The following is a 96,150-nucleotide window of genomic DNA, read 5'->3' as shown; positions in this document are numbered from 1 at the left end:
CAATACCAATAACTGGACGATTAGTTATCATAACGGGCCTCCAAGAAATATATTGAAGGATTATCCATTCCAATATCAAAGATTACAACCTTGCACGTGAAGCGGGAATAAGCTCCCAACCAGCTAAAACGTAAATTCTTTGGAAATGGATGAATCGTCTAATGTCATGGGTATAGAAAAATTCTTCCCTGGGACAGGGACATTCATATCCTTCTTCCTAATTATACATAAAACTGATTGTTCGGAGTTTTTCTGCCCCAGAATGGATAACCCTTCTGTACTACATCTTACAGGGGACGGGGTTATTGACATTCTTTTACCTTGACCAAATGCAGTTGTCAGCATAAGCCTACTTTATTACTGGCTAAGCCTTCTACCCTTCCACAAAATAATCTGTATCGATTCTTTAATTTCATATGTCGGCATAGTCATAATAAAAACTCCAGCAATTCGTCAGGATTACTACAAAAAATTAGTCTTTAAGGGAGGCTTTAACAGAAATTCCCCGAGCTAAGCCCCTGCATTGCATAGGATACAGCGGGACGGTTCTACTGTTTCCTATGCTTTAGCAACAACGTTAAGAAGACAATCAGGGACAGTCCCTTCTTGTCAACTTTTGCTGCTGCATGTTAGCGGATGTTCGCTCTATCGTACAACATCCGGGTGATGTCAAGGGGACGATGTCAAGCGATGTCGAGGGGACGGAGTTGTTGACAAGTTTTTATTTTAGAATTAACTGTCAATAACCCCGTCCCTCTGACACCCCTCCACGTTCACGCCGCCTTTATACCGGCCACCATCTGGTCAGTAAACAGGTTTCTTCCAAATTTATCCCGAGCCAACAGGTTCTCCCGGTTTTGATGACATTTGCACGTTTCGATACTTCTTCAGCGGTTCAGTGTTATTCGTCTCCATTGGCACTTACCTGATAAGATCTTCGTCTTACCTTTTCCATAACGCTCACTACCATGGATTTTGTCCACCTGTATGGCGGCTTCGGAGGGCCCTCCTCCATCTCTAACTAAGCTCAACGGATGGTGTGTTTCACACCATCCGTTTTCGTGGCGCACACCTGTCCCCGCGTTTTATTGAAGTAGAAGTCAACCCCCAGTTTGACAGTGTTAAGCTGCCAGGGAGCTGTCACGGGGACGGGGTTGGTCTGGCGCTGGAGCCGATGGTGCTGCAATTGTTATACATCAAAATCCTCAGATCTATAATTACTATAAAAACGCCCTTTATGTGCTGCAAATTTTAAAACGCAATAGTCGGGATCCGTTACACCTAAAGGATAATACATTGTATCGCCCTCACGCCAAATCATTTCTTTTGAATCGCTATCTTCAAGTACTTCCATAGTTCCCTTAAGCATTACACCTTTAAAAAAACGTTTATCACAGAAATATACACATGCTTTTGGGTTTTCTTTATACTGACTCACCCTCATAGACGAAGTATTAGTAGTGAAATAAATAAACTTAATTCCTTCCCTTTTTCGCGGTGGAAGCATTGCTTTCTGATTTGGGAATCCTTCACTGTCGATCGAGCCTACAAAAGATACATCAACTTTGTCAATTAAATTACCTATTGTTTTCTCTACATCTCTCATGTCAATATCCTCCTTGTACAATTACTTGCCGTCATTCTACTAGGATAAGATTAACATTTTACTATTTGGCAGTAAATTACACACTTTTTTGTAAGTATCTTACCCCATTATTCTATAAAACCTTTTTCTCTTAACGCCTCTTCCATTCCATTCTCTTGCATAAGCTCAATCCCTATATGTTGGAGAATAGTAATAGCTTCAATCATCCTTTTTCCACGGTCTGTTAAAAAATATTCAACTTTTAGCGGGTAACCCTCAAAAACTCTTTTGTCTATCATCCCAAATTCCATAAGTTCTTTTAATTGTTCTATAAGCATTTTTTGATTAATACTTTGTATATTCCTTTCAAGGTTTGTAAGTGATGTATTACCTAGCCGCAACTGCCATAATATAATTGGTTTCCATTTACCCCTCGTAATGTCATGTGCAAGTTCTAATGGGCAGGTGTACTCTTCTCTTATCTTCACGTCTCTCACCCCTAAAATATCAATTTTTAATTTATCTAATTTATAATCTTGGAGCTATTGCAATCTTCAATATGGCAGCCCTCCATCTTTATACATTATATAAAAAAAGAACTTATAGCATAGACTCTTTTTATTAAGTGTCCATTCTATAGGTTCCATTTTTTAGTGCGACAGCCCCTTTTATATGGGGTAGTAGTAGCATCCGTGTCATGTACTGAAAAATAAATGTAAAATTTAGCCATAAAAAAAGCCTGACAGTTAAATGAATTAAGCAGCTACGCACCAGGATTAAAGAGAACTCACTCTAATAAAACGGTTACTTCTACTTACACACATTGTTTAACGTATTAACAGTTACTAATACAGTTAGGCCAAACCTGTGCCACGCTGTGTGTGCGCCAATTTTGTCCAGTCCAATACGAAATTTTTAAACGCATTTACACTTCGTACAGTATTAACGTCTTTCGGTATGGCTAATGCTATAGTAACATTGACGTTTTCTTTTAGTCGAATAAATTCTGTATTATGGCGTTCTGAAATAGCATTTGCGACCTGTGATGTTACTAACGAAATGCCTAAGTCAGCTCCAACTAATCCGGAAATCATATCCCAGTTATTGCTTTCATGAACTATTTTAGGTTCAAACCCAGCACTCTTGCAGGCACTAATGCAAATATCATGGGCGAAAGTATTACGTGTCATAAAGATAAATTTTTCTTGCGACGCTTCAGAGAGGCTTATTACATGGCTATTTCCCAACGGATGAAATTTACAGGTCATTAGCATCAACTTGTCTTCTATTAACGGATAAAAATCAAAAAAAGAATCATCATCAGTGTGGTTTCCGATAGGGATGAATGCTGCATCTACTTCTCTGTCTTTGCCTAACTGTAATAATGTTTTGCTCTCCGCTTCTCTTAACTTTAGTTCAATATTAGGATAAGCTTTGTGAAAGTCTGCAATGAGTGAAGTTAATCCAAGGTGACTAATTATGGGAAATGAGCCAAGAACAATAATTCCTTGCTCCATTTCTGTGTATTCTCGCATCTGTTTTTTTGCTTTATCTACCTCATCAACGATATTCTTTGCATATTTGCAAAATTCTTTTCCTGCTGGCGTTAACCTGACGATGCGAGTTGTTCTATCAAAAAACTTTACATTACACTCTTGTTCGAGCTTATCAATTTGTTTGGAAAGAGAAGATTGTGATAAGCAAATTTCTTCTGCTGCTTTAGAAAAATGGAGAAGTTTTGCTAGAATTAAGAAGTTTTTTAATTGCTCAATATCCATAATAGACCTCTGTTATTTATTCATTATATAGATTAATTTTATGACAAATATGATTTGAAGGAAATAATAAAATAGATAATAATAAGAATGCGGCAAAAATTTATCATAAATAATTGTTTTTGCTGCAACAAATATATAGATTATGGCTATGGAGGATTATCATGGAAACTTGTATCTTTTTCGATCATTGTGAAAAGGACACGCAAATTGTGAAGCAAGTAAAAAATCTTTATAAGGCTTTAAAAGCGAGTGATAAAGAGGCTATTGCTAAAATACTTGCGGATGATCCGGTCTGGAATGTATCCCCTGGATTTCCCTATGGTGGAGTTTATAACGGAATGGCTGAAATATTTGGATCTTTTTATTCAAAACTTCGCAACCAATTTAACAGTTTTGGCGCTATGCCAGAAACTTTCATTGACGGAGGGGATGTAGTTACTGTTTTGGGATTCTACACATTTAAAAGCAATAAAGATAATTCCACTAAGTTTGTGCGTTTTTCTCACACATGGAAGATTAATGGTGATGGGCGAATAAAGGGTGTATGGCAGGTAGCTGATACCGCACAATTTATTGGTTAATATTAAAAGAGCATAAAACACTGCTTGTCGTGAAATTGTAACTTTCAAAGACCGGAACTGATAGCTTTATCCGGCTATTAATTAGGTGACTGTGAACATCAAGAAGACTTACATATAAATCGTGCTTTTAGGGACAGGGTTCCTGACCCCCTGCCCCGTCCGAGGCGGCAAGGCCTTCTTCGTCACGCAGAACTTGGTTCGTTCTCCTGCTGCGCAGTATATCCAATTCATTCCAAAAAACAAAAAAAATCCTGCAATATTTCAATAAATTGCTGGATTTTGATTTTGCTATTAGTAATGGCATCCAAAAAAAATATAAGGGATGCATTTTGTTTTGCCATTTACAGAGCCACTATTAGAGTTGTAACAACTGCTGTTCAGACGTTATCGTATAGTTATAAGTAGTACGGAAAGCCTTTGAGTTTCATAAATGGCATTCGCCTCGCCCTACACCTAAACTACTTGATGCCGTCGAATCCATTGAATTATCTCAGTCTCACTTAGAGACCCAGCGGCAATACCCAGCCCTAGCCATATCAATTCATCTTGACTATAGTTCAAACAATAGCCATTAATGCGTAACAACAGCAGCATAGCGGCAATACCAATCCGCTTGTTGCCATCAATAAAGCTATGATTATTAACAAGCCCATAAGTAATAGCTGCAATTTTGGACTCAACTGTAGTATAAAAATCTTCACCGTCAAAGCTGGCATGTGCACGGTTCAAAGCACTCTCAAGTAAGCCCATATCCCTTACGCCATGAGCACCACCAGTTTGGTCTATAAGCTTACGGTGCAATAGAATTATATCTGATAATGATAGTGTACGCATTACTTAGCCAACTCTAGAAAAGCCTCTTTGTTTTCGGCAATTACAGAGTCCATCATTTGTTCTAATTCTTGCTGCTGCTTGGCACGTAAAAACTCTACAAAATCAATGACTTGACGTTTTTTTTCGTCAGGCAATTCCTTAAAGTCCTGTAACAGTTTATCTGCTAATGTCACTGCTTACACCTCCAAGGTATTCTACTCCTTATATTATACCCAAAATCACGGACAATTGGTATCTTTTTCAAAAACCCTTGTGCTCCCTACTTTCTTCTTAAAAAACTCAGAAATATAGTTTTTTCAGGGTTTTTCCTATAGGTCAACATTTTACCTTATGCTTGTTTTAATACTTCTCCCGCCAGCTTGTCCGCTAGCTCATAGCCACTAGGATACAACGGGACGGTTCTACTGTTTCCCATGCTTTTGCAACAACGTTAAGAAGACAATCAGGAAGACAATCACGGACGGTCCGAAACCACTGATTAAATCCTATTTCTAAAGACTTATCCACACTGCTGTAGGATTGGAACAGCGTTTTAAAATAACATTGGTTAAAATATCATAAAACACGCTTGATTAAGAGGATAGCAGGCCTGCTATCCTCTTTAAATTGACCGCCAGGGAATTCAGGGGTCAGGAATTCAGGGGTCAGGCTTGGCTTATTTGATTTTATTGACTTATCCAGTTTCTCGCTCAAATTAATGAATATTCGTCAATAAGTCAATTTCTGACCCCATAGGCTCTATACTACCAACTCTAAAATTCAAGCCAAATCCTGATAGACTTGATTGTTGTCTATACCTTCTACCCTTCCACAAAATAATCCGAATCGATCCGTTTAATCTCGTATGTAGTCTCAGTTGCCACGCCCACCCCATAGTCAATCATCAGTTGCGCCAACTGAATTCCGTCCATTAATACAATCCGGTTACCTATTCTGCTAGCTACATCGCGAGCTGCCGCAGTAAAATTTGAAGTGGTAATAAAGATTCCTTTATGGGCACCCTTCAGTTGCAACGCACCGATAAATCCTTGAATATCGGGGCTCCCGACAGAATTCTTCCACCGTTTAGCCTGCACATAAATGACGTCTAGGCCTAAGCGATCTTCTTTTATAATTCCATCGATCCCTTCATCACCAGACTTGCCGACTACCTGGGCAGCATCTTCCCGTGAACCGCCGTAGCCCATTTTGAGTAGCAAATCTAGGACTAAGTGCTCGAAAAATTTCGGTGACTGATCGGCAATTTGTTGTAATAGTTCATCGGCTAAAGCGGTTCTCAGTTCCTGATAATAGTTATGAAGCATTTCCCGTGGTGTTTTGTCATTTTCATTACTCTCATCCACGGGTACCGCAAGATCATCCTTAGGCCTAGCTTGTTGCTTAAATTCCCGAAACTCAGTAAACTGGCTCAATAAATATTTATCAATCCGAGGAGGTTTTTGCAACAGCAAGGTCCGCCCCCGTTCTGTGATCCGAAACTGTCCGGATGCTATCGCTTCAATGAGCAACGCTTTCTTTAAATACGTTCTCGCCCAACCAAGACGATTATAAAAGATAGATTGCGAACCAGACGGCAATTGCCGGGTTCGTTCCTCCTCATCCAGTTGCATTTCGTCTGCTAATACCTGGTGAAGCTCTTTTAGCGAATGTACCTTACCATCGGCCAAGCGCTGTAAAAAAGGCAGCATAATGTCTTTATATGTTGGCATAGCCATAGCAAAAACCTCCAGCATTTTCATCAAGAAAGTTCTACGAAAAATCAATATTTCAGGGAAGCTTTTTAATGATTTCACAAGCCCCCACTGCGCACTATATCCAATACATTCCCAAAAAAACACAAAAATCCTGCAATATTTCAATAAATTGCAGGATTTTCGACTGTAAGTTATTCACACTTTATTTTAAGATCAATATACGCCTCAAAAGCCCATGGATGGTAAACCTTCAATTGAAATTGATCATACCAATCCAATACGTCGCCTGACTGGTTACGCATAATATCAATCTGTTCTTGTTAGCACCCCCGTCCCCTTAACACGTCGCTAAGCCAAGAAAAAAGCACCTCAACAGGTGCAAAAACCTAATCATTATTACTTAGCAGTGCCACCGCCTGTTTTAATAATCGTACATCACCGCATACCGGCGCATCGCCACATGCCTCGCTCATCGGGCACTTTTCACAGAGTGAATCGGCTAAGTGAGTGAGACCGACAGCCACCTCCTGATTTTGAAGCATACTGCCACCTCCCGCAGTCAGTATACTACCAGGTAGGATGTAGCGCAAACTGTAAAAATCAGGATTATTAGCCTCCAATTGGAATTAAAAGCCAAATAGCAAAAGGAGAGGCTCCTAATTCCTTTTTTTGTTTTCTAGCAGAAATGACTCTAAAAGTACGGTTCTTTTCAGTCGACTAGTTTTAAAAATGTTTCTATGTTTTTCAATACCTTTTCGCTCAGGCGGTCAAAGGCCTGTCTGGTGAGACCGGATGAGCTGTTCATGCAGTTTAGTTGCCTGGGACGGTTCTTGCTTGCTATATACGACCCTTACTCTTTCACCCCTTAACATAATTGCTCATATATTACAGTAGAACTTTATGTAGGCAGGTGATTGGATGGAGACAGCAACAAGACATTTCTATGAAAAGTCAACAGATCCCGATGTTTCGTATAAGTTGAATGACGTTTATTCCGCCCTTCTGAAAGAAAATCAGACAACGCAAATTGTATTATCAACAATGCTTGTAAATCTAGACAGAAAAGTTGATACGTTAACAGAAGAGGTGGCTGCATTAAGCAGTACTACAAAGTCTATAGAAACAAGACTGGATTCAGAACTTACACGATCTACAGATGACAAGAGAAGTTCTCTTGATATAATCGAAAAAATAAACACTCGATTTTACTGGTCAATTATTATTGCAATAGGCCTAGCTGGCTTAGTATTAAGTGTATTAAAACATTAATCGTATTAATGTTTAACAATTTTTAAAAGAAATCAGGTCTGCACATTGAAATGCGGTCCTGGTTTCTTTTTATGGACTCACGGGGACGGCTCTTGAGTCATTTGTTGACCACCCTACCGCGTCAATTGCCACTTGATCTTTCCGTTTTTATCAATATAACCGAAACTGATTCCCTGGTATTTGTCATCTCCAAATCCTAATGTCTGATCATAGACACGCGCTAAATCGCCTCTAAAACTCTCCGCATAATTAAAGATTGGCTTAATAACAAATTCTCCCGCTTTGTCAATATAGCCATATTTCCCTATTTCGACTACTTTAATATGGGAAGAATTAATTTCTATTTTTTCCCCGCTTTTCACACAGGCAATTCCTTCCGAGAAACCACTCGCCCAACTATATTGGGGAGGAATAACGAACTTTCCTTCATGACTAATGAAACCAGTCTTTCCCGGCCCCACTGAGACTGGAGCAAGCCCCTCCGAAAATTCTTTAGCCGCGAAGTAATTGGGTTCAATCACATATTGACCGGTTTTATCTATGTAGCCCCAGCCAAAGCCGGTTGTAGAAGAAACAGGCGCGACCCCTTCCTTGAAGTTTCCTGCGGCCCGGTATTGAAAATCAATTACTACATTTCCGTTTTTATCAATATAGCCGTATTTTGCATTCAATCTCTCCGCCAAAGTATTTCCTTCCCGTATTGCAACAACCGCCATGCCTTCAGAAAACCCGTAAGCATTATCGAATTTAACCGGAATTACCAGTTGCTTTTTATTTATATATCCATATTTTGCTCCCTTTCTCACCACAGCTAAACCTTCCGAGAATGCATTAATTTCGTCTACATATTTCCAGGTGCCAATTATTTCCCCTTTTGTATTGAGAATGCTCCAGGTACCCTCCTGGATCTTCACAGGCGCCACACCTTCTGCAAAATCCTTGGCGTTTAGATAAATTGGCTTAATGACAACATTTCCATCCCTGTCAATATATCCGTATTTGTCATCTTGTTTGATAATGTAGAGCTTATCGGCGTCAGCTGAACTTGCTTCGGCATTATTACCGACTACAGTCGTAAAAGAAACAATTGCCAATAATAACAATAAAGTAACATATGCTCTCTTGCTAGTTTTTCCGGCAATAGTTGTAAAAATCGCAAACATATCCGCACTCTCCCTTTTCATATTAACCGTACTGCACTTTTTTGAAGTTTCTTGTAAATTATACCATATTGCCAAAACTCCAGCGAAGCTACTCAAAAATTCTCTTATAAAAAGTCGATTCAGTTAAATTCTCAAAAGGACGAAGGAAGTCCCGGTGAATGCAGGCACAAAAACTGACGCACGTATTGCCAGGGACGGTTCTTGCTTGCTATATATGCCGAGATTAAAATAAGTCAACTCTTCAATCTAAGTCCTTGCTTATCACGAATTGCAGCTTATTTCCACCGCCCTTACCCAAGTATTGGATAGAGTATTTATTCGTATGTAACAAAATGCGGAACAGTCATATTATATAGCATTCAGTAGAATTTTTAGAGTAGTTGGTGATGGAAATGAAATTAAGCTTAGATGGTTTAACCGGTAAGGTTGTTACTCCTTATAGTAAAGAATATGAGCAAGCAAGGCAGGAATGGAACAGAGCTATTCAAAAATTCCCCATTATAATTGTTTATTGTTACGCTGTTAAAGATATTCAGAATGCAATTTGTTGGGCAAGACGCCATGGCATCGGAATTCGAATCCGATCCAGGGGACACCACTATCAGGGATATTCGGTTGGCACTGGCGTTCTGGTCATAGATGTCAGTTATATGAAACGAATCGAACTTGATGAGTCCAACGGCTCTGTTTTTGTGCAGAGTGGTATCAAAAATCGTGAAATTTACGATTATTTAGGCGCAAGAGGATATCCTTTCCCCGGAGGAACCTGCCCTACTGTTGGAGTTGCCGGATACACTCTGGGCGGCGGATGGGGATATTCCAGCCGGTATATGGGACTGGGATGCGATAGCCTGACAGCATTAGAAATGGTTGATTATCAGGGAAACCTTTGCAAGGCTGATGATAACTATAATCCCGACCTATTTTGGGCTTGCAGAGGGGCAGGCGGGGGCAATTTTGGCGTAGTGACCTCCATGACGTTTCAACTGCCGCCTAAAGTTACACGGGTGACGCTCGTTGAACTGGAGTATTTGAATGCTGCCCCAGCTACAATGGCGTGTTTTTTGGATATCTGGCAGGAATGGCTGGTCAGTTTGGATCAAAGGATGACGATTAATGTGAGCATGTATAATTCTGCCGAAGATGGCATGGGCATTTACGGGAAAGGCCTGTTCTACGGTTCTGCCGCAGAAGCTGCTCAAATCCTGAAGCCCTTTGAACTGGGCGGTGCAACCTTGAGCCTTCAGGAAGTGACATTTCTTGAAGCCGTGCAGAAGATTCAGGATGCATATCCCGATTCGGAGAAGTTTCAATCTACCGGCAGATTTGTAAACAGGAAATACAGTATGGAAGAAATAGAAGCGATAGTTGAATTGATCCGTCAGAGAGCAGATGGCTCAGTTTATACCGCAGTGAGTGTTTACGCACTCGGAGGGAAAATCAATGAAATTGACAAAAAGTGTACGGCTTTTTATTACAGAGATGCTGCTTATATCATGGGAGTTCAGTCCGTGTGGGAGGAGGACAGATATGCATCTGTCAACAGATGCTGGCTAAATGAAAGATTTCAGTGTTTAAAACAACTCACGGTGGGTTCTTATATCAATTTTCCTTACAACTGCTTAGCAAACTATGAAGAAGAATACTATGGCGGAAATGCGTGCAGGCTTCAGCAAATTGGCAGACAGTACGATCCAATGAATGTTTTTTCCTTTCCGCAGGCAATTCAGTAGGCATTACGGCAGCTTGTCTTATCCTGCGAAAAATGCTCTCCATGATGTTAAATCAGGAGAGCATTTTTCAATCTTACCTCCCAATTTTAAAAGCCAAAAATACAATAAATACTGTTACATTGAATATTGCCCGTATTGCCCGTGACGGTTCTTGCTTGCTACTTTTCTGCCGATTTTATTATCCGGCTAACTCTGGATTCACCCAACTCTACTAACTTCCCGATTTCTTTCAAAGATAAATTGGAGTTACACCGGAGTTCTTTTACTAATCGATTTCTCTCAGAGTTTTCCTTTCCCCTTCCTCCGGTCTGCTCGTGATGTATTTGGTGAATGTGCTTTGCAACAAAGGCTCTGCATTCTTCCAGCGACATCTTTTTGCGTTCAACCCCAACTATTGAGCTAATCGTACCACGATAATCTGTAATGACATGGTGGTTGCTGCAATTCAGACAGCCCTATGTATTCCCGGTATCGCTTCTGAGCACTGCTAAGATCATTGGCCAAAAAGCCCAGCAAAAATGATCTATCTACCATTCTGTCTGTTACCTGTGGGTCTTCTATGTATTCAGTATAACTACTCACTTTTCTAATGCACCTGTTACCAAATTAAGCCAAAATTAACAGTATGTTAACAATTAATTTAACTCTACCCTTCATAATAATATTGTACATACTCAATTTATTAAGGAGGCGTTATTATTGATCAGTAAGAAAAATTGGTTTTTAATGGCCGCGGTTGTTGGCGCTTTCATTGTCGCAATGCTAACTGCTGCCGTTCCGCAGCAGCCAGTAGCTATTGCGGGAGAAGAAAATGGTTATTACGGGAAGAAAGCAAAGTACGTCTTTTATTTCATCGGTGATGGTATGGCCATGCCACAAATTAATTCTACTGAAATTTTTAAAGGCACTCTTAACAGCAGCGAACCAATGTACAAGGATAAACTGAATTTTACTGTTTTCCCTTATCAAGGAATGCAGACAACGCACGCGACCAATAGCTTCATCACTGATTCTGCAGCTGCCGGCACCGCTCTGGCATCCGGGCACAAAACGGCTAACGATGTTTTAGCTGTAGACCCGACAAATAAAATCAAGTACAAATCCATGGCTGAAATGGCCAAAGAAAAAGGCATGAAAGTCGGCATTGTTTCCAGTGTGTCTATCGACCATGCAACTCCCGCCGTATTCTATGCCCATGAGCCTAGCCGCAATAACTTCTACGAAATTGCTCTGGCTATCAGCGATAGCGGTTTCGACTATTTTGCTGGTGGCGGCCTGTTAGCGCCTACCGGTAAGAAGAAAGATCGTCCGGACGCTTTAGAGATTGCCAAGCAAAAAGGCTATAAAGTAGTTAACAGTCAGGACGAAATTATGAGCCTCAGCAAAAAAGACGGTAAAGTAATTGCTATTCAGCCCGGTCTCGCAAAAGATGAGGCTATGCAATATGAAATTGACCGCACCAACCAATTGTCGCTTGCCGACTTTACCAGCAAAGGTATCGAATTGCTTGACAATCCCAATGGCTTCTTTATGATGGTCGAAGGCGGTAAAGTCGACTGGGCTTGCCATGCAAATGACGCGGCAACAACCGTCCGTGATGTAATGGCATTTGATAATGCCATTGCCGAGGCACTCAAATTTTACGCCAAGCATCCTAATGAGACCCTTATTGTTGTTACCGGTGACCATGAGACCGGCGGTATGTCTATAGGTTTTTCCGGTACCAAGTATGAAACTTTCGTTAGTAAAATCAGCAAACAAACCCTATCTTTCGAAGAATTTGATAAGCAAGTTAAAGCTTATCGCACAACTGTTGGTGAAACCGGCGGAAACTTGCAAGATTGGCTGCCAAGTCTTGCTAATAACTTCGGCCTAACCGAATTAACCGCGTATGATAAACAACGTTTGTCTGAGGCTCTTGCCCAAAGTATGCTGGACCCGAAAAAGCGCGCCAAAGATGAACAAACCTATCTCCTGTATGGTGGCTATGAGCCATTTTCCATGACAGTAACCCATATTCTGAACCAAAAAGCCGGCATCGGCTGGACAACTTACGCTCATACCGGGGTAGCAGTTCCTGTATTCGCTCAAGGTATTGGTGGTGAAATCTTCCAGGGGTACTATGACAATACCGATGTCGCGAAAAAAATGATGAGCATTATGGATGTAAAATTCCAGCAATAGAGTCATTAGCATATCTCACAACTTGCTAATATAGAGTGGGAGAATTCTCCTACTCTATATCTTTATATAGGCCAGAAAGGAAAACTTAGCATGTTACATCAAACTCGGCGAGATAAAACCTTTGTTTTATTGGTCTTACTCCTTTCTATCTTCCTGTACTTTCTTCCCACAGGCTTTCCAGATCAAGATGATGGCTACGTCCGCAGCAAAGCAAAAGTACTGTTGATTGATAATGCAAATGTCCACCAGCGAGGTGTAGTCAAAACCGGAGTACAGGTAGTAAAGCTAGAAGTGGTTAACGGGCCGTTTCAAGGTCAACAAATCGAAACCACCAATCCTTTGCTGGGGAAACTTGAACTTGATAAGATTTTTCAAGCCGGCGATACTGCTTTAGTGGTAATAAAAGGTCAACAAGGGCGCATCGAAGTTGCCAATCTTATTGACCATTACCGTCTTGATGTCGAGGCGGTTTTGTTTGGTCTGTTTGCGCTTTTCCTGTTTTGGTATGCCAGGTGGACGGGTGTGAAAGCCCTCTTATCATTTGTTTTTACGATTTTAGTACTATGGAAAGTGCTTTGGCCACTGTTTTTGAAAGGCTGGGACCCAATCATCATTTCTCTCTTAGCTGTGTGCGCAATCGTTGCCTGCGTTACCTTTCTTGTTACCGGGATTACGAGGAAAGGGCTTGCCGCTTTTCTTGGTACGATGAGCGGCGCAATTGGGGCGTGCATTATGGCAGTTGTCTTCGGGAAACTGTTCAAAGTACACGGTGCGGTGGTTCCCTATGCGGAGACTCTGCTCCATGTCGGTTTTAGTCAAATCGACCTGACAAAAGTATTTTTAGCTGGAATATTCTTGGCCTCCTCAGGCGCAATGATGGATGTGGCGGTGGATATTGCGGTATCGGTTGCAGAGTTAGTAGAAAAAAAACCAGACATTACCCGCAAAGAAGCCATTGCATCAGGCATGAACGTAGGCCGGGCGGTGGTGGGAACGATGACAACAACATTACTGTTAGCTTACTCAGGATCATTTACAGCATTAATGATGGTATTTTTAGCGCAAGGAACTCCAGTCATAAACATTTTGAATTTGACTTACATTGCTGCGGAAGTTCTACACACACTTGTAGGCAGCCTTGGAGTAGTGCTTGTCGCTCCATTTACAGCTTTACTGGCTGGTTGGCTGCTTGTAGGAAATTCATCTAAAGGACCGCTAAAATGAGCTTTAAGGATGCAATATATTTCATTTTAAAAGGATTAAGAAAAACACTGCAAATTGAGATAGATGATTGGTTTGAATTTCTAGGTGGAGAAAACAGCATGACAAAACAAGCCTTTTCACAGCTTAGGCAAAAGATTAAACCAGATGCTTTTATACAGCTTAACGATAGATACGTAACCTAGTTTTACAGTGATGATTTCATTGCCAGCATTGCCAGAGCATTGCCAGGGACGGTTCTTGCTTGCTACTGCAATAATATGGCTCATTTCATCCGCCGAATTGGCCTAATTTATTTTACTATTTACACATGCCTGTTTGACATTTATGATTTACTCCCGGTGACCGGTTTAACAGTATTTCGGAAAAATAATAAGCAGCGGTGACCGATAGGGTATCGATCAAGAACATTAGAATCGTATTGATCAATTGGCCTTTAAGCATCAGTGGGAAAAACATAATGAATATCCCCCACGTTAGGCCAAATAATAAAAAACCAAACTTGACCGCGCTGACTAGGGCTGATGATGATGTCATTGTTTTTCCCAATAACATATATATGATACCTAACCAGAAGCCCATAACAATTGTCCATACCAGAGTATAGTCAGTATTTACCTGAAAGCCAGTATCAATAATATTCATATAGTAAGAAACAATGCGTGCTATGGAAAAAACCAGAACGAAAATTACAATTCCTATAAAGGGTTGGTTTTTGTTAAATGTATTCAAGGTATCCGTTAAATCTTTTTTTGTTGTAAACAGGCCTAACACCCACCCCATTACAACCACTGGGATCGCATCACAAAGCCCACCAACAAATTCGTTGATAAATGGGTTTCCAAATTTCGGTGCGCACATCACATAACCAAGTAACCATAAAACACCTATGGAGATGCCATATCGAAAGCCCCGGGCGCCTTTTTCTCCAGGAATCCTATCTTCGATGAGATAAAAAACAAATGCCACACAACTGTAAGCTATGCCCATCCACAACAACGCCGTTAAGGGAAACCCTAACAATAGCGCTAGTGCGCTTAAGGTGTTTTGAGGCGTCTCACTTGTCAATGCTGGCGGAGTAATTACATGAAGTAAACTGCAAAGTACCACACTAAAAATTACTATACCTATGTATTTTATTTTTCTGTTCATAAAAGTCACACCTTTCATGTGTTTAAATTCGGTATTTCTTCCATGCGAAAGAACCGACATGAATAATTAGGCCGACAAAAACAATCAGCCCAAGAACAGCGCTAATGTGCTCTTTTATAAAGCTAAAGTGAGGGAAATTTAAGATTAAGGCCAGACCCCAAATTGTTACAAAAAAGTAATAGCAGGAAATGCGCACCGCTTCGTTCGAAATCTCCCACATGCGTTCGTCTTTGAATGATCTGTCATAACCGGGGCCATCCACACGGTAGCTAAGATACTCGTACATCAGTACTATAAGCATCAACCCCGCGGTCGCCGGTATCATAAAATAAATATGACTCGATATAAGCAGATGAATAACTGAAATGACAATTGCTATGAGGGTGAAGACTCCCCACACCCTAAGAATTTTAAGCGGTCTTAATCGGAACATTGATCATCCTCCTCACCATCCTCTAGGAAAAACATTTCTTCAACAGGCACTCCAAAAAACGAGGCAATTTTTAGAGCCAGGGCAATCGAAGGCTCATACTTTCTTTTTTCTATGGCCAAAATGGTATGGCGGGTCACATCCAGCGCCGCTCCCAGCTCATCCTGGGTTAAATCTTTAATCCGCCGATAATACCGTAGCTTATTATTTACACTCCCCATTTTTAAAAAACCTTTCTTTGATTTTGTTTAAATTGTAATGCTTGCTATACATTTTGTAAAGTGTTTTTACCATTTATTTTAAAGACGCCCTTGAGAATGCCCTCTTGCCTGTGACGTCTACCTCCCTCCACCCAGCAATAGTTTTACCTCATGATTATTGAACTCTTGAAACATAACTTAAGAGGATTCATTGTTGTTAAAACAAAACACTCATTTTGCTATTGCCTTCCTAACGCAAAAACGCCTTCCGGCCAAAACGGCTGGAAGGCTTGAATTTACTGGAGCGGGTGATTCAAAGAAAGCATTTCTACACCTTCTACAGGGTTTTTCCTATAGGTCAACATTTTGCCTTATGCTTGTTTTAATACTTCTCCTGCCAGCTTGTCCGCAAGCTCATTGCCAGGAATGCCAGTATGACCAGCCACCTTGTTGAAACTAACCCAAGTGAGATATGGACGAATGAAACACGCATAACCCTGGGTAGTGGTATTATTGGTCTTCCACTTACCAGTAGCCCATTCAGATATACCGATATAGTCATGGTGAATTGTAATGGAATCAATGTCTTGCATCTCAGCCCACAGGACAGCTTTCATGGTGGCTTCTAATTCGCCAGCAACATTACGAGTGGCAGTAGCTTCAGCGTTCTCCCCTATCCCGCTGGCTGTATGAATAACCTCAGAACCTTGATACACCGCGAATCCCCAGCTATATTTCTTCTTGCTATTATCATAACTACCATCCACATAAATATCATAATGGTTGCCTGTATGCTTATCATTAGCATTGATGGTGACAGTAGTAGACATAGCAGCAGTAACACCATTAATATATTCCCGCGCCTCTAATTCACTGAGGAAACTTTTAAATAGTGCGCCAGGATAGCCAATAACCTGTTTTTGGCACTCTGACCATGTTTTATAAACGCCTACTTTTCTGCCAACTTTAACACCATAATATTTCTGTTTAGTCATTAAAATTATTTTCCCCTCTTAAACCATTTCGTTAAAGGTACCCATTTCGGATTATTTATTTTATAAATTTTATATTGGTTGATATGCTGTCTCCTGATCCACCATTTGTTCCACGCGAAGTAACGGTGACAGTGTTAGAAGCATATAAATAAGTTGGCGGTATTTTGTAAATGATCTCGTAACCGCCAACGATACCCCCGCGATCAGTAATAAAGAATTGCTGATCAAAGAGTTGTGAATGCTTGTATTGGGTTCCATTTACCTTGATGAAAGTAAGGTTCCAGTTTGGAATGCCGGTATATACAACATTCATATATAGCTCTGGACCTGAAAATGAATAGGCATTCATACTTTTGGGATAGCTGGCCGGTGTAAGTTTCCACTGATAATTATAGCTTTGAGCCGTAAAAGCGTAAATATCAACCTTGGTTAATGCCGGTGCCGGACCTGCCATTGCCACTGTAGAACCCCAAAATACTGCCATGCAAACCATCAATACAATCTTGCCCCAAAACTTAGACGCAAAATCAAAGGTGTAATACCTACGATATGCCTCAATAAGAACATTGGTGTCTATAACAAATCTCATCAATTCATACCTCGTAACCGATAGAATTCGCAAACTCATCGAAGATTTTTCCGCAAGGTACTATCTAAGGCGCGGGTATTCTACTCCTTATATTATACCCAACATCACTACCATTTGGTATCATTTTGAACATTGGCCGGGAACATTTGCCGGCATTTGCCGGGACGGTTCTTGCTTGCTACTTTTCTGCCAATTTTATTATCCGGCTAACTCTGGATTCACTCAACTCTACTAACTTCCCGATTTCTTTCAAAGATAATTGGAGTTACTCCATTGATATTTTCTGGGCTAGGAACTCATCTATAGACCCCGAAAGCCTTGTGAAATCAAATTATTGCATATATGTGGAGCCATACACTCCACATATATGCAATAATTTTAAAAAAACAAGAGAGCGGGAATAATTAATTGGAAAAGTACTACACAATGATTGACAGGCATGTCGTAATTGATTTGAGAAACACTATAATTACGCTTATTTGTATCAACAAAAGGAGGGGATTCAATGGCGAAATGTCCCGCAAAAAATTGTGTAACTATTCACCCTGAGGTCCCTTCAAACCAAAGTATCGCCAAGATCACCTACAATGGTTTGCTCCCTAAAAGTGGTGCTACTGAGGTATACGCTCATGTAGGATATGGGCGTATGTGGGAAAACACCCAGGACTACAAAATGACGAAAACAGCTCATGGCTTTGATGTTTTGATTCCTATTCCTGAGCATGCTGATAGCCTGAATATTTGTTTCAAAGACGCCGCCAACAACTGGGATAACAACGCAGGCACAAACTACTCCTTTGTTATTAGCACTCCAAGCACCGATCACTCCCTTGAATTTGCAGCTGAGATCAGTATGTGGGATAACATGATTAATCATTGCGAATCGAACCTCTCCACATGTAAGCGTACGATCCGCCGTTGGATGAGGTTATCGGACTAGCGGATAAATTCCGGTTAATACCTGCCATACCTTCCTATCTAGCATTTGTTAGTTATACTATGAAAAAAGTGGCTGTCACGCAAAGACAGCCACTTCTTTCTTTATACACTACAGCAGTGTAGCTACTTCCTGAATCGAAAAAACAACTTCATCGTTTTGAGCCACTGCTTTGCCGGAAAAACGATACCCAACCTTTCCGGAAACCACAACTACTTGCAGGCATCCTGTTTCTACCAAATTCTCTTTCGTTTTTTCCATCTTATATACTCCAAAAACCAAATGACTATCATCAGATATCTGCTTTACTTTTCCCACTACAATCAAATGAGGCTCACCCTTCTTGGACACAGATGCCAAGGCAATAAAGGGGGATGACAAAATTACCTCCTTCATTTCGGCTGTAAGTACTGTAAGATTATTACCCATGTTTACCACTCCTCTTTTATTAGTGACTTAGTAGCTAATAAAAGAATACTTCTTAAAAAGAGGATAGGCTATTAACTATTTAACACTTTCAGTATTAAAAGCATCTATTTCTTAGAATATAGTATCTTTTTTCCCGACAAAGATAGTTCTTCGCAGTCAGTTCCCTTATTGACTGCGAAACCATTACTCTTGATGCCCCCACTAAGGCAGCTATTTCTTGTTGGGTTAATGCAATAGTGATACGGGTCCCATCAGCACAAACCTCACCATGTTCACGTGCCAGACGTATCATCAATCCCAGTATCTTTTCCTTGGTAGGCTGCCTGTTTTCGTCAGACACTTTCTCCCATACATGATACAGACGATCATTAAGATTCCTAATGATTTCTAAGGCTAACTCTGGTTCTCTTTTAACTAATTTTTCAAATGTACACCGGTCAATACTACAGACTTTAGCTTCTTCCAAAGAAATTGCGGTTGCCAATTGAATGGCATCCTGACGAAACAATGCTGTTTCTCCCAGCATCTCGCCAGGTCCCACGATCTGCAGAATTGTTTCATTGCCGTCTTCAGTCATCCGCAGTAATTTAAAGCACCCTTCTTTTATAACATAAACACTATCTGCCGCTTCTCCTTGTTGGAATAAAACTTGCCCTTTTTTATATTGTTGTTTATTAGCAACCCAGCAGACCTGCTTAAAAAATTCCATACTTAACCCGGAAAACAGTGTACTATCGCGTAAACATAAATATCTCTTATTATTCATAAAGCACATTCTGTCCTCTGCTAATTAAAAACTGATTCTACTCATAAATCTGATTATCATCATTTTATCTTATAAGGAAGCAAAACTCTGTTAACTACTTTACATGTCCGGCTTATAATTTATCTTTCCCGTCTGGGGTGTCAGGGCACGGGGGTATCTCCATTGATATTTTTCCGGGCTAGCAGCTAATCCTGCCTTTACAGGAATCTTTACTTCATACTAATCACAATCACACTATTGCTAATTTCAATTACTTTTACCGGCAGCTCATTTATGCCTTCCAGTTGTTCTGCCAGAAGAGCTGGCGACCCGGAATAGTTAACATCAAACATAGCAGTTCCTTGTTGATAGTCCCGCAGAAAAGCATTGGTAATACCTGTTTGCTGCCTGAGTAACCGTCCTAATAGGTTAACTATCGAATAATCATTGACTGCAACCACCTTTATCTGGAGCCCTTTCTCCGGATTAGCGGCATAAGCCATTAGCTTATCTGCGAAATACTTGCCTGCGGCTTTACCTGCGTTGTGTAAGGATTTCTTGGCGGCAGTAAATTCAGTTATGTCAATCCCGCCGCGATGAAACCCTTGCGCCGCAATTATTTCGCCGGTATCAACCTTAATCAGTCTGGCCTCAACCCGCGCGCGGCATGATATAACGTTGTAACCGGAATCGGTCCCTGCGTATTCAGCAAAGGCTTCCCCCACAATTAAATAATCGAGCTGCTCATTTGTCACCAGCCGTACAGCAGTCTTGATATCACCTTGGTTAAGGATGGTTTTAATAGCATCTGATTTGCGAATACGGGCCAGTTGGCCGGGATCTACCATTCGCCGGAAGCCAGCCTCAGTCAGTTGGTCTATGATGGCCGTTTCGGCAGCAGGGTCAGGAATTGGTCGTATGTAATGTTCAGCAATGACAACGCCAATACGGGGATCACGCAGACCTACATCAATCATCTTCAGGCGCTGTAATTTTGTCATTAAATTTGAGTTGGGCTGCGCATCAACAGTTACTCTGGCTTGTATGATAACCTCACCATTTAGCCATTTTTCCGTAATAATTGAATAATCACTGACAAAGCCTTGGGACTTTGTATAGACTTCATCTTTGAGTACCATATAGTTTTGTACTAGCGTTTGCGAGTCAACAATGGTTCCGACAGCTTGTTCCACTGCCTGGCGCAGCGCATCGTGGATTGCCGCCTCACGGGAAATACCGTGGCCCTCAACGCTAACTTCCTGTGCTGATACAGCCGGGCATTGGACTGCCCATAATAATGCTGCCACTATTAAGAATCTAAAAAACTTCACTAAATCAGCCCCCTGTAATGGTTATAAGAATAAGTATTGCTAATCCACTGTCAGTGTATCTCTAGCAAACAACAAAAGCAACAAATATTTACATTTTATTTTGACAGGCAAAAATGAAATTGCCTGCCACAAGAAGGATTTATTGGAAAAAAAATGAATAATACTACAATAACAAACTGCATATTACATTTTTTTCAGCATTGGATGAGGGAGGTTTTTATGGTACGGAGAGGTATTTGGGGAATAGCGTTGGTTTGTGTCTTTATTACTCTATTTTCGAGCGTAGCGTTAGCTAGCGAAGCTACTACTAAAAAAATCGGCGTTCTTCCTTTCAAAAATGACAGTCCCTATAATCAATTCGGAGTAATGGCCGCCGAAATGATCACTGCCGATTTAGTAAACTTAAAATCTTGTACGGTGGTTGAACGAACCGAATTATCACGCGTATTTGCAGAACAAAAACGCAGCGCCCAAGGCTTCATTGACGAAGCAACGGCTAGCGAATTAGGTGGCATTCTTGGCCTGGATTACTTATTGCTTGGCTCGGCTGACGGCAGTATTAGTAAAGAACCAGGGCATTATTATTATAATAAAAAGCACCAGCGCAACGAATGGGTGGAAGGTACCACGAAAAGCAATGTTACTCTTACTTTAAAACTAGTTAATGTAAAGAATGGTCAAATTGCCTGGTCTGATCAAACCTCCATTACTAATTATAATGAAGATATTAACACTGCGCTCTCTGAAGCAGCCTATGATTCAGTTAGAAAAATCTACAAATTTATCCCCTTACAGGGCTATGTGATCAAAGCTGAGGGCAGCCAATATTTTATTGACTTGGGCACAAATCACAATATTGCTACCGGCGATATGCTGGAGGTTAATGGCGCAAGTACAGCCATGAGGCATCCGGTTACCGGCGAACTGATTGTGTTAAAAAGAAATATTGGTGAGTTGGAAGTCATTGAAGTTTTAGATACCATGTGCGTAGCCAAACTAAAGACTAAAGAAGATGGTACGGCATTACGAAACTCAATCCAGCCAGGAGATGCCGTAACCAAAAAATTAAGAAAAAAACCCCGGGGCTTTTTAGGCCTTGGCTGGTCGGGAAAACACGTATTTTAACCACCCCGCAGCTTGCACTCTATGCTCTGGGAGTAATAAAAAAACAACTTGTGCCAAAATGGTACAGGTTGTTTTTTATCACTTCTTCAATCATGTATAACCCTGCGTTTATAGTTTATTCTCGTTTAAAAACGTTTCTATATTTTTCAATACCTTCTCGCTCAGGCGGTCAAAGGCCTGTCTGGTGCGACCGGATGATCTGTTCACGCAGTTTACATGAGGGTTGGCAAGAAGCTTGCCGGTATCATCGCCGAGAGCGGCAGCAGTGTCGCAGAAAAATTCATTATTACCGTGTTCAAGCCATTTGGCAAGGGCGGCAATGTCGTGCGACGGACCGATGGAGGTATTGAACATTATTTTGTGATTGCCAAGCCATTCAAATTGTTCATCGTTGAATAAGATGACGTTTTTATTCAGGCAGGTGCATACGACGTCCACTGTGTTCAGCAGTTCTTTCAGTGGCAGATATTTGATATTTTTTTCTTCCTGCTCCGGCTTGCGGGTTCGACCAAAATAATATAAATCGGCTCCCAGTGCTTGAAGGCCGGCGGCAATCAGCTGGCCTGAAGTACCGAGGCCGACTATGCCGACTTTTAGATCGGTAAGCTCTACCGGTAGTTCCTGCCACTGCTTATCACCAAAACCGTGGAGATAGCGGATAAGTTCGCTGGTGATATATTCGATAACGCCCTGGTCGCCATAATCGCGAACGCCGTATACTGTGATATTTCTGGCACGAGCGGTGCGAATATCTACATTGGCACTTTCTTCGGAATATAAGCTGCAGCACATGCCAATGTAGCGGATGCCGGGGCAGGCCTCAAGTACGTTCTTTTCGATACGGCTGGTATAACTGAGCAGTACGGCATCAGCATCGCCGATTCGACGGATTATTTCTGCATCGTCCTGAGGAACGTCATCAAACAGCACTACTTCTTTTGCATACTCATGAAGTTTCTGCTGAGCTGACGGAATCAGGCTTACCGGTTCTATGGCAACTAATTTTTTAAACATTGCGTGGGACCTCCTAAACTACAATCGGTGCTACGGTATTCTGCAAAACTTCTACTACGCTCCAGGCGGCAATTGCGCTGGTACGGGAATAGATGTTGAGTTCGGCGTGTACTTCTTCGCCTTGTATTTCAATCTTGTATTCATCACCTTTGAAGCCTGGCACGGCTTTGATATTCATGGTTGTATTCTCCGGACCAGCGCAGGCAAGGGCAGCTATAAATCCTCACGAATTCTATGATACACTTACCAAAAAATTCTGTCCATGCTGGCAATAAAATATTCTGTAGTTGATTATAAGCGTTATTTGTGTGTCAGCAGCAGGAAAAGTAGTTTCAGAACCAGAAGTACTAGTCCAATGTTTTATAAATTCTTTTGTTTTTATTTTCATGGTACTGTCTCCGCTTTGAGATAGTACCATGAATATTAACTAGGGGCAAACCCTGCTCAGACTGACTCCTAACAGATAGTAAGACTAGTTAAGCCTGGAAGCAAATCAACGAGAATATAAATAAGCATCTTTATGCAGGAGGACAAAATGAGTAGCACCAATGACAAACAACATCGTTCCCGCTTACAGCAAATTGCGCATCGGGCGATGCTCGAAAAAGGTCTTTTTCCAGACTTTTCTCCTCAAGTTATTAACGAACTGAACAAACTTGACGAAAACACTCCTAAACTTGAAAAATCTATACGCGATCTTAGGGATCTACTGTGGTGTTCAATAGATAACGATGATTCAAACGACCTGGATCAGCTTACCGTTGCCATCAAAATGCCCGAAGAAGCAGTAAAAGTTCTTGTGGCGATCGCCGATGTGGATGCTTTGGTAAAGAAGTCCTCGGCAATCGATGAGCATGCACAACATAATACCACTTCTATTTATACAGCTGGGCAAATATTCCCCATGCTGCCTGAAAAACTCTCCTATAATCTTACCTCTCTTAATGTTGACTCAGATCGACTGGCAATCATTGTTGAAATCGTCTATGCCAGGAATGGCGAAATACTTAGTTCAGATATTTATAGAGCAATGGTCCGAAACCACGCAAAGTTGGCATACAACAGCGTTGCCGCATGGCTGGACGGTAGTGAATCCATGCCGCAGGCCATTGCCGCAGTACCTGGACTTGCAGAAAATATCGATATACAGCATCAAGTGGCACAAAAGTTAAAAACGCTCCGCCACATGCACGGTGCACTGGATTTTGAAACAGTAGAAGCCCGTCCCATCTTTGACATTGATGAAATCAGGGATTTGGAAGTCGAAGAACGGAATAGTGCTAAAGACCTGATTGAGGATTTTATGATTGCGGCTAATGGTGTTACTGCACGATACCTGGAAACGAAAAAATTCCCTTCACTAAGGCGTGTTGTTCGAACACCAAAAAAATGGGAAAGGATTATAGAACTTGCTTTGGAACATAACTTTGCATTGCCTAGACAAGCTGACTCAAAGGCGTTAGAGGCATTTCTGACAGCACAAAAAATCGCTGATCCGCTTCGGTTTCCTGATCTTTCCCTCAGTATTATTAAGTTATTAGGTGCTGGTGAATATGTTGTCGAGGTTCAAGGTGATAAGTCTGCCGGGCATTTCGGCTTAGCAGTCAAGGATTATGCCCATTCTACAGCCCCCAATAGAAGGTATCCGGACTTAATTACGCAGCGGTTACTAAAAGCAGCTTTATCAGGAAGCCCGGTTCCTTATCAAATTGATGAACTAGAATTGCTAGCCAAACACTGTACCGAGACCGAGAATGTAGCGCAGAAAGTGGAACGTCAGGTTGCCAAATCCGCCGCGGCGATACTGCTACAATCCCGAATTGGAGAAAAATTCGAGGCCATTATCACTGGCGCAGCCGCAAAAGGAACTTGGGTTCGACTGCTTCATCCACCTGTCGAAGGAAAACTTGTTGGCCGCTTTAAAGGTGAGGCTGTCGGGCAAAGAATCAGAGTACAATTGCTACATACGGATGTCGATCAAGGATATATTGATTTTAAGAAAATATAGTTGAAGAAATCAACAAACTCAATGTTTTTCTTACAGTGTAAATTCAAACACTAAGCCCCTTCCGTAACGGCACTGTTGCAGAAGGGGCTTTTCTTACATCCCTTATACCTTCTAGATTGGGCAAAAATACAGGAGATGAACATTTTGTTTCACCATTTACAGAGCCACTATTAGAGTTGTGACAACGTTTAAAGCATACTCTATTCCAGAATCTCTACGAACCCCTGCGTACCGTCCACACGTATTATCTGACCATCGTGAATTTTGTGCGTTGCGTCGTCGACCCCTACCACAGCGGGAATGCCGTATTCACGGGCTACGACAGCGCCATGGGTCATGAGGCCGCCGATTTCTGTAACCAGGCCGCTAGCCGAAACGAATAAGGGTGTCCAACCCGGATCGGTGAAAGGTGCTACCAGAATATCGCCTTTTTCTAAATCGGCTTCTTCCAACTTAGTGATAATCCGTGCCCGTCCTTCCACAACTCCTGAGGAAACGGGCATGCCCGCCAGCGCCCCCGCCGGCAGCTCACGCGGCGCGTACGAGCCGAAAAGCGTCTCGCCCTCGCTGGTCAGCACCCGCGGCGGCTTCAGTTTCTCATACTCTGCATACTTTTCCTTCAAAGCGGCGATCTTGCCCCGGTCAGCCCGACCGGTAGTCACCGCAGCCGTCAGTTCCTCCAGCGTCAGGTAAAAAACGTCCTCCGCCCGATCCACCGTTCCCCGCTCCACCAGCCTTGCGGCCTCTTCCATGATCGCCCGCTTGTACTCGTCAAGCAGACTCACCATGAGATATTTCGGATATTCCCTGAGGCCGATGAACTCCCGGTACGTCCTGATGAACTTGCCCATCAACCGGGCTTTGAAACCGCCACCCAGTTTCCGTTTCAGACGCCGCAGCAGCGTTTGTGCTGCCTGTTCGGCTTCCGTCTTCCCCTGAGCGAACCTCAGGCGATGCTCGCCCGGCTCCGCGCTCTGGATGTGGCTGACGATCGCCGGCACCAATTGGGTTGGCCTTTCCCGCCATCTGGGCCGGGTGATATCAATTTCGCCCGGACAGCGCATGCCGTATTTAGCCAAAAAGGCCGCGAACGCCGGCCGGATCGCCGTGCCGCCCTCGACCCGCCCCAGGCTATCCAGGAAAGTGGCGTCGTCCGCTACCTTCATGTACTCCAACGCGGCCGGGTAAGGGCGGATGACGTCGGCAAGGTCGCCCAGCTTCAAGCCCATCTCCGTTGACACATTGCCCGGCACCGACTTCGTCAGCTCGTCCAGCGGCGATGGCTCGCCCAGCCAATGCCGCGCCAGCCAGCCGATCAGCATCGACGCCATCCAGGCCGCGAACACCGGCCGGCCGATTCCTTCGATAAAGACCTCGAAGCCCTTGCTGAAATGACCGGCGATAAAATCCAGCCGGTCCCGGCCCGACTGCCGGGCTAGGTCGCGCCGCAGCTCGCCGATGACCTTGTCGGCGATTTCCGCCACGTCGGGAGCTTCGATCTTCTCCTTAAACAGCATCTCAAACGTCGCCCCGGCAATCGTGGCCACGCTTTTTCTCGTGTATGACTTCGCACCCGCGGTCCGTTTACGCGACTTCAGCGTGGCGATGAAATCGCGGCGGCGAATGGCCTCGGAGATGGCGCTGCTCAAAAGCGCATCCGACTTGCTGTACATTGCCGGCGCTGTCTTTCGACCCAGCCACGAGGCCAGCGAATCGGTTATATCGAGGTACAGACGGCCCCCGGCCGGCACCAGACTATACTGGCTGTCGATCGCCGCCATCGTTTTTTCCCAAATAGACATCCCCAGCGGCTTGATCGGGTCGGTCATCATCTGCGCGTGGCCGAAGGAAACGAACACCCCCGGCGTAGCGTCGCCCAACTCCGGCAAAGGGTATAAGGTGGTTATCGGACGGCTCTGGACAATATAGATCTTGCCGTCAGCATAGCCCCATTCGATATCTTGCGGACGGCCGAAATGCCCCTCGATCAGTCTTCCCACCCGTGCCAGCGCCAGAATGGCCTCGTCGGCCAACGCTTGCTTGCTTTGCTGCTGAGGGAGGATTTCCCGCTCTTCCGTGCCGCCGTCGGCCAGAGGGTAAATGGCCAGTTTTTTGGCAGCTACCTGTCTTTTGACGATCCTCCCGGCCCGCACCTTATAAAGGTCGGCATTTACCAAGCCGGACACCAGCGCTTCCCCCAGCCCAAAAGCAGCGTCGATGGAAACCACCTTGCGGTTGCCTGTCACCGGATCAGCGGTAAACATAATGCCCGACACCTCAGGAAAAACCATCCGCTGCACGACTACCGACAGCAGCACCTTGCGATGGTCGAAGCCATTTTTCGCCCGATAGGCAATGGCCCGGTCGGTAAACAGTGACGCCCAGCATTTGCGGACATGGAAAAGAAGCTCGCTTTCCCCCTTGATATTCAGATAAGTGTCCTGCTGCCCGGCGAAAGATGCTCCCGGCAGGTCTTCTGCCGTGGCGCTGGAGCGGACGGCATAGGCATGCTGACTGCCTGTCAGTTTCCAAGCCTGGACAAATTCCTGCTCAATATGGGCGGGAATGTCGAGACTTTCGAGATGGGTGCGTATGCGCTGCCCTATTGTTTTGATTTCCTCTAGTGATTCAGCCTTAATGAATTGCAGTGATTCCATGAACGCGGCAAACTCCCCGCTCGTATAAACGAAGTCGGCGTAAGCTTGGGTGGTGACACAAAAGCCTGCAGGCACCTCAACTCCGGGAATACGGCACAATTCGCCAAGATTTGCCCCTTTTCCGCCAACCAATGCCAAACTTGATTTATTGATTTCAGAGAAGTAAAGCACATATTGATTCATGGCAGTACTCCTTTCCTAAATGGTGGAATAAAAATAGTATCCCCTAATAAATCCAAAGATATCTCGTGTCACAACTATGGTGATCTTGATAGCGGGAGAATTGAAAAAAGCCGTACCCCGAAGAATACGGCTAAATCATCATCCGAACAACGAGCTATGCCGGACTGGCCTGAGATTGTCATGGTAAACGGACGAATGGATCTTCTACAGAGAATGAGCCTTCATGTTAGATCCACCTCTCGCATCTACCGCGATAGTCCTTTCGCAAATACCGTTCCGATGTCCTGTTAAGAAACTTGTCATATTGGCCGCGGCACAGGCGTGATTGGGAATAATCTCAATCTTATCCCCGACCTTTATGCCGGTATTTCCGTTGACTCTGATCTTGCCAACCTCTTCAGATAAACTTTCCACCATTAATTCTGGGTGATCTTTTATAATGCCGTAACCATTTACCAGGGATACGCTGTGAGCGCCTTTATCTAAACCCAAACACTTACTGCCCGCATCCATGATAAAAAGGTTCTTATCCGGATTGGCAATGACTGTTGCCAAAACTGTCAGAGAACACCGCTCAGGAGGAACTACCCCTAATGCCACTTGGATAGCATCATAGAAAATATAGTTCCCAGGCCGAAGCGTGGTAATCATTTTACTTCGGGCTGCAAACGGTACTGTAGGAGTGCTACCTGTAGCAACTATTTCTACTGCATAACCCGCGTTACTCAGCAGGTCCGCTGCTTTTTCCAAGGCATCAATCTCTGCTTTAGCTACAGCCGCAACTTCCGCAGCGGTACTCTTGCCGTATACATGCCCCGGATGAGTGGCAATTCCCTTAAACTTCAAACGCGAGAACTTGCTTAGGTCTTGTGCCAGCGTAAGGACGATATCCGGCTGCACCCCGAACCGGTGCAAGCCGCAGTCGATGATAATCAAATACTCCAACGCAATCTGCTCTTGCAGCAGCATGGCTTCAAATTCAGCGGCAGCTTCAACACCATCAAAACTCAGAATAACGTGAGCTCTTTTTGCCAAGTCAATCACCCTGGCAATATTCTCGGCAGCGGCGACAGGATAGGCCAGCACCAGTTCCTGATAACCCTGCTGCTGCAGCCGTTCGGCCTCGTCAAGCGTGCCTACCAGAAAGTTATCGGCACCATGAGCCGCTTGTAGGGCGGCTACCCCAGTACTCTTATGTGTCTTTACCATTGGACAGAGTTTTTTACCGTTAGTCTTGCAGAGCTCTGCCATTTCCCTGATATTTAATTCCATTTTGTCTAAATCCACTAGAAAGCTGGGAGTAGTAAGTTGATTTGTTCTTAACATATCAAGCACCTCCACCTTTTGTACCCGCACGCAATCTCTTATTAGGTTTTAATGGTTTCATTATAGTATAAAGGAGCAAAAAAACAACTCTCTTTATTCCGTAGTGTTACAAGGGATGGGGTTATTGACAACACTTCATGCTTTTGAGGACTTAAAGGTAAGAAAATTCAAGGAATTTATAGTCAAGGCTTCATTCCCATATGCAGGAAAAATAACCTTATTATAGAATATACTTATAGTCTTCATTTATTTTATTTATTTTTAAATAGGCTAACAGATTATATGAGGACAATAAATTATTTAGAGGTGATTATTATGCAAACGCAAACCTTTCCCCTGGTATTTAGCAGCATCTGTATTGCCATTAACCTGGTACTGGGAACCATTGTGCAAACCTTAAAAATCCCCCTGATATTTTTGGATACACTAGGCACCATTTTGGGCGCAGTCATGTTCGGGCCATTTTGGGGCGGCGCAATTGGATTACTTACAAATATCATCCAGGGCATGATTACCAACCCTAAGAACATTCCTTTTGCCATTGTAAATTTAGCCATTGGCGTCATTGTCGGTTATATTGCCCAGCGTTATACCTTTACCTGGCTTACAGCCCTCTTTACCGGTCTTTTAATCTCTGTGGTTGCTCCGCTCATTGGCACTCCGATCGCTATTTGGGTCTACGGCGGCCTCACTGGCGGCGGCACTGATTTAATTTTTCTCTGGTTGCTAAAGAGTGGACAAAAGATTTTTACTGCCGCTTTTATTCCCCGCATAACAGGCAACCTTGTTGACAAAATTGCCTGTGCGCTGCTGGTAGCCTCATTGGTACGTTACTTCCCAGCAAGCATTACCCGCAAAGCGACCAATCCTTTAATTTCTTCCCTTGGAACTGACCATGCTGCGACAAAATAAGCTGGCAATAGTCAGCCATTGCGTCTTAAATCAAAATAGTGTTGTGCAACCGCTGGCAAGGTCTGGCGGCAGTTTTCACCAACTTGTCTCCGTATTGGCCGAAGCTGGCCTGGGGATTTACCAACTCCCCTGCCCGGAGCTCATTCACGCCGGCATGAAGCGCAAACCACAAACCTATGAGGAGTATAACACGCCTGCATTTGAGGCAGTCTGCCGCCAGGCAGCTGATCGGGTATTACAAGATCTGAGTCACTTACAGGCTGTCGGCTGTGACGTTCGCCTGCTGCTTGGCATCAGGCGCAGCCCCACTTGTTCACTCACCAAAAATAACGGCCATCTGTTTCGGTTGCTTCTCCCTGAGCTTATTAAAGGCTTTCCCAATATGCTGATTATGGATGTCCCGCCAGATTATATTGAAGGACAGTCGCATGAATTTGAGTCAGTCCTGCGTCAGGCGCTTCAGTCCTAATCTCTTATTTAAATAAAACAAAACGCGCTGAGGAAAATATTCCTTTGCGCGTTTTATTTTATCTGCGGGGTTTCATTTTGACCTGATGAATCATATCACCATAAATGCCGTGAGCACTTTCCATAACAGTCTCCGACAAGGTGGGATGAGGATGAATGGTATGGGCAATATCCTTGGCTGTTAAGCCGTTACGGATAGCTAGTGTGCCTTCCATAATGAGGTCACTGGCATGGGGGCCGAGGATGTGCATGCCTAGCACCTGACCGCTTGCGGCATCGGTAATGATTTTTACAAGACCATCAGTCTCACCCATTGATACCGCTTTGCCGTTGGCGGCAAAGTTAAATTTACTGGACTTAATCTCAAGTTTTTGCGCAGTTGCCTCTTCTTCTGTTAAGCCAACCATGGCGATCTCGGGAGTGGTAAAAATACAACTGGGGATGGCGTTATAGTGCATCACCGCGTCCATGCCCATAGCGTTTTCAGCAGCTACTATGCCAGCTGTTGACGCGGTATGGGCCAGCATACTCTGACCGGTGACATCGCCAACTGCATAGATACCAGGCACACTGGTCTCCATACGATCATTGACTTTTATACCTGCGCGATCATACTCAACACCTACCGCTGCCAGTCCCAGTCCCTCATTGACTGCGCGGCGGCCTGCTGCCACTAGTACCTTCTCTACCGTAAACTCCTGCACGTCCTTGCCTGTATTGACAGTTACCACCACGCCGTCTTGAACCGCTTCAATGGCTGTCACCCTCGCTCCTGCCAGGGTTTTGATCCCCCGCTTACGTAGGATAAGCCCCATTCGTTTGACCAGGTCACTGTCAACCATGGGCAAAATTGTAGGCAGCATCTCAACAATGGTGACTTCACACCCAAACGACTTCATGATAAAACCAAACTCAACCCCTACTACCCCAGCACCAATAATCAGCATGCTTTTGGGTAATTGAGTCAGCTCTAATAGCTCATCACTTGTTATGACCGCCGGTAACTCCCGCCCTGGCACCGGAATCGAACTAGGAACCGAGCCTGTGGCAATAATTATTTTATTTGCTGCAAAGCTTTCTCTGCCTGATTCGCTAGTGACTTCCAGGCGGTTGGGGGCAGTGAGTGCTGCTGCGCCACGGAGTACTGATATGTCATTGCTTTTGACCAACTGCTCAATACCGCCTCGCAGCCCGGCAACCACCTTGTTTTTCCGTTCCATAACAGCGGCAAAGTCAAAACCTATATTCTCAGCTTTTAGACCAAATTCAGCACACCGCTGGATTTCTTCCCACTTCTCAGCGCTCTTAAGCAGTGTCTTGGTGGGAATGCAGCCGCGATTCAGGCATACTCCGCCCATATTTTCTTTTTCTATTAGCAGTACCTTCCCGCCCAATTGCGCGGCGCGAATGGCAGCCACGTAGCCTCCAGGCCCACCGCCAATCACTGCTACATCATAGTTCATTGTTATTACCTCCCCGAATAACTCAGGAGAACCCTCCCTGAGTCAGCGTAGTAGATTCCAGCTATGTTGGCTGTACTTGCTAGCAGCCAATTCGCGGGCAGCTCCTTGTTCCTCGCTGCTTAGGCTGCCTGGTTCAAGGTCAATGCCTAAGGCTGGGCCGAAGGCCTTCATCATGGCTTCGCAGGCTTCTGCCCAGCTTATTTCTCTGTTTGCCGCTTCATTGGCTGAAATGGCCCGCCTGGCCAGCATTGCAGCCACAGTGTCTTTGGCTTCAGGTGTTGGCAGGTTAAGCAGCGAGGCGATCAAGCGGGGATTAAACGTCAATAAGATTGAGCCATGCTGCAAAATGACCCCGTTTTTGCGCACTTGAGCGCTGCCTACCAGCTTACGGCCTTGGGCGGTAAGCTCATAATGGGAAGGGGCATCAAAGCAAGCAGCTGAGGCCTGGTGGCGTTTGGTTTGACCATAAGCCGCCTTGGGCATGGTCATGTGTGCGTCAATGCCCAGCTGTTTCAGTCCGGCCAATAGGCCTTGACTGAGATAGCGGTATGAGGCTGTGATGGTGGCTGGGATGAGAGGGTGGTCTTCGCGCACCACGATGCTGTAAGTCAGCTCAGCGTCATGAAGCACAGCCCGGCCGCCGGTCAGGCGGCGCACGACATCAATCCCCTGACGTTGACACTCAGCCAGATCGACCTCAGTCTCAGCCTTTTGAAAATATCCCAGGCTGACTGCTGCAGGCTGCCAGCCATAAAACCGGAGCGTAGGCGGTGCCGTCCCTGCAGCATGGGCGTGTAGGATGGCTTCATCCACAGCCATATTATCTGCGGCACAGTTTAACCCACTATTAATAACCCGCCACGTCATGACACAGTCCTGTTCCAGACTATGTCAAGAGAACCGTCCCCCTGACATAGCTGGCTTTCGGCGATGGCTTGCTTGGTTTCTTCCAGGGTTAGTGTACGGGGATAGTTATACATCAGGCCTCCTGGGCGTTCGTTATAGTACGGCCGGTTACAATCGGTACAACCGCTGGTTTCAAAGGCTTTGCCGTCTGCCAAAAGCAAGCTTAGTTTGTTATCCTCTAGATTGATGCCTGTTAGTGTTCCGGCCTGATAGGTGAAGATATCCTGGCTGTAACCCTTTTTCAGCAGGAAATGGGCAATTTGCACCCGCCTGTACTGACCAATGTCAGGCGGCTCCTTGTCTGCCCAGGCTGTACCCCGCACAGGGGTGAAGGCAAATAGCCCTACGCTGATGCCTTTATCCTGGCAATCGGCTATGGCGGTGATTAGCTCTTCTTCGGTTTCTCCCAGACCAGCGATAAGATGGGTACTAAGGCGCCCTGGCAATTTAGCCGCACATTGATGCAGGAGTTCCCGGCGTTTCTCAAAGTCACCGCCTTTTACTTCTTGGTATAGTTTAGCCGTCGCAGCGTCCAGGGCAATACAGATACGGTCTGCCCCCTGGTCAACAAGCTGGCAGGCCTGCCCGACTGTTTCAATGGCACTTGATACACATACAGGCACCGCGCTTTCCCTGGTTAAGGCCGCCAGCGCAGCAACACTTGTCTGCCAGCTTTGGCTTCCTTTGACAACCTGCAGACAAGCCCGCTTCAAGTGCCCAGACCGAAAGGCTTGGCCAATGGCCTCAGCCGCCTCTTGTTCAGCCACTTCAGGCCAGGTTACGCGGGATAGCAGGTCGGCCCGCGCCGAGCTGTCCCGGGATTGGGCGCAAAATCGGCACTGATTCTGACATTTTTGCCCTAACATGATGTAGGCGGTAGTCGGAAGCACATCTGCTTTAATGCTTTTCTTGCCGATCACGCAAGCAGTGCCTGCCGATAGTTTCCAAATGCTCACAGCACACAGCACTCCTCTCCCCTAGTCAGTGTAAGGCCCAGCTTTTCGGCCAGCGTCACCGCGGCTGGCGCGGGGTTGACAATGGTGTCAAAGCCAATGCGGACAGCCCATTTGTCAATCTCCTCCCGGTACCGCCCGCCTGGCCGCATACAGCCCAGATGCAAGGGGATATGGGGAAACTGAAGACGCGCACGACTTAATAGCAGAGCTGTCTCCGCAAGGCTTGGCGGCTGCCTGTCAGCAAACCTTGTGCCCTTTGTCGGCATAAAGATAATGAAGGTCAGTGCCTCTGTGCCCAGCTCCTGCAAGAGTTCCAGCGCCCGGTACTCACCACCGATCTCACCGCCCTTGAGGCCGATACAGATATGAGGCATCACCCTGACTTTACGCTTAAGGGACTGGTAGCAAGTCACATAATCATTCACTGTACGGTTGTTCCCAAATACCTCTGTAATCGTGTCCTGATCAGCAAGAAAATCAAAGGATACACAGTCTGCCACAGCCGCCAGTCGCTCAATTACCGTGTCGCTAACCAGACCGACATGCATATTAAACCGCCGCCCCTGCTTTAGCTCAGCCAGTCTGCCAATATGCTCCTCCACCGGCACAGCGCCGTCAGCCTGACAGCCGCCGCTGACCAGCCAGCTGGCACTGGTATCAGTGCCAGCCTCGTCTATAGCGTCAAGCGGTTTCATGTGTTTTAGATAATGTCCGCCGCAATGGGCGCAGTTAAGTTCACATTTGTCCCCAGTTACACTGACTGGCTTGGTTTTTTGCGGGTAGGCAAAGCGGATGGTATCAGGCAGCGGCAGGCGGTTTACCCTTTCCATTTTACAACAGGCTTGCGGGCAGCCGCCGCTTCATCCAGACGGCCAACCACGGTAGTACGAGGCGCAGCAGTAATCAATGTCGCATCGTCCTTGGCTTCCTGGGCAATCCGGCGCATCACTTCAATAAATCCGTCAAGCGTTTCCTTACTTTCGGTTTCTGTCGGCTCAATCATCATGGCCTCTTCGACAATGAGCGGGAAGTAGATAGTCGGCGGATGATAGCCGTAATCCAAGAGGCGTTTGGCAATATCCAGGGTACGAATACCATAATCTTTCTGTTTTTTTGACGTGATAATGCATTCATGCATGCAGAACCGGTCAAACGGCGCATAGAAGTCTGCTTTAAGCTGGCTAAGACAATAATTAGCGTTAAGCACGGCATCCTCGCTAGAAGTCTTCAGGCCATCAGGCCCCATGGCCCGAATGTAGGCGTAGGCCCTGACAATAACGCCAAAATTGCCATAAAACGAGTGTACTTTGCCAATCGATAAGGGCCTATTCTCATCTAACCGGAATTCACCGTTCTCTTTAACAATCACCGGCGTGGGCAGGAAAGGAATGAGTGCCTGTTTTACCCCAATCGGACCTGAACCAGGGCCGCCGCCGCCGTGTGGTGTACTAAAGGTTTTATGCAGGTTGAAATGGACTACGTCAAAACCCATATCTCCCGGACGGGTTAGGCCCATGATGGCATTGGCGTTAGCGCCGTCATAATAAAGCAGACCACCAGCATCATGCACAATCTTGGCAATCTCTTTGATATTTTTTTCAAATAAGCCTAATGTACTGGGGTTTGTCAACATCAGGGCGGCGGTATCATCGCCGACTGCGGCCTTTAGCGCCTCCAGGTCAACGGCGCCATCCGGATGGGACTTGATCTCCACGATATTGAGGCCGCACACTGTGGCAGTGGCTGGATTCGTGCCATGCGCCGAATCCGGGACAATGACCTTGGTGCGGTTTTGCCCCTGATGGCGGTGGTAGGCGCGAATCAGCTTAAGCCCGGTCAATTCGCCATGAGCGCCAGCCACAGGCTGCATGGTGACTGCATCCATCCCGGCAATCTCGGCTAAATATTGCTCCATACCATGGAGTAAGGCAAGCGCACCCTGCACGGTTTCACTGTCTTGCAGCGGGTGAATCAAGGCAAAACCAGGCAGACGGCAGGCATCTTCGTTGATTTTAGGATTATATTTCATGGTACAGGAACCCAGCGGATAAAAGCCTGAATCTACGCCAAAATTGCGTTCAGACAGGCCGGTATAATGACGCATTAGGTCAAGCTGACTCACCTCAGGCAGCGCTGCCAGTTCTGTTCTTAAAAACTGGGCCGGAATAAGCTCAGCTGCCTCAGGAACATCACTGGACGGCAAATCAAGGGCGCAGCGGCCTGGTTTACTCAGTTCAAAAATAAGTGCTTTACTTTTTCTCAGACTCATACCATTGCCCCCAGTCTGGCGGAAAGCCGGTCAATTTCTTCACGCGAGCGTTTTTCTGTCACGGCAACAAGCATACACCCCGCAAGCTCGGGATAGTATTTACCCAGATCAAGACCGCCGATGATTTTGTCAGCTAGCAGCTGTTTATTGACTTCCCCCACCGGTTTGTTCAGGCGTACGACAAACTCTTTGAAAAAGGGTGCGCCGAAAACAGTCTCACAGCCCTTCAGTTCGGTCAGTTGCTTATAGGCATAATGGGCTTTGTTCAGTGACAGTGCGGCCACCTGTTTAAACCCCGCTTTACCAACCGTGTTTAGATACACGGCAGCGGCCAGGGCACACAATGCCTCATTAGAGCAGATGTTAGACGTAGCTTTCTCGCGCCTGATATGCTGTTCACGAGCCTGTAATGTGAGGACAAAGCCCCTGTTGCCTTCATGGTCAACTGTCTGGCCGACTATCCTCCCAGGCATCTTACGCATGAGCTTTTCGGTAGCAGCAAAGAAGCCGAGGTACGGCCCGCCATAGGACATGGGGATGCCCAGACTCTGGCCTTCACCGACAACGATGTCGGCCCCTAACTTACCTGGAGCCTCCAAGAGGCCTAGGGAGATAGGATCTACAGCGGTAATCATGAGTGCGCCCTGGTCATGTGCCATAGCGGCAACGGCCTTCACGTCTTCAATACAGCCAAAAAAGTTGGGGGTCTGCATAATGACAGCTGCCACTGTTTTGCTCAATTTGCTCTGAAGCTCATTTGTATCTAGCTGCCCATCCCGGTAGCCGATTTCGCTAATAGTATAGCCCCGGTCAATGGCATAGGTGTTAAGCACTGCCCGGTAATGAGGATGTACTGTTTTGGCGACAAGAAACTCGGTACGGCCGGTACTAGCCGCCATCATGGCCGCTTCCGCCAAGCCTGTGCCGCCATCATACAGCGAGGCATTGGCCACTGCCATACCGGTCAATTCACAGATTAAGCTCTGGTATTCCCACAAAGCCTGCAGATAGCCCTGAGATATCTCCGGTTGATACTGTGTGTAGGCTGTATAAAACTCCGACCGCCTGAGAACATGGTCAACCACACTGGGGATGTAGTGATCATAAGCCCCAGCACCTAAGAAACAGGTATATTCGTCTACGCTCGCATTGTTTCCGGCTAATCCAGCCAGATGTGCTGCCAACTCAGGCTCAGACATGGCTTCAGGCAGTGCCAGCGGACGGCTCATAAGTAAATCGGCCGGGATATCAGCAAGCAAATCACTCACCTTGTTGACACCAATGGCTGCCAGCATGGCTTTACGGTCATCAGCGGTGTGCGGCAGATAGCTCCACTGCATGTTAATGGCCTCCCTCGGCAACCAGCTTTTCGTATTCTTCACTGTCTAATAGTTCTCCAAGCTCGTCTTGGCTGCTTATTTCAATTTTGGCAATCCAGCCTTCACCATAGGGGTCCTGATTAACTGTTTCAGGGGCATCAGCCAAGGCTTCATTACTTTCTATCACTGTCCCGGAAACCGGCGCGTAAATATCTGATACTGCCTTTACCGACTCAACTACCGAAAGCCCGCCTCCAGCAGCAACCTCAGCCCCGGCTTCAGGCAATTCTACAAACACTACATCACCAAGCTGCGATTGGGCATAGTCGGTAATGCCAATGGTTGCAATGTTGCCCTCTACTTTGACCCATTCATGGTCTTTGGAGTACTTTAATTCATTTGGTATATTCATCTTCATTTCCCCTCTCTTTTAATTAACAGCCTGCTTGCAGCGATTAACGATGATAAAAAGGTTTAGCGATTACTTCCGCCGGCACATTCTTCCCACGGATTTCAACATCAAAGTGCTGACCAATCTTAGCATATTCAGCTTCTACCAAAGCTAGCCCGATATTCTTATCCAGTGTCGGCGCATATGAACCGGTGGTCACTGTGCCAATCCTGCGTCCTTCACTGAGTACCGGATAGTCGGCTCTGGGGATGCCCCTGCCGGTCAGAATAAAACCGGCAATCTTGCGTATGGGGCCAGTTTGCTTTCGCCCTGCTAACACCGCACGGCCATTAAACTCACCTTTGTCGAGTGAAACGAATTTGCCGACACCGGCTTCTATTGGCGTAATGGTGGCTGACAGTTCATGTCCATACAAAGGAAGGGCAGCTTCAAATCGCAGTGTATCGCGGCAGCCAAGTCCGGCAGGCATGAGGCCGTAGGGCTTACCGGCCTCCATAACAGCTTCCCAGAGCTGAGCAGCATCTCCCGGGCGGCAATAGATTTCAAAACCGTCCTCTCCGGTATAGCCGGTCCGGGAAATCATGACTGTCTTGCCAGCCACTTTAAGCTCCGGGATAAACCAGTAATACCTGAGGTTATCCAATGGCGTGTCAGTTAGTTTGCTTAAGATGGTTTCAGCCAGCGGCCCCTGCAAGGCCAGTTCAGCCGTTTCATCTGAAAGGTTGGTTAACTCCACATTGAATCCAGCGCTGTTTTCCTTCATCCAGTTCCAGTCTTTTTCAATGTTGGCCGCATTAATCACCAGAAAGTATTCATCCTGGCTGCGTCTGTAAATCAAGAGATCATCAACAGTACCGCCATCCGGGTAACACATGGGCGTATACTGCACCTGTGTATCAGCCATGCGGCTGACATCATTGGTCACAAGCTTTTGCAGAAAAGCCAGTGCATCCGTCCCTTTAACGAGCACTTCTCCCATATGAGACACGTCAAATAATCCGGCCTTTTCCCGAACAACCTTATGTTCGTCAATAATCCCCGCATACTGCACTGGGAGCAGCCAGCCGCCGAACTCGACAATTTTGCCGCCATACTTGACATGGGTCTCATACAGTGGCGTTTGTCGTGCTGTCATGCACATCATCTCCTCTTCTCTTAATAGAATACCCAACATGACCAACTATCCCGCCGCCAACATACAGGCCAAAAAATGGACAAAATAAAAAACAGAGGCAAAGCGGAATAATTCCCTTTGCCTCTGTCCATTGTACCTGAGAGATTTGCCCCTGCAGGGCTCCCCATCGGTGACATCCGCAAATAAGCGAATGTGCTCTCCAGAGTATAGTCCGGTTACAGTCCTTTTGCCTGAGAGTTTGACAAAGTGCTTACTCCTTCGGCGCTGCATTACGCAGTCTCTCCTATAACCATCATCCCGTCTATTTAGTTGATTTAATTCTAACAAAAGACTGTAAATTTTGTCAATGGATTTTCGCAGCATAAAGAAGTGAACCCTACGCAAAGAATACAAGCGCAGGGTTCACTTCTTTACTTTATTACATCTACGCCCATATAAGGCCGTAAAATTTCGGGAACAATGACCGAACCGTCTTCTTGCTGATAGTTCTCCAGGATGGCCGCTACTGTCCGGCCAATGGCAACGCCTGAACCGTTCAGCGTATGAACAAACTCTGGTTTAGCTTTAGGCTCACGGCGGAATTTGATTTCGGCGCGACGGGCCTGGAAGTCTTCGAAGTTGGAACAGGATGAAATTTCCCGGTATGTATCAAAACTGGGCAGCCATACCTCCAGGTCATACGTCTTAGCCGAGGAGAAGCCCATATCGCCGGAGCACAGAAGCATGGTACGGTGCGGCAGGCCCAAGAGCTGCAGCACTTTTTCAGCGTTAACAGTCAGTTTCTCCAGTTCGCTATAGGATTCCTCCGGCAGACAGAACTTCACCATTTCTACTTTGTTGAACTGGTGCTGACGGATAAGGCCGCGCGTATCGCGTCCGGCGGCCCCGGCTTCAGCCCGGAAACAAGCGCTGTAGGCGGTATAGCATAGCGGCAGTTCCTTGGCGTCCAGGATCTCCTGACGGTGAAGGTTGGTAATGGGCACTTCGGCCGTCGGAATAAGGTAGTAGTCGAGGCCTTCCAGCTTAAACATATCCTGAGCAAACTTGGGCAGCTGGCCTGTGCCAATCATACTGGCCTCATTAACGATGAACGGCGGAAAAAACTCAGTATAGCCGTGCTCTCTTGTATGAAGGTCAAGCATGAAGTTGATAAGAGAACGTTCCAGGCGGGAACCCAGCCCCTTGTAAAAGGTGAATCTGGCCCCGGTTACCTTACCGCCTCGTTCGAAATCAAGTATCCCCAGCTTTTCGCCAACTTCCCAATGCGCTTTCGGCGTAAAAGTGAACTCGCGCGGTGTGCCCCAGCGGCGCTTTTCTTGGTTAGCATGCTCGTCTTTGCCAACAGGAACAGATTCATGCGGTACATTGGGAATACTCATGATAATGCTTTCGAGCGCAGCTTCGACTTCTTTCACTTTGCCGTCAATGGCGCTAATTTTGTCGCCTACTTCCCGCATTTCCAGAATCATATCATCCGCGTTCTCGCCTGCTTTTTTCTTCTTGCTGATTTCCTGCGTTACGGTATTGCGCTTATTTTTGAGTGTTTCCACTTCGGCTAATAGTTCACGCCGCTCTTTCTCCCGGCTGATAAATTCGCCCAAGCTCATGGAGGCTCCCCGGTTGGCGAGCGCCTGCTCCACCTTTTCGGGGTTATCCCGCACAAATTTAATGTCTAACATGTATGTTTACCTCCTTATTTCCGGAAACTGGTTAGAACGTAAAAAAATCCCGTCCCAATATAGGGACGAGAGTCATTTTGCTCTCCCGCGTTGCCACCCTGATTGACTGCCGTCAGTCCGCTCGGCACGCATAACGGGCGTGATCCGTGCGGCTCATCGCCGCATGCTCATAGGGTGGATGACATAATTGTGTTACCGGCTCACACCTGCCGCCAGCTCTCTGCAAACCCCGAATTATGTACTGCCCTGTCATTGCATTTAATGATATGATACATTTATTATGCAATATAAAATTATACATTATTCAACAATAATTGTAAAGTACTGGCAGCACAAAAGCAATCCTATGCGTTAGCTGCCTCTAGGCTGTTGTAATCTTGGTGGCGACTAATAAAATCAATAAAGCATTTGCTTATCACCGGATCAAATTGCGCGCCGGCACATCGGCCAATCTCTTCCAGCGCCGATGCAATACTGAACGGTTCTTTGCGATAGCAGCGCACAGTAGTCATGGCATCAAAGCTGTCGCATACGGCTAGCATTCGGCTAAAGAAAGGAATAGCCTCACCTGCTAAGCCAGTTCCGTACCCTTGACCATCATACCGTTCATGATGATGGCGTACAATTTCGGCCACTTTTTTCAGGCCATCAACTTCCCCCAAGAGGTCAGCCCCAACGTCAGGATGCTGCCTGATGACGGCAAACTCCTCGTCTGTCAGGCGTCCTGGTTTATTTAGAATATGGTCAGGAACACTAACTTTACCCACATCATGAACAACACCAACAACATAAGCGATTGTCACATCTTCAACAGGAAGCTGGACATATTCGGCAAGGCCAACCATAAGGCGGGCCACATTTTTGCTATGCTCGGCTGTATATCGATCTCGCTCGCCGATGGCATGGCAAAACGTTTCAATTATGCTCATGGGTTTGATTCCTTTCCTTGATATGGTGACAGCCTTCTTGCTTGCGCCTAGAAGAAGACACCTTACTGCTTGTAAATATTGCTATGTAGCTAATTCTATTCTAATTTGCGGCCTAAACAGGCGTCAAGTTATATTTGTACTGTTTTAATTTTTTTTGGATTTCCTTTACTATTTTTCCTGAAAAGGAGTTCACGGTTATAAAGCGAACTTAAAATACTGAGGTGATATCATGACATATGCCGCTCTTGAGCAGCTTGAACAAGCACTCCTGGCCTGTGCGGCCTGCCATCTTCGTCAGGACGCTATTGGCCCAACATCTTATAATGGTACGCCGCAAAGCCCGCTAGCCATTGTCGGTGAGGGCCCTGGCGGGGTCGAGGATGAGTACGGCGTACCGCTGGTCGGTCCTTCTGGTCAGCTTCTGGATAAAGCACTCACCAGCGTTGGCGTTACCCGTGATTTAGTATATACCACTAATATAATTAAGTGCCGCCCCAAGAACAACCGCACACCCACGATTGAGGAAGGCCAGTTCTGTGCTCTTGCCTGGCTTGACCAAGAATTAACACTAGTCCAACCTAAAGTGATCGTTGCGCTGGGAAGCGTGGCTTTAAAGTATCTGCTGTCCCCCACAGCCCGCATTACCAAAGACCGCGGCCAGTGGTTCACGACTAAATACGGCATCCCGGCGATCGCCACCTATCATCCGGCCTACCTCCTCCGCCTTATTGGCAAAGACCTGGTTAAAGCCAAGTGGGAAGTCTATTATGACCTCAAAGCCGCTGTGGAAAAATGTTCAGAGCTAGCCCCCGGATATGCCTTTAAATCCTCCGAGCCACCTGATTTACTGGCTCAGTACAGCGAGCGGCGCGAACAGCGAATAGGCTCAAAGCAGGTAAAATAAAACGCGAGATTGCTTCACATATGTTCGCAGCGACAAGCCGGGTTATCCCCAACAGTCATTGCGAGCCTATCGAAGTAATCTCGCTTTTTTTGCTTACTATTTATCAATATAGGTTATCGCACTCAGCACGGCAACAAGCCCCTCACCGGTTGCTTTGGCAATTTGCCACGGTTTACCGGTGCAGTCACCGGCAGCAAATACGCCAGGGATATTTGTCGACATGTCCCGGTTGACCTTGATTACTTCACCATCAAGCTCCAGGCCTGGCAATAAGTTTTCAACAGGGTCAGACTGACGCATGATAAATACGCCATGAACCTTGAGTTCTTCCTGGTCAGTCACCAGCTTCTCTACCTGGCCGTCGCCGGTAATAGCCTTAGGCTTGGCTGACAGTACCTTAATGGGAGCACGCATATGGCCAAAGTCGCCTTTATATTGGGGCAGGTAATATACAGTACGGCAGAGCTCTCCCAAAAAGGCTGTTTCATGCTCACCCTCCTGGGTATAGGAGATGACCGCCACATCCCGCCCCTCAAACATGCGCCCGTCACAGGTAGCACAGTAGCTGACCCCCCGTCCGAGGAAATCACGTTCTCCCTCAAACAGCAATGTACTCACTACGCCTGTAGCAAAAATGATCGCCTTGACCTCATAGGTGGTTTTCGGCGTGAGAAGGGTAAACATTTTGTCACCGGGGAATACGTTAAGCACTTTTTCTTTGACAAGTGTAGGGCCATGTGCCAGTGCGTGGCCGGCAAAATGCTGCATCAGTCCTTTACCAGTTACCTCCGGCAGCCCCAGGTAATTATCAACCAAATGAGCTTTCTGCAGTTTCTGACTAAAGTCAAGGTGCTCAAATAAGGCAATGCTTTTGTTGCGGATGCGTCCTGTCAGGGCGGCAGACAGCCCAGCTGGGCCGCCGCCGATAACAGCAATATCAAACTTGTTGTCGTCGGCCATATTTATTCCTCCTTGGTTCTCTACCCGAGGTCTTTGGCCACCTGTTTCATGCGTTCGCGGATCGGCAGGTTATAAGGGCACCGGCTCTCACACTCGCCGCATTCTACGCAAGCAGAGGCTTTAACCCCAAGACCTTTATACCGCATTGGAATTGCGGCCTTCATATCATATCTTGTATATTGATGGTGTAAAATAAACGTGGCCGGGATATCAATTCCTGCCACACAGGGCATGCAGTACCCACAGCGGCGGCAAAAACCAGGCCCAAGCACCTCAGCTTCGGCAGTCAATGTAGCGGTCTCTTCAGCATTTAGTGGCTTAAAGTCTTTCGTAGGGGCCAAATTTTGTTCAAGATGTTCAACTCGATCCATACCGGGAATGGCAACCAGACCATCGTGCTGAAGAACAAACCTCAAGGCTAATTCAACCTCGGAGATGAGTCCACCCCCTAGCGGCTTCATAACGATAATCCCCACATCCATTGCTTTAGCCACCGGAAACAGTTCGCGCAATGCTCCCTGCTCAACACAATTAAAAGGCACCTGAACTGTGCTGAATTCGCCAGTTTTAACGGCCTTTATCAGCATGTCCATATTATGTCCTGTTATACCGATATGGCGGATTTTTCCGGCTTCCTTAGCCTCTTTCAATGCCTCAAGCGCACCACCCGGGGCCATTACAAGTTCCCACTCGGCTTCTGACTTGACATTATGGAGCTGATACAAATCAATATACTCAGTTTTCATTGTAGTAAGACTTGTATCAACATCTGCGGTCATGGCTGCTTTAGTTCTGGCCATACTTTTTGTAGCCAGATAGTACTCATTGCGGCGGCTGGCTATACATATCCCAATTTTTTCTTCACTGTCAGTATATGCTCTAGCTGTATCCAAAAAGTTGATGCCTGCATCTAACGCAGCGTTAAGCACCTGACCGGCTTCTTCCATAGTACAGCGCTGCACAGGCAGCGCCCCAAAGCTAATTGGCGTAACCATAAGTCCAGTACGCCCTAAGCGTCTTTTTTCCATAGCTGTCCTCCTATTGCATCTGAGCTCCGCCTGCTCCATCTAACGCCTCTAAGCGTTCCTTGGCATGAGTGGCTTCAGATGATTCCGGGTTGGCTCGTGCTAAAAAGTCTTTATAGGCAACAATCGCCTCATTAGTTCGTTTTTGGATTTCACAGCAAAGTGCCTTATTGTGGTAAGCAAGAGCATTATCAGGGTTCAGTTCGGCTGATCGGGTAAAATCAGCAATGGCTTCATCATACGACTGTTGCGCTGCGTAGGCCACGCCCCGGAAAAAGTACGGTCTGGCATCCTCAGGATCAAACTCAATCGCCCGGGTGAAATCGGCAACAGCCTCACCGGGTCTACCCAGTCCCAAATACACCGAGGCCCGAATGGCAATAGCTTGAATATTATCAGGTTCAAGGTCAATTACCTTATTATAATCGGCCAGCGCTTCGTCATTCAGACTCAACTCATAGTAAGCCTGCCCCCGTTTAAGCAGCGCCCCGGTTTCCTCAGGAAACTTCTCTAGTACCTTACTATAATCGGCAATGGCAACCGAAAATAGGTTGCGGGCAGCAAACGCGTCGCCGCGGTGTAAATATGAACCTAAATCTTCAGGTTCCAGTTCAATTGCTTTACTAAAATCATCAATCGCGTGCTCCAGCATGTTATTATCAAGGTAAAGTACTCCACGATTGGCATAATTGACCCAATCCTGAGGATTATAAAACAAGGCTTTTGAATAGTCTAAGACAGCATTTTTAACATCATCAAGCATGGCATAGGCGCTACCGCGATAAGAATAGTAGGATGCCTTTTTATCATTAAGCTCAATCGCCTTAGTATAATCGACAAGCGCCTGTTCAAATTCGCTTGCGACAGCAGCTACAACACCACGCCAGAAATAAGCATCACTATTATCAGGGTCTTCGGTCAGCATCTTGGTACACTCTTCCAGAATCTCTGCTGTTTGACCCTCTTGGTAAAGTTCTTGCATATGCTCACTGAACTTGCTTTCCTCAGTGCTGCCACAGCTGGAACAGCCACAGTCACAAGCTGCGCAAGCTTCCTCAGTACAACCAGTATCTTTATCCATATTAAACATCTCCCTCTCTGAATGTGCAAAATTGAATTACTATTAATTACTATATAATGTTCGCTTTTTCATCTCCAACACCTGCTGCTATTGCAAAAAATTGGGCATTATTAGGCAAAATTCTGGCCGAGTAAAGTGAACGTTCCCGTGAGTCTTCATAGATCAAGACTAGGCGATAGTAACGGGCTGAATTCCTAGAATCACGAGACTTTAGTCCTGTTTTCTTTATTGACTAATACATTGCTTAGATGTAAAATCGTAACTAAGATACCTTTATTATACATAATTCCACAAAATTCGCGGCAAACTTATCGAAAGATGAGGACGCAAAACTATGGGTCTAAGGACAGATTAGTCTACGACTGCCAAGTTGCTGATTCGATAAAGAGTTGTACTTGTTTGGCATCAGTCTGTTTATAGATTGGTGTCATTTGCTTTCTCAAAAAATGGAGGAATGTTTATGCTTCACGTGTTTAAAGAGGTTGAGAAAAAACGAACTGAACTGGAAGAATTACGAATTATAATTCAAGCAACCGAAATTACTTACCGTCAAAAAGGTGAAATTCCTACAGCAGAACGCCTTAAAAATCTAGAAACTAATGTAGCAAAGGCTATTCATCTTTTGAGCGCAGCCCCGTCCCCCTGACCCCCTGCAAGCTAATCATCTGCTTGTACTTGTACGGAGGCTGTTTTTCATATTTCACGAACACTTTGTTAAAATAAGAAGGATCAGAAAATCCCAAATCTGCTGCAATTCGATAGATAGGATAATTTGTATCGGCCAGCAGCCTTTTTGCTTTCTCAACCCTCAATTTCATAACATAATTGGTAAATGTCATGCCCATTTCCTTCTTGAAGTATCGACTAAAATATTGCGGATTTAAGTGTACGAATTCTGCCACAGCATTGAGATTTATCTCTGCACAGCAATAGTGTTCTATGTAATTTAATACGCTTCTGAGGATGTCACTGTCAACACTGGCACAACTCTGACCTTTACTTACCCCTGAAAGATCTTTGGTTAATGACACAATAGCTGAATCAATAGCCTTTACTAGCTCCTCAGGCCTTACGGGTTTTAAAAGATAATCAACAACTCCACATTTTATGGCTTCTTGTGCATAGTCAAATTCATTGTATGCCGTTAAGATAATAGTTTTCACATTGGGCAAAATTTTTACTATTCGTTTCTGAGCTTCAAGACCTGATATTTCGGGAATTCTAATATCCATAAGGATTATGTCAGGACGATAAAGCTTAGCCTGCTCAATTGCTTCAATGCCATTTTTGGCATCTTCCAAAATATTTATATTGAAATACCGTCCCTGAACTATTTTTCGTAATGCCCTTCTTTCTAATGGTACATCTTCAACAATCAGCAGTTTATACATTTTAATACCATCCTCTTATCAAGAATATTCTTGAACACAAGGAATACGAATAGAAACGCAGGTGCCAACGTTAGGAGAACTTTCAATTGTCAGCCCACAGCGATCACCAAAATGGTGCCTGAGCCGGTCATATGTATTTATAAGACCAATCCCCAGTTGTTTATTTGAATTTATTCCCATCTGACGTATTAAATTTAGCACTTCAGCTTTAATACCTTTACCATTATCAGTAATTTTTATTTCTAATTCATGCTTGGAAATCAGCCGTCCAACAATTTCTATTTTTCCGCCTTCACTTTTGGTCTCAAGTCCATGAATCATACTGTTCTCAACGATCGGCTGCAGAATCATTGATGGAATTCGATAGTCCATAATAGACTCATCAATGTCAATTTCATAACTTACCCTATCACTATAACTTTGACTTTGGATAAACAGGTACTTATTTATATTGCTGATATCATCGCGAATTCTCGGGAAGTTATCCTCGTTTTTTAAGTTATAGCGTAATAGATCAGACAGGCTATAGATCAATTCCTCTGTTTGCGACGCATTTTCAAGCAACGCCATGCGGGCAATTGAATTTAATGTATTAAACAAAAAATGAGGGTGCATTTGCGCCTGGATTGTTTTTAGCTTCATTTGCCTTGCCTTTTGTTCAAGCAATATCTTTGCTTGCGCGTCCATCAATAATTGCTCTTTTGCTAGTCGGTTGACGCCTATTTGGTCGATATAATTAGCCAAGAGCGAATAACATTCGACAGAGTCTTGTAATTGTTCACGGGAAACTACAGGAATAAACTCAACTGCAACCTTGAGTACATCCAGCGATATATCAAATTGCCTAGAGATTCGTTCTATATCAATTGAGTCTCTATTTTTTTCGCCCTTAAACAGTACTTGTCCTCCTAAAACAGAGCCCACATGAAAATCGTTTACTATTATCGGAGCCGCACAATCGATAAGCCCGGCATGGCAGGTATAGATTCGGCGTTGTTTTTCTTCCATAGCTAACCGTCCAGCTTGCTGATCACATAATATGCATTGTTGAGATCCTTTAGGTGAGGAACGGATGAGCCTGCAAAATGGAATGAAGTTACTGATTTTACCCACAGGAATTCCTTCTGTATCTGTGGTTATTTGGGGAATATCAATTAGTTTCCCCATCTTTTCCTGAATGCTATAAAGTGTATTCATATCAATAATATCTGTTAATTTCATTTTCTCCGATAACGTCATCGTAACAGACCCTCCTTATCTTGCAAATGAGCAATTGGCAACTAAGTTCCAGACTGTTAGATTATCACTTGAATTCATTGAATATTATATCATTTATTGAGACCACTCAAATGGATTTTTTTTCATAGTTAATAAAGATCATTTTTTTACATTTTTTCAATGTCAACAGCACTTATCTTTCATGTAATTTTTCTCAAATAGTCAAAATAGTACAATAAATATAGTGGTTATTTTCCAATATTTGGTCAAGATAATCAAAATCTTTTTTTATACCTAGTGTTAGAATTAAGCTACATCATATTAAGGGAGGTAAATATAATGGCAAGTCCAGCGATCAAGTTTGAACCCCAAACAACTCCTTCGGCTATTTCATCCCGAGCAGGTTTATTAAAAGATCGTTTATTAAGTATTACTCCTGAAATTTGCTATGAACGTGCCGAGCTAATCACTGAATCTTATAAAGAGACAGAAGGAATGCCGATTATTCTACGGCGGGCCAAGGCGCTTGAGAAAATTTTACAAAAAATGATCATTCGCATTCAGCCAGATGAACTGATTGTTGGCAATCACACTCCCAAACCACGCAGTTCACCGATTTTCCCCGAATTTTCTTTTGGCTGGATCGAAGCTGAATTTGATCGTTTAGCCCAACGTGCCGGTGATGTATTTTTGATCTCTGACGAATGTAAAGAGAAATTAAGTGCTGTGTTTAAATATTGGCAAGGAAAAACAACGCAAGAATATGCTGCTAATCTTATGCCCGCAGACGCCAAGGCAGCTCAAGCCAATGGCGTATTCACTGTTGGAAACTACTTTTTCCTTGGCGTCGGCCACATCTGTGTGGACTATGGCATGGTTCTACAAAAAGGCTATTTGGGCATAAAGGCCGATGTCCTCAAGGAAAAACTCAAGCTTGATCTTACCAAACCGGAAGACTTAAAGAAATCACAATTCCTCCAGGCAGTTGAGATTGCTTGTGACGCCGCAATTAGCTTTGCCGCCCGGTTTGCAGATGAAGCCGAAAAGCAGGCCCAGACTGAAACCAATGCCCAACGTAAGCAGGAATTACTGGCAATCGCCGAAAACTGCCGTAAGGTTCCGGCTAACCCTGCACAAACATTTTACGAATCATTACAATCCTTCTGGTTTGTACAGCTGATCATTCAGTTAGAATCAAATGGCCATTCTATTTCTCCAGGCCGCTTTGATATGTATATGTATCCTTATTACAAAAAAGATATTATGTCTGGAAAGCTGACTCAAGAGCAGGCTATGGAGTTGATCGAATGTCTATGGGTAAAATTCAACGAGATTAACAAGGTTCGTGATGAGGCATCAACTAAAGCCTTTGGCGGATATCCGATGTTCCAAAACCTAATTGTGGGTGGACAAACTGCTGATGGTCGCGATAGCACCAATGAATTGTCTTACTTATGTCTGGATGCTACCGAAAATGTTCGTTTACCTCAGCCATCACTGTCTATTCGCTTTCATCAGGGTACGCCGCAAAAATTCTTGATTAAATCCAGCGAAGTAGCTGCTCTCGGTCTGGGCATGCCTGCAATGTATAACGATCATGTCATTATTCCTTCGCTAGCCGCCAGAGGAGTATCTTTGGAAGATGCCCGCGATTACTGTGTCATTGGCTGCGTCGAACCGCAAAAAGGCGGCAAAACCGAAGGCTGGCATGACGCGGCTTTCTTTAGTCTGGCAAAATGCCTGGAGTTGGCCTTACATGATGGCGTTGATCCTATTTCCGGCGTTCAACTGGGTCTCAAGACGGGAACACTCGCAACAATGGCCACTTTTGAAGAGGTTATGGATGCTTACCGCAAACAAATAGAATATTTCGTTAAATTGTTGGTCATTAGTAACAACTGCTGCGATATTGCTCATGGCAGCATCTGTCCATTACCGCTCTTATCCTCAATGGTTCAGGATTGTGTAGTCAAAGGCAAGTCTTTGCAAGAAGGCGGCGCGCATTATAATTTCACCGGGCCTCAAGGTGTTGGGGTAGCTAATGTTGGCGACGCGCTGGTAGCGTTAAAGAAACTGGTTTATGATGAAGGAGTAATTAGCAGAACAACATTAGCCGATGCACTAAATAGCAATTGGGCAGGCTTCGAAACTGAACGCCAGATAATGTTAAATCAAGCCCCTAAGTTTGGTAATGATGATGATGCCGCTGATGAACTTGCCCGCTTAGCTGCTCGGATCTATTGCGAAGAGGTTGAAAAATATACCAACCCGCGCGGCGGTCAATTCCAGGCTGGGCTATACCCTGTATCGGCCAACGTTCCTTTAGGCGCAGTTGTTGGTGCATTACCTGACGGACGATTTTCTGGCACTCCTCTCGCAGATGGCGTTTCTCCAGTATCTGGCCGGGATATTAAAGGCCCAACGGCTGCCGCTAAATCCGTAGCCAAGCTTGACCATGAGATTGCGTCAAACGGTACTCTGTTCAACCAAAAGTTCCTTCCCAACGCCTTAAGAGGTGAAGCCGGTCTAGGAAATCTCGCAGCCTTGATCCGGAGTTACTTCAGTCTGGGCGGCCTGCATGTACAATTCAACGTCATTAGTAAAGAAACTCTTGAGGAGGCTCAGCGTAATCCTGAACAATACCGTGGTTTAGTAGTCCGGGTAGCAGGTTACAGCGCCTTCTTCACCTCTCTTGACAAAAGCCTGCAAGAAGATATTATCGCCAGAACTGAACACGATTTTTAGTAACAGAAATAGTTTGGGGAGCAGATTATGGTCTGCTCCCCAAACTATCAAATAAATATTTGGATTCTTTACGGTATAGAGAGGAGGAACTCCGCTGTGACAGGCGTAATATTCGATGTTCAACGCTTTACAGTTCACGATGGTCCAGGCATCCGGACAGCGATCTTTATGAAGGGATGCCCTTTGCGGTGTGCTTGGTGTCAAAACCCAGAGTCAGTACGTAAACAACCGCAAATAACATATTTTCCGTCGCAGTGCATTCAGTGCGGTAATTGTGCCAAAGCCTGCCCAGAGAAAGCGGTAAGACCTGCTGGCAAAACCCTTATCGAGAAGATAAACTTAACCTTATGCAATCACTGCGGGGCATGTTCCCTGGCGTGTTGCTCTGGCGCTCTACAATTAATTGGTCAGGTTACCACTGTAGACGAACTCTGTGATATCGTGATGCGTGACGCGATCTTTTACCAAAACTCCGGCGGCGGAGTCACCTTTACCGGCGGCGAACCTACCTACCAGCCGGAGTTTCTGACAGCCATGGCTAAGCGATTTAAACAACATGGTCTACACTTGGTTATCGAAACCTGTGGCCTATTTGATTGGGAGTCTGCAGCAGAAGCTTTTTCGCTGATGGATATTATCTACCTAGATATAAAACATGCTAATGCTGAAAAACACCAGCAAGTCACTGGCGAAAGCAATTTCCTAATTCTAGAAAATGCCCTACGGATGGATCAACTGCAAAAACCAATCCGGATTCGTGTTCCACTTATCCCCGGCTTTAATGACAGCCTTGAAGACTTTGGCGAGACTGTCCGTTTTGCCGCACGTCTTAACAACTTAGAAAGAATACAAATATTGCCGTACCATAAATATGGCATATCCAAATATGAGCGAATTGGCTGGGGATATTCATTACCTGAGCTTGAGCCTCCGCCTAAGAGTCACGTTGATTCATTGCTGGCATTGGCCGAGAGCCACAAGGTTGTTTGTACTTTGTAGCACCGCTTCATATATGAAAATTTATAACCCTTTTTGTTCAATTCCGCTATATAAAAATCCCATATGAGTTGTCGAGTTCATGAGCACAAGCCGCCACTTTCCGTCTTGATACTCAAACACATTGATACAGGTATTATCCTGTTTTATCTGCCAAAAGTGCGACAAGTCAATATCCAGTATGTCACACAGTACAGCCTTGTTAACAGCGTCGTGAGCAACTACCAGCACGGTTTGGCCCTGATGTTTTTCGGCCATTTCACGGAATGCCGCCATAGAACGGTCACGAACAGCTGTGATATCCTCCCCACCCGGCCCTGGCATGGTAACACCTACTACAGTGCTCTTCCACAGGGCTAATAGTTCTGGATAGGTTTTGCCGACCTCATCGCTCAAGAGACCCTCCCACTCACCATGGTGAATCTCTAAGAGCCGGCTATCGGTATTAACCGGTAACCCGTGAGCAGCAACACACATCATGGCGGTATCCACGGCCCGGGATAGCGGGCTGGCATAGCAAACATCAATTGGAACATCCTTGAGCGCTTGGGCGGCCTTCTGTCCTTGCTCTCGCCCGAACGCGGTAAGCGGTGTATCAATCTGGCCCTGATAGCGGCCTTCCTTATTCCAGGTAGTTTCACCGTGGCGAACTAATATAAAACGTGTTATTGACATATTTTCCTCCTTAGGTTAAAGTCTGTCCGACTTCTATTTTAAGAAAAGACTTGGCTTGTGCCAAGTCCTTCAGGACGCCGGCAGAAGCCTTAGTCGTTCTTATGTCAACAGAATTGCGTTATAAATTCTGGGAGACCAAGTTTAGGCATTTTCCTTATGGAAAGCCAACATAAGTTCCTGTAAAGCCTGGCAGGATTCATAGGGTACTGCGTTATATGTCGAGGCCCGGCATCCTCCCACTAAGCGGTGACCGGGTAAACCCACGAAGCCCTCTTTTTTTGCCTGGTCCAGGAATTTTTTCTCCAATCCCTCATTCGCAAGGCGAAAGGTGACGTTCATCAGCGACCGGGCTTCAGGCTCTGCATGGCCGACATAGAAGCCCTCACTGGAATCAATGGCCTGATAAATAAGTGCCGCCTTTTCCTGGTTACGCTTGTGAATGGCAGCCACGCCCCCCTGCGCTTTGACCCATTCTAAGATAAGCTTTACCATATATATACTGAAGGTTGGCGGTGTATTATATAAGGAGTTATCTTTAGCGTAGGTTCCGTACCTAAGCATTGTCGGCACTTGTTTGTTAGCCTGCTCCATAAAATCGCGGCGGATAATGACGACTGTTACACCAGAAGGGCCAAGGTTTTTCTGCGCCCCGGCATAAATCAAGGCAAACTTGCTGACATCAAACGGTTTGGACAGAATGTCACTGGACATGTCGGCAATAAGCGGCACAGACCCAGTTTCAGGGAAATTCTGCCACTGGGTACCAAAGATGGTGTTGTTAGAGGTAATGTGCAGATAGGCTGCAGCCTCATCATATTGCAGTTCTTCTACAGCTGGAATGCTGCAGTAATTGCCTGCCTTGGCCGATGCTGCAACAAATACTTCACCCAGTTTTTCAGCTTCGGCATACGCTTTCTCTGACCAAACTCCAGTCATGGCATATCCGGCCTTTTTGCCTGCCGGCAAAAAATTCATCGGCGTCATGGCAAATTGCAGGCTGGCGCCGCCCTGCAAAAATAGAACGTCATAGCCTGCCGGTATCGCCATCAAATCTTTCAATAATTCAATTGCCTGGTTATGTACTGCTTCATACTCTTTGCTGCGATGGCTAAGCTCCATAATTGACATACCAGTACCATTAAAGTCAAGAAATTCTGCTTGCGCTTTTTGAAGAGCAGCAAGCGGCAATGCCGCTGGTCCAGCATTAAAATTGTATACTTTTTTAAAATTCTTTTCCATTAAAATCACCTCATTAAAAGAAAAATTAAAATATCGTCCCAAATAAAAAAAGCCCTCATCCCCTATAGGGACGAGAACTATTCCCGCGTTGCCACCCATGTTGCCTCTCGGCCAACTTTTGCCGCGATACCGGGCGGAACCCGTCAGATTCATCATCAGCCACTCCCAGGCGGAATTAATTGCTACTCACACCGGCTCACACCAACCGCCGGCTCTCTGGAGATTGTAACCACTAACTTCCTGTTCATTGTGTACGCCATTTAACTTGTTTCGATTATACATTATACTTTCACGGTAGTCAAGTGTGCCTTGTCCAGAAACCTTTAAAAACAATCCTGCTGCTTTAGCAGCATTCGCCGGGCACGAGCGTCAAGTGCGGCAACAAGAGCAGCATGCGTATTGCTAAGTTGCCCTGCCTGAATTCTCGCTAACAGATTCTGCTGAAAACGGCCAACTTCAAGCCCGCCACCAATCTTGGAAGAAATTTCCTGTCCACGCAGTTTAAGTTGCGCTGGGAAAAACGGTATCTCCATCAAAATACTGCTGGCTATGGACTGTACAGCCTCCAGGCCGTCAATATCAGGCTGAGTATGTCCGGCCAGCCTGTCGGCCTGATGCAGAGCAAACAATTGCTCTAACGCAGCACCAAACTGGCTGCTGCTTTTAAAGCCACCGGCCAAGCGCTTGAGCCACTTCAGTACCGTCTTACACTCTGCCGGGGGAAAAACCAGATGATGTCGGATAAGCCATACCACCTGCTCAAGCACTTGGCGCTCTACCCTTAATCGCCCCAAGATAGCCGCTGCTGCCTCAGCCCCAGCCTTATCGTGACCAGGATCAGACGGCTGACCCTCGCGGTTGATCGTACGTACTCCTGGCCAACCTTTAGCAACATCATGCAGTAGTGCCGCCCAGCGTAACACAGCCGTTGGTGGTGTGAGATCGACAGCAGCAAGCGTATGCTGCCACGCATCATGCAGATGATATTTCGGGTTTTGCGACAACCCGTTCAGGTGAGCAAGCTCTGGCAGAATCGGCACAGCATGCGCCTGTCCCTGTTCTTTTGCCTGGCAGGTTGCTCCCAGCAGCCCAGCTTGAAGCAGTATAGCAAGCCCCTGTGACGCAAAATCAGCCATCAGCGTTTTCCCGATTTCAGCCTGAACCCGCTCAACCGACAGACCATTTATCCGGCCTAGATTGGCAGAAATTGCGTCCAGCGTACCGTTCTCCAGGGTAAAACCAAAGCGGGCAGCAAAGCGGGCAGCCCGGAACATCCTTAGACCATCCTCGGCAAACCGTTCATGCGGATTGCCTACTGCGCGAATTAGCCTGGCTGCTAGGTCTTGCTGCCCCCCAAACAAGTCAATAACCCTGCCGTCAGCATCCATCGCCATAGCATTTATGGTAAAATCACGTCTAGCCAGGTCTTCCCTCAGGCTCACTCCCAGTCTAACTGCTTCCGGGCGGTGACTGTCTGCCCCATACCGTTCACTGCGAAACGTGGCAATCTCATAGTTACGACCATCAGCCACCACAGCCACCACACCAAACGCCGCACCAATCGTAATCGCCTTCCATCCCCGGCGTGAGGCAATCATAACTATTTCATCCGGAATTGCGCTTGTAGCAATATCAATGTCAACAGGCTGAGCACCACGCATTATGTCCCGCACCGCGCCGCCCACAATATACGCCTCATGTCCGGCAGCGGCCAGGGCCGCCATTATCTGTCCGGCTGATTCCATACGTACTCCTTTAGCCACTTACCCGGCGACCGGTTAGTTCAACAAATACATCCTCCAGATTAGTATGCCTCAGCGATGTATTTGCAGCCAACGTCCCGGCAAAAGCCGCTGCTTCAATCCGGCTGGCAAAAAATCGATACTGGGTACCTTCACTTTCTGTCCATTCCACAACATAACTGCCAAGCCGTTCGCATAACGCGGTTGGGCTATTAAGCGCAATCAGCTGCCCCTTTTCCATAATAGCAACACGCCGGCAGAGACTCTCAGCCTCTTCAATGTAGTGGGTCGTCAGTAACACGGTTAACCCATCGGCATTCAGACGGCGAATCAGATCCCACAGCCTCCGTCTGACCTGGGGATCAAGCCCGACAGTCGGCTCATCCAAAAATAAGACTTGCGGCTCATGCAAAAGCGCCCGCGCGATCATCAGCCGACGTTTCATCCCGCCGGAAAAGGTATTCACCATGTCATTGCCGCGTTCCTTAAGCTCAACATAATCTAAAAGCGCTTCAATCCGCCGCTGGCGCAGATCTCGGGGCATATGGTGTAAACGCCCGTGCAAATCCAGGTTTTCTCTGGCCGTCAAATCAATATCAATATTAAAGTGTTGTGGGACAACGCCAATAAGCGATTTCACGGCCAGCTCATCCTCAGGCAACCGGCAGCCGTTAATGGTAATGCTGCCAGCCGTTGGCCTGGTGAGCATGGTTAAAATCCTGATCGTCGTAGTTTTACCGGCGCCGTTAGGACCAAGCAATCCAAAGGTTTCACCCTGTTCAATCGTCAAGCTCAAGTTATTTACTGCTGTTCGTTCTCCGAATTTTTTTACCAAACCCTCAATACAAATCATAGTAACCTCGCAAAATATCTGATGCTGATAATTTCCACAGTAGCTTGTCTAACTCCTGCCTGGTATACTTTTTACGCTTAAAGTCTGCCATAGATAAATCCCCGGAGAGCATCTCCGGGGATTTTTGTTGTTCACAGCGGGAAGCACGGACGCGGATAACAGCCAAAACGCGGACGGCAGGAGAACTGGCGCGGATAGCAAAACTGCCGGGGATAACATCCAAAAAAGCGTGGACGGCAAGAGAACTGGCGCGGATAACAAAATCGCCGGGGGGAACAGCCAAAGCCTAACCCCAGCCCCAAGCCGACAACAAATGGAAGAATCTGCCGCTCTCCTCTTACATTGTCGTCGTCTTCCCAATCATCATCATCATCATCATCGTCGTCCCAATCTTCAATCTCAGGCATCTCCCAGTAAGGACGCTTTTTATTAGCCACAGAAATCCCTCCCTAAACCTCTTTGCTACATAATATGCCGACATGTACTGCGATGTTACTTATAGACCATTCCGATCGTAACTAATGTCAGATAATTATTCGTAGCATGGAGGATCACCGGTGTCCATAAAGACTGGGTTCTGTAGTATAAATAGCCAAAAATACCGCTCAATGTTCCTATATATATAGCATTATTAAGCATGTCCCATCCTAATATGCCATCAGCAGCCCAAACAGGAATATGAATGACAATAAACATAATACTTACTACAAAGTTAGCATTGCAGAAGCTGACTGAGCCAGCCAGCTTGTTCAGAAGAAACCCTCGAAAAAAGAGTTCTTCTACTGCGCTTGCCGCAATAACAGAGTTTAACCAATAATCAACAGGCCAGAAAAACCCTAACCTGCCCTCGCCTATAAGCATTGCTTTAGTCAAGCTGACGCCAGTAAATAGCAGGCTAAATCCCACGCCCCAGCTAATGCCGCACAACCATTTGTCCATTCGCATCTGCAAGTATTCACACAAATTTTTTCTGTCTACATAATGGAGATATAGCAAAGCAGGGAGTATCGTCCCTATCACAAAGCTGCCATATACTACTATACCCTGAACATTTGCCCACACCACTAAGTATACCCATGCATACATTGCAATACATTCAATGCCAACTTGTCTCAAAATAGCCCCCGTAGCTAGGTTTTACCCTATTATATGCGGGGGAATTACATTCTAACCCATTACCTATGAACTAGAAAAAAGCCGATAGACACAAACTAGTGTCTACCGGCTTTTTACGTGACTACACCTTGAACCTAACAACCATATTCTTAAGCTCTGCCGCCATGCTTGTTAACTCCTGAGCACTGGCAGCTACTGTTTCTACAACCTCTGCCGTTTGCTCGGCGGCAGTAGCTACTTCTTTGGATAACCCGGTTGTCTCTTGCAAACCTTGGGTCAGGCTGCTAATTAGCGCCACAATTTGGCTTGATGTAATTACTTCATCATCAGCTACTTTCATAATCCGGTCAATATCGGTTACTGTTTCGCCTGCAGCTGCCAAAATGCTGTCAAGTGCAATGCTGGCTGTGCCTGTTGATTTAACCACCTGTTCCATGCCAGCCCTGCTATGTTGGGCCGCTTCTACAGCCGCAGCCGTGCTTGTCGTAACTTTTCCCAGCAGGGCAGCCACTTCCTGCGCGCCGTTACTTGATTGTTCGGCTAGTTTTCGCACCTCTTCTGCTACGACGGCAAAGCCACGTCCGGCTTCCCCTGCCCGGGCAGCCTCAATGGCGGCATTGAGCGCTAATAGGTTGGTTTGTGACGCAATGCCAGTTATGGTTTCAGTAATGACGCCAATCTGACTGGAATAATCGTTCAGCTTACTGATTAGCTCCTCTGTCTCTAAGATTTTAGCCTGCATCTCAGTAATACTGGCTACCGTCCCTGATACCATTGCTTGCCCTGAAGCTGCGGCCTGAGAGGTCACAGCAGATACTGCTTGGGCTGATACGGCCCGCTCCTTAGCCAATCCGATCAAGTCGGCTAACTGCGCCAGTACCGCAGCTGCCGTTTGCGCAGATAACTCACCTGATTGAGCATTGTCTGCCACCTGGCCCATATTGCCAGCAACCTCATTTACGGTTGAACTCATTTCTTGACTCGACGCTGCTAAATGCTCAGAAGCTGCCGCAATCTCCTGGCTTGCTCTTGTTACTGCACCAACAAGTTCAGCCTGGCTTGCAATCATGGTATTAAACGACTGCGTCAAACGGCCAATTTCGTCTTTAGATCTTACTTCAGCCCGTACTGTTAGATCGCCCTGGCCACTATGCTGCATCAACTCTTCCAGCTCTTTCAGCGGTTTGGTCAACTTGCGCGCCACCCATACAGAGAAGACTATACCGAGAAAAAATATAACTAAACCGGCAGCCCCCATGGTAAGCAGACTCTGATTGCGCACTGCCAGTGCCTGAACCTCTGATTTGCCGGCAAATAATACACCGATTGGTTTCTGGTCACTTCCTAGGATTGGCTGATAATAGGTGACATAAGGCATCCCGAGGATCTTAGCCTCACCAGCAAACGGCTGATTGTTTTCTAATACAATAGCAGCAATCTTACTATCCAGCTTAGTACCTGTTACCCGTTTGCCATCCTGCTCTACTGTTGTAGCCACCCGTACATCGCCAGCAAATATTGTAGCATCTACCTTGTGGATGGCTTTTATTTTATCCACGAACAGATCCTGACTAACAGCAACACCTGTCACTATAGCCCCGATCACGCTGGTACCGGGGCCTTTCACCGGTACAACAGCCACACTCATGACGCTCTGGCCTGGTACGGCGTCATAATAGGCAGCCACTTTGCCCTGTTGAGCAATTTTTGCGGCAGACTGTCCAGCTACTTGTTTCCCCTCACCAGCTAAAATCCGCCCCTGGCTGTCCAGCACCTGGATAAAAGAGATATTACCTTGACTACTTATCCCTTCAACAGCCCGCATAGCGACAGCCGGATCCTGCGTAACAAGCGCTTGCACTATGTCTGGACGCCCGGCAGCCAGCGCTGCGGCTGCACTAACTCGTTCCCGCAAATCTTCAAGCTCTAAGTTTAGACCAGCTACCCCCTGAACAGCGGCATCACGATTAACCCCGTCTGCATACCCAGATAGAAAATAACTGTTCCCAGCCAACAGCAGTGCGGTAACCATAAGTATAATAAGACCAGTATAAAGCGATTGTTTGAACTGGATACTCTGCAAGATACCACTTCTCCCCTGCTATAAAATTCGATTAACATATTGATTGATTACATAATATTAATTCTACATAAAGCATTAAATCCCTTTGTCTATCATCTAGTCAAACCCCTTTTTGCATATATCGGACAGGCAGCAGCCCTCCATGCTGGCAAGTTCCAGGCGAATATCACTGCGCCAGTAAGTGCAAGCAGTCCGCCAACAAAAAAAGTATAGGGGGTTCCAATCACCCCGGCCGCATGACCGGCAAGTAAGCTGCCGATTGGCGTAATCCCGCCAAAAGACAGGACATATAGGCTCATAACCCGTCCCCGTTTATCTTCATCCACCAGGGTTTGGATAATGGTATTTGTTGAAGCCATCTGTGCGATGAGACCAAATCCCATAATAAAAGCGATGCCCAGGGAAAGCCATAGTTTTGTTGACAGCGAGAAGGCCATTAGGCCCACAGCAAAAATAACTGAATTGATCGCAATCACCTTTTCAATACCAACCACAGTTTTACGAGCCGCCAAACAAACTGTCCCAACAAGCGCCCCGATCCCGAAAGCCGCCATTAACCACCCCAGTATCTCCGGACCGCCACCCAAAACCTGTCCGGCAAATAGCGGCATCAACGGTAAAACAGGGAATCCCACCAAACTCAAGAGTGCCAGCAACAAGAGCACCATCCGAATCGGCAGTGAATTATAGGTATAAATAAAGCCTTCTTTTAATCCGCCTATTATATCTTCCGAGGTTGAAGCAGCCGCTTGCGGCGCAGTCAGCTTCATCGCCAGCAGTGCACCGAGAATAGCAATATAGCTAAGTCCGTTAAACAGATAGCATAACCCTTCGCCAAAGGCGGCAATTGCCAGCCCAGCAACCGAGGGGCCGACAATCCGCGCCCCGTTGAACATCGCCGAGTTTAGGGCAATGGCGTTGGCCAAGTCTTCTTTATCTTCAACAATCTGAGAAATAAACGCCTGACGAGCAGGCATATCAAACGAATTAATCATCCCCAAGATGGTGTTAAGCACAACAATATGCCATACAGCCACTGTACCGGAAAATACCAGAGCCGCCAAGGCAAGTGCCTGCACCATACTTAAGACCTGGGTCCAGAGTATAACCCGATATCTGTTCCAGCGGTCTAATAGCACCCCGGCAAAAGGGATCAGCACTACGCCAGCAATTTGCCCCACAAAATCAACAGTTCCCAAAACTTCCGGCGACTGTGTCAGCCGGTATACCAGCCAAATGGTCGCTGTCCGCTGCATCCAGGTGCCGATGAGCGACATGCCATGACCAAAGTAAAATAACCGGTAGTTACGGTGCCTAAGCGCCCGAAATGTCTCTTTCATGCCTACAGCTGCCATTTCATCCACCTCCCACAGCACAGGATATTTACTAGTTTATTCCAGAATGCAACTAGCGTCAAGTTTACTATGATACGCCTATATGCAAAAAACGAGATTGCTTCACGTTGTTCGCAATGACGAGGGCTTATTTCCCAGTCATTGCGAGCGTCAGCGTGGCAATCTCGTTTCCCGGATTCTTTTTATATCCTAAATCACTGCTAGCCACTCAGGCCCTCTTGGCATCGGATTCTTGGACTACTCAATAATCCTGGCACTTGAGGCCGTCGTCACCAGCAGTTGGGCTACTGGTGACTGTGGGTTTTACGGTACTCAGACGGTGTCACCTGACAACTCTTTTTAAATATATTTGTAAAATAGGCCAAGTCAGAATAACCCAACCGCTCAGCAATCTCAGAAATCCTCAGGGTCGTCGAAGATAATAGGCGCTTGGCCTCTTTTAATCTGATCTGCGTCACATAGTCAATAAAGTTGATCCCTTGCTGCTGCTTAAATAGCTGACTCAAATAGCTTGGATTCATGTACACATGCTTGGCTGCCTCAGCCAGCGTTACCTGCCCAGGCGGCAGCGACTCAATATATTTCATTACCTGCTCTACAGGCGACAGATGCTTAGCTGGCAGCGGTTCCACTCTTTCCTGCTGCCTATTTGCTTTTTGCCGGCGCTCAAGCCATTTTGCCAAACACGCTGTCAACTTGTCCTCTTCGACCGGTTTTAAGAGATAATCAATCGCTCCGGCCCTGAGCGCCTGCTGGACACAGCTAAAGTCCTCGTTTACCGTAATAAAGATGACATCCTGTTCATTTCCAGCCTGCCTGAGCTGTTCCAGGAACGTCAATCCAGTCATAACCGGCATGGTAATGTCAGCGAGTACCAAGTCAGCCTGATTGGTCTTTAACCAATCTAACGCTTCCAAGCCATTGCTGCATTCTCCAGCCACCTTCACCGGCAGCCCAGTCTGTTCTACTGTCCACTTGAGAGCAGACCGTACCCATTTTTCATCATCCACAATAAGAATATGGTTCATGTTGGTCCCCGCCCTCTTCTTTCTTAATGAGTGGCAACTTGACCAGCACCGTAGTGCCTTGGCCAGGAAAGCTTTCAACAGTTACCCCATAATCGGGGCCAAAGAGGTTAACAATCCGGCGATGGACGTTGACAATCCCAATGTTAGCGCCGCCTGAAGTGATATCTTTATTAATAAGATCATGTTTAATTTTGTCCAACACGCTCTCGTCCATACCAACCCCAGTGTCAGCCACCCGGATAATGAGGTTATCTGCCTGCTGACATGCCGAGATTGTTATACGGGTTGGTTCAGGTCCATCCCCAACACTATGGACAAAACAGTTTTCAACTAAAGGCTGCAAAGAGAATTTAACAATCATCGTGCTCAGTGCCCACTGCGGGATATCAAAACAGTATTTAACGTTCTTATCAAAACGGTATTGCTGAATCTTAAGGTAAACAGTACAAAAATTAATCTCCTCGCGGAGTGTTACCGTCGGCGACACTGTCGTTAAATTATACCGTAAGAGCGTGCCCAGTGAGGCTGCCATAGCTGCAATATCACCCATATTCTGTTCCAGGGCCATGCCACGGACGGTTTCCAGTGAGTTGCAGAGAAAGTGTGGATTGATTTGCGACTGCAATACCTTAAGTTCCATTTCTTTTTGTCCTAGCGACATTTCGGTTTCCCGCAGCTTAGAAAAATATACCTCTTCCATAAGTTCCGAAAGTTTCTCAACCATTTGGTTAAAGCCATTGGTCAGCTGGCCAATCTCATCACTTGATTCAACAGGTAAACGCCGCGCAAAATCTCCCACCTGCACGTTTCTCATAAACCGCTGCAGCCGGCGAATGGGCCTGATAATCGTGCTGGCAAAACTGACTCCCAGCACGTAAGCAATAAGAAGAGTGATGACAACTGTCCAAAAAATGGTGGAGCCGATATGAGCTGTTCCTCTAAACAGCTCAGCCCGGGGGATGGCCGTGACAAACCGCCAGCCCAATGAAGATGAGTGATTTAAGATAACTACCTGGTCGTGTTCAGATAGAAAGGAGTTATCCTGTAGGGACAAGATACTCTCCAGGTTAAGGAATTCGGAGCGACGTCCCAGTTTAGAGCTGTCAGGATGGTATACATAGTGGCCCTCGGCATCCAGAATATAAAAAGAGCTCTTGCCAACACTGTTCACCTTGTCGGCAATATCCTGTAAGCGGCGAAAGTTGACATCGATAAGCAGCATACCAATAGGTTCCAAGGTGTACGGGCTATGAATCCTTCTGGCAATAGTAATCACAGGCTCCTGGTAATTATCCCATTTGATAATTCGGCTGACAAGCATTGAGTTGCCATTGGCCGGTACTGACGCGTACCAATATTCTTTTTCAAGCTCACTAGCAGGATATGGCCCCCGGTAGCCCAGGCTGTCAATGACGCCAAAACCATCAATAACTACTGCTACGCTCGAGATATCCGGCCGCGAATACGAGGTCGTCTCCAAGAGATCACGCACTGCTCCAACAAGCTCCTGGCGCTTAACACCCCCGGTCTCATCCCTTTTTAAAAAGCTGATCATATCGTGGTGGTTGAGTATTTTCAGCGAGTTTATCTCAGCATCTCTCAGGTAATATTCAATCTGCGTTTTGACCTGTTCATTGATCTGCCAACTATAGTTCCTGGCTTCCCCTTCTAGAATTGTTGATGACCGGTAATAAGAAATTACTCCGACTGCAATCATCGGGATGATAACGAGCACTGCTGAGAAAGTAAATAGTTTGGATGTCAGCAGTTGGTCTTTTAGCCAAATGGTTTCACTAATAAAATTGATAATTGATTTTATCATAATGGATAGGATTTCGCGGTAAAACTTTTTTATCCTGTTAAAAAATATGATTTTCCGCCTGGATAAAGGCAACATCGGCTGATAGATTAAAATAGGGAGCTGCCTCTCAGCAGCTCCCTATTTGGGTGGCTATTACTTGCGAGCTTGCTCGATAGCAGCCAATTCTTCTTTGTAGTTCTCACCATGCTTGTCAATAACAGGTTTAACGGCGGCTTGCCAAGGCTTCACGTCGGTAACTTCTGTAACCACTACGCCATTGGCTTTGAGCTTATCCATCGATTCTTTCTCAAATTTGCCCCACAGTTCACGTTGGGTTGTTACTGAGTCAATAGCAGCTTGCTTAATAATTTTGCGGTCTTCTTCAGACAGTTTATCCCAAGTCACTTTGCTGATTAAAAGCACTTCCGGTACCCGCTGGTGTCCATCAAGAATATAGTTTTTAACCGCTTGATAGTGGTTGGCAGTCAGGTAGCTGGGCGAATTGTTTTCGGCGCCGTCAATTACACCGGTCTGCAGGCCGCTAAATACTTCGCCATAAGGCATCGGAGTTGCACTAGCTCCCAGGGAGCTAATCAGATCCATGTTGATCTTATTTTGCTGAACGCGGATTTTGAGGCCTTTCAGGTCTTCAACCTTAGTAACTGGCTTCTTGGTATAGAAGCTGCGGGAACCAGAGCTATAGTAAGCCAGGCCCTTCATTTTAGATTTTTCCAGACCGTCAAGCATTTTATTGCCGGCTTCACCGCTAAGGAATTTCCACATATGAGCGTCATTATCAAAAATATATGGCAGGGAGAATACGCCAAAAGCTTTGTTGAATTCAGCCAGTGGTGAGGAGCTTACGCGAGTAAACTCAATGGCACCCAATTGTACTTGCTCAATAACAGCCTTTTCTTCGCCAAGCTGAGAGGATGGGAATACCTCAATTTTGATGCGGCCTTTGGTGCGTTCGTTGACCAGTTCGGCAAACTTCTTGTCACCCAAGGTAGTGGGGTAATCGGCCGGATGAGTTTCCGCCAAACGGAACGTGTACTTAGCTCCTTCGGCTTTCTTTTCAGCCGAGCCGGTGTCTTTTGAACCGCAGCCAGCGAAAAGCGAACCGGCCAGCATCAAAGACAGAACACCAGCAATCAGTTTCTTTCTGTTCATTATTAATATCCCCCTTAAATAATGTTGGGATGAATCCCCTTAGGTAAGACACTGGGTTACTTAAACATATTAGGAAGCCACATAACAACCTGCGGAACATAGGTGATGAGGAGCAACACTAATATCATAGCATAAAAGAATGGCATCATAGCCTTGGTACCTTGCGATAGTGTTACGCCGCCAATAGCACAGCCAACGAAAAGTACCGTCCCGACCGGTGGGGTCAGCAGTCCCATGCCGGCGTTAAAAATGAGAATCAGGCCAAAGTGTACAGGGTCAATACCAATGGCTGTACACACAGGCAAAAGAATCGGAGTCATGATAAGAATCATGGGGGCCATATCCATAGGTCCGCCCAGTATCAGAAGCAAAACATTGATGAGCATCATGATAATGATAGGGCTATCTGAAACAGTCAAAAAAAGTTCGGTAACAAGCATAGGTATTTTCAGGTAGGCCAACACCCAACCGAAAGCGGCCGAAGCAGCGATTAAGAAATATACCATCAGCACAGTACGGAAGGTACGTTTAAGCACCGGAATCATCGATGACAAAGGAGCCTCGCGGTATACACCGAAAGCGAGAATGAAGGAGTATAACGCGGCCATGGCGCCAGACTCAGTAGCAGTAAACCAGCCGGAGATAATACCACCAAGTATAACAATGGCTGGGGATAAGGACAGAATGCCATGAAATAAGATGCCAGGAACCTTTTCTTTCTCTATTGGATCGCCTTTTTGATAGCCGCGTTTGCGGGCAATGATATAGGCAACAGTCATAAGCGTACCAAGTAAGATAAACCCAGGAACAATACCTGCCAGAAACAGACTCTTAATTGAAATGCCACCAGCTACTATAGAATACAGAACCAAATTATGACTAGGCGGAACGACAACCCCTTGAATGGCTGAGGAAATTGTCAAACCTACTGAGTAGTCGGCGTCATAGCCTTTTTTCTTCATCATCGGAATCATTACCGATCCTACTGAAGAAGCATCTGCTACCGCTGAACCGGAGATGTTGCCAAAGAACATACAGGCGACAGAGTTAACTAGTGCCAAGCCGCCGCGAATGCGGCCAACGAGAAGGTAAGCCAGGTTAACCATTCTGAGGGCCAAGCCGCCTTCACCCATAATTTGTCCGGTAAGGATAAAAAACGGAATCGCTAACAGCGAAAAACTGCTGATCCCTTGAATCATTTGCTGACCGAGCACGGCAAGCGGCAACTCCACGTAAATCATAGTGAGCATGGTGGAAAAAGCCAACACCATGGCTACCGGAAATCTGAGGACCATTAATGCGATAAAGGTTCCAACTAAAATCATAACTGCTACTGCTTGCTGCTCCATTATTCCTCACCTCCCATAGCGCCGCTCATTTCAACCTCATTGCCTTTGTGGCGTTTGGTATCAAAACCGGCTACCTGCAGAGCAGAATAGGCACAAGTCATAACGCCAGTTACAGGCATAACAACATACAGTACACTGTTCGGGAGCTTAGTGGCTGCCAGGGTCGATTCGTGCATCATGACGGTAAATTCCCAACCGTAAACAATGAGATACACGCCGAAGGCAAAAATAGAGAGTCCAATAATCTTATCGAGAACACGGTTAACCATATCAGGCAAAAAAGCAGTAAAAGAGTCCACACCAAGATGTAAATCCTCACGAAAGCCGATAGCCATACCCATAAATGCGAACCAGACCAAGAGCAGCAGCGTCATCTCTTCCGACCAGAAGAATACGAAATTAAAGAGTTTTCTAGTCATAACCTGAGTGATAACAATAAGAATCATGCTTGTAAGGCCTAAAAGCGCAATACTTTCAAATAGAGTATCTATAGCCAGGGCAATTTTTCTGAGTGCCTCCACGTCATCCCTCCTTGCAATAGTAATTTAATTAATTCAGTAGGGTTCTTTGTATCATTTTACTGTTCTTTCTGAATATTTTGTATGTTTATTTTTTAGGGAAATTTGTGTTTTTTTTAGGTGTTATAAAGTCACGCCATTCTTAAATATAGCGATTTCTCTAAAACCCATGTGTTCGGCTTTGGTCGGCTTACCTGAGGCCACTTCCGCAATATAGCTAAAGAATTGATCAGTAAGCTGCTGCATACTTACACCAGTAAGCAGCTGCCCGGCATCAAAGTCCATCCAATTGGTTTTGCGGGCAAACAGTTCACTATTAGTAGCCACTTTAACAGTAGGTATGACGGTGCCAAGCGGCGTGCCCCGCCCGGTGGTAAAGAGGATGATATGGCAACCGGCTGCAGCCAAAGCGGTAGCGGCTACCATGTCATTACCAGGCGAGCTTAAGAGTGTCAGACCCTTTTTAGTTACCTGGCCGGCATACCCAATAACATCTGTCACCTGACCGGTACCACCCTTTTGCGTGCAGCCGAGCGACTTTTCTTCCAGTGTGCTGATGCCGCCTTGCTTATTACCAGGTGAGGGGTTTTCATAAATCGGCTGGTTATAATTCTTGAAGTATGCTTTGAAGTCATTAATCAGCTGTACTGTCTTGTCAAATACAGAAGAGTCAACAGCCCGATTCATCAGAATTGTCTCAGCGCCAAACATCTCCGGCACCTCGGTCAGCACAGTGCTGCCGCCGCAGGCCAGCAGCCTGTCAGAGAACGCGCCGACCAACGGATTGGCCGTGATGCCGGAGAATCCATCAGAGCCGCCACACTTAAGACCAATGACCAGCTCTGATACGGGACAGACCTCCCGGGTAAATCCGGAGGCATATTTGACAAGCTCACCTAAGAGTTCAACGCCGGCGGCAATCTCGTCCTCAACCTCCTGCGCCACCAAGAACTTTACCCGCTCAGAGTCATAGTCGCCCAGCACTTTTTTGAAGTCAGCGATGTAGTTGTTTTCACATCCTAAGCCGACAACCAGCACAGCCCCTGCATTGGGATGGCAGACCAAGTCAGCCAAAATACGCTGGGTACTGTTATGGTCATCCCCTAACTGGGAACAGCCATAGGGGTGAGTAATCTCAAAAATACCATCTACATTAGGCGTGTCTTTAAACAAAGCCGTGGCCTGCTGGGCCATGAGCCTGATGTTCTGATTAACGCAGCTTACTGTGGGAATAATCCATACTTCATTACGTACGCCGACTTGCCCACTCTGACGGCGATAGCCTTGAAAATCAGGGCACTCGCGCGTCGTTTGGACTGACGCAGGTGCAGGCTGATATTGGTATTCTAGAATGTCCCCTAAGTTGGTCTTGATGTTATGGGTATGAACCCAGTCCCCGGCCTTGATATTAGTTGTCGCGTGACCAATAGAGAAACCATACTTAATGATGTGCTCACCAGCAGGAATATCTGTGAGCGCAACCTTATGGCCTCTGCCGGCCTGAGCCCCCTCGGCAGGATGGAGAACAACGGCAACATTATCCTTCTCATGAATTCTTAGCTGTGACAACTCAATCCCTCCTTAGTAGACAAGCTGCTCAACTGCAGCCTTCATGCCGTGAGCTGTGATGGTGTAAAGGAAACCGCCGGTCTTGGCTGTAAGCCCTTCCACCTGCGTTAAATCCTGCCCCCACAAACCAGTATTGGCCAGTACCTTTTCAGCAACCTGACAGGCCGCTTCAGGAGAGCCGTCAAAGCCACCCCACACCTCAGCAAAAAATTCAAGTACAGGCACATCGTCTTTCATGACAAATTCTCCTTGAGCGCGGCAGGCTTGCATCCCGGCACCATCGACTTTGCCATCTTTATATACGGCAATCAGGGCAGCCAGTGAGAAGGTCAGCTTTTCCGGCAATTTGCCATGGCTGGCGTGATAGTCCAGGATGGAAGGCAGCACTCTGGCCTTAAACTTAGAAGAAGAATTCAGGAGTATGCTCAGGAGATAATGTTTAATAAACGGATTGCGGAACCTGTCCATTACACTTTCCGCAAAATCAGTGAGCATGGCCTTATCCAATTGAATGGACGGCACAATTTCATCAAAAATGATTTGCTGTACATATTTACCCATCACCTCATGCTCCATCATCTCACCTACAGTGTCTAGGCCGTACAGGAAAGCGGCCGGTACTGACGAGGTATGGGCGCCGTTAAGAATCCGCACTTTGCGAGTCCGGTACGGACTCATGTCATTGGTCCAGATCACGTTAAGGCCAGCCTTGGCGAACGGTAAACGCTCGGCCAGATGCGCCGGTCCTTCAATAACCCAAAGGTGGAATAACTCACCAGTGTCGAAAATAGCGTCCTGGTAGCCTAATCTATGCTCAAGCTCTTTGATTTCGTCGCGCGGATAACCTGTCACCACCCGGTCTACAAGGGTGTTAAGGAAGTAGTTGTGCTGCTCAACCCAGAGTTTAAACGCTGCTGGCAGCTGCCATGCATCAGCAAACTGCAGTACCACCTTTTTTAGGTTGTCGCCATTGCGGTCAATCAGCTCACAAGGCAGGATTACCATACCCTTGGCTGAGTCACCGTTAAAATGTCCGAAACGGTGGTAGAGATACGCAGTCAGCTTACCGGGGAAAGATACCGGTGGCTGATTTTCCTGCCTGTCAGCCGGATCGTAAGCAATGCCGGCCTCGGTAGTATTACTAATGACAAACTCAATATCCGGGTTTTCAGCACAGGCGATACACTCTTCCCATTGGCCGTAGGGGTTAATACAGCGGCTTACGGCGCTAATGATTTCTTTTTCTTCATATGGCTGGCCGTCTTTAAGACCGCGCAAAAACAATGTGTATAAACCATCTTGTTCGTTAATCTGTTTTGATAAGCCTTCAGCTATGGGCTGCACCAGCACGGCCCTGCCGTTAAACAACTCCTGCTTATTCATTTGATGAATCATCCAGTCGGCAAAAGCCCGCAAGAAGTTACCCTCACCAAATTGGATGACTCGCTCTGGCAACACGGTTACCGGATGAAGCTGGCTGTTAAGTTTACGCATTACCGTACCCCCCATTTTTATTTTGCAGTTCAGTTACCAACTAAACTAAACTCGCATTATTCTATTTAATTGTATCGGCCAGACAGGTTCAATGGTACAACGCTTTTTTTATAATATTTTGTGTTTTTTTTGGTTTACGATAATACAGCCTGTTTACAGGTTGCCTCCGACTGATTAGTCATGGTACTATCTGATAGTAAAATGCTAACACGACACTAAAGGAGACTCTCTGTGAATAAGCGTATAACCCTCATGATGGTTGCCGTTGTTTTCCTGTGGGGCATCAATGTAGTTATGATTAAATCTTTAACCAATTATTATCCGCCACTTGCGCTAGCTGGCATCCGCATGGTTCTGGCAGCTATCTTTTTGCTTCCGGCCATATTCTATCCTGACGGCTGGAAGCCTGTGCCCCGTGCTGCCTGGGGACCCATCTGCGGTGTGGCGCTGTTTAATATATTTCTCCACCAGATCACTTTGTCATTGGGTATTAATGCTACCAGCGCCACCCATGCCTCACTGTTACTGGCGCTTAATCCGCTATTCACCACACTGGCAGCCAGTCGAGCTGTTAACGAACCGCTTACTTGGAATAAAGCGGCTGGTATATTCTTAGGGCTTAGCGGAGTACTGTTCATTGTCACTAACAAAACAGACGCTGGTCAGGCGACACTGATTGGCGATGGTATAATGCTCGCTGCCATGCTTGTTTATGTTGCCGGCTCGCTTTGTGTCAAAAAAGGCGCTCAATATACCCGCCCGCTTGTCATCACCGTGTACAGCCATTTAATCGCTGCTCCTTTCCTGGTTATGCTGGGACTAATCGTTAACCCTGTCTGGGTGTATGAAGGGGCCTTTCAGCCGTGGCCAATTGCCATCTTGCTCTTTTCCAGCTGGTTCAGCACAGCCTTAGGCGCAGTACTATGGAACACCGGCATTCACCACATCGGCGCTTCAACCGCCTCGCTGTTTTTGAACGGCCAACCGGTAGTCGGCCTGTTTGCGTCAGCACTGTTTCTAAATGAGCATCTAGTATGGCAGCATTATCTAGCACTTATTCTGGTACTTATGGGTGTCAGCCTGGGAACAGGCGCACTTGCCGCTTGGCGGAAAGCATAAAGTAGACTTAGCTTCAGTGGGGTTTTAACCCCAGCTGAAGGTTAGTCGCCCTTATCCAGGGACTTAGCCGCTCTTAACTCCCACTTGCAGAAGATGGGAGTCTTAGAGCGGGTTAGTCATCGGATAACAGAATAAAGAAGGCCCGGAAGCATTATTAAGCTTCCGGGCCTTCTTTATTCTCAATCCCCGTTGGTAAAACAGTTATTTCGTCAAATTTCTTCTATTTCCAACTTGATTCGACATTTATCTTTTGTTACTATTGTAGCACACGGCTTTACATAGTTGCGCCATTATCCTTAGAAGAACACTTAATAACCACTGTATTAATTGAGGATGTATTATTAACACTAAATGAATAAGGAGGGACGGGTCTTATGGCTGATGACAATGGAAAAGTAAATACCCCACTATCCTTTGATGAACCTGATGATAGCTTCACCCCCCGCGCGGCCATTGCCGAAGCCAAGCGGTGCCTAAACTGCAAAAACCCGGTTTGCCGGACAGGCTGCCCGATTGAGCATGAAATCCCCCAATTTATTGCTGCACTGGCTAAAGGCAATGTCGGTGAAGCCAGCACTATTATTGCCCGTCGCAGCAATCTCCCTGCCGTATGCGGTAGGGTATGCCCGCATGAAAAACAGTGTGAAGGCGCTTGCATACTGGCGAAAAAAGGAAATGGCATCCGTATCGGTAAGCTCGAACAGTTTATTGCCGATTTTGATTCTGAAATGGAACTCACTGCGCACACTCCGCCCAGTAAGTTTGTAGGTAAAGTAGCTGTTATTGGTTCTGGTCCGGCTGGGCTTACTGTGGCTGGCGATCTGGCCAAAGCCAGTTATGAGGTTACCGTTTTTGAAAGCCAGGCAGAGCCTGGCGGTGTCTTAGTCTATGGCATTCCTGATTTCCGTCTGAAAAAAGACGTTGTTAGGCGGGAAATTCGGCGTATTGAACGCCTTGGTGTCAAATTTAACACAGATATTCTTGTTGGGCCTGATATTACGGTTGACGAGATATTTGCCGAAGGCTATGACGCTATCTTCATCGGCACAGGCACTGCCTTACCCCGTACGCTTGATGTCCCTGGCAGAGATTTGCCGGGTGTTCTGCAAGCCAGTTACTTTCTGCAAATGGTTGCATTGGCCAGAGCTGACAATGTTGACCGCCGTGAGGTTCCGGTTCAGCTTGGCGATAGAGTCTTTGTTATTGGCGCAGGCAATGTAGGCATGGATGCCGCCCGTACCGCCATTCGTCTAGGTGCAAGGGCCAGTGTTGTTTATCACCGTACCGAAAAAGAGATCACTGCCCTGCTTTCCGAATACCAGCAAGCAAGGGAAGAAGGCGTCGAATTCATCTGGCTGGCCAGCACCAAACAATTTCTTGGCCAAAATAAACTGACCGGTCTCGAATATGAGGTTATGGAGATTGACAACGATAAAGAGATCCGGGGAACAGGACGCTTAGAGACGATCAATGCCGATAAGGTGATTCTCGCAATCGGCCAACGTCCGGCTGCAAGAATTGTCTCAACAACCACCGGCATTCAGGTCAACGAAAAAGGCTATGTTATTACCAAAGATCGCCCCTATGGCATGACTACCAGGCGCGGCGTCTTTGCCGGCGGCGATGTAGTCCACGAACCGGCCACCGTCGTGCTGGCTATGAAGGAAGCCAAAAAGGTAGCCCAAGGGATTGCGCTCTATATTGAGGCAAAAAAATTATTAGAAGAATGTGGCGAATAATAATAAAGGCCGTTGAGTCCCTATGTGAAGGGGTTCAACGGCCCTCTTGTTTTCCTATTTCATCAGTTTAGACCTTATGGCCCGAACAATCTCCCGAGCAAATGGACCAAGGTCATCGTCGGCGTAGCCTTTCAGTATGCCGGCAGCCACCTGACGAATTGCACTTTTAATTACATCGGCGTTGGCGTAGGGCTGGCAGCGCAGTGTCTCTTCAATTAACACGGCAGCCGTAAGCGCTTTTTCGGCGGCCTGGGTATTAATGTAGGTAACACAGTCAGACTGACCCAAGATAATTTTTCCAACTGATGCCAATATCTCCTGGGCCAGTACAGCCAGGTCACCGGGACGCTCATCCACAATAATAACAGGCTCAGCCCCCAGAGCCATCTCTCTTGCCTGGGCGACAAATTTAGCCCCAATGCATCTAACTTGTGGAGAGGCTGTTACCGCCAGCGCGTGCGTAGCTACGTTAGTAGCTACATTAATAACATTAAGCGGCCGCCCCATCTGATTAAAGTCCTTAATCAAGCTAATGACTTCCCTGTCAGGCACAACCAGGATAATTGTGCCCAGGCCGGCCAGCTCTTCGAGGCTTGCTGCTGCCTGAACCCCCAGCTCCTGCGCAACAGCCTGCAGCTGTTTTTCATTGTGGTCAAAAATTTTTAGATTGACGTGACCAGCCAATTTTCCTGTCAGTACTTTACCCATGCGCCCTACGCCAATCAAACCAACCTGTTTCATCTCAGCCACCTCATCTAATAAGGTTACGTTCCCTCCCTGTCACTCATACAATGCAGTATAATCCTTTGTAATATATTCCCTTGACTGATAAGTGGTGCAGACTAGCAAGCTTGTTTATAATTTAACACCTAATTAATAATTTACTAACATACTCGCACCTAATCACCAGTACAATTAGTATATACAGGGGATTGCCTTAACCAATTTTCCGTGGCCTTAGTGATATGGAAAAGAAGGGGGATTGCTTTGTTACACGACCGTGATGTCATACTTGAGGGGGCCATTATCAAATGATCAAATGTTATGTACTTGATACCAATGTCTTGCTCCACTCACCCAACGCTTTGTTCGCCTTCAATGAGCATGTAATCGTTCTCCCAGAAGTGGTGATCGAGGAACTGGACCGTTTTAAGAAGGAAGGCAGTGAACGTGGTGCCCATAGCCGTCACGTCAGCAGACTTATAGATAAGTTCCGGGTACAAGGCAACTTGTTAGAGGGTGTTCCAATTAATGAGTTTGGCGGGGTACTCAGGCTTGAGGCTAACCATACCTGTACCGAAATGCCAGCCCATTGGGACAGAGAAAAAGGGGATAACCGTATTCTCCAAGTATGCAAAGGGTTAATGGAATCAGGCCATCAGGCTATTCTTGTAAGCCGCGACACCAATATGCGGGTCAAAGCATCCATACTTGAAATCCCTGCAGAAGACTTCCGTAATGATAAAGTCGCCAGCATTGAACAGCAGTATACCGGCCGCCAGACAGTATACACCTCCAGTGCGGTCATTAACGAATTTTACAGCGATGATGTTAATTGGCTAGATCCTGTAAAGCTTTCTGCCTATGATGAAAACGCTGGCCTAATGGCCCCAGCCCAATTTGTTACAAATCAGTTTCTATTAATAAAATCGACCGATAATGCCCGCCATACTGCACTCGGGCGGTTTGATGGGCAAAAAATCGTCCAACTTAGATACCGGAGCCGAAATCCCTTTGGGGTAACACCAAGAAATGTCGGCCAAATATTTATGCAGGAATGCCTCATGATGAGTGCGGAAGAAGCACCACTCGTAATAATCAAAGGGCCTGCCGGAACTGCCAAAACGTTTTATTCCCTAGCGGTAGGACTCTATAAACACATGGACTGCCGTCCCAGAGAATACCATCATATTTTAATCTGCCGACCCCATTGTATGCTTGACGAAGGTCTTGGGTTTCTTCCAGGGACAGAGTCTGAGAAACTGGAACCATATATGAGGTCAATAAAGGATAATCTATTTACCTTAATGTCTGGCAGCTCGCTAACCGATGATAAAGATGTTGCTCAAACTGAGGACACTGTAAGTATGATGTTTGAAAAGGGCATTATCCAGACTGAGGCGTTAGCCTATCAGCGCGGCCGTTCTTTACAAAAGTACTGGGTTATGTTTGATGAGATGCAGAATTCTACCCCCCGCCAGGCAAAAGCTGTACTAACCAGGTCAGGACAAGGTACTAAAGTCATTATGCTGGGTGATCCGGCACAAATTGACAACCCGCTTTTAGATAGTCAGTCAAACGGGCTCAGCTATGCTAGCGAAAAAATGATCGGCTCTAAACTCTGTTATCAGCTAACCATGCTGCACGAAGAATGTGAGCGCTCGCCGTTAGCCGCAGAAGCAGCCATGAGACTATAGGTAAAAGAGTCCCAGCGTTATATATGCTGGGACTCTTTACATTGCTGCTGAAAGGATTAAAGGGTTACAGCAGTGTCTTCAAGGCCACAAGCCCCAGCCCTGCCACACCGCCAACAATGACACCATTAATCCGAATCCATTCAAGATCTTCACCTGTCTTTTCTTCAATAAAGTGGCTAAGATCTTCGTCAGAAAGTTTCTGTAAAGCACGCCTGGCCACCCTCCCGACAAGGTGATGTTCGTTGTCAATTATGTTAGCAGTAAGTACCTTAACGTAGATCTCAGCCTGCCCCTGGATATCATGGCTCGTTTTAAACCATTCCCAGCAGCTTTCACCTTGGTCGGCCAGCCAGTCTGCCACATACTGGCGGTGAGAAGATGGTTGGCTAAGTACAGTCAGTGCAGAATGAACCAAGGCCGTAAGCGGCTCATTTAGATTTACTCGGGTAAGCAAACCATCCTTCCAGTCATTTACTGCCTGCTCCCACTCAGGAGTTTCCAGCCTTTCGGCAACTACTGTAAGCTGCTCTGCAAACCAATGCCATACCAGATGGTCATCATCCATAAGTTCATCTACCGTTTTAATTAGCTCCTGCTGCAGCGCATCAGCAGCATCTGGCAGATTAATCCCATCAATGGTTTCCATGAAACCCGTAACTAGTGCGGATAGCCAGTTCTTCTTGGCTGTTTTCTCTTTTATCTGTTCCAGGTATAGAAAAATGATATCCCGGGTTTTTTCCTCGCGCGCTAGTCTGGCAAGTTCGCTAATACATGCCTCATAGATGTCTCTCCCTTTACCTTGAGCCAAAGACCAGCGAATGGCGGCGGCCGCATGGGGAGCAGCTAACTGACGTTTAAGAACAAGCTTAATCACACGTTCCGTATATTTAACAACAAGTTCAGGCTTAATTGTCTTTACCAGCTCATCAAGCAGTTTATCAGCTGATTGCCTGGCAAATGGTCTAATACTGATGTTTTCAGTTTGCGCAATCAATTTATTGAGAATGTTGGCCTCGACCAGCCGTGCCTTTATCGACTCTTTGCTTAGGAATTCTTGCTCAACAGCACTAGCTAACCCCTCAATCAGGCGGTTACGGTTCCGTGGGATGAGCGCGGTATGATAAGGAAAACCGAGCGGGCGGCGAAATAGCGCCGTTACGGCAAACCAGTCAGCAACGCCGCCTGCCAAACTGGCTTCGGCTATGGTGAGCAGCGTCGCCGCATACCAGTTCCCGGGATAAGCGTATTTTAGTGCCAGGGCAACGGCAAATAGACCGGCAGCCGCTGCCAATACCTGATTAGCCCGGCCCTTGAACCCCCTCATGGCTCCACCCCTAATGCATAGGTTATTAAGAACAGACCTATGCCGACAAAGCCGCCGACAATAGAACCATTAATCCTTATCATCTGCAAATCGTCCATTACCTTGGATTCAATATAGTCTACAAGCTCTTCGTCGCTAAAACTGCTCAGGTAACTGGCGACAAGCCGGCCAATCTCACCATGATGCTGATCAACCCACCTAACCAGCCAGTCAACTAACAAGGCATCAAACCGTGCTTGCCTGTCCTCATCGGCTGTCAAGTCACCCACAAGTTTTGCAGCCTGTCTCAGCATCCACTTAGATAATCCACCGACCATTTCCGGATGATCGGCAGGAAGCTCTCCCAGGCTTTCTATTAGTTTTACAACCTGCAGCCGGAGCGCTGCTTCCACCTTTTCCCCCGCCAAAACATCTGTCTGTAAGTCTTCGGCAAGTTTGACCAGTTGACCGATAACCCGCTGGCGCAAGTGATGGTCCCGCCTATATAATTCTTCCATAAAATCAGCCGCCTGTTCTTGAATCAGGCCAGCAACAGTTACTGGGTCAAGGTTTAGCAGGTTCTCCAATATCCAGCCCATCAGCTTATGCTGGTTTTGTTTAGCTGCATAGGCGTTAAGGGCGCTACTGTACATAGTAGCGATAATCCCTGTCATGTATTCTTCCTTAAACATCTGTTTGATTTCGGTAACACCAAGGTCGATCAACTCATCAGCAAAACCACTGGTAAGCGACCAGTCAAGGGCTTGACCTGCCAATGGCGCCAGCTTCACCTTATCTTCGTGTTCTGTCAGCAGCAGCTCGAACGCGGCAGCCAGTGTAGCGGCATCGATGGTGTCAACAGTTTTTTGGACAAACCTACCGGAAATTGTGTGCAGCTGCTGCCTCGACTCATCCTGGGCGGCGTAATGCAGAGTCAGGCGGGCTAAACCAGCCTGATTCAGCGTTTCTCTAATATTATCAGCAGTTAGCAGTTCTTCTTCCACCATAACAATAATGGCCTTAAAAAGACGTTCACGGTTTTTGGGAATAATGGCGGTACGGTAAGGTATCTGTAAAGGCTTTCTAAAGAGGGCCGTCACAGCATACCAATCAGCCAGACCGCCGACCATAGCAGCACTAAAACCACTGGTTAATAGCGCGCCCCAGAAGGTATGCTGATAAGGATAGCTCACAAAAAAACCGGCTGCTGCTGCGGCTAAGGTTGCTGTTGCTTTATAACGATTGTTAGCCATCATCGGTTCACCTTCTTGTTTTCTAGTGTTCCACAGTCAACCTGGACTAAACGCCCAATTGTTATCCCATATATTGAAAGGGGCGCCTTAGAGAGCCAATTTGTAAGACTGAGAGACATGTACTCCTACAATAAACCGGTACTCCCTGTCACTCTTGTAGGCAGCTTGACATAGACTTTGCTATCAGGCACTACTCAAGGTACAATTGAATGAAACTATTGTGAAGGGGTTGAGACAATGTCTATTATTCGCTGGTTTTGGCATGCAATTACGGGGTGCCCTGAGACTGATTTAGACCATACTATGTATGGCACAACTCATTGCCGCACCTGCGGGCGGGTTACTTTTATCTCAGACACTCTCCCCAAAATTAACCGGCTCAAAACACCAAACCGTCTTAGCTATCGCTAGTAACTGCCCCGGTTGCGCCGGGGATCTTACATAAAGTTACACAATCAGCCGTTTTGTCATCAACCTTATCGCAAGCGGCATCAGCACTATAGTAATCGCCAAAAGCACCCCGGCATGCACCAGCAGGCCGGGGTTTATGTTTCCTAATGCCATGGCCCGGCACACCTCGACACTATGATAGATGGGATTAAACCAAGCTAGCACCTGCGCCCATCCAGGCATGGAGTTGATCGGGAAAAATACACCTGAAAACAAATATGACGGCGTCAAAAACAAAGTGATATAATAGTTGAATTTATCAATATTGTCGGTTACACCGGTATAGCATATCGCTAAGAGCGAAAACGTCAAACCAGGAACAACGAGAAACAGTGGAATCAAGAGCGCCCACCAAGACTGGACTTGACCAAGAGCAGTTATCACGATCAGGATGACCACCCCAAACAGCATACTTTTAAAGGTAGCATATAGAATATCACCTGCCACAATGTCGCGAACAGTAACCGGCCCAGCCAGCATAGCATGGAAGGTCTTTTGATAGTGGAGCCTGATGAAACTACCATACGTACACTCAAACGAGGCTGCAAACATAGCTGATGAGGCTACCATCCCTGGGGCGATATACTGAAGATACGTCAGACCGTTGATATCCTGAACAAACGTCCCCAGGCCATACCCCATGGCAGTAAGATAAAGCAGCGGCTCAATAAAGTTAAACATAATGTTAGAAAACCAGATCTTGCGAAATACCGCCATATGGCGGGCAAAAATTTTAAGAATACCCATTATTCACCTTCCCCCACACCGGTAAGCTTCAGAAATACATCTTCCAGATTAGAAGGGCGCAGCAGGCAGACCTGCTTTGGCAGGCCCCACCCCTCCAGACTATGCCAAAGAGCTTCGCCATCAGCAGCATATAAAAAGAGGCCGTCAACTACCCGAACTGCCTCGCCGCCCCAGGCCGCTACTTTTTCCTCCAGACCATCAGGTACTTGGGCCAGCGGCAAATGCACCTCAATCACATAAGGCAAGACACAGCGCTCAATCAGTTCACGTGGGCTGCCTTTGTCCAAAATAATACCTTCATGCATAACAACAAGGCTATCGCACAGCTGGACTGCCTCCTCCATATAGTGGGTCGTAAGGATAAGCGTTACCCCTTCTGCCTTTAAACTCCTCAGCTTTTGCCAAACAAGATGCCGTGCCTGCGGGTCAAGCCCAGTCGTCGGCTCATCTAAGATAACAATGTCCGGGCGGTTCATTAGCGCCCGGGCAATAACCAGCCGCCGTTTCAGACCACCTGACAAGCTTTCAATACCACTATTTTCTTTATCTTCCAGCCCCATAAACTTAAGCAAATCGTTGCCACGCGCCCTGGATTCGGCACGGCTTAAACCGTAAATGAAGCCATATACCTCCAGGTTTTCAATGACTGTCAAATCATCATCAAGATTATCTTCCTGCGGCACAACACCCAATCTACCTTTAATTTCCGGTGGTGTCAGCCTGACAGGCTGTTCAAACAACCATAGTCCGCCTTCCTCAACAGTAGACATGCCATATATCATGCGCATGGTTGTTGTCTTTCCTGCGCCGTTGTGACCTAAAAAACCAAAACACTGTCCGGCTTCTATAGTAAATGAGATGCCCTTAAGCGCCCGAAAATCGCCATATGTCTTGCCCAGATTTTCAGCCCGTACAACAGTTGCGTTCATAGTATCATCCTTTCAAAAACAAAAGCAGTTGTATCTATATGATACCACTGCAATTACAGTTTGTCTTTACCGCTACCCTTTAATGCTTGTATTTACAGAGTTTTTATCCTTTTTTACTGCTTGTTATTCTTTGCTTTTTATCATTGCTGGCGATGCCGGTTAAGAGTAAGAACAAACGTTTGCAGGTGTAAAGAGGAGATAAATGAAAAAAATCGCCCACCCCGAAGGACAGGCGACTTATGACACAACCGATCTCTAAGCGGGCGGCACTTTAGATTAGTTGTGACTTTTACTACGAATAAACTATGTTAGATTGAGCTACAGTCATCATTGAAGCAAAAGAACAGTAAAATTATTATAATGATAATTATAAAACAGCTACCATTATTGCCTCCGAAACCACCAAATCCATTTCCCATAAGTATGCCTCCTTTTACATAGTGGGTACATTACATACTATGATTTTGTGGTGGTTTTGTGCAGCGTCCATTATAAAAATAACCGGATCCTTCCCTTCCGTCCTCGCTTGTCCACCATCACGCCAGCCGGAATCCCCGGCTTACTTGTAAACTTCACGCTTTATACGCTGACCTAGTTTCTCTTCCATCCGTTTGACTGCTGACTGGGCAATAGTCCGCTTAGAATACGTCATCTTACCTCGGCATTGGGCGGCATAATGCATAGCAGCCGGCGTCAGCGGTACAATGCAATATTCCTTACCGGCGTCAATAATGGCGAATTGAGGCACAATTGGCATCCTCCTTACGCTGCAGGTTACGCTCAGCTTTAAGCTGCTTGGCGAGCTTGCCGGCAACGATCTGTAATAACATATTCATTTCATTGCTAAAGTGATACGGTTTTACCGGATCGTGCGCTAACTTGCAATAAAACATTATAATATTTATTGTAATACTCCACCATCAGCCATAAAAACAAAAGCCTATAATCCCAATAAACTAATGCTTTACAGGATTATAGGCCATCTTTTTATACAATACCACTGCTCTTGTAAAAATTCACCATAGTATGAAATTTATCTAAAACTACTACTTAACGTCAACATATGCATCCATAGCACCGCCAGGAGCAATCATCGGGGTAACCAGGTCAGCGGTGGCGATATTAGCGACAATGAGCGAAGGCCCCTGCTGCTGCCACGCTTCAGCAAATGCCTGGCTAAACTCGTCTGGGCTGTTTGTTATTGCCGCAGGAATACTAAAAGCCTTAGCAAATGCCGCGAAGTCCATTGGCATAGGTAAGAGTGATGCCGAGTAACGCTGATTAAAAAAGCAGTGCTGCAGCTGTCTGACCATCCCCAGACTGTTGTTGTTAATGACAATTGAGAGTATCGGCAGCTGTTCTGCAGCTATTGTATACAGCTCGCAGCCAGTCATCCTCAGTCCGGCATCACCCACAATGTGAATGACCCGTTTGTCAGGTCTTGAGAGCTGCGCCCCTAAGGCTGCCGGCAGTCCAAAGCCCATAGCCCCCAAACCGCCTGAGGTCAGAAAGCCGCGCGGACTCATAACCGACAGGTACTGTGCTGCCCACATCTGGTGCTGACCAACATCAGTAACATAGATGACCTCTTGCTCTGCTACCTGCCTGTTCAATTCAGTCATAACCCATGGCGCCGACAGCTCATTACCAGCAAATACCTCGTCATACTCTGCCTGCCAATCCCTGATGGTTTTCCACCATCCTGATAATTCTCCAGGTTTCACAGCCTGAGTAAGCTCTGCCAGGATACTATTCATCTCGCCAACAAGCGGCACAGCCGCATCGACATTTTTATGCACTTCAGCTGGATCAATGTCAATATGAATAATCGTTTTGCCGTCAGCATAGCGAGCTCTATCGCCTGTTACCCGGTCATTAAATCTACTGCCGGTAACAATAAGCACATCGGCTGCATACACGGCGTGGTTTGCCTGCTTAAGCCCATGCAAGCCGGTCATCCCTAAAAGATTTGGGTGATTGCCAGCAATAGCGCCAATCCCCATCAATGTAGTAACTACCGGCAGGCCGCATTGCTCCGAGAACTTAATAAGCGCCGGCCCGGCGTTGGCGTTGATACAACCGCCTCCGGCAATAATCAGTGGGCTTTTAGCAGCACTGATCGCAGCCGCCGCTTTGGTAATCAGCGATGGCAGATTAGGCGATTGCCGAACAAGCATCTGGTGGGGAACCTCGGCATCAATATCGGTAAAGTCATGCTTATTCATCTGAAGATCGCGGGGAATATCAACAAGCACTGGACCAGGCCGCCCAGACTTAGCGATAGCAAAAGCGCGTCGCAGAGTATCTGTCAGCTTGCTGATATCCTTAACCAAGAAGTTATGCTTGGTTATCGGCATAGTAATCCCGGTAATATCAATTTCCTGAAATGCGTCTCGGCCAATCAGATTGGTTTGTACCTGACCGGTAATGGCTACTACTGGTACAGAATCCATAAAAGCAGCCGCCAGGCCGGTAACCAGATTGGTGGCACCAGGGCCAGAGGTAGCAATACATACCCCCACCCGGCCGCTGGCTCTGGCATAGCCATCAGCTGCATGGGCGGCTCCCTGCTCATGCACAGTCAGCACATGGCGAACAGGCGAGCCATACAGCGCATCATAAAGGGGTAGAATTGTTCCACCCGGGTACCCGAATACCGTGTCTACGCCCTGCTTAACCAGGCACGCGACAATCGCTTGTGCACCTGTCATGAGCATAGTTTATTTCACCTCAGTCTGGCGATTACTTGCCGCCCCATTTCCTCTGTTGATACCTTGGTAAAGCCTTGTTGATAAATATCTGCCGTCCGGTAACCGTCAGCCAAAACCTGGTCAACAGCCTTTTCAATCATCACCGCTGCTTGTTCATTGCCTAATGAATACCTAAACAGCATCGCTGCTGACAGTATTGTCCCCAGCGGGTTAGCAATCCCTTTACCAGCAATGTCGGGCGCGGAACCATGGATTGGTTCGTAGAGTCCGGTACCATCGCCTAAACTGGCTGATGGCAAAAGACCAATCGAGCCTGTTAGTACGGCGGCTTCGTCGCTGAGAATATCCCCAAATAAATTACCGGTCACAATTACGTCAAAACTGCCTGGATTTAATACCAGCTGCATAGCACAATTGTCAACATACATATTATCTAACGTAATTTGGCTATAGTCCGCTGCTACCTCTGCAGCCACTTTGCGCCATAGGCGGGAGGTGGCCAAAACATTGGCCTTATCGACAGACATGACCCGGCCCTTGCGGCTAATAGCCGCACGGCAAGCCAGACGCACAATGCGTTCAACCTCCGGCCGGCTGTATACTTCACTGTCACATGCCTGCTCAATGCCCTTAATCATGGTTGCCTCCTGACGAGGGCCATAATAAATACCGCCATTAAGTTCACGGACAATCAGTATATCTACTGTGCTGACAATCTCAGGTTTTAACGGCGACTGTCCAGCCAGTGCCGGAAACGCCTTGACCGGGCGCAGATTTGCATATAAGCCAAGCGCTTTACGCAATCCTAAAATGGCTTTCTCGGCTCTGAGCTCAGGGGCAACATTATCCCATTTCGGCCCGCCAACAGCGCCCAAAAGCACACCATCAGCCTTACGACAGGCTTCAACCGTATCCTCAGGTAAGGGAACGCCAAATGCATCAATAGCTGCTCCGCCTGCCTGTTTAATTTCGTGGGTAAAACTACAACCGCATTTTTCTGCTGCCGCCTGCGCTACACTCAGGGCAGCAGCCGTGATCTCGGCACCAATTCCGTCGCCGGGAATTACTACAATATGTTTATTACTCATCGGTTACCCTCCCTGGCGGCAAGCACTTGGCGGGTGTAATCAACCAATCCCCCGGCCTGAGCAATCTCCTGAATAAAACCAGGCAGCGCAGGCACGACAAACCTTTCACCAGTAGCCAGGTTCTCAGCAACGCCGCCGGCTAAGTCGACTGACAAAGTATCTCCGGCTTTAATGTTAATCTCACCCTCGCCCAGCTCAATCAGTGGTAAACCGATATTGATTGCATTACGGTAAAAGATCCTGGCAAAACTTTCAGCCACCACACAGGCAACGCCTGCAGCTTTTAGAGCACCTGGGGCGTGTTCGCGGGACGAGCCACAGCCGAAATTTTTGCCAGCCACAATGATATCGCCTTGCTGTACCTTACCGGCAAAAGAGGGGTCAATGTCTTCCATGGCATGAGCGGCTAATTCCTTCATATTGGCGGTATTTAAATACCTGGCCGGTATAATTACATCTGTATCAACATTATCGCCATAGCGCCATACTTTTCCTGAAAACTCCATTATGCTACCTCCTCAGGCCCGGCAATCCGTCCTAGCACAGCACTTGCCGCTGCCACCACCGGGCTGGCCAGATATACTTCACTGTCAACATGCCCCATCCGTCCCCGGAAGTTACGGTTGGTTGTTGCCACAGCCCGCTCGCCTTTGGCTAAAATGCCCATATGTCCACCCAGGCATGGGCCGCAGGTTGGTGTACTGACAACAGCCCCGGCTTTTACAAAAATCTCGACATAACCTAATTTTATCGCTTCAAGATATACGTCTTGACTTCCCGGGATAATAATCGCCCTGACATCCTCATGAACCTGGCGTCCGTCGAGAATCGCGGCCGCTTGGGCCAAATCTTCAATCCGGCCGTTAGTACACGAGCCAATGACCACCTGGTTAATGGGTGTAGTCTCGATATCACATACGGGACGCACGTTTTCCGGCAAATGTGGCAGTGCTACTACCGGTGTAAGCTCGCTGAGGTTAATTGCAACAGTCCGGATATATTCAGCTTCCGGATCAGCAGCCACTGGCGTATATGAGTGTTTAACCCGTCCGTTCAAGTATTGCTCGGTGATAGAATCAACCGGGAATATTCCATTTTTGGCGCCGGCTTCAATCGCCATATTGGCAATGGTCAGCCGGTCTGTCATGGTAAGAGCTGCCACACCAGCACCTGCAAACTCCAGCGACTGGTAGCGTGCACCGTCAACGCCGATCATGCCGATCAGCTTCAGAATTACATCTTTGCCTGTTACCCATTTGGCCAGCTTGCCTGTTAATTCAACCTTAATGCTGGCCGGGACTTTAAACCAGGTTTCACCAGTGGCCATGGCACAAGCCATATCAGTTGAGCCAACGCCAGTTGCAAATGCCCCGACAGCTCCATAGGTGCAGGTGTGAGAATCTGCGCCGATAATGACCTCACCAGGAGCTACCAGCCCCTGCTCTGGCAGCAGCACATGCTCAATGCCCATGCGGCCTACTTCAAAGTAGTGGGTAATACTGTGTTTTCTGGCAAATTCGCGCATTGCCTTGGCCATTTCGGCTGACTTAATATCTTTATTAGGGGCAAAGTGGTCAGGGACTAAAACAATTTTATCTTTGTCAAACACTTTATCACTTATTTGTTCGAACTCTTTAATGGCCGGTGGTGCCGTAATGTCGTTGCCCAGCACCAGGTCAAGTTTGGCTTTGATCAGCTGGCCAGGAGAAACTTCACTCAGCCCGGCATGTGCCGCAAATATTTTTTCAGTCATTGTCATAGGTCTAGCCATCGTTGTTACCTCCCTGCAGCCTGTTCAATTGCGGGAAAACCGCATACAGCCAGCATTTTGTTAATTGCATTAACATAGGCTTTGGCGCTTGCTTCGATCACGTCGGTGGAAAGACCCCGTCCGCTGAAGGTGCGGCCATCGCGTTCAATCCATACAGTTGCTTCCCCTAGGGCGTCTTCACCAGCCGTTACGGCCTTAAGCTGGTAGTCGTGAAGGCCGATGGGAAAACCAACCGCCTGTTCAATTGCCTTAAATGCCGCATCTACCGGGCCATCGCCGCAACTGGCAGCTTCACATACGCCAGCGCTCGTTTTAAGTTGTACTGAGGCGCTAGCCACCATTTGATTGCCGCTAACCACATGATGATAAATCAGAGTATACCATTCTGGCCTTACTGCTGCTTTCTCCACCATCAGCGCTTCAATATCTTTATCAAATACCATCTTCTTGCGGTCAGCCAAGTCTTTAAACTTGACAAACAGTGCGTTGACGGTCTCGGCATCAATGTCATAGCCCAGGTGTTTAAGGCGCTCTTCAAAGGCGTGACGGCCTGAATGTTTGCCAAGCACGATGGCGTTACGGCTAACGCCGACTGTCTCAGGGCTGATAATTTCATAGGTCAGCGGGTTATTCATAACCCCGTGCTGATGGATGCCTGATTCATGGGCGAACGCATTGTCACCCACTACTGCTTTATTAGGTGGTACTGCAATGCCTGTCAGTGTGCTGACAAGGCGGGACGTCCGGTAAATCTGCTGTGTATTAACATTGGATAAAGCGCGATAGTATTCACGGCGGGTATTTAACGCCATCACCAGTTCCTCCAGCGCCGCATTGCCTGCCCGCTCACCCAAGCCGTTAATGGTACACTCTACCTGACCGGCACCGGCTGCCACAGCTGCCAGGGAATTAGCCACCGCCATCCCCAAGTCGTCATGACAATGTACACTGATAACGGCCTGATCAATATTGGGTACATTCTCACGGATATAAGTAATAAGTGCACCAAACTCAAGCGGTGTTGTGTACCCCACTGTGTCAGGAACGTTAATTACATTAGCTCCGGCAGCAATTACCTTAGTATATACCTGGCACAGGAAATCCCAGTCAGATCGTGAAGCATCTTCAGCAGAAAACTCGACGTCAGGCGTTAAGCTCTTGGCATAACGAACAGCCTGCTCAGCGCGCTCAAGCAATTGGGCCCGGGTCATTTTGAGCTTGTGTTCAAGATGAATGTCGCTTGTGGCGATAAAGGTGTGTATCCGTGGCCGCTCAGCCAGCTTTATGGCCTGAAAGGCGGTTGCTATATCTTTTTCATTGGCACGGGCCAGAGCCGCTATGACCGGGCCTTTTACCCGGGCGGCAATCTGGCTTACGGCTTCAAAATCACCAGGCGAGGCAACCGGAAACCCGGCTTCAATGACATCAACCTGTAATTTGGCAAGTGCTAGAGCAATTTCCACCTTTTCTTCTGTCTGTAAACTTACTCCTGGCGTCTGCTCGCCATCGCGGAGGGTAGTGTCGAATATTTGAATTCTTCGAGTTTCCATGCCATTACCTCGCTTTCATTATTTATTAAACTTGCAGGAAGCTTCATATATCACCCTGCAGCGGATTTATTTCTTCAGCCAGGACATCATGTCGCGCAGTTCTTTGCCGACAACCTCAATTTTGTGTTGTGCTTCCAGGCGGCGTTTAGCATTAAACATCGGACGGTTAGCTTGGTTTTCCAAAATCCAGTTGCGGGCAAAAGTACCGTTCTGAATCTCAGCCAACACTCTTCTCATCTCTGCACGGGTTTCTTCAGTTACAATCCGTGGACCAGTTACATAGTCGCCATATTCAGCAGTGTCACTGATGGAATAACGCATCCGGGCCATACCGCCCTCGTACATCAGGTCAACAATAAGTTTCATCTCATGCAAGCACTCAAAGTAGGCGATTTCAGGCTCATAACCGGCTTCTACCAGAGTGTCAAAACCAGCTTTGATCAGCTCAGTTACGCCGCCGCACAGCACCGCTTGTTCACCAAAGAGGTCAGATTCTGTTTCATCTCTAAAAGTAGTAACAAGTACGCCAGCCCGGGCACCACCGATGCCTTTGGCATAGGCAAGAGCCAAATCCTGGGTGCTGCCGTTAAAGTCTTGGTGTACAGCCATAAGACAAGGAACGCCGCCGCCTTCGGTAAATACCCGGCGAACGAGATGACCTGGGCCTTTAGGGGCAACCATGAACACATCAACATTGGCTGGTGGAACGATCTGATTGAAGTGGATATTAAAGCCGTGGGCAAAAGCCAGTGCTGAACCAGGTTTTAAATTGGGGGCAATCTCTTCTGCATAGACTTTAGCCTGTTTTTCATCAGGAATAAGAATCATGGTAATATCAGCGGCAGCTACTGCTTGAGCAACATTGGTCACTGTCAGGCCGGCTTCACGGGCCTTAGCTGCTGATTTACTGCCTTCATGCAGACCAATAATAACCTTCACACCGCTGTCTTTCAAGTTCAGAGCATGGGCATGACCCTGGCTGCCGTAGCCAATAACAGCTACCGTTTTACCTTGAATCAGTTCCCAGCGTGCGTCTTGTTCATAATACATTTTGCTCATAATTATCTCTCTCCTCATGTTCATAGATTGTATTTTCACCCCGTTCCAGCGCTACAAGGCCGGTCTGGATGGTTTCCAAAAGTCCGTAAGGGATCAGTAGTTCTGCTAATGCGCTAATCTTGCTGTCTTCTCCTGTTACCTCAAGGGTAACAGTGCTGCCGGAAATATCCACGACATTGGCCCTGAAAACCTCGGCCAGTTTAAGTATCTCGGAACGGTTGTCGCCAGCCTTGACCTTTAACAGCGCCAACCCCCGTACGACCGAATGGTTCAGCGGCAAAATCTGCACAGCCACCACTTCTACCAGTTTTTCAATTTGCTTTTTGACTTGGTCAATAAATGCCTGGTTACCGCAGACAGCTACCGTTATCCGGGAAAACTCCGGGTCTTGTGTAACACCAACTGTCAGGCTGTCGATGTTGAAACCTCTCCGGGAAAACATACCAGCCACTCTAACCAAAACCCCTGGCTGATTATGAACTAATACCGAAAGAACGCTGGGCTGCACAATTACCACCTCCGTCTATTACTGAAAAATAAAACGCCCCTATGGCAGATTTAACTCTGACATAGGGGCGCCATACGCGCGGTACCACCCTACTTTGGGCTCATTCGCCATGAAGTTCTTCATGGCTACCGATAACGGCCGGCGCCGCTGTTGCTTAAAGCATACCCGTGTATTACACACGCTATGCAGTTCGGCAAAAGAGTTCTTGGGTGAGTATTCGCTTACATCGCTGCACCGGTTCGCACCTACCACCGGCTCTCTGAGCAGGACTATAAAGCCTTTTATCCCAATCATTACCATTACATTATTTTGTTTGTCTAAAAAAGGATACAAAAACGCTCTGCAAAAAAATCTCTACTTGTAACAAGTAAGAAACTTTCCGCAGAGCCTTTTATACTCACGGTGTAATACGGATTTATCTGCCGTATTCTGCATCGCTCGGCCCAGACCTGTCAACCAGCGGAACCCTAGATGCACTTCCTTACGCAATTTGTAATTTTGTATACATTATCCCAGGACTGATGTACTTTGTCAAGAGGTTTTTTTAATCAACTACACTGTTTAACTTTCTGCCAGATATTCTTCTAGCTGCCGTCTGGTAGGGTAACCCTCAACATCACCCTGAACAGTGACCGCCAGCGAGCCAATGGCATTGCCGCGAACTACTGCCTCTTTCAAAGTAAGGCCTTCAAGCAAAGCTGACAGCACGCCAACCGCAAATCCATCGCCTGCCCCAACTGTATCTACCACCCGCCGCACCGGAAATCCCTTAGCATATCCTTCTTCGATAACCTCATTGCTCTCTCGATGTGAGTAAAATGCGCCATCAGGCCCGTCTTTCATCACGATGTAACGATTACCGGCAGTATGGAAATACTCCTGCACCTGATCCCAATTGCCTGTCCCAATCAATAATTCTGCTTCCTTACGGCCCGGCATAATAAGATCAGATAGGCTGGCGATCTTAAGTAAAGTCGCTCTGGCCTGCTCTTTACTCCATAGTTTCAATCGGATATTCGGGTCAAAGGTAACCAGTGCACCTTTGGTTTTTGCAATACGGATCGCTTTAAGCAGCGTCTCCAAACAGGTTTCGCTAAGCGCCGGAAAAATACCAGTAACATGCAGAATTTTTGTTTCAGCAAAATAGCTTTCATCCACCATATCAGGAGTAATCTGACTAGCTGCCGAACCCCGCCGGTAATAAAACACCTTGGGATCGCCAATTTCGTTACGTTCTTTGATCAGCATGCCTGTCTGATATTCGGGCAGTATCTGTACCCTGGAAGTGTCAACACCCTCGCCACGAATAGTATTACGGATATAGGTACCAAATGGATCGTCACCAATGGCGCTAATCCAACCGACATCATGTCCCAGCCTGGCCAAGCCAATAGCAACATTGGATTCTGCGCCCGCAATCTTCCGCGTATAACTGGTAACAAACTGCAATGAATCACTCTGATCAGCAACCATCATGACCATGCTTTCGCCAAGTGTTATGATTTGTGGCATACCCAATCCTCCTTATCTTATTATGCCTAAAAAGGTTCGATACAAACTGAAAAAGACCTCCGATTTAATCGCAGGTCTTTCCGGGTTTACAGAATATTTCACGATGTGAAACAGAGTACCACTACCAGTAAAAATTAGGAGTCGCGCCAGTCTCATCACGGTATGGCTCAGCTGATTTTTCTTCGCCACTCAGTAATCGTTCTGCCAATGGTAAATTATCTACTTTTAACACCACGCGGGCAGTTTCTGCTGAGGTGGCTGCAAAGGCATACACATATTCAACATTGACACCAGCTAAACTCAGTTTGTCAACTTGGTCAAACAGGCTTCCAGGCTGATCGGTTACCAGAATTGTCACCACAGGCGTAATTTTGGCCGTGAATCCTGCGCCCCGTAAGATATGCTGTACCTTTTCCGGCTCTTTGACAATAATCCTAAGAATACCAAAATCTGAGGTATCGGCAACAGCCATGGCCCTAATATTGATTTCGTGTGTTTTTAAAACCCCTAATACCTCGGCCAATTTCCCAGCCTGGTTTTCAACAAATACCGACAATTGATGAATAATCATGCTGTCCCTCCTAAATGTTCCGTTTATCTATAACTCTCTTAGCCTTGCCTTCGCTCCGCTCAATCGTTTTAGGGCCAACAAGGCGTACTGCCGCTGACACATTAAGAGCACTAGCCAATTCAGCCTTTATCTTACCTTCCAATTCCTCTAGACCGCGAACTTCATCAGAGAACATCTCATCTGTCACCTCGACAAGCACAGTGAGGTAGTCAAGGTTATCCTTACGGTCAACAATCAATTGATAATGGGGTGAGGTTTCACCAATACCTAAAAGCACACTTTCAACCTGGGACGGAAATACGTTAACACCACGAATGATAAGCATATCATCGCTACGCCCAAGGACTTTGCTCATTCTGACCAGCGTCCGTCCACAGGTACAGTTTTCACGGTACAAGACAGTAAGATCCCTTGTCCGGTAACGAACCATCGGCATGCCTTCTTTGGTGAGCGTAGTAAGTACTAATTCCCCTTTTTCGCCATCTGGCAGCACTTCACCTGTCACCGGATTAATAATTTCAGGGAAGAAGTGATCTTCACTGATATGCAGGCCATCTTGAACACAGCATTCAATTGCCACCCCCGGGCCAATAATTTCACTTAGCCCGTAAATATCAATGGCTTTAATGCCAAGCTGAGCCTCAATCTCGAGGCGCATACGCTCAGACCAGGGCTCGGCTCCAAAAATTCCCACTTTAAGTGAGGTCTCATGAGGATCAATGCCCATCTCGCGCATTGTCTCAGCTATATATAGGGCATACGAGGGCGTACATGCCAGCGCGGTAGTGCCAAAATCTTTCATCAGCATAATCTGCCTGGCCGTGTTGCCGCTTGATATCGGAATTACGGAAGCACCCAGAAGCTCCGCACCGTAATGAATGCCTAAACCGCCGGTAAACAGACCATACCCGTAGGCCACCTGAATGCATGACTGCCTGCTGAGTCCTGCAGACACTAAGGATCTGGCCGCAACCTCTGACCAAATGCCGATATCACGTTTCGTATAGCCGACAACAGTGGGCCTGCCGGTCGTACCGCTGGACGCATGAATCCGGACAATCTCAGACATCGGTACAGCAAACAGTCCATAAGGATAGTTATCACGCATATCCTGCTTAGTTGTAAAAGGCAGCTTGCTAATATCCTCTAACGTAACAACATCCTCCGGCAGCAGACCCTCAGCTTGCATCTTGGAGCGATAAAATGGCTGCTGGCGGTATAGTCTGGAGACAATCTCCTTTAGCCGTCCGGCCTGAAGATTGGTCATTTCTTCTCGTTCCATTGTTTCCGCAGGTTTATTCCAGTATGTATTCATGTTTTACTCCTCCTAGATAATAAAGAAAAACCCCACAAAAAGTCCTTGTCAGGAACTTTCCGCTAGGGTTTTTTTTACCCACGGTGTGACCCATCCGGGCCCTGCGCCGCTTGGACCAGACGCAGAGTTAACTGCCGGAACCCTAGGCACACTTCCACTCAGTAAAGGTATTCATTGTTATTGTTTGTATACTGTATTCGTGGAATATAATACCAGTTGAAAAAGACAAAGTCAAGAAATATTTGTCCGCGTCTTTATTCCCAAGCATTTTATGGTATCATAAGATTATAGGAAAAACTGTCAACGAGGTGAACCGTATGAGGAAAACTGTCGCACTCATTGCCCATGATCGCAAAAAAGAAGAAATGCTTACATTTGTCTTAGAAAACAAAGACTCACTGGTCCACTGTAATTTAATTGCTACCGCTACTACCGGAAGAATCATCCAGGAAAAAGCAGGACTTGATGTCACCACATACCTCTCCGGTCCTTTGGGCGGTGACCAGCAAATTGGCGCTCAGATCGCCTGCCAGCAAGTTGACGCCGTAATTTTCCTGCGCGACCCTTTGACGGCGCAGCCACATGAGCCGGATATCACTGCGCTTCTGCGCATATGCGACGTTCACAACATTCCTGTTGCCACCAATACTGCGACAGCCAATTTAGTATTACGGTGTTTTACTAGCGAAGACTAAATTAGTCACTCAACAAGACCTCAGCTTTGCAACCGGCGCTCGGTTACTTAGATCTGAGGTCTATTTATTTTCCTGTTAGAAAGTATAACTTTCCGTCTGGATAAGGGCAACATCGACTTCCGCCGTCACCAGAGGCTCGGCGCAAGCCGTGTTTTCTTTATGGTAAATTTATTGTGTTTACATAACAAATTTACTATGTTATTATTAGCTTGTTATTTGCAAAAAAATTTGAATAAGATAAGGAGGGCGTAAATGAAACGCTATACCCAACACATAACGCTTGTTCTTCTCTTGGCTGTATTTACTACCTTGTTTATCCCAGCTGCACCAGCTCAGGCGTTTTCGCTTACAGATGTCGTTAGTCCCTCTACCCAAAACAGTGGCGGGTCTGGCGGATTATTAAATATCCTGCTAGCACTTGTATTGGGTAAATTTCTTGGCTCGTCTGATACAAGCAGCAGTGCTAACAATATATCCTCGGTCCTGGGAGCTGCAGTAAGTCCCAAAACTAGTAATAATGCGACCGATACAAAAGGCGCTGCTATTGTTAAAAGTGCTCAAAAATATATGGGAGTTCCCTATGTTTGGGGCGGAACAACCCCTGACGGCTGGGATTGTTCCGGATACACACAATATGTAATGAAGGAAAACGGTATTAGCATTCCCCGAACAGCAGCTGAACAATTTAGCAAAGGCATTGCTGTAGAGAAAGCTAATTTACAAGTAGGCGATATGGTCTTCTTTACGACCTATAAGCCTGGCGCATCTCATGTAGGCTTCTACATGGGTGACGGCAAATTCATTCACGCCAGCTCAGCTGCCAAAGAGGTAGCCATTAATTCGCTGTCAGAGGATTACTACACCCAACGCTATATTGGTGCCCGCAGATATATTCAGTAGATCTTACTAATTATAAGCCATCCATAGTTTGGATGGCTCTTCTTTTTTTTATTGCGATACAGTAAAGGTATCATTAACGGTAGTATTTAAAGCGAAAAACTGTTTTGCAACCGCTTGAATATCAGATGGCAAGTTCAAATTCGGAAAGTTATTTAATACATATGTTTGAAGCACACTCAAGACTTCTGGAGTCACTACTATGGTATCTGTATCTGGAGTGGCAGAGGTTGGGGGAGCATTAGTTACGATAACAACACTGCTCATTGGGTTCATAAGCGCAGGCAGGTTTGTATAAATGAAGGTTCTTAAAATATCCTGGAAATCTGATTTAAGCATCTCAGACCCCCTCTTTTGATGGTTCTATCTGTAGTATATGTGGGGATTGAAGAATATCGCTATCATTTTATCAAATACATTCCCTGAAAACTTCACAACCTCCACACTTACCCGTGAAAATAGGAGTTTCATGTAATGGCTCGCCGCATTTAAAAGGAAGCTTTTATTATTGTACTATTTTCTTTCATTTTTTTACATATCGAAATTACATAACGGTGATCAGATGCCCATACCGTTTCAATATTTAAGTGGATATTATTCAATACGTTCTTTAGATCTGTACATATTCCTTCCCCTGTAAATTTTAATACACTTTCTTTAACTGTCCATAATTTGCAAAAATCAAAAACCTTCTCATTTGAATTTTTAAGGCTATTATATTCGCTCACATTACAAATATATTTTGCCACTTCTTCCTCATAAACTCCTACTTCCTCAATATCTATTCCTATATCTTCATTCGATATTGCACAAACCACCCCACACTTACAATGACTAATGTTAAAAAATATATCGGGATAATCACTTAAATAAGGTTTGCCATTCTCACCAAATCCCCAATTTATCTTTTCGGTAATTCCATGTTCTTTTTTTAATCCGTACATTAACAGGAGATATGCGATAACAGATAATTTCCTGTCCCTCATGCTCCTATACTGAGTTGCTTTTGCTGCTCTTTCAGGTGGGATAACTTGTAAGCTTCTCCAAAATAGTCCATCTGTAAAGGAATTTATATTATCGAACAGGTAAATCATAGCTCATTCACTAAAATTGCCCCCTACTCCGGCTTAAACAGCACATCGAAGAATCCTAGGCTGTCCAGGGCTTCAATGGCCATTTTAATGTAAAACTCAGATGTCACTGGCCATACGAAATTCAGCCTGTACAGAACCTCAGTCGTAAACTGGTTCGTACTGCCCACCCCATAAACCGGCTTTTCCGTGTCATTTTCCTGGTAGGCCAGGATTCCCGTCAGAGCCGACATGATGGTTTCATCCTGCATTTTTTCCCGTAAGCAATGTTCAAACTCCTTTTCACTTACAACCTCGATAGAAAAGCCGTACTCTTTCATGGCATAGATAACATCAGCCATGTAGACAGCATGATTGTTGTAGGGATGGAATACGGTGTATTCGCTGTTGGACTGGGCGAGCTTTAATACCGCTTTGGCCGTGCTGTCGATAGGCGAAAACTCTGCTTCCCCGCCCATGCGGGTTACGGGGAATTTCCCTAGCAGTTTATAGGATTTTAAACTGTTCATAAAGGAATTGCCCTGAAAATTTAGCTGGAATTCTCCGTCCTGACTGCGCGCCATCAGGTTGCCAACCCGCATGATTTTTGCTTTTAATCCCAGAGCTGCCGCTTCCAGAACATACCGTTCGGCCAAATATTTGCTGTGCACATATTTATTGTCGATAATTTGTCCTATGTACAGTTGGGATTCCTTCATCTTCACATCTTTCATGGAAGCATCGGCTACTCCTGCAACGCTGGAAGTTGAGATCTGAATCAGCATTGCATCCTGTTCCCGGCAATACTGAATCAGGTTGCGAACACCGTCGACATTGACCTTTTCCAATTCGTTGCCTACGGCAAAATGCTTAACCATAGCCGCACAGTTGATCACTGTGTCGACTTTTACAGTTATGGATTCAGGTTCGGTAATGTCACCCTCCAGGGTAAAGATCCGGTTGCCAAACAGCTCCGAGTAGTCGTTGTCGAAATAGTATACGAGCCTGACTTTCAGTCTCATGTCGGCTGAATTGCCGTCTTGTGAGCGCATCAGACAATATACCTTGCCGGGGTAATTATCCAGGAATTCCCGCAGCACATGGATCCCCAGAAACCCAGTTGCTCCTGTTAAGAGAATATCTCCTAGGGGGTTCTCCGTGATCTCACCTAAGGAATTTTTAACAAGGAGCTGATCAATCGTGCTGTAGTCATAGGTTCCAGTGTCGATAATGGAAGCTTCTTTGACACTGCTGCTTACGAATTCGGCAAGTTTTTGCGGAGTTTGATACGCAAAGACGTTGCCGTAGGTGAGCCCTATATCCATAGCCATAGCTTTGACCACGACTTTCATGACAAGCAGGGAAGTGCCGCCAAGCTCAAAGAAGCTGTCGGTGATGCCTACTTGATCCATCTGCAATGTTTCAGCAAAAATCTGACATAGCTTGGCTTCCAATTCATTGGTCGGAGCCACATATTCATTGAGGTTCTGCAGTTCCGGCACCGGCAGGGCTTTTTTATCCAC

91 protein-coding genes, 2 riboswitches and 1 other annotated feature (1 of these 94 cut by a window edge) are annotated in these 96,150 nt (G+C 46.3%); of the genes, 20 read left to right on the top strand and 71 right to left on the bottom strand.

Annotated features, from left to right (window positions below; translation table 11 throughout):
- Positions 1-1,189 precede the first annotated feature (1,189 nt).
- From B9A22_RS14095 to B9A22_RS14085, 3 genes are all read right to left on the bottom strand, one after another.
- Positions 1,190-1,606, bottom strand: a complete 417-nt coding sequence (locus tag B9A22_RS14095; protein ID WP_084576376.1) for a pyridoxamine 5'-phosphate oxidase family protein — start codon at positions 1,604-1,606, stop codon at positions 1,190-1,192.
- Positions 1,607-1,713: 107 nt separating this feature from the next.
- Positions 1,714-2,073, bottom strand: coding sequence for a winged helix-turn-helix transcriptional regulator (locus tag B9A22_RS14090; RefSeq protein WP_084576374.1), 360 nt, complete (start codon positions 2,071-2,073; stop codon positions 1,714-1,716).
- 366 nt (positions 2,074-2,439) lie between these two features.
- Complete coding sequence (locus B9A22_RS14085; protein WP_084576372.1) at positions 2,440-3,363, bottom strand: LysR family transcriptional regulator; 924 nt, start codon at positions 3,361-3,363, stop codon at positions 2,440-2,442.
- A 161-nt stretch (positions 3,364-3,524) separates the two neighbouring features.
- On the opposite strand from B9A22_RS14085, the gene B9A22_RS14080 reads away from it, so the two are divergent.
- Positions 3,525-3,944, top strand: coding sequence for a nuclear transport factor 2 family protein (locus tag B9A22_RS14080; RefSeq protein WP_084576370.1), 420 nt, complete (start codon positions 3,525-3,527; stop codon positions 3,942-3,944).
- A gap of 453 nt (positions 3,945-4,397) precedes the next feature.
- On the opposite strand, the gene B9A22_RS14075 is transcribed toward B9A22_RS14080, so the two are convergent.
- The 4 genes from B9A22_RS14075 to B9A22_RS25470 all read right to left on the bottom strand — a co-directional run bounded on the left by B9A22_RS14075 (position 4,398) and on the right by B9A22_RS25470 (position 7,014).
- Positions 4,398-4,778 (bottom strand): type II toxin-antitoxin system death-on-curing family toxin, encoded by a 381-nt coding sequence (locus B9A22_RS14075; protein ID WP_084576368.1) that lies wholly within the window; start codon positions 4,776-4,778, stop codon positions 4,398-4,400.
- Entirely contained in the window at positions 4,778-4,951 is a 174-nt protein-coding gene (locus B9A22_RS14070) for a DUF2281 domain-containing protein (RefSeq protein WP_084576367.1), read from the bottom strand. Before B9A22_RS14070 ends, B9A22_RS14075 begins: the two co-directional genes overlap by 1 nt.
- A 627-nt stretch (positions 4,952-5,578) precedes the next feature.
- Positions 5,579-6,493: a restriction endonuclease gene (locus B9A22_RS14065; RefSeq protein ID WP_084576365.1), complete on the bottom strand. Its 915-nt coding sequence runs from the start codon at positions 6,491-6,493 to the stop codon at positions 5,579-5,581.
- A 365-nt stretch (positions 6,494-6,858) separates the two neighbouring features.
- Complete coding sequence (locus B9A22_RS25470) at positions 6,859-7,014, bottom strand: hypothetical protein (RefSeq protein ID WP_176215521.1); 156 nt, start codon at positions 7,012-7,014, stop codon at positions 6,859-6,861.
- Between the two features lie 376 nt (positions 7,015-7,390).
- On the opposite strand from B9A22_RS25470, the gene B9A22_RS14060 reads away from it, so the two are divergent.
- Positions 7,391-7,741 (top strand): hypothetical protein, encoded by a 351-nt coding sequence (locus tag B9A22_RS14060; protein ID WP_084576363.1) that lies wholly within the window; start codon positions 7,391-7,393, stop codon positions 7,739-7,741.
- A 113-nt stretch (positions 7,742-7,854) separates the two neighbouring features.
- Here B9A22_RS14060 and B9A22_RS14055 read toward each other — a convergent pair whose 3' ends face one another.
- Positions 7,855-8,979: a WG repeat-containing protein gene (locus B9A22_RS14055; RefSeq protein ID WP_139796255.1), complete on the bottom strand. Its 1,125-nt coding sequence runs from the start codon at positions 8,977-8,979 to the stop codon at positions 7,855-7,857.
- Between the two features lie 317 nt (positions 8,980-9,296).
- Here B9A22_RS14055 and B9A22_RS14050 point away from each other — a divergent pair, with 317 nt between their 5' ends.
- From B9A22_RS14050 to B9A22_RS14040, 3 genes are all read left to right on the top strand, one after another.
- Entirely contained in the window at positions 9,297-10,637 is a 1,341-nt protein-coding gene (locus B9A22_RS14050; protein ID WP_217805959.1) for an FAD-binding oxidoreductase, read from the top strand.
- Between the two features lie 699 nt (positions 10,638-11,336).
- Entirely contained in the window at positions 11,337-12,821 is a 1,485-nt protein-coding gene (locus tag B9A22_RS14045; RefSeq protein WP_245823994.1) for an alkaline phosphatase, read from the top strand.
- Between the two features lie 90 nt (positions 12,822-12,911).
- A complete protein-coding gene (locus B9A22_RS14040) occupies positions 12,912-14,045 on the top strand; it encodes a YibE/F family protein (RefSeq protein ID WP_084576358.1) in 1,134 nt (377 codons plus the stop codon).
- Between the two features lie 116 nt (positions 14,046-14,161).
- On the opposite strand, the gene B9A22_RS25465 is transcribed toward B9A22_RS14040, so the two are convergent.
- The 6 genes from B9A22_RS25465 to B9A22_RS14010 form a co-directional block, all read right to left on the bottom strand.
- Positions 14,162-14,311, bottom strand: a complete 150-nt coding sequence (locus tag B9A22_RS25465) for a hypothetical protein (protein WP_176215520.1) — start codon at positions 14,309-14,311, stop codon at positions 14,162-14,164.
- A gap of 31 nt (positions 14,312-14,342) precedes the next feature.
- Complete coding sequence (locus B9A22_RS14030) at positions 14,343-15,212, bottom strand: hypothetical protein (protein ID WP_176215519.1); 870 nt, start codon at positions 15,210-15,212, stop codon at positions 14,343-14,345.
- A 4-nt stretch (positions 15,213-15,216) separates the two neighbouring features.
- Positions 15,217-15,627, bottom strand: coding sequence for a hypothetical protein (locus B9A22_RS14025; RefSeq protein ID WP_084576355.1), 411 nt, complete (start codon positions 15,625-15,627; stop codon positions 15,217-15,219).
- The gene (locus B9A22_RS14020) at positions 15,615-15,845 is read right to left on the bottom strand and encodes a helix-turn-helix transcriptional regulator (protein ID WP_084576354.1); all 231 of its coding nucleotides are present in this window, start codon (positions 15,843-15,845) and stop codon (positions 15,615-15,617) included. Before B9A22_RS14020 ends, B9A22_RS14025 begins: the two co-directional genes overlap by 13 nt.
- 350 nt (positions 15,846-16,195) lie before the next feature.
- On the bottom strand, positions 16,196-16,819 hold the full coding sequence (locus tag B9A22_RS14015) for a ribonuclease H1 domain-containing protein (RefSeq protein WP_084576353.1): 624 nt from the start codon (positions 16,817-16,819) through the stop codon (positions 16,196-16,198).
- 55 nt (positions 16,820-16,874) lie between these two features.
- Positions 16,875-17,408: a DUF4411 family protein gene (locus tag B9A22_RS14010; protein ID WP_217805958.1), complete on the bottom strand. Its 534-nt coding sequence runs from the start codon at positions 17,406-17,408 to the stop codon at positions 16,875-16,877.
- A 505-nt stretch (positions 17,409-17,913) separates the two neighbouring features.
- Here B9A22_RS14010 and B9A22_RS14005 point away from each other — a divergent pair.
- Positions 17,914-18,348 (top strand): carbohydrate-binding protein, encoded by a 435-nt coding sequence (locus B9A22_RS14005; RefSeq protein ID WP_084576351.1) that lies wholly within the window; start codon positions 17,914-17,916, stop codon positions 18,346-18,348.
- A gap of 108 nt (positions 18,349-18,456) precedes the next feature.
- Here B9A22_RS14005 and B9A22_RS14000 read toward each other — a convergent pair whose 3' ends face one another.
- The 3 genes from B9A22_RS14000 to B9A22_RS13990 all read right to left on the bottom strand — a co-directional run bounded on the left by B9A22_RS14000 (position 18,457) and on the right by B9A22_RS13990 (position 20,850).
- The gene (locus B9A22_RS14000) at positions 18,457-18,774 is read right to left on the bottom strand and encodes a pyridoxamine 5'-phosphate oxidase family protein (RefSeq protein ID WP_084576350.1); all 318 of its coding nucleotides are present in this window, start codon (positions 18,772-18,774) and stop codon (positions 18,457-18,459) included.
- Between the two features lie 94 nt (positions 18,775-18,868).
- Complete coding sequence (locus B9A22_RS13995; protein ID WP_217805957.1) at positions 18,869-19,483, bottom strand: Crp/Fnr family transcriptional regulator; 615 nt, start codon at positions 19,481-19,483, stop codon at positions 18,869-18,871.
- Positions 19,484-19,749: 266 nt separating this feature from the next.
- Positions 19,750-20,850 (bottom strand): hypothetical protein, encoded by a 1,101-nt coding sequence (locus B9A22_RS13990; RefSeq protein WP_084576349.1) that lies wholly within the window; start codon positions 20,848-20,850, stop codon positions 19,750-19,752.
- A gap of 219 nt (positions 20,851-21,069) precedes the next feature.
- Between B9A22_RS13990 and B9A22_RS13985 the strand changes: the two genes are divergently transcribed.
- The gene (locus B9A22_RS13985; protein ID WP_176215518.1) at positions 21,070-21,975 is read left to right on the top strand and encodes a CsgG/HfaB family protein; all 906 of its coding nucleotides are present in this window, start codon (positions 21,070-21,072) and stop codon (positions 21,973-21,975) included.
- Between the two features lie 108 nt (positions 21,976-22,083).
- Here the strand turns inward: B9A22_RS13985 and B9A22_RS13980 are convergent, their stop codons facing one another.
- Together B9A22_RS13980 and B9A22_RS13975 are read right to left on the bottom strand one after the other, a co-directional pair.
- Positions 22,084-22,989: a D-isomer specific 2-hydroxyacid dehydrogenase family protein gene (locus B9A22_RS13980; RefSeq protein ID WP_084576347.1), complete on the bottom strand. Its 906-nt coding sequence runs from the start codon at positions 22,987-22,989 to the stop codon at positions 22,084-22,086.
- Positions 22,990-23,002: 13 nt separating this feature from the next.
- The gene (locus B9A22_RS13975; protein WP_281252396.1) at positions 23,003-23,206 is read right to left on the bottom strand and encodes an aspartate dehydrogenase domain-containing protein; all 204 of its coding nucleotides are present in this window, start codon (positions 23,204-23,206) and stop codon (positions 23,003-23,005) included.
- Positions 23,207-23,524: 318 nt separating this feature from the next.
- On the opposite strand from B9A22_RS13975, the gene B9A22_RS13970 reads away from it, so the two are divergent.
- On the top strand, positions 23,525-24,997 hold the full coding sequence (locus tag B9A22_RS13970) for an RNB domain-containing ribonuclease (protein ID WP_084576346.1): 1,473 nt from the start codon (positions 23,525-23,527) through the stop codon (positions 24,995-24,997).
- Between the two features lie 200 nt (positions 24,998-25,197).
- Here B9A22_RS13970 and rph read toward each other — a convergent pair whose 3' ends face one another.
- Together rph and B9A22_RS13960 are read right to left on the bottom strand one after the other, a co-directional pair.
- Positions 25,198-27,837, bottom strand: a complete 2,640-nt coding sequence (gene rph, locus B9A22_RS13965) for a rifamycin-inactivating phosphotransferase (RefSeq protein ID WP_084576345.1) — start codon at positions 27,835-27,837, stop codon at positions 25,198-25,200.
- Between the two features lie 204 nt (positions 27,838-28,041).
- A complete protein-coding gene (locus B9A22_RS13960) occupies positions 28,042-29,163 on the bottom strand; it encodes an alanine racemase (protein WP_084576344.1) in 1,122 nt (373 codons plus the stop codon).
- A 315-nt stretch (positions 29,164-29,478) separates the two neighbouring features.
- Here B9A22_RS13960 and B9A22_RS13955 point away from each other — a divergent pair, with 315 nt between their 5' ends.
- Positions 29,479-30,075, top strand: coding sequence for a CD3073 family putative ECF transporter S component (locus B9A22_RS13955; protein ID WP_084576343.1), 597 nt, complete (start codon positions 29,479-29,481; stop codon positions 30,073-30,075).
- Positions 30,059-30,544, top strand: coding sequence for a hypothetical protein (locus B9A22_RS13950; protein ID WP_084576342.1), 486 nt, complete (start codon positions 30,059-30,061; stop codon positions 30,542-30,544). The genes B9A22_RS13955 and B9A22_RS13950 overlap by 17 nt, the downstream gene beginning before the upstream one ends.
- A 58-nt stretch (positions 30,545-30,602) precedes the next feature.
- Here B9A22_RS13950 and lpdA read toward each other — a convergent pair whose 3' ends face one another.
- From lpdA to B9A22_RS13900, 10 genes are all read right to left on the bottom strand, one after another.
- Complete coding sequence (gene lpdA, locus B9A22_RS13945) at positions 30,603-32,006, bottom strand: dihydrolipoyl dehydrogenase (RefSeq protein ID WP_084576341.1); 1,404 nt, start codon at positions 32,004-32,006, stop codon at positions 30,603-30,605.
- 42 nt (positions 32,007-32,048) lie between these two features.
- Complete coding sequence (locus tag B9A22_RS13940) at positions 32,049-32,873, bottom strand: lipoate--protein ligase family protein (RefSeq protein ID WP_084576340.1); 825 nt, start codon at positions 32,871-32,873, stop codon at positions 32,049-32,051.
- Positions 32,870-33,868: a LipS2 family lipoyl synthase gene (gene lipS2 / locus B9A22_RS13935; RefSeq protein WP_084576339.1), complete on the bottom strand. Its 999-nt coding sequence runs from the start codon at positions 33,866-33,868 to the stop codon at positions 32,870-32,872. Before lipS2 ends, B9A22_RS13940 begins: the two co-directional genes overlap by 4 nt.
- Complete coding sequence (gene lipS1, locus B9A22_RS13930; RefSeq protein WP_084576338.1) at positions 33,865-34,698, bottom strand: LipS1 family lipoyl synthase; 834 nt, start codon at positions 34,696-34,698, stop codon at positions 33,865-33,867. The genes lipS2 and lipS1 overlap by 4 nt, the downstream gene beginning before the upstream one ends.
- On the bottom strand, positions 34,686-36,137 hold the full coding sequence (gene gcvPB, locus B9A22_RS13925) for an aminomethyl-transferring glycine dehydrogenase subunit GcvPB (RefSeq protein WP_176215517.1): 1,452 nt from the start codon (positions 36,135-36,137) through the stop codon (positions 34,686-34,688). The genes lipS1 and gcvPB overlap by 13 nt, the downstream gene beginning before the upstream one ends.
- Complete coding sequence (gcvPA, locus tag B9A22_RS13920; protein ID WP_084576337.1) at positions 36,134-37,477, bottom strand: aminomethyl-transferring glycine dehydrogenase subunit GcvPA; 1,344 nt, start codon at positions 37,475-37,477, stop codon at positions 36,134-36,136. The genes gcvPB and gcvPA overlap by 4 nt, the downstream gene beginning before the upstream one ends.
- A gap of 1 nt (position 37,478) precedes the next feature.
- Positions 37,479-37,868, bottom strand: coding sequence for a glycine cleavage system protein GcvH (gene gcvH / locus B9A22_RS13915; RefSeq protein ID WP_084576336.1), 390 nt, complete (start codon positions 37,866-37,868; stop codon positions 37,479-37,481).
- Positions 37,869-37,911: 43 nt separating this feature from the next.
- Positions 37,912-39,003: a glycine cleavage system aminomethyltransferase GcvT gene (gene gcvT / locus B9A22_RS13910; protein ID WP_084576335.1), complete on the bottom strand. Its 1,092-nt coding sequence runs from the start codon at positions 39,001-39,003 to the stop codon at positions 37,912-37,914.
- A 208-nt stretch (positions 39,004-39,211) separates the two neighbouring features.
- Positions 39,212-39,299: riboswitch (glycine riboswitch) on the bottom strand.
- Between the two features lie 114 nt (positions 39,300-39,413).
- On the bottom strand, positions 39,414-40,682 hold the full coding sequence (gene serS / locus B9A22_RS13905) for a serine--tRNA ligase (protein WP_084576334.1): 1,269 nt from the start codon (positions 40,680-40,682) through the stop codon (positions 39,414-39,416).
- Between the two features lie 58 nt (positions 40,683-40,740).
- Positions 40,741-40,944 (bottom strand) — a binding site (T-box leader).
- An 82-nt stretch (positions 40,945-41,026) separates the two neighbouring features.
- Positions 41,027-41,611: an HD-GYP domain-containing protein gene (locus B9A22_RS13900; protein ID WP_084576333.1), complete on the bottom strand. Its 585-nt coding sequence runs from the start codon at positions 41,609-41,611 to the stop codon at positions 41,027-41,029.
- 229 nt (positions 41,612-41,840) lie between these two features.
- On the opposite strand from B9A22_RS13900, the gene B9A22_RS13895 reads away from it, so the two are divergent.
- Positions 41,841-42,515 (top strand): uracil-DNA glycosylase, encoded by a 675-nt coding sequence (locus B9A22_RS13895; protein WP_084576332.1) that lies wholly within the window; start codon positions 41,841-41,843, stop codon positions 42,513-42,515.
- Between the two features lie 96 nt (positions 42,516-42,611).
- Here the strand turns inward: B9A22_RS13895 and B9A22_RS13890 are convergent, their stop codons facing one another.
- The 3 genes from B9A22_RS13890 to B9A22_RS13880 are packed head-to-tail and all read right to left on the bottom strand — an operon-like array spanning position 42,612 to position 45,581.
- On the bottom strand, positions 42,612-43,475 hold the full coding sequence (locus B9A22_RS13890) for an NAD(P)/FAD-dependent oxidoreductase (protein WP_084576331.1): 864 nt from the start codon (positions 43,473-43,475) through the stop codon (positions 42,612-42,614).
- A gap of 20 nt (positions 43,476-43,495) precedes the next feature.
- On the bottom strand, positions 43,496-44,503 hold the full coding sequence (locus B9A22_RS13885) for an aldo/keto reductase (RefSeq protein WP_084576330.1): 1,008 nt from the start codon (positions 44,501-44,503) through the stop codon (positions 43,496-43,498).
- Between the two features lie 10 nt (positions 44,504-44,513).
- Positions 44,514-45,581: a tetratricopeptide repeat protein gene (locus B9A22_RS13880; protein WP_176215516.1), complete on the bottom strand. Its 1,068-nt coding sequence runs from the start codon at positions 45,579-45,581 to the stop codon at positions 44,514-44,516.
- A 291-nt stretch (positions 45,582-45,872) separates the two neighbouring features.
- Positions 45,873-45,959, top strand: a riboswitch (cyclic di-GMP riboswitch).
- Between the two features lie 82 nt (positions 45,960-46,041).
- Between B9A22_RS13880 and B9A22_RS13875 the strand changes: the two genes are divergently transcribed.
- Positions 46,042-46,227, top strand: a complete 186-nt coding sequence (locus tag B9A22_RS13875) for a hypothetical protein (protein WP_084576328.1) — start codon at positions 46,042-46,044, stop codon at positions 46,225-46,227.
- On the opposite strand, the gene B9A22_RS13870 is transcribed toward B9A22_RS13875, so the two are convergent.
- Together B9A22_RS13870 and B9A22_RS13865 are read right to left on the bottom strand one after the other, a co-directional pair.
- A complete protein-coding gene (locus tag B9A22_RS13870; protein WP_084576327.1) occupies positions 46,193-46,972 on the bottom strand; it encodes a response regulator transcription factor in 780 nt (259 codons plus the stop codon). The genes B9A22_RS13875 and B9A22_RS13870 overlap by 35 nt on opposite strands.
- An 18-nt stretch (positions 46,973-46,990) precedes the next feature.
- Positions 46,991-48,211, bottom strand: coding sequence for a sensor histidine kinase (locus B9A22_RS13865; protein ID WP_084576326.1), 1,221 nt, complete (start codon positions 48,209-48,211; stop codon positions 46,991-46,993).
- A gap of 318 nt (positions 48,212-48,529) precedes the next feature.
- On the opposite strand from B9A22_RS13865, the gene B9A22_RS13860 reads away from it, so the two are divergent.
- A complete protein-coding gene (locus tag B9A22_RS13860) occupies positions 48,530-50,935 on the top strand; it encodes a glycyl radical protein (protein WP_084576325.1) in 2,406 nt (801 codons plus the stop codon).
- Between the two features lie 96 nt (positions 50,936-51,031).
- Positions 51,032-51,934: a glycyl-radical enzyme activating protein gene (locus tag B9A22_RS13855; protein WP_176215515.1), complete on the top strand. Its 903-nt coding sequence runs from the start codon at positions 51,032-51,034 to the stop codon at positions 51,932-51,934.
- Positions 51,935-51,955: 21 nt separating this feature from the next.
- On the opposite strand, the gene B9A22_RS13850 is transcribed toward B9A22_RS13855, so the two are convergent.
- The 15 genes from B9A22_RS13850 to B9A22_RS13780 form a co-directional block, all read right to left on the bottom strand.
- Positions 51,956-52,606 (bottom strand): histidine phosphatase family protein, encoded by a 651-nt coding sequence (locus B9A22_RS13850; protein ID WP_217805956.1) that lies wholly within the window; start codon positions 52,604-52,606, stop codon positions 51,956-51,958.
- A gap of 141 nt (positions 52,607-52,747) precedes the next feature.
- Complete coding sequence (gene serC / locus B9A22_RS13845; RefSeq protein WP_084576393.1) at positions 52,748-53,845, bottom strand: 3-phosphoserine/phosphohydroxythreonine transaminase; 1,098 nt, start codon at positions 53,843-53,845, stop codon at positions 52,748-52,750.
- Between the two features lie 323 nt (positions 53,846-54,168).
- Positions 54,169-55,608 carry a CCA tRNA nucleotidyltransferase gene (locus B9A22_RS13840; protein ID WP_245823992.1) on the bottom strand — a complete coding sequence of 480 codons (1,440 nt, stop codon included), beginning with the start codon at positions 55,606-55,608 and terminating at the stop codon, positions 54,169-54,171.
- Positions 55,601-56,440 carry an ABC transporter ATP-binding protein gene (locus tag B9A22_RS13835; protein ID WP_084576323.1) on the bottom strand — a complete coding sequence of 280 codons (840 nt, stop codon included), beginning with the start codon at positions 56,438-56,440 and terminating at the stop codon, positions 55,601-55,603. Before B9A22_RS13835 ends, B9A22_RS13840 begins: the two co-directional genes overlap by 8 nt.
- Positions 56,427-56,723 (bottom strand): hypothetical protein, encoded by a 297-nt coding sequence (locus tag B9A22_RS25460; protein WP_176215514.1) that lies wholly within the window; start codon positions 56,721-56,723, stop codon positions 56,427-56,429. Before B9A22_RS25460 ends, B9A22_RS13835 begins: the two co-directional genes overlap by 14 nt.
- Positions 56,724-56,932: 209 nt before the next feature.
- Positions 56,933-57,556, bottom strand: a complete 624-nt coding sequence (locus tag B9A22_RS13825; protein ID WP_084576322.1) for a CPBP family intramembrane glutamic endopeptidase — start codon at positions 57,554-57,556, stop codon at positions 56,933-56,935.
- 121 nt (positions 57,557-57,677) lie between these two features.
- Positions 57,678-59,639: a methyl-accepting chemotaxis protein gene (locus tag B9A22_RS13820; protein ID WP_084576321.1), complete on the bottom strand. Its 1,962-nt coding sequence runs from the start codon at positions 59,637-59,639 to the stop codon at positions 57,678-57,680.
- Between the two features lie 92 nt (positions 59,640-59,731).
- Complete coding sequence (locus B9A22_RS13815) at positions 59,732-60,994, bottom strand: MFS transporter (protein ID WP_139796253.1); 1,263 nt, start codon at positions 60,992-60,994, stop codon at positions 59,732-59,734.
- A gap of 284 nt (positions 60,995-61,278) precedes the next feature.
- A complete protein-coding gene (locus B9A22_RS13810) occupies positions 61,279-62,022 on the bottom strand; it encodes a response regulator transcription factor (protein WP_084576320.1) in 744 nt (247 codons plus the stop codon).
- Positions 61,997-63,844: a sensor histidine kinase gene (locus B9A22_RS13805; RefSeq protein ID WP_084576385.1), complete on the bottom strand. Its 1,848-nt coding sequence runs from the start codon at positions 63,842-63,844 to the stop codon at positions 61,997-61,999. The genes B9A22_RS13810 and B9A22_RS13805 overlap by 26 nt, the downstream gene beginning before the upstream one ends.
- 132 nt (positions 63,845-63,976) lie before the next feature.
- Complete coding sequence (locus tag B9A22_RS13800) at positions 63,977-64,993, bottom strand: TRAP transporter substrate-binding protein (protein ID WP_084576319.1); 1,017 nt, start codon at positions 64,991-64,993, stop codon at positions 63,977-63,979.
- 56 nt (positions 64,994-65,049) lie between these two features.
- On the bottom strand, positions 65,050-66,342 hold the full coding sequence (locus tag B9A22_RS13795) for a TRAP transporter large permease (protein ID WP_084576318.1): 1,293 nt from the start codon (positions 66,340-66,342) through the stop codon (positions 65,050-65,052).
- Positions 66,342-66,863 (bottom strand): TRAP transporter small permease, encoded by a 522-nt coding sequence (locus tag B9A22_RS13790; RefSeq protein WP_084576317.1) that lies wholly within the window; start codon positions 66,861-66,863, stop codon positions 66,342-66,344. Before B9A22_RS13790 ends, B9A22_RS13795 begins: the two co-directional genes overlap by 1 nt.
- 120 nt (positions 66,864-66,983) lie before the next feature.
- Positions 66,984-68,429 (bottom strand): UxaA family hydrolase, encoded by a 1,446-nt coding sequence (locus B9A22_RS13785; RefSeq protein WP_084576316.1) that lies wholly within the window; start codon positions 68,427-68,429, stop codon positions 66,984-66,986.
- 12 nt (positions 68,430-68,441) lie between these two features.
- Positions 68,442-69,923, bottom strand: a complete 1,482-nt coding sequence (locus tag B9A22_RS13780; protein WP_245823991.1) for a tagaturonate reductase — start codon at positions 69,921-69,923, stop codon at positions 68,442-68,444.
- A 231-nt stretch (positions 69,924-70,154) separates the two neighbouring features.
- Between B9A22_RS13780 and B9A22_RS13775 the strand changes: the two genes are divergently transcribed.
- Positions 70,155-71,042, top strand: a complete 888-nt coding sequence (locus B9A22_RS13775) for a DMT family transporter (protein WP_245823990.1) — start codon at positions 70,155-70,157, stop codon at positions 71,040-71,042.
- Positions 71,043-71,416: 374 nt separating this feature from the next.
- Positions 71,417-72,781, top strand: coding sequence for an NAD(P)-dependent oxidoreductase (locus tag B9A22_RS13770; protein WP_084576314.1), 1,365 nt, complete (start codon positions 71,417-71,419; stop codon positions 72,779-72,781).
- A 54-nt stretch (positions 72,782-72,835) separates the two neighbouring features.
- Here the strand turns inward: B9A22_RS13770 and B9A22_RS13765 are convergent, their stop codons facing one another.
- Positions 72,836-73,522, bottom strand: coding sequence for an NAD(P)-binding domain-containing protein (locus B9A22_RS13765; RefSeq protein WP_084576313.1), 687 nt, complete (start codon positions 73,520-73,522; stop codon positions 72,836-72,838).
- A gap of 290 nt (positions 73,523-73,812) precedes the next feature.
- On the opposite strand from B9A22_RS13765, the gene B9A22_RS13760 reads away from it, so the two are divergent.
- Entirely contained in the window at positions 73,813-75,198 is a 1,386-nt protein-coding gene (locus B9A22_RS13760; RefSeq protein WP_084576312.1) for a PhoH family protein, read from the top strand.
- A gap of 64 nt (positions 75,199-75,262) precedes the next feature.
- Here B9A22_RS13760 and B9A22_RS13755 read toward each other — a convergent pair whose 3' ends face one another.
- Together B9A22_RS13755 and B9A22_RS13750 are read right to left on the bottom strand one after the other, a co-directional pair.
- Positions 75,263-76,522, bottom strand: coding sequence for a DUF445 domain-containing protein (locus B9A22_RS13755; RefSeq protein ID WP_084576311.1), 1,260 nt, complete (start codon positions 76,520-76,522; stop codon positions 75,263-75,265).
- Entirely contained in the window at positions 76,519-77,757 is a 1,239-nt protein-coding gene (locus B9A22_RS13750) for a DUF445 domain-containing protein (protein WP_084576310.1), read from the bottom strand. Before B9A22_RS13750 ends, B9A22_RS13755 begins: the two co-directional genes overlap by 4 nt.
- 234 nt (positions 77,758-77,991) lie before the next feature.
- Here B9A22_RS13750 and B9A22_RS25455 point away from each other — a divergent pair, with 234 nt between their 5' ends.
- Positions 77,992-78,165 carry a hypothetical protein gene (locus B9A22_RS25455; protein ID WP_176215513.1) on the top strand — a complete coding sequence of 58 codons (174 nt, stop codon included), beginning with the start codon at positions 77,992-77,994 and terminating at the stop codon, positions 78,163-78,165.
- Between the two features lie 36 nt (positions 78,166-78,201).
- Here B9A22_RS25455 and B9A22_RS13745 read toward each other — a convergent pair whose 3' ends face one another.
- From B9A22_RS13745 to B9A22_RS13680, 14 genes are all read right to left on the bottom strand, one after another.
- Entirely contained in the window at positions 78,202-78,951 is a 750-nt protein-coding gene (locus tag B9A22_RS13745; protein ID WP_176215512.1) for an ABC transporter permease, read from the bottom strand.
- Entirely contained in the window at positions 78,951-79,880 is a 930-nt protein-coding gene (locus tag B9A22_RS13740; protein ID WP_084576308.1) for an ABC transporter ATP-binding protein, read from the bottom strand. The genes B9A22_RS13745 and B9A22_RS13740 overlap by 1 nt, the downstream gene beginning before the upstream one ends.
- Before the next feature lie 559 nt (positions 79,881-80,439).
- A complete protein-coding gene (locus B9A22_RS13735) occupies positions 80,440-80,628 on the bottom strand; it encodes a hypothetical protein (protein WP_084576307.1) in 189 nt (62 codons plus the stop codon).
- 298 nt (positions 80,629-80,926) lie between these two features.
- Positions 80,927-82,591: a biosynthetic-type acetolactate synthase large subunit gene (gene ilvB / locus B9A22_RS13730; RefSeq protein WP_084576382.1), complete on the bottom strand. Its 1,665-nt coding sequence runs from the start codon at positions 82,589-82,591 to the stop codon at positions 80,927-80,929.
- A 14-nt stretch (positions 82,592-82,605) separates the two neighbouring features.
- Positions 82,606-83,679 (bottom strand): 3-isopropylmalate dehydrogenase, encoded by a 1,074-nt coding sequence (gene leuB / locus B9A22_RS13725; RefSeq protein ID WP_084576306.1) that lies wholly within the window; start codon positions 83,677-83,679, stop codon positions 82,606-82,608.
- A complete protein-coding gene (locus B9A22_RS13720; RefSeq protein WP_084576305.1) occupies positions 83,676-84,185 on the bottom strand; it encodes a 3-isopropylmalate dehydratase small subunit in 510 nt (169 codons plus the stop codon). The genes leuB and B9A22_RS13720 overlap by 4 nt, the downstream gene beginning before the upstream one ends.
- Positions 84,185-85,450: a 3-isopropylmalate dehydratase large subunit gene (gene leuC / locus B9A22_RS13715; protein ID WP_245823989.1), complete on the bottom strand. Its 1,266-nt coding sequence runs from the start codon at positions 85,448-85,450 to the stop codon at positions 84,185-84,187. The genes B9A22_RS13720 and leuC overlap by 1 nt, the downstream gene beginning before the upstream one ends.
- A 5-nt stretch (positions 85,451-85,455) precedes the next feature.
- Complete coding sequence (locus B9A22_RS13710) at positions 85,456-87,000, bottom strand: 2-isopropylmalate synthase (RefSeq protein WP_084576304.1); 1,545 nt, start codon at positions 86,998-87,000, stop codon at positions 85,456-85,458.
- Between the two features lie 66 nt (positions 87,001-87,066).
- Positions 87,067-88,059, bottom strand: a complete 993-nt coding sequence (ilvC, locus tag B9A22_RS13705; protein WP_084576303.1) for a ketol-acid reductoisomerase — start codon at positions 88,057-88,059, stop codon at positions 87,067-87,069.
- Positions 88,040-88,570: an acetolactate synthase small subunit gene (ilvN, locus tag B9A22_RS13700; protein ID WP_371361011.1), complete on the bottom strand. Its 531-nt coding sequence runs from the start codon at positions 88,568-88,570 to the stop codon at positions 88,040-88,042. Before ilvN ends, ilvC begins: the two co-directional genes overlap by 20 nt.
- 36 nt (positions 88,571-88,606) lie before the next feature.
- Positions 88,607-88,861, bottom strand: a complete 255-nt coding sequence (locus B9A22_RS13695; protein WP_139796251.1) for a hypothetical protein — start codon at positions 88,859-88,861, stop codon at positions 88,607-88,609.
- A 267-nt stretch (positions 88,862-89,128) separates the two neighbouring features.
- Complete coding sequence (locus tag B9A22_RS13690) at positions 89,129-90,079, bottom strand: sugar kinase (protein ID WP_084576300.1); 951 nt, start codon at positions 90,077-90,079, stop codon at positions 89,129-89,131.
- A gap of 121 nt (positions 90,080-90,200) precedes the next feature.
- The gene (locus B9A22_RS13685) at positions 90,201-90,650 is read right to left on the bottom strand and encodes an ACT domain-containing protein (protein ID WP_084576299.1); all 450 of its coding nucleotides are present in this window, start codon (positions 90,648-90,650) and stop codon (positions 90,201-90,203) included.
- Between the two features lie 10 nt (positions 90,651-90,660).
- A complete protein-coding gene (locus B9A22_RS13680; protein WP_084576298.1) occupies positions 90,661-91,965 on the bottom strand; it encodes a phenylacetate--CoA ligase family protein in 1,305 nt (434 codons plus the stop codon).
- Positions 91,966-92,282: 317 nt separating this feature from the next.
- Between B9A22_RS13680 and B9A22_RS13675 the strand changes: the two genes are divergently transcribed.
- Positions 92,283-92,660: a methylglyoxal synthase gene (locus B9A22_RS13675; protein ID WP_084576297.1), complete on the top strand. Its 378-nt coding sequence runs from the start codon at positions 92,283-92,285 to the stop codon at positions 92,658-92,660.
- Between the two features lie 252 nt (positions 92,661-92,912).
- Positions 92,913-93,560, top strand: a complete 648-nt coding sequence (locus B9A22_RS13670) for a C40 family peptidase (RefSeq protein ID WP_084576296.1) — start codon at positions 92,913-92,915, stop codon at positions 93,558-93,560.
- Between the two features lie 48 nt (positions 93,561-93,608).
- Here B9A22_RS13670 and B9A22_RS13665 read toward each other — a convergent pair whose 3' ends face one another.
- The 3 genes from B9A22_RS13665 to B9A22_RS13655 all read right to left on the bottom strand — a co-directional run.
- Positions 93,609-93,896: a hypothetical protein gene (locus tag B9A22_RS13665; protein WP_084576295.1), complete on the bottom strand. Its 288-nt coding sequence runs from the start codon at positions 93,894-93,896 to the stop codon at positions 93,609-93,611.
- A gap of 149 nt (positions 93,897-94,045) precedes the next feature.
- A complete protein-coding gene (locus tag B9A22_RS13660) occupies positions 94,046-94,651 on the bottom strand; it encodes a 4'-phosphopantetheinyl transferase family protein (protein WP_084576294.1) in 606 nt (201 codons plus the stop codon).
- Between the two features lie 23 nt (positions 94,652-94,674).
- Positions 94,675-96,150, bottom strand: the final stretch of a protein-coding gene (locus B9A22_RS13655; protein WP_084576293.1) for a non-ribosomal peptide synthetase. The gene runs 11,808 nt beyond the window's last position; the window shows 1,476 of its 13,284 coding nt (coding positions 11,809-13,284); its start codon lies beyond the right edge, outside the window — the gene reads right to left on this strand; it ends in the stop codon at positions 94,675-94,677.

Source organism: Sporomusa malonica (assembly GCF_900176355.1).
Taxonomy (GTDB): domain Bacteria; phylum Bacillota; class Negativicutes; order Sporomusales; family Sporomusaceae; genus Sporomusa; species Sporomusa malonica.
The sequence above is the reverse complement of the archived record's forward strand: the minus strand, read 5'-3'. Positions and strand labels throughout refer to the sequence as shown.

What these genes read in the sequence shown, in the direction of transcription:
- B9A22_RS14095 (WP_084576376.1), bottom strand. Translation starts at nt 1,606, where the DNA reads ATGAGAGATGTAGAGAAAACAATAGGTAATTTAATTGACAAAGTTGAT.
- B9A22_RS14085 (WP_084576372.1), bottom strand. Translation starts at nt 3,363, where the DNA reads ATGGATATTGAGCAATTAAAAAACTTCTTAATTCTAGCAAAACTTCTC.
- B9A22_RS14080 (WP_084576370.1), top strand. Translation starts at nt 3,525, where the DNA reads ATGGAAACTTGTATCTTTTTCGATCATTGTGAAAAGGACACGCAAATT.
- B9A22_RS14075 (WP_084576368.1), bottom strand. Translation starts at nt 4,778, where the DNA reads ATGCGTACACTATCATTATCAGATATAATTCTATTGCACCGTAAGCTT.
- B9A22_RS14065 (WP_084576365.1), bottom strand. Translation starts at nt 6,493, where the DNA reads ATGGCTATGCCAACATATAAAGACATTATGCTGCCTTTTTTACAGCGC.
- B9A22_RS25470 (WP_176215521.1), bottom strand. Translation starts at nt 7,014, where the DNA reads ATGCTTCAAAATCAGGAGGTGGCTGTCGGTCTCACTCACTTAGCCGAT.
- B9A22_RS14060 (WP_084576363.1), top strand. Translation starts at nt 7,391, where the DNA reads ATGGAGACAGCAACAAGACATTTCTATGAAAAGTCAACAGATCCCGAT.
- B9A22_RS14050 (WP_217805959.1), top strand. Translation starts at nt 9,297, where the DNA reads ATGAAATTAAGCTTAGATGGTTTAACCGGTAAGGTTGTTACTCCTTAT.
- B9A22_RS14040 (WP_084576358.1), top strand. Translation starts at nt 12,912, where the DNA reads ATGTTACATCAAACTCGGCGAGATAAAACCTTTGTTTTATTGGTCTTA.
- B9A22_RS25465 (WP_176215520.1), bottom strand. Translation starts at nt 14,311, where the DNA reads ATGAGCCATATTATTGCAGTAGCAAGCAAGAACCGTCCCTGGCAATGC.
- B9A22_RS14030 (WP_176215519.1), bottom strand. Translation starts at nt 15,212, where the DNA reads ATGAAAGGTGTGACTTTTATGAACAGAAAAATAAAATACATAGGTATA.
- B9A22_RS14025 (WP_084576355.1), bottom strand. Translation starts at nt 15,627, where the DNA reads ATGTTCCGATTAAGACCGCTTAAAATTCTTAGGGTGTGGGGAGTCTTC.
- B9A22_RS14020 (WP_084576354.1), bottom strand. Translation starts at nt 15,845, where the DNA reads ATGGGGAGTGTAAATAATAAGCTACGGTATTATCGGCGGATTAAAGAT.
- B9A22_RS14015 (WP_084576353.1), bottom strand. Translation starts at nt 16,819, where the DNA reads ATGACTAAACAGAAATATTATGGTGTTAAAGTTGGCAGAAAAGTAGGC.
- B9A22_RS14010 (WP_217805958.1), bottom strand. Translation starts at nt 17,408, where the DNA reads ATGAGATTTGTTATAGACACCAATGTTCTTATTGAGGCATATCGTAGG.
- B9A22_RS14005 (WP_084576351.1), top strand. Translation starts at nt 17,914, where the DNA reads ATGGCGAAATGTCCCGCAAAAAATTGTGTAACTATTCACCCTGAGGTC.
- B9A22_RS14000 (WP_084576350.1), bottom strand. Translation starts at nt 18,774, where the DNA reads ATGGGTAATAATCTTACAGTACTTACAGCCGAAATGAAGGAGGTAATT.
- B9A22_RS13995 (WP_217805957.1), bottom strand. Translation starts at nt 19,483, where the DNA reads ATGGAATTTTTTAAGCAGGTCTGCTGGGTTGCTAATAAACAACAATAT.
- B9A22_RS13985 (WP_176215518.1), top strand. Translation starts at nt 21,070, where the DNA reads ATGGTACGGAGAGGTATTTGGGGAATAGCGTTGGTTTGTGTCTTTATT.
- B9A22_RS13980 (WP_084576347.1), bottom strand. Translation starts at nt 22,989, where the DNA reads ATGTTTAAAAAATTAGTTGCCATAGAACCGGTAAGCCTGATTCCGTCA.
- B9A22_RS13970 (WP_084576346.1), top strand. Translation starts at nt 23,525, where the DNA reads ATGAGTAGCACCAATGACAAACAACATCGTTCCCGCTTACAGCAAATT.
- rph (WP_084576345.1), bottom strand. Translation starts at nt 27,837, where the DNA reads ATGAATCAATATGTGCTTTACTTCTCTGAAATCAATAAATCAAGTTTG.
- B9A22_RS13960 (WP_084576344.1), bottom strand. Translation starts at nt 29,163, where the DNA reads ATGTTAAGAACAAATCAACTTACTACTCCCAGCTTTCTAGTGGATTTA.
- B9A22_RS13955 (WP_084576343.1), top strand. Translation starts at nt 29,479, where the DNA reads ATGCAAACGCAAACCTTTCCCCTGGTATTTAGCAGCATCTGTATTGCC.
- B9A22_RS13950 (WP_084576342.1), top strand. Translation starts at nt 30,059, where the DNA reads ATGCTGCGACAAAATAAGCTGGCAATAGTCAGCCATTGCGTCTTAAAT.
- lpdA (WP_084576341.1), bottom strand. Translation starts at nt 32,006, where the DNA reads ATGAACTATGATGTAGCAGTGATTGGCGGTGGGCCTGGAGGCTACGTG.
- B9A22_RS13940 (WP_084576340.1), bottom strand. Translation starts at nt 32,873, where the DNA reads ATGACGTGGCGGGTTATTAATAGTGGGTTAAACTGTGCCGCAGATAAT.
- lipS1 (WP_084576338.1), bottom strand. Translation starts at nt 34,698, where the DNA reads ATGGAAAGGGTAAACCGCCTGCCGCTGCCTGATACCATCCGCTTTGCC.
- gcvPB (WP_176215517.1), bottom strand. Translation starts at nt 36,137, where the DNA reads ATGAGTCTGAGAAAAAGTAAAGCACTTATTTTTGAACTGAGTAAACCA.
- gcvPA (WP_084576337.1), bottom strand. Translation starts at nt 37,477, where the DNA reads ATGCAGTGGAGCTATCTGCCGCACACCGCTGATGACCGTAAAGCCATG.
- gcvH (WP_084576336.1), bottom strand. Translation starts at nt 37,868, where the DNA reads ATGAATATACCAAATGAATTAAAGTACTCCAAAGACCATGAATGGGTC.
- gcvT (WP_084576335.1), bottom strand. Translation starts at nt 39,003, where the DNA reads ATGACAGCACGACAAACGCCACTGTATGAGACCCATGTCAAGTATGGC.
- serS (WP_084576334.1), bottom strand. Translation starts at nt 40,682, where the DNA reads ATGTTAGACATTAAATTTGTGCGGGATAACCCCGAAAAGGTGGAGCAG.
- B9A22_RS13900 (WP_084576333.1), bottom strand. Translation starts at nt 41,611, where the DNA reads ATGAGCATAATTGAAACGTTTTGCCATGCCATCGGCGAGCGAGATCGA.
- B9A22_RS13895 (WP_084576332.1), top strand. Translation starts at nt 41,841, where the DNA reads ATGACATATGCCGCTCTTGAGCAGCTTGAACAAGCACTCCTGGCCTGT.
- B9A22_RS13890 (WP_084576331.1), bottom strand. Translation starts at nt 43,475, where the DNA reads ATGGCCGACGACAACAAGTTTGATATTGCTGTTATCGGCGGCGGCCCA.
- B9A22_RS13885 (WP_084576330.1), bottom strand. Translation starts at nt 44,503, where the DNA reads ATGGAAAAAAGACGCTTAGGGCGTACTGGACTTATGGTTACGCCAATT.
- B9A22_RS13880 (WP_176215516.1), bottom strand. Translation starts at nt 45,581, where the DNA reads ATGGATAAAGATACTGGTTGTACTGAGGAAGCTTGCGCAGCTTGTGAC.
- B9A22_RS13875 (WP_084576328.1), top strand. Translation starts at nt 46,042, where the DNA reads ATGCTTCACGTGTTTAAAGAGGTTGAGAAAAAACGAACTGAACTGGAA.
- B9A22_RS13870 (WP_084576327.1), bottom strand. Translation starts at nt 46,972, where the DNA reads ATGTATAAACTGCTGATTGTTGAAGATGTACCATTAGAAAGAAGGGCA.
- B9A22_RS13865 (WP_084576326.1), bottom strand. Translation starts at nt 48,211, where the DNA reads ATGACGTTATCGGAGAAAATGAAATTAACAGATATTATTGATATGAAT.
- B9A22_RS13860 (WP_084576325.1), top strand. Translation starts at nt 48,530, where the DNA reads ATGGCAAGTCCAGCGATCAAGTTTGAACCCCAAACAACTCCTTCGGCT.
- B9A22_RS13850 (WP_217805956.1), bottom strand. Translation starts at nt 52,606, where the DNA reads ATGTCAATAACACGTTTTATATTAGTTCGCCACGGTGAAACTACCTGG.
- serC (WP_084576393.1), bottom strand. Translation starts at nt 53,845, where the DNA reads ATGGAAAAGAATTTTAAAAAAGTATACAATTTTAATGCTGGACCAGCG.
- B9A22_RS13835 (WP_084576323.1), bottom strand. Translation starts at nt 56,440, where the DNA reads ATGATTTGTATTGAGGGTTTGGTAAAAAAATTCGGAGAACGAACAGCA.
- B9A22_RS13815 (WP_139796253.1), bottom strand. Translation starts at nt 60,994, where the DNA reads ATGGCAGCTGTAGGCATGAAAGAGACATTTCGGGCGCTTAGGCACCGT.
- B9A22_RS13810 (WP_084576320.1), bottom strand. Translation starts at nt 62,022, where the DNA reads ATGAACCATATTCTTATTGTGGATGATGAAAAATGGGTACGGTCTGCT.
- B9A22_RS13805 (WP_084576385.1), bottom strand. Translation starts at nt 63,844, where the DNA reads ATGATAAAATCAATTATCAATTTTATTAGTGAAACCATTTGGCTAAAA.
- B9A22_RS13800 (WP_084576319.1), bottom strand. Translation starts at nt 64,993, where the DNA reads ATGAACAGAAAGAAACTGATTGCTGGTGTTCTGTCTTTGATGCTGGCC.
- B9A22_RS13795 (WP_084576318.1), bottom strand. Translation starts at nt 66,342, where the DNA reads ATGGAGCAGCAAGCAGTAGCAGTTATGATTTTAGTTGGAACCTTTATC.
- B9A22_RS13780 (WP_245823991.1), bottom strand. Translation starts at nt 69,923, where the DNA reads ATGCGTAAACTTAACAGCCAGCTTCATCCGGTAACCGTGTTGCCAGAG.
- B9A22_RS13770 (WP_084576314.1), top strand. Translation starts at nt 71,417, where the DNA reads ATGGCTGATGACAATGGAAAAGTAAATACCCCACTATCCTTTGATGAA.
- B9A22_RS13765 (WP_084576313.1), bottom strand. Translation starts at nt 73,522, where the DNA reads ATGAAACAGGTTGGTTTGATTGGCGTAGGGCGCATGGGTAAAGTACTG.
- B9A22_RS13760 (WP_084576312.1), top strand. Translation starts at nt 73,813, where the DNA reads ATGATCAAATGTTATGTACTTGATACCAATGTCTTGCTCCACTCACCC.
- B9A22_RS13755 (WP_084576311.1), bottom strand. Translation starts at nt 76,522, where the DNA reads ATGAGGGGGTTCAAGGGCCGGGCTAATCAGGTATTGGCAGCGGCTGCC.
- B9A22_RS13750 (WP_084576310.1), bottom strand. Translation starts at nt 77,757, where the DNA reads ATGATGGCTAACAATCGTTATAAAGCAACAGCAACCTTAGCCGCAGCA.
- B9A22_RS25455 (WP_176215513.1), top strand. Translation starts at nt 77,992, where the DNA reads ATGTCTATTATTCGCTGGTTTTGGCATGCAATTACGGGGTGCCCTGAG.
- B9A22_RS13745 (WP_176215512.1), bottom strand. Translation starts at nt 78,951, where the DNA reads ATGGGTATTCTTAAAATTTTTGCCCGCCATATGGCGGTATTTCGCAAG.
- B9A22_RS13740 (WP_084576308.1), bottom strand. Translation starts at nt 79,880, where the DNA reads ATGAACGCAACTGTTGTACGGGCTGAAAATCTGGGCAAGACATATGGC.
- ilvB (WP_084576382.1), bottom strand. Translation starts at nt 82,591, where the DNA reads ATGACAGGTGCACAAGCGATTGTCGCGTGCCTGGTTAAGCAGGGCGTA.
- leuB (WP_084576306.1), bottom strand. Translation starts at nt 83,679, where the DNA reads ATGAGTAATAAACATATTGTAGTAATTCCCGGCGACGGAATTGGTGCC.
- B9A22_RS13720 (WP_084576305.1), bottom strand. Translation starts at nt 84,185, where the DNA reads ATGGAGTTTTCAGGAAAAGTATGGCGCTATGGCGATAATGTTGATACA.
- leuC (WP_245823989.1), bottom strand. Translation starts at nt 85,450, where the DNA reads ATGGCTAGACCTATGACAATGACTGAAAAAATATTTGCGGCACATGCC.
- B9A22_RS13710 (WP_084576304.1), bottom strand. Translation starts at nt 87,000, where the DNA reads ATGGAAACTCGAAGAATTCAAATATTCGACACTACCCTCCGCGATGGC.
- ilvC (WP_084576303.1), bottom strand. Translation starts at nt 88,059, where the DNA reads ATGAGCAAAATGTATTATGAACAAGACGCACGCTGGGAACTGATTCAA.
- B9A22_RS13695 (WP_139796251.1), bottom strand. Translation starts at nt 88,861, where the DNA reads ATGATTGGGATAAAAGGCTTTATAGTCCTGCTCAGAGAGCCGGTGGTA.
- B9A22_RS13690 (WP_084576300.1), bottom strand. Translation starts at nt 90,079, where the DNA reads ATGCCACAAATCATAACACTTGGCGAAAGCATGGTCATGATGGTTGCT.
- B9A22_RS13685 (WP_084576299.1), bottom strand. Translation starts at nt 90,650, where the DNA reads ATGATTATTCATCAATTGTCGGTATTTGTTGAAAACCAGGCTGGGAAA.
- B9A22_RS13680 (WP_084576298.1), bottom strand. Translation starts at nt 91,965, where the DNA reads ATGAATACATACTGGAATAAACCTGCGGAAACAATGGAACGAGAAGAA.
- B9A22_RS13675 (WP_084576297.1), top strand. Translation starts at nt 92,283, where the DNA reads ATGAGGAAAACTGTCGCACTCATTGCCCATGATCGCAAAAAAGAAGAA.
- B9A22_RS13670 (WP_084576296.1), top strand. Translation starts at nt 92,913, where the DNA reads ATGAAACGCTATACCCAACACATAACGCTTGTTCTTCTCTTGGCTGTA.
- B9A22_RS13665 (WP_084576295.1), bottom strand. Translation starts at nt 93,896, where the DNA reads ATGCTTAAATCAGATTTCCAGGATATTTTAAGAACCTTCATTTATACA.
- B9A22_RS13660 (WP_084576294.1), bottom strand. Translation starts at nt 94,651, where the DNA reads ATGATTTACCTGTTCGATAATATAAATTCCTTTACAGATGGACTATTT.